Origin of the sequence: Companilactobacillus hulinensis (genome assembly GCF_003946555.1) — a bacterium.
In the GTDB taxonomy this organism is placed as follows: Bacteria; Bacillota; Bacilli; order Lactobacillales; family Lactobacillaceae; genus Companilactobacillus; species Companilactobacillus hulinensis.
This window is the reverse complement of sequence record NZ_RHOO01000003.1, coordinates 57,672-173,014: the sequence shown is the minus strand read 5'-3', so window position 1 is coordinate 173,014 and position 115,343 is coordinate 57,672. Positions and strand designations below refer to the sequence as shown.

The following is a 115,343-nucleotide window of genomic DNA, read 5'->3' as shown; positions in this document are numbered from 1 at the left end:
GACTAGTACCATTTTGCCAAATAACTTGTGTTGGACTCATTACTTGGTCGATCGGTATCTTATTCTTATCAGTTTCACTAGTTGTAACATCAATGTTTCTTCCTCGTTGATAACGAGCAGTATTAGTCCAAATGAAGAAGGACAGAACGATACTTGTAATAACTGCAACGACTAGCAGTACTTGTACTATTAGACGACTAAATTTCATCCCATTCTCCTCCAGTCTCATTAGGGTCAAATGGTAGCGAGATATAGAATGTTGATCCTTTACCTTCGGCACTATTTACCCAAATTCTACCTTTGTGTTGTTCCACAATTTCTTTAGAAATAGATAATCCTAAACCAGTACCTCCTTGCTTACGAGATCTAGCCTTATCAACACGATAGAATCGATCGAAGACTTTCTTGATATCCTTTCTAGGAATACCCAAGCCTTCATCGGAAATACTAATGATGATATGCTTATTGGTCTCAAGCAGACGACACGTTATAACGCCTCCATCTGGAGAGTACTTGATAGCATTATTCATAATATTATCAACCACCTGAGTCATTTTATCAGTATCGATCTCGACCCAGAGATCTTTGTTAGTAAATATACGCTTGATGCGATAATTCTTAACGACCTTTTTGTCGTCTTCCTTAGCATCGGCTTTTTCCTTTTTCAACATCATATCAAATCGATCAAGAATATATGAGAAGAATTCGTTAAAGTTAACTAATTCCTTGTCCAAATTTGAACGACCTTGATCCATTCTTGAAAGACTCAGCAAGTCCTTGATCATACGAATCATACGATCAGTTTCTTCAGCCGTAACATTCAAGAATTGTGGTGCCAGCTTTTGATCTTTCCAAGCGCCATTATTCAAAGCATCAATGTAACTACTGATACTTGTCAATGGAGTACGCAATTCGTGCGAAACATTAGAAACGAATTGACGACGTTCACTATCGATCTTCTGTTGTTCAGTAACATCATGCAGAACACAAACCATACCACTGATGAACCCACTATTTCTTTGAATCAATGAGAAATCAGCATTCAAGATCAATGAATTATCGCCGTTGACGTCATAATCTTCATCCTCATTATTGTCATTAGTCTCAATGACCATCGGATCAGGATTCTCCAATAATTGGTCAAAACTGACTTTATCGCCAATACCAAGTACTTCGACTAATGGTTTGCCGTCAGCTTCATCTTCATCCTTATTCAAGAATTCCTGAGCCATCTCATTGATGACCGTGATATTACCCAAACGATTGGTAGCAATAACACCATCGGACATTTGAGTTAGAACACTATCCAGCCTTCGTCGCTCAGACTCCGAATTCTCAGTAGCCTCTTCAACTTTAACTGACAAGTCATTAACGGCCATAGCCAATTGTCCTAACTCATCTGGTGAATAAACACGAACTTGTCCAGAATAGTCACCCTCAGCCATACGAACAGCCTGTTGTTTCATTTCATCAATTGGTCGTGTGATCGCACGAGAAATGAAAATAGCAATTATTGCTCCAAGTAATCCGGCTACAAGTGAAGCAGTAAGGAAGATAACAATAATATTATTGATACCTTGGTAAACTGACTCCATGCTGGCACGAACGTAGATAGCACCAACAACCGTACTATTATCAGTTGAAGAAACTGGCGTGATCAATTCATATGAAGAACCAGTTCTTTTGTCGTAGTATATTTGAGTGATTTTCTTATCACTACTGATACTCTGTTTGATCTGATCTTTCATCGTCTTAGTCCCAACAATTGTCGACTTATCAACATCCTTGGTTCCAACTATGATCCCGTTACGATCGACAACCTGAATATCAGTAATATTGGAATCATTTCTAGCAAAATCTTGAATGACATTACTAATATTTGTCCGAGTTTTGTCATCATTATCGGTCAAATTAGTTGAGATCTGATTGAGATCATACGCAGGTACGACAACAGAATCCTCGAATTGACTAACATTTTGCTGCTCCAATTGACGTACGAAATAAGCCCCAATTATTTCAATTGTGACGATCAAAATTAAAATAAAAGATAATCCGATTTTGAAGTTAATCGAATGTAAAAACACGAATCTATTTTTCAAAATATTTCCACCTATAAATTGCAATATGTTACCTTTCATTATACAGCTTTCAAGATAACAAAAAAACTGACCCGTATTACGAGTCAGTTCAAATTGGCTAGGCTTCTGCCTCAGGATCTCTAAGGTAGTAACCAACACCACGTCTAGTCATTAGCCATTCTGGCTGACTAGGATTGTTTTCAATTTTTTCACGAAGACGACGGACTGTGACATCGACAGTTCTAACATCTCCAAAATAGTCATAACCCCAAACTGTTTGAAGTAAGTGTTCACGTTTCATTACTTGACCGATGTGCTGAGCTAAATAATACAATAGTTCAAATTCACGGTGAGTTAATTCAATTTCTTTACCATTTTTGGTTACAGTATAGGCATCAGGTAGAATAGTTAAGTCGCCAATCTTGATTTCGCTATTCTTGCTTTCGTCATTATGCGCATTTCTTTGAGTTCTCAAACGAGCCTTTACACGAGCAACTAACTCACGGTTAGAAAATGGCTTGGTTACATAGTCATCAGCACCGAGCTCCAAACCAATAACCTTATCAATTTCAGTATCTTTAGCGGTCAACATAATAATTGGTGTATCTTTTGTCTTTCTTACAGTTCTAGCTACTTCTAGACCGTCAATAACTGGCAACATCAAATCAAGTAGAATCAAATCTGGATCATCTTCTTCTACCTTATCGAGTGCTTCCTGACCGTCAAAAGCTGTTATGACTTCGTAACCCTCATTTTCCAAATTATATTTAACAATATCGGAAATGGGTTTTTCATCATCTACTACTAGAATTTTTTTTGCCATATTATCTCTCCTGACGTATTTATTATACTAGTTATATCCTATTAAAACAAAATAGACGTAAAAGAAGCTTAAAAACAAAAAAATCCCAAATCAAGAATTTCTTCTCGATCCGGGATCAATTTAACTTAATTAGGCTGCTAATTCTGCTTGTTCCTTCTTGCTTTCCATGACACCAGCCATGTAAACAAATGGAGAATAAATCAAAACAGATACAACTAAGTTCAAGGCGGCAATAACTCCACCTTGCCAACTAGCGGTTGCGATTACGGCACCGATAATTGGTGGTGTTACCCAAGGCGGCATAGCGATACATGCCGGCATGAATCCGGTAACTGTGGCAACATATGCAATTGTCATACATACGATAGGTGTAAGAATGTAAGGTATGAAAAGAATCGGGTTCAAAACAATTGGCAAACCAAATGTCAAAGGCTCGTTAATATTGAACAAGCCGGGGGCGAATGACAATTTACCAACGGTCATATATGATTTGCTCTTGCGGCCAACTAAGAAGATGGCGATAAGTAAACCAAGAGTAACACCAGTTCCACCCATGTTAACGAATGAGTCAAAGAATGGTTTGTTAACAACATATGGAATCTCTTTACCAGCTTTGAATGCAGCCAAGTTAGCTGTAATAGCTGGGGCGTTGATTGTTTGCATGAATGGCTCAATCATGTTGGCACCATGCAATCCAAAGAACCATAAGAATGGCGTAATAAATGCTAATAATAATGCTGTAGGATAACTACTTGCAAGACCTTGGAACGGTTCTTGGAAAGCCTTGTAGAAGGATACAACTACACTCTCAATATGCATTGCATTGAAGATAGTAGTGACGAATCCAAAAATAGTCAGTGTGATCATAGCTGGGAATAACGCCGCAAATGAACTAGCTACTGCTGGTGGAACACCATCCGGCATCTTAACAACAAGATGTGGATTACCAACTAGACGTCTGAAGATTTCTGTAGAAATAATACCTACGATCAAAGCGATAAATAGTCCAGATGAATCCATACCAGTAGCTCCACCGATTACGAAGAAACTAGCAAGTGATACGATTCCTGCGGCTACAGGATCGATCTTGTAAGATTTGGCCAGATTATATGCGACTAGGAATGAAATCATTAAACCTAGAACGGCAAAAGTACCATTCCAGATATTTCCCCCAAGTTTAGTCCATATAAAGGCTCCACCTACCTTTTCGCTGAATACACTGTTCATAAAGTCAGTCCATCCAGGAATTGGCAAGTTATTAATTAAGACTGCGAACGCACCAAGAATCATCAATGGCATTGTCACAGCGAAAGCATCACGAATTGCTACTAAGTGGCGTTGATTACCAATTTTAGTCGCGATGGGTAAAAAGTGCTTTTCCATAAAGTCTATAAACTTTTGCATAAATCCTCCCTATAAATTTATTGGTCTATACCTTACTCGTATATTTATATCATGGAAGCGTTTTTAAAGCAATGTTTTTACTAAACATCCAAATAAATTATTTTTTTATGCATTTTTACAAAACTTTTTAAAAAAAGTACTTGCTTCGCATTTTGTCCGTATGGTATTATATATCTCGTTGATTGATACAACACATCTAACAAATGGGTGGCTAGCTCAGCTGGCAGAGCAACGGACTCTTAATCCGTGGGTCCAGGGTTCGATCCCCTGGCCACCCATAGCAATTATCGCTTAACCGATGAAATCAAGCATAAGCTTGGTATCGTCGGTTTTTTTGTTGTCCAAAAATAAATTTGGAATGACATTTGCCATTATTGTGTTCTTCGTCATATTGCGTGAGTTTATAGAACACTTCAGACGTCATCATATTATTCATCTGTACATATATGTTCTGACATTCTATTTTTTCGATATTATCTGGTTAATCTGTATTTACGCCTTGTTCACATTAAAATAACTCGAATTCAATTAAGTATTCGATAACATTTAAAACCATATCTATTCAAACGTTTTCTAAAGGTTTTTGAAGGGTTTAAGTTAGACTAGTTCAGACTTCCTCTTATAAAATAAAATTAGATTATTTGAGGAGGCTTCATCATGGAACAACCGTCAGAGCCAGAATCACAAATCATCGGAATTTTGAACAACATGCAAATAGTTTTTGACCGTGAACGAACATTCCCAAACTTGATCAGCAAAACAGAAAATGTTCCATTGCCAGTCGATTTTGCATTGAACATCAATGGTTTTCTAGCAATCATCGAATACAACGGTTCACAACATTACAAAGCTAAGAATAATTCTGCGAGTGCCCAAGACGCCTTGAGACGACTGTGTGCTAATGGGACTGCTCGTCTGAATTATTGTAGTAAGAACAACATCCCTTTATTGATAATTCACTATAAAGATAAAGAAAAACTGATAAAAATCATCTCTTCCTTTATTGATGATGTCAGAAATAATCTTCATGGAACCACCAAGGCATATACTCCACATACCAAGGGATATTTTAAAAACATCCCATATTACACCTTTGGTGATGTGCCAACCGGACCTATTCAACCAATTCAAGTTCATGAAAACGACACTTTGGGATATGTCAGTTTGAGTAATGATGCCATTGTCTGGACCAAAAAAGAACTAGATACTTTACTTGCAAGAATAGATTGTTATGAACAAAAAATTCAGCAATACAAGACCGTTACAGCAGATCTCGTGCTGACAATTGATTCTTTACAGCATGAGCTTGAAAGAAAAGATGAACTGATTAATAAGCAACCTGAAATAGTAACTGAAGAAATTGCTGAACCAGAAATAACTAAAAAAGAACCCAAAATACAATTTGAGTTCGTTAATAAATCCAATTTCACTGAGCCAACTCAATTCAAAGGTGATTTCAGGAAGACTAATTCTCCACGAAGTCAGTTGACCGATGATGCCAAAATCTTTATTAAATCATTATCACAAAATCATGAGAATGTTTCCGAAATTCAGGATTACCTACAATCAAACTATAATCAGAGTATCTCGTTGCCCACTTTGAAAAAATGTATTCAATAATGCTCAATAGTGCTGTACGTGCTTTTGACACAAATATTTCATTAATAAATATTAATAATTACATTTCATCCCCAGACTAGTATTATTATCAGAGTAATTGGAATTATCGGGGGATAAAAAATGGGGAGTTTTCGACTTTTTAAAGAACAAAATAGCAACTTCTGGCATTATTTTTGGAAATACAGTCAGGTTATTATTCTGGTTCAATTAATTATTAATTTCATTCTGGTACCAGCATTGGGTGTTCTAACTAACTGGATTCTTATGCTGGGTGGCATTAAATACGTTTCATACACTAATTTGTTAAGTATCATTACCAAACGACCGCTTGTGTTCCTTGGTCTGCTTCTAGTTCTATTATTGATACTGCTACTGGTCTTCAGTCAATTTGCTCTAGTTCTGATCAGTTTCCAAGCTATCAAATCCAAAGCAAATCTTCGTTGGAGAGATTATCTAAAGACCATCTTCAAAGAAATCTCTAGCCTGCCATTTAAGGCATTCGGATTCTTTCTAATATACTTTTTGATTATTACACCTTTTGCAGGAATTGGATTCTCGTCTAATCTTTTAAGTAAGGTCAAAGTTCCAGAATTCCTGCTAGATTGGCTATTTACCGAACATCTACCATTTGGAATTGCCTTAATAGTGATTTATTTGGCTATTTTTTACATCGGGGTCCGTTGGTTATTCGTTATTCCATTGATGATATTCGATAATCGTAGAATCAAGAATGCTCTTCGTCAAAGTTGGCGCATGACTAGAAATAGAACACTCTATTATCTAGTTTCATTTTTAATGATATTTATCGTTATAACGGTATTCTCTTACGTTCTATTCGGAATAATACTAGCTGGACAGTGGGGATTTGATCACATCACTGCCATTGAGTTCCCGATGGCAATCATTAATTTAACGCTTGTTCAGTTCATCAATATTCTGATCAGTCTATATGCTACTTCGATGTCGGCGCTGCTTATCCTAAGTGAAACGAAGACACAGTATGTCTATAATCCACACAAAAATCGTTCTCATAGATGGTTCTGGATCATTCTAGCCGCCGCTACTATCTTCAGTTTTATGAGTTACGACACTATGTACTTCAAGGGTTGGTTGATGGAACGACCTGCCACCATATCGCATCGTGGTGTTGATGATGGAAATGGTGTGCAAAATTCTATTGAAGCGCTCAAAGCTACTTCTAAATTAAAGCCTACTTACATTGAGATGGATATCCAGGAAACCAAAGATCATCAATATGTTGTTTATCATGACAACACGCTCAAAGGGCTGGCTGGCATCAACAAACGACCTAGTCAGATGACCATGGCAGAATTGCAACAAGTCACAGTTCACGAGAACGGCCGAAGTGCACACATTGCTAGTTTTGATGATTACTTGGCAACTGCTACCAAACTACATCAAAAACTACTGATTGAATACAAACCTGTTCGTGGTAACAGTGATAATTTCATTCAAAACTTCGGAAAGAAATACGGTACACGATTGCGTAAGAATGGCGATATGGTTCATTCTTTGAAGTACAGTTACATCGAACAAAGTAAGAAGGACATGCCGAAAGTTCCAGCAAATTATATTCTGTCATTTAATCTAACGGGAGTTCCTATCAGTGATGCTGACGGATTTACAATGGAATACACTACATTGAATTCAAGCTTCGTGGATGGCTCACATGCTGTAAACAAGAAGGTTTATGCTTGGACGGTCAACGACACTTCTGCTATGAGTCAGATGATGTTCATGGATGTCGATGGAATTATCACTGACAATCTGTCAGATTTGAAATCCGAAATCAGAAAGAACTTCGATCAGGCTGGTTACGCTAGACGAATTTATAATTATATTTTACAAATGCAAAATCCATTCTAATTAGATGCAAAAAGACGATTTTCCTTTAACGGAAAATCGTCTTTTTTATGCTTCCCTTAAAACTCTGACTTCATATTTTCTTAACACTATCGTTGAATCAACTTTTTCACCAGTCTCAACGTCAATCGCTGGCTTTAACAACTCCACAGTGTGCGTTGCTTCTGAGAAATTCATCAAGAAATGATATTTATTACCATTCTTAATTCTAGTTTGACAAGAAACCTCGTACTCGGGATTGCCTACAAAATCATCAGTCAAATGTAATTGATCAATTATTGGTTCATAGAAATCCTTTAAGAAATCTCTGCCCATTCTTGCTGCAATATAATAAGCCTTACCTTTACCAAATTGATTCTCAACGACTGCTGGAGTTTGTTTGAAGAAGTCTTCTTGATATGCGGCCAAAACATTACCAGTTGTAGCTTCAATCACTTCATCATAATCATGCGTCCGGTATTTCGTATATCCAAATTTAACGGTGTTATGTTCATTGGGATGTAAAGTATCCATTTCTTTGGTTTTGATTCCAAATAATTTCTGCAATTTATCTGGGAAACCACCTAGATATACACGGTCATTGCTGTCTACCATACCGCTCAAATAACTTGAAACCAAGGTTCCACCGTTACGAACATAATTTTGTAGAGATGACATTGTATCTTCAGTTTGTAAATAAAGCATTGGTGCTATTAGAAGATCGTACTTGGACAAATCATCATCTGGTCTGACAATTTCTACAGGAATATTTTGTCCCCAAAAAATTGAATAGTGTTTTTGCAGCGTCTGGACACCAAGTTTTGTCGGACGACCGAACCCAACTGCGCTATTAAGAGTCCAGTTACTTTCCCAATCATAGACTATAGCAACACGTGGTTCCTTAACTGCTCCTTGTATTTCTGAGATTTTTTCAAGTCTCTTGCCATATTCTGCAACTTCTTTGAAGACTCGATTATCTTCAGAATTATCATGTCCAATAACTGCACCATGATACTTTTCAGATCCAGCACGACCTTGTCTCATTTGGAAGTACAATGTGCTATCAGAACCGTGGGCAATCTGTTGCATACTACTCAACATATGCATACCTGGCTTCTTTGATTTGGCATATGGCATCCAATTTACTTGGCTAGGTGTCGATTCCATTACTAAGAATGGTTGATGCTTCAATGAATAGAATTGATCATGGACGTATCCCACTTGCATGGCGGTTTCTGCCAAAGATTCATAGTTATTATGCCAAGCTGGATAACTATCCCAACTGACAACGTCAAGATGCTTTGCAAACTTACTATAGTCCAAATCAACCTTCGGAATAAACTTATCCTTGTCGGGGCCATCAGCCATGAAGTTAGTTGTAATAGGAATATCTGGAGTGATTTCACGAAGTGTCTTAGCTTCAGCGTCATAGAAGTCAATCGTCATATCAGTAACGAATCTCTTCCAATCAAGATCCATACCTTCATGAACTCCAGATTCACCAAGCGGATTAGGTGGTAAAATCTCTCCCCAATTGCTATATGCTCCACCCCAGAAGTTCATGTACCATGATTCATTCAGGTTTTCGAGTGTTTGATATTTGTTCTTAACCCACTTGCGCCAATTATTGGCGCACAAATCACAATAACATTCGCCAGAGAATTCATTTGATACATGCCACATCAATAGGGCTGGATTCTTCCCGTAACGTTCGGCAAGCATTGTATCAATTTTTTTAACTTCACGACGATATATCGGTGAAGAGAAACAGTGATTGTGGCGGAATCCTGCCGTATGTCTGATTCCATTGCCATCGACGCGATTGATCTCTGGATATTCTTTGCTCATCCATTGTGGTTTTGCACCACTTGGAGTTGCCAAAATGACACGACCACCTATCTTATTGATATCCTCAAAAATCTTATCTAACCAATCAAAATTATAATGACCCTTGCTAGGTTCAATTGATGACCAATCAAATACCCCCAAAGTAACTGTGTTGATTTTGCCATCCTTCATCATTTTTAAATCATCCTTCAAAATATCTGGATATTGTAGCCAATGGTCGGGATTGTAATCTCCACCATGTAAGAAATAGTTCACGTTTGTTTTTGCCAAAGTATCTACCTACCTTTTTGTGAAAGCGCTTTAAGATTAGGATACTACTTGTTTGGTGGTCTTCGCTATTGGAATTTGAAAATGCAGTATACTGCATTTTACTTGGAATTTGTCTTCAGAATGCAACATACTGCATTTTGTTTGGAATTAATCTTCGAAATGCAGTATACTGCATTTTGGAGGTATCATTCATGTTAATCAATCGTCCTAACTATCTAAATCAATTAATTTCTTTCAAAGACACGGATGTAATAGAAGTAATAACTGGTGTGCGCCGTTCAGGAAAATCAGTATTGTTAATGCTGTATCGTGACTGGCTTCTAAAAAATAATGTAGATGAAGAACACATTATTTATATAAATTTTGAAGATTATCAAATGCAGATGATCCGAACTGAAAACCAATTACGTTCCATTTTCGACGAGAAATTAAAAAGATCGGGTAAGATGTATATTTTATTAGACGAGATTCAAAACGTTGATGGTTGGCAAAGATTGATTAACGGTATAAGGGTCAGCTTCGATTGCGACATTGTCGTAACCGGATCAAATGCTAATATGCTATCAGGTGAATTAGCCACATTACTTAGTGGAAGATACGTTGAAATTCCTATCTATCCCCTTTCCTTTGCCGAATTCATTAGTGCAAAAAATATTTCCATAGATTCAAGAAAAGTGGATACCGCATTTAAGGAATATGAAAAATATGGTGGATTTCCAGCTGTAGCACTTGCGAATGAACCCGTAAAGGATCAAATACTAAAAGGTATTTACGATGCCGTTTTATTGAATGATGTTTCTATGCGAGGTAATATTCGAGATTTAGTTGCGCTGAAATCCTTGGTCGGATTTTTATCTGATAATACAGGTCAATTGATACAACCAACAAAAATTGCTAATACGTTGAAGTCCACTGGTTTGGATATCAGTCCCCATACTGTCTCTAGATATCTAGAATTATTAGAGAATGCCTTTCTATTCTATCGAGCACAACAATATGATTTACGTGGTAGACAATTTTTACGAACATCTGGAAAATATTTTGTTGTAGATCCTGGATTACGCCGTTCGGCAGTGGAAAGACGTGACGGTAACTACAGTAATCAGCTTGAAAATATTGTCTACGTAGAACTACTGAGACGTGGGTATAGGGTATCCGTAGGAAAATTAGATATCAAAGAAATTGATTTCATCGCACGCAAAACCGACGAAACAATCTACATTCAAGTAACTTATGAATTACCAAAGAATTCTCACGAAACCGATAATTTATTGCAAATACCTGATAATTACAAAAAAATAGTCATTACTCAGCAACATTATGAATTTGAAAATATTGATGGGATACCAATTATTAATATAGTTGACTGGTTATTAGACGAAAAATAAGGTTCAAGCCAAATTGGCTTGAACCTTTTTAAAATCCATTATTTTCACTTAACTCTTTAAACCATTTACCACTAGATTTAATCGTACGTTTAAAGTCATTATCCAAATCAACGCTGAATAACCCATAACGATTCCTATATCCATTCAACCATGACCAGCAATCTACAAAGGTCCAAAGGTGGTAACCGAAACAATTACTGCCTTCTTCAATTCCTTTGTGCAGATATTCAAGATGCTCTTTGATGAATTCAATTCGATATTGATCATCTATAACGCCGTTATCATCCTTATATCTACCCTCGTCAGCAACCCCCATACCGTTCTCACTGACATACCAAGGAATATTATGGTACTTATCACGCATCATAATTGCCACATCATATAACGCCTTAGGATAAATTTCCCAGCCACGATATGGATTGATTTTTTTGTCTGGCCAATCATATGGTGCAAATAAATCTTCTGGAGTTTTTGCTGGTGTTATAGGATTTTCAGGTGCCATAACACGATTGGGTTGATAATAATTCAGTCCTATGAAGTCTACTGTATTCTTCTTGATTAAGGCTGAGTCACCTGCATCGACATATGGTAACAATTCATTTTCCTTCAATAATGAAATCAATTCGCTTGGAGTCTTGCCTAATACTGCTGGATCGAGGAAACTATAAATACTCAATAAATCAGAGGCATTCTTAGCTTTCATATCTTCTTTGCTGTCACTTCGGCTGTATGCGGGTGAAACGTTCAGAATTATTCCAATTTGACCGTCCACTCCGCTTTCACGAAACGCTTTAACAGCACAAACATGAGCCATTAATGTATGATATCCAACCTGAACAGCCTTTTTAAAATCAACGATAGCTGGATAGTGAAATCCGAGTAAATATCCACATTCAATATGGACGATTGGTTCGTTGAATGTTGTCCATCGTTTAACCAAATCACCAAATTGTTCAAAGGCTGTTTTGGCATAAAATGCGAAATCATCCACTGATTCACGTGCTTTCCAACCGCCCTTTTCCATTAACCACCAAGGCATATCAAAATGGAATAGGTTAATAATAGGCTCAACTCCATGATCCAACATATCTTGGAAATATGAACGATAGAATCCCACAGCTTCTGGGTTCAAAGTTTTACCATCAGGTAATAATCTTGCCCAAGAGATTGAAGTACGGTAAGAATTCATACCAATTTTCTGCATATTTTCAACGTCTTCTTGATACATTTCGTATGTATTAGAAGTATCCTGTGGACCCTGATTATCATTGAATTTCTCAGGATTCATTTCAAACCACTTATCCCAAGTTGTTGCGGACTTACCATTCAGTAAACTATGTCCTTCAGTTTGTGGTGCTGAAGCAGCCGCACCCCACAAAAATCCATCTGGAAATTTAATCATTGTGTGACCTCATTTTTCAAAATATTTTCTATTATATTTAATTTGATTGAAGGATTCTGATAGCGCTATCAGAATCCTCGTATTGATTATATCCAAAGGTTAACATGATTACTATTTTTTTAAGCCGTAAGGATAGACAAATGTTAACGGCATCTTACACAATGCCCGTGAATAGTGCTAGGTTTCATCCCCATTCCTTGCGATAATAGTGGCAGAGGTGAAGAGATGGAACTTGGAAATGTAATCAAGAATAAGCGTAGTGAACTGCAACTTACTCAAACACAATTGGCAGAGAAATTACACGTCAGCCGACAAACTATCTCCAAATGGGAAAATAACGAGACCTATCCGAACTTAGATGTATTAGTATCCATTAGTGAAATTCTAAATCTTTCAACTGACGAATTACTCAAGGGAGAAAATAATACCGTGGTCGAAAAATTAAGTAACGATGTTACTAATAAGAAAAAATATAAGAAACTAGTCACTGTACTATACGCTATTGTCGCTATAACGATGGTATTTCTCGGAATATTAAGTTTCGGTCATCATTACCAGGTTGAAGATATTGATTATTTCAATCCATTCTTAAAAACTCAAACTAGTTATGCAGTAATGCCGGTCACTAACAAGCCACTACCCAAAAAAGATGTATTCATCCAGACCGATGCCTACGGTGATGGCTTCTGGCAATATGTTGAAGCTGGAATCATTGGAAAAAACGAACATTGGGCAATGGTTCAGCACAAGGGCTCTTATGTATACAAGCTAAAGCTCATTAGCAAAAAATATTGGGGCTACCCAATTAGTGATAATGATAAATTGGACTATTACTCCTATAAAGATATAGGGTTTGATTTACCGAGAACAAGTTCTTGGAACCCCTTTCATTAATTGATTGACTACCTTCTTCGTAACTACGATAATGGAATTGTTACTAAACGGAGGAGGAAAAATACATGAAACAACGTTACATTGGCGAAACAAGTTGGGAAGCTTCTGCTGTTGCTTTGGGAATCATGCGTATGAACGCGTTGACTCCTGATCAAGCAGCCAAATCAATTGATACAGCCTATAACAGTGGCATTAACTTCATTGATGCTGCCGATATTTACGGTGATGGTGAATCAGAGAAAGTCTTCGGTGAAGCTATGAAGAAGACTAGTGTTAAACGTGATGATCTCTACATTCAATCAAAAGGTGGAATCGTTTCTGGCGTTCGTTATGATTTCTCAAAACAACATTTACTAGATGCTGTCGATGGAAGTTTGGAACGACTAGGTGTTGATTACTTAGACTCATTCCTACTTCACAGACCAGATCCATTGATGGAACCTGAGGAAATCGCTGAAGCATTTGATGAACTACAACAATCAGGTAAAGTTCGTCACTTTGGTGTTTCAAACTTCAATCCTCAACAATACCTAATGGTTCAAGAAGCTGTTAGTCAAAGACTTATGATCAACCAACTACAATTCAGTATCATGCACACTGGAATGGTCGACTTCGGAATGCACACAAATATGGCTGATACACGTTCTATCAACCATGATGGTGGAATTCTAGAATTCTCAAGACGTATGGGCGTTACAATCCAAGCTTGGTCACCTTTCCAATATGGAATGTTCCAAGGTGTCTTCATCAATAATGATAAGTTCCCTGAATTGAACAAGAAATTACAAGAATTATCTGACAAATATGGCGTATCAAAGAACGGTATCGCCACAGCTTGGATTCTAAGACATCCCGCTAACATGCAAGTAGTTATCGGAACAATGAATCCAGAACATATCGCTGACAGTGCTAAAGGTGCTGACGTCGATTTAACAAAACAAGAATGGTATGACATTTACTTTGCAGCAGGTAATGACTTGCCTTAGAGAGTGGAAGAAAGGCGTTAAAACATTGAGCATTACCTAGGGTAATGATTTTGCCACGAAGTGGTGAAGTCATTATCCGTAGTAAGCGCAGATGTTTGCCTTTCTGTAACTCGTTTCAAAAACAGAGAGTGTTGAAAGACGGGAGATCACGAGCATTACCTAGGATAATAATTGTGGCACGAAGTGACACAGTTATTATTCGTAGTAAGCGCAATGAGCTGTCTTTCATAAACTCGTTTCAAAAATAGAGAGTGGAAGAAAGGCGTTAAAACATTGAGCATTACCTAGGGTAGTGATTTTGCCACGAAGTGGTGAAGTCACTATCCGCAGTAAGCGCAGATGTTTGCCTTTCTGTAACTCGTTTCAACCCCAGACTGAGAATAAATTCTCAGTCTATTTTTTTACCCTTTTTAATTGGTATACAATAAAAGTACTTATATACCATATATAAAATATTAATTGGGCTAATTATTAACTACCTATATTGTGAGGAACTATAATTCACCTTGAATCAAATAAAAAGGCATCAAATTGCTAAGGGAGATGTTAATCATGAGAATCAAGAGAACGTCCTTTTTGATCAGCATGATTGCGATTTTGTTGGCTCTTCTAGCATGGATAGTTCCGACCTCTGAAACCGCCCACGCAACGACTGCCGTTGATCCCCAACCCAGAAGTATTACCGTATCGGGCTTGGGGCCAAATGATGCAATCCTTAAAGATCAAAACGGCCATGCGATTCCCAGTGATGATCCTTATTATTATTGGAGTCACTACAATGTTAACTATAATTGGTCGATTCCTGACGGCGTACCTATCAAAGCTGGTGACACAGCTACATTTGAATTACCCAGCAATGTAAGATTAACTGCCAATTTAACAAATGTTCCTTTGCTTGATAAAGACGGGGTCCAAATTGGTACTTATTCAATAAAAGCTGGTGAAACTACTGGTACCATTACATTTAATGATGTTTTATCATCAACAACTATTGATAGAAATGGTACTTTATACTTCCACGTTAGAGGTAATAACACTAACACTGGTGAACCTGGTCAGCTAGATTGGAATATCAACAAGGTTGGTTGGCTCAGTGGAACCAATGAAGATGGACTACCAGAATATATTACATGGAATATAGCCTTTAACCCTAGAAGTGAACACTTAACTAATGTTGTCATAACTGACAAACTCAGCGAAGGACAAACATATGTTGAAAGTTCAGTCTATGCTCCTACTGGTAGCTATAACCAGAATAATAATTTCATTAGCGATGGTGGTGTATTAACTCCAACCGTTGTACAAAATGGTAATGAAATCAAGTTCAACTTTGGAGATGTAAATACTGCCGTCGATATGACCTTCAAAGTTCGAATCAAGGTTGATCCAACCAAAGACAATATTTACACAGATAACGCTTCACTTACATCTGATCAGATAACTGGTAATGTAAGCAGCAGTGTTCACTATGGTGGTAGTGGTAGTGGTAATGGTAGTAACGCTACTGGTAATATTGTTCTACATAAGACCGATCAAGATGGTAAACCTTTGGCAGGAGCTGTTTACGAACTAAAAGACAGCACTGGCAAAGTATTAATGAGTGAAGTCCCCGTAGATGAAAATGGAGAATTAAAAGTATTCGATCTACCTGCTGGAACTTATACTTTAACTGAAATAAAAGCTCCTGATGGATACGATTTGAATTCAACACCTATCGAGTTCACAATTCCTGGAACTATAAAAGGAGAAACTCTTAACCTAGATCAAGTCGACAATCCTTCCACAGAACCACCTGTTGAAGAACCTGATACTGGTAGTGTGATTTTCGATAAAGTTTCAGTAACAACCGGAGACCTTCTACCCGGTGCCGAATATGACCTTCTCGATGCCAATGGTAAAGTCGTTCAAAGTGGCCTCGTTACCGATGACCAAGGTCGTATTTCAATCAGTGGTCTTGAAGTTGGCGACTATGCATTTAAAGAAACCAAAGCTCCTGATGGATACGATTTATCCACTGAATTAATTCCTTTCAGTATTACAAAAGACAAATCTACTTACATTACAGCAAGTGATGTCTTGACTAGTCATGAAGAGGATTACGGTGGTGCAATTCTAAGCAAAACTGACGAAAACGGTAAGCCTTTAGCCGGTGCAACTTATGAATTGAAAGATAGTAATGGTGACGTAATTGATAAGTATTCTACCGACAAAGATGGCAAGATAAAGTTTGACGCTTTAGCCGATGGTAAGTATACCTTGACAGAGATCGAAGCTCCCGACGGGTACGATGTCAATAAGACACCTATTGAATTCACAGTTGAAAAAGGTAAAATAACTGAACTCAGTGCTAAAGATGAAAAATCTCCAAGCGTTGTATTACCTCCAGTTGTTGAACCCGAAACTGGTACTGTAACTCTTACAAAGACTGATGAAGCTGGCAAGCTTTTGGCTGGTGCAACTTATGAGTTGAAAGATAGTAAAGGTACCATTATCGGTGATAAACATACTACCGATTCTAATGGTAAAATCACTATCGAAAACTTAGCCGACGGCAAATATACTTTGACCGAAATCAAAGCCCCTGAAGGATATGATGTCAATAAGACACCTATTGAATTCACAATTGAAAACGGCAAAGTAACAACTCTAAGTGCTAAGGACGAAAAGAAACCTTCTGAACCTGGTATTACTGAACCCGGTAAACCTGGACCTGGCGAACCTTCCGAACCTGGTGTTACCGAACCTGGCAAACCTGGACCTGGTGAACCTTCTGAACCTGGTGTTACCGAACCTGAAAAACCTGGTACTGGCGAACCTTCTGAACCCGGAGTTACTGAACCTGAAAAACCTGGTACTGGTGAACCTTCTGAACCTGGTGTTACCGAACCCGGTAAACCTGGACCTAGCGAGCCTTCTAACCCTGGAATTGTTAACCCTGTCTTACCAACAATTCCTGGTGGTAACGGTGGTGGATCAAGTTCCGGTGGTTCATCAACTTCCACAAATCCTGGCAATCCTTCCACAGGTTCTCCTAGCGGAACAGGAAGATTCCCTCAAACTGGTAATCAACAAAATATTTTAATTGCAGTTATTGGATTTATTATTTTGATTGGTCTTGCTGGATTTGAAATCAAGCGCAGACGCGCATAAAAAATGACGTTCACCTCAAAAAGTGAACGCCATTTTATTTGTCTATTTCTTTCCTCATATATATTATGAAGGATTATTTTTTTCAATACAAGACTGTTATTTGTAGATTTATCGTACTAATATTAGATACCTAATACTAGGAGGTATCATTCATGAACGATATTTTCAAATCAGAACAAAACCACCTAACAATGGTACACGGAGTTTTAAAAAACACCTTAGAAAGTATTGATGCACTTATTGCCGATAACTCTGATACTGCCAAGAATTTTAAAAAAGGTGCCAGTAAAGACACTGCCTTAAACTTCGACAGTTACGCCGACAATCTGGATACTTTTGCCGCAATTGAAACCATGAACAAACAAATTGATTATTTCAACAATAGGCAGGATCAACTTGTTAATACCAAAGAAAAAGTAATTCGCCTATTGCCTGCACCATATTTTGCTCGAATTGATCTGAAGTATCCCGATGAAACTAAATCTGAACCATTTTATATCGGTTCTGCCGGATTCTCTCCTACCCCTGAAGAACCTATGATACTAGATTGGCGTTCTCCGATTGCTGACTTGTACTACAACAATCGCATGGGACAAACATTCTATGAAGCTAATAATCGTAAGATAGAAGTTAATGTGGATACTCGTCGACAATTTCTACTACATGATGCCGTCTTACAAGATGTTTTCGATACAGATGTGGCTATTCAAGACCCACTATTGGTCAAAACACTTCAGGAAAATAAAAATAGTGAAATGGGTTCTATCACGGCTACCATTCAACGTGAACAAAACATCATTATTCGTGATACTAAAAGTCAGGCTCTATTGGTAAATGGAATTGCTGGAAGTGGCAAAACTTCCGTAGTTCTACAACGTATCGCCTATTTGTTGTATCGATACCGTGATGATATTCTCTCCAACGATGTTCTTTTACTAACTCCTAATCCCTTATTTACCAACTATATCAACAAAGTTCTGCCTAGTTTGGGTGAGGAATCACCACTACAAATGACCTTTGATCAAATGCTTGTACCTTTTGTTGACCCCAAAGTTACATTTACTGATAATAACAGTCACGTATCAGTTATCAATGAACAGATTGATAATTTCCACTTGCCTGTTAAATCTTTTAGAAGTATCAAAATGAATGGCAAAATGATTTTTAGTAAGAATCAAATTAAAGATTTATTCGACCAAACTCCGGCTACTTCAACAATTGGTAAAAGAATAACCGCACTAACAACAGTTTTGACTGGAATAATTGAAGAACAAATTGAACTGGATTCACGTAATGGAAAAATCCAAGCTGAACTATCTGATTTAACTGATCTTCAACAAGAAAAAATTTATGGACGTATTATCGCACCTAATTCAGATTCTGCCGTTCAAAAGGCTACCAAGAAAATGCTGCAATATCGTAATCGCAGGCTTCTTAAATTACTAGAACAGAAAAAATGGCTGAACATCGAAAAAACTGTCCAATTGATTTTGAATAGCGATGAAATAAACCAATTAGATTACGCTTTTGCTAAATTAAAACTATTAAATCTAGTAAATAAGAATCTAAAGTTCGTCATGATCGATGAAATTCAAGATTATTCACTCGATCAAATTCTTTTCATGATTACTGCTTATCCAAAAGTTAAATGGACACTAGTTGGTGACCAATTTCAATCTATCAAAGAATCAAATAATCCATTGACCTTCGTAGAATTACAGAATTTATTTGAGAAAAACAATATATCCGTTACACAACGAAATCTATATACTAGCTACCGTTCCAGTGGTGAAATCACCAACGCGTTTGTCTCTCACGGATCCGCCGAATTGATCAACAATATCAAAACAATTCAGATTGGTGGAAAAAAGCCCGAATTCATTACTAATAATGATTTTGATGACCTTCTGAATAGTTTGAAATCACAAGTTTCGTCCCTAAATAAAACTGAACTATCCGCAATCATTACTAGTGACAATAATTTTGCGGAAAAAATCAGTGAGAATTTAAGCATTACCGCCATATCAAATGAAGACAAACTTCCTCAAGATGGTGTTATCGTACTTCCTCTAGTTCTCGCAAAAGGACTAGAATTCGACAACGTTATTATCGCCGATGCGGAATCTGACTATTATCATGACAAACGATTTGGCGAGAATAGGCTATACACAGCATTTTCTCGAGCTTCCAAATTATTGATTGTTAACTCTACCAAATAACATTAATATTTTTAGCTAAGTAAGCCTGTCGTTCCATGACATTATTATTAGACCACCCATTCTGCCTTAATAATTTGGCTAATCTTCTATTCTCTTTTAATTTAGAAGCTTCCAATATTTTAATAATCTTATGTAAATCAAGTTTTTCGGGAACTCTAATTTTGCTCTCAATAATTGTCCAATTACCCAGATAATTGCGATATTCCTCTTTAATTTCTGTGCTAATATTCAACAGGTCATAATTCCCCTTAGACTTACCAAATACATCATCGTACATCGAACCATTAAATCCACTATCTTCGTCATAATCATAAATACTGGCTAGTAAATATTCCAACGACCATTTCTTTGCACCAGTATTTCCACCTTCTTTTTGGAGATTAGTAAAAGAAGCCGTTACAGAATCATTTGACTTCATGAATCTATCATTCAATCTTTGATTTATCTCTGCAATACTCTTTAACTTGAGTGTCCAAATATCCTTTGCTACCGAAGAAAATCCTGTCTCTAAGACATTAGTTCCTTCATTAATAATCGTACGATGTCTGATAAAAATCGTTAGTAGTTTTTGCATTACAATTACTATCTCTTTATTAGAGAACTTGCGATATTTCATCGCCAAGAAAATTGGATAATAAAGCGTACAACTTAGCTTTTTGAATACATCGATTATTTCAGTAATGTTGCTATCACCAAAGTATTCTCGATTAGCTTTGGTAGCAGTTGGAGCCAGCAATACTTTATAAACTGGTGTCAGCTCACTCAAACTCTTCAAAAAATCACTAGCTTCACTATCCTTTGTCACCACGCCACTGATAGAACGATAGAGTTTATCCTCGACTTCTACACGTCTGCTGGCAGCCCAATAAGACCTGATATATTTGGTAATTTTCTTACTGTCATTACCCAATGTAGCAGCCATATCATTCCAATAATCATTAGCAGTATCCAGATCATCGTTCATCAGAGACATTACATGATTCTTGATAATATCAGCCGACGTTAAATCCTTACCACGACAATTCAGAGTTTCAAAAATAGTGAAAGCATTTCTTCTACTTCTTGTAGATATGATTACTACATAAAATTTCCCAGTAAAAGCCTTATATGTATCTTTTAAAAATGACAACTGATCCGACAATTGTGACCTAGATTTGAGTTCTTCTTTGATTAATTTAACAAAATGATTATAAGCAATTCGCATATTTTCTTTAGGACGAGATGAAATGGTTTTTTCTTTTGTATCAATTTTCTTTTTACTAGTGATTTTTTCAAAATACTCTTGGATATTTAATTCAAAATCAGTATGTTTCTGAACTACTAAAGATGCGTCTTCTTCCTCACCAATAATATCGTTGATTCCTTCAATAACATTCAATAATTGCGCCCTAGAATCAATATTATTCCCATCAAAAGCATTCTCATTCAGTTCCTCACATACGCTTCGAAATGCCGATAAGAATAATAAACTAGTAGTAATTCTCTGTTGCCCATCAATGATCTCATGTTTGTCGTTGTCAGATTCTAACGTAACAATTTGTCCAAAGAAGTGTTGATCCATCTTTCCTTGGAATACATACATTAAGTCAGTCCAGAAGTCTTCAATTTCAGGAATTCCCCATGCATATCCACGTTGATATAGCGGAACACAAAATTGATTACCCTCAAATAATGCACTCATTAAGGGACTGGTTGGTATTGGTGGTTTTACAGCTGATCTCATTAAAAAAAACTCCTATTTTATATTTAATGGATTTTTGAATCCTTAATATAAAGTACGAGTTTTTTTTAATATGTTTTTATTTTTGATTTTTCTTAACGCCCCGATAAACCAAATAAGAAGTAATCGGAACAGTCATAATGACTCCAATGGCACAAATCAGCATCGTAATAACTTCGGCGACAACCAACTTATCATTCACAATATCAAAGAAATTATCATGCAATGAATGTATTAAGAAGAATAGTGGAAAAGTCGTTGCGAAGAAGTTGAACAGCAATGTATTAGTCTGTGTACTCAAAATTCTATTTCCGACAGAGAAGCCATCCGCAAATGTTTCTGCCGGTGTCAAACTAGGTTTGTTCTCGACAATTTCATTCAAACCACTGGTTATCGCAACACTTGTTTCTGAGATAACTCCTAGACTGTTAACAATGATAATAGCAACCGCCAACTGTGGAAATGACACTCCGGCTGCCAATGAGAATCCTTCAAGTTCCTCTTGATCTTCCACACCCATTCCATGGGCACTAGCCCAATACTCCAAAGGTATAGTGATCAGAACAATTACTGCTGTGATCAATAGTGAAGTCTTGAACGCAATATTTGCGGTATTAGGATTCTCAACATTCATAAAAATTGCCACGACTAGAATAATTACTGAGACTATCGCAGTAGTGATCAAAACATTGAAGCCATCCGCAATCAGTATCAACAACCCAATAATTGAAATAACATTTATGGCCAATCCAAATAATAGTGAGAATCCGCGACCACCGGCAACCAACAACAATAATATAACGAATGCACCAAATAAATACAGCATTACATTGGCCTCCTTGCAATCATTTTACTGGCAATGAAGCTTGTGATGGGAACAGTCAGCACAATACCAATTGCACTAATTAACAGTTGTGCGAATCCCAAGCTCAATGTCATCTCAAAAGTATATCCAATTGAATTACCGTTACTCATATACAACAGGACAACGTTTAAATGCTCCGCTATAACGATGAATAACAAGATATTGATCAGTGGGCCAATTAATTCTCGGCCAATATTAATACCTGATTTAAATAACGTCTTCTCATTAACATCCTTAATCTCCTTCTTCATTTCAATCAACGAAGAAGAAATATCCATAGTTTCATCTAAGATAACTCCTAGCACACTAAAAATGACCTGAGAAATGAAAACACTAAAATATGGCTGTAAGCCAAAATCCGTTAATTCCAAGTGTATTCCACTATAACCAGATAACTTCATCAAGAAAATACTTAGAAGTATCGAAGTTGTTGTCGCTATAACGGTGCTGGAGTATGCCATTACTGCATCCATTGTCGGCCCCAAGATAACTATCAAAGCAATTGCAGATATCAGCAGTGCCGTTATAACGGTTAGTAATAATAGTGCGCTATTATGTGTATTTATTAATAACTTCATGAATCCATAGTAAACGACTAGATTCAGCAGAATACTAGTAAATAGCTTTCCACGACTGAATCCCATGCAGAATAATAGAACAATGACTAATCCAATTGAGAACACTAGCACTGTATCACGTTTAATATCATTAACTGAATAATGTCCGCTAGACTTAGTCAAAATAACTTGTTGACCGGAACGATATTTTTGATCAGTTAGTTGTGATTGATAGTAAGTATTCTTTAAAGAAATCTTTTTGCCACGTTTAGAAGTATTGAGAAAACGTCCATTTATTCGTTGAGTAACTTGTGTATCTGTATTTTTGTATTCATCAGTATTCTTTTGTTTGCTAAGAGTACTAACTGATTCAACTTTGATCACTGGTTCTGAATACAAGAATGCATCAAAATGTGTAAAGATTGTTGCCATTAGAGCTACTATCGCAACAATCAAAATTTTTAAATATTTTTTATTCATGATTTCACCACTTATGTATTATTCAATAATATCACTACTTAACATTATTTAGTAATCCAGTAATTCATTTACATTTTCATAATTACAATGTAAATCGAGTATATACCTTGTCAGACGGGGAATCTATACGATTAGGTGTTTGAAAAATTGAAACTGCTTACGAAATTTTTAGAATAAAACATTGACAAACTTTTCAGTTTGAAATATCATTTTTGACATCAACTACTCAACTGAATTCAGCTGAAAAAACTGTTAGGAGATTTTACTTATGAAAAATATTACTTCTCTAAACATCGTCAATAATCGTTGGCAAAGCCGATAATTCAGGTTGATCCGATATGGATATAACCTGAAAAGGATTGTATCCGTGTCGGCTTATTAAACTAGTTTAAAAAACTTAAGCCCACATGGAATTTCTAGAATAAATCCATGTGGGATTTTTTTGTTCAAAGACAATCTCACAAGCTATGAGATTGTCTTTTTGTTTTCTATAGTAATTATTTATTATCCAGGGGGAGAAAAAATGAAACATACCAAGCGATTATATGGAACTCTTATTTTCTTATTTGCATTTCTGATCTTTGCCTTTTTCTACACAGGTCACACCGAAAAGGTTGCTAAAAACAAAATACCTAAGGTTGGTGTCCTTCAATTGATGTCACATCCAGCCTTAGATCAAATCAACAAAGGTCTCGATGATACATTGAAGAAACATGGTTATATCAATGGTAAGAACATCAAAATTGAATTCCAGAATGCTCAAGGTGACCAAAGTAACTTAAGAACTATTAGTAAGCAATTCGTTCAAGACAACGTCGATGTTGCCGTCGGAATCGCTACTCCATCAGTTCAATCATTGAAGAACGCTACTTCTACTATTCCTATCGTTATGGGTGCTGTCACTGATCCTAAGGGATTTGGTATCATCCCTAGTAACACCAAACCCGGTGGTAATATCACAGGTGTTTCTGACCAAGCTCCACTAGAGAGTCAACTGAAGTTGATCAAAAAAATCATGCCTGACCTAAAAAATATCGGTATCATTTATACTTCAAGTGATATGTCCGCAACAACTGAAATGAAAAAAATGAAGAAAATTGCTTCTGCACAAGGATTAAACGTGACTGTCTCAAGTATTAGTAACGTTAATGACTTGGACCAAGTTTCAACTAGCCTCTCACAAAAGGTTCAAGCAATCTTTGTTCCAACTGACAACACAGTTGCTAGTGGTATGAAACTACTTTCAAGCATTGCCGCAAAACAAGGCATTCCCGTCTTCCCCGCTGCTACAACTATGGTCAAAGATGGCGGACTTGCTACATATGGATTAAGTCAATATGAACTTGGTGAACAAACTGGTGAGGACGTCGTTAAGATTCTTCGTGGCAAAGGTAAACCAGCAACAATGCCAGTTACATTCATTAAAAAAGGTCATTTGATTTTGAACGAAAAACAAGCAGAAAAGCTTAATATTACGTTTCCAGAATCAGTCATCAAACGAGCTCAAAAAGAAGGGAAGATCATCAAATGAATTTAATAATCTCAACTATCAGCCAAGGTTTCATCTGGGCTATCATGGCAATTGGCCTGTACATCACATTTAGAATTCTCGACTTCCCTGATATGACCGTCGAAGGAAGTTTCCCACTCGGCGCTGCAACTGCCGTAATTATGATTCAGCACGGTTATTCACCGGAACTTGCACTATTAGTAGCTTTTATCTTTGGATCTTTGGCAGGTTTTGCTACTGCTTTCATGTACACCAAGTTACACATTCCAAGTTTGTTAGCCGGGATTTTGACCATGACGGCGTTATATTCAGTCAACTTGCGTATCTTAGGCAAGGCCAATATGTCATTGACCAAACCTGACAATATCTTCAATCGCTATGGATTAGACAAGTTACCTGTTAACTTCAATGGAATTATTCTAGGAATCATCATCATTGCTATCATTACCTTCCTACTAATCGTCTTCTTAAATACTGAAAAAGGACAAGCTGTTATCGCTACTGGTGATAACGAAACAATGGCCGCTTCAATGGGTATCAACACTACCATGATGAAATTCATTGGTATCATGGTTTCAAACGGTATTGTCGCTCTAACCGGTGGACTTATCGCTCAACAAAATGGTTTTGCGGATGTCAATATGGGTATCGGCTCTATTGTTATCGGACTATCAGCTATTATCATTGGCGAAGTTATTTATCCTGACGTTCCATTGAGCATCAGAATCATCACTATTGTTATTGGTAGTATCGTTTACCGATTGATCTTAATGATCGTTTTACAACTAGGATTCAATACTAACGACTTGAAACTCATCTCAGCCATTATCTTGGCACTATGTTTAGCACTTCCAACAATCAGAGCACAATTTTTCCAAGCATTTAGAAATGGGGTCAAAAGCAAATGAAATCATTATTAACTATCGATAACGCTGTAAAGACTATTTACAACGACAATCAGAATTTGAACATTTTAGACGGCATCAACCTATCGATCAATCCTCAAGATTTCATCGTTGTACTTGGTACTAACGGTGCCGGTAAATCGACCTTGCTAGATGCGATTACAGGAGCTAACACATTAACATCTGGTAAAATCCTGTTGAACGATGAAGATATCACTCAAAAGAATCTTGCCAAACGTAGCCGTTACATCAGTCGTGTCTATCAGGACCCAAAGTTAGGAACTTCTCCACGTATGACAGTCGCTGAAAACTTATTATTAGCAAAAAGACGTGGACTTCCTCGCCGACTACGCTTACGCAGATTAAACGATCATATGGAACAATTCAAAGAATTTACTAAGGACCTGCCTACATTGGACAATCGTCTGAATACCTTCACTGAGAAGCTATCTGGTGGTCAACGTCAGACACTGAGCTTCCTAATGGCAATCATCCAACGCCCAGAACTACTTCTATTAGATGAACACACGGCAGCTCTAGATCCACAGACTAGTCAAGAGCTGATGGAACTAACTAATAAGGTTATTCTCGAGAAAAAATTAACTTGCCTGATGGTTACACATAATTTAACTGAAGCCGTCAAATATGGTAATCGTTTGATTGTTCTAAAAAAAGGAAAAATTGTCCTTGATCTCGACAAAGAAGCTAAATCAAAACTTAAAGAACAAGATCTACTTGAATATTTCTAAGACAGACATCCCGAATGGGGTGTTTTTTTTTGATTAAAATACAATTTGTATTTATTAGAGAAATTCCTTTGTTCAATAACTAGTAAGCGTGTACTGTCTTATGTCATACCGATACCAAAATTAGAAAAATTATAATCAGCATTAAAAAAGTACTTGTTTTATCACAATCAAGAGTGTACTGTTTTTATTAATTTCTAACAAAAAATTCAGTTAGAATGATTATATTTCACACATCGAGAAAGGATGATAGCAATGAACGTTGGTCTTGTCGGAGTTACTGGTTATAGCGGAAGTGTACTTTATGAATTATTGCGACGACACCCTAAGGTTGATCGAGTCAGCTTATTCGGTCACGCACAAAAAGTAGCACAACCACTGAAAGAAGTGCTACCTCAACTGCAATCACGATCAAGTATATTGCCTTATGATCCTGTAGAAATCATGAAAAATAATCAAGTTGTCTTTTTCGCAACATCCGCAGGCGTTACAACAAAACTCGCTGCTCCATTCATTGAAGCAGACTTCCCTGTAATCGACCTTGCCGGCGACTATCGATTGAAATCACGTGCGACTTATGAAAAATGGTATAAAAAATCTGCTCCTAAAGATGAATACCTGCAAAAGTCACATTACGGACTAGCTGATTTTTATGAAGTTAACGACGCTAAGTATGTCGCTAATCCTGGATGCTACGCCACCGCAACACTATTGGCATTAGCCCCACTAGTTCAAAATCACTTAATCGATCCATCGTCAATCGTCGTGGATGCCAAATCCGGTACTTCCGGAGCGGGAAAGAAACCAAATGAAATGACACATTTCACTAAAACAAATGAGAATCTACAACTGTATAAGGTCAACCAACATCAACACATTCCAGAAATTGTTCAACAATTAAAGATTTGGGACGAAAACGTACCTTATATTCAGTTCACAACAACACTATTACCACTGACACGTGGAATAATGGCCAGTTGCTACGCAAAGGCTAAGCCTGGAATAACTGAAGATGAAGTACGAAGTGCTTTTGTCCGAACATATTCAGATGACACCTTTGTGGAAGCCGCTGAAGGAGTTTTCCCAACTTTGAAACAAGTTGTCGGGACCAACTTCTGTGACATCGGTTATCAATTAAACCCTGTTACCCATCAAATCGTAATAGTCAGTGTTATTGATAACCTCCTAAAAGGTGCAGCTGGACAAGCAATTCAGAATTTTAATTCTATGTTTAACTACACACCAGAAACCGGTCTCGATTTGACACCGGTTCTGCCTTAGGAGGATTTTTTTATATGCAAATTCAAACAACTTCAGAAGATATTAATACTTATCAGATTATTCCATTCACTTGGCCCAAAGGATATCAATCAGATGGACTACAAGCTGGACTTCGTAAGGTGAAGAACGATATGGGCTGGATCTATTCAAGTACTCCCGCTCAAGCAGCCGGCACTTACACAACTAATCAATTCCAAGCCGCTCCTACTACTTTGACCAAGAATACTATTAACAAAGAGCATAAATTACAAGCAATCATCATGAACAGTGCCGTAGCTAACTCATGTACCGGTGAACTCGGCATGCAAAATGCCCTGACTACTCAACAACTAGTAGCTGACAAACTCAATATCGATGCTAACTTAGTTGGCGTTGCATCTACTGGATTAATCGGTGAACAACTACCAATGGATATCATCACAAACGGAATCAATCAACTTAAGCTGACAGATAATACCGAAGTTACAAATGCTGTTCTAACAACTGATAAGCATGCAAAAACTATCAGTGTTCAAGTAAACATTGACGGAAAAATGGTTACTATCAGTGGATTTTGTAAAGGTTCAGGTATGATTCATCCAATGATGGCAACTATGTTGGGATTCGTTATGACAGATGCTAACGTTGAAGATGGATTATTACAAGAAATTCTCAGTAACGAAGTCGATTCAACCTTTAATCAAATCACTGTCGATGGCGACACATCCACTAACGATATGGTAGTTACAATGGCCAATGGTCAGGCTAAAAACACCTTACTTACAAAAGATAGCAATGATTACGAAGACTTTATCGAAGCTTTCCACACTGTCCTTAGCACCTTAGCTCAAGACATTGCTGAAGACGGCGAAGGCTCGACCAAATTAGTTGAGGTCAACGTACAAAACGCCGCTACACATGATGACGGTCAAAAAGTTGCCAAAGCCATCGTCGGTTCTAATTTGGTAAAATCAGCAATTTTTGGTGAAGATGCTAACTGGGGTAGAATTGTTGCCGCCATTGGTCAAACCAACGCTAAAGTCGATATTTATCACACATCGATCTGGCTCAACAATCTTCCACTAGTGGTTGATAGTCATGCCGCTGACTTCGATGAAAATGAGATGAAACAAGCTTTATCAAATAATAAAATTACCATTTTAGTCGATTTGAATTCCGGAACAGGTACTGGACAAGCTTGGGGCTGTGACCTCACATATAACTACGTCCGAATTAACGCCACATACAGAAGCTAAATTAAAAATAAAGTATGAGGTGTTCATAATGGAAGGAACAATCGTTATAAAAATTGGCGGAAACGCCAGTAACCAACTACCAGACACATTTTTTCAACAAATCAAGAATTGGTGGAATGCGGGTAAACATGTACTGATCATCCATGGTGGAGGTCCGCAGATTTCCAAGTGGAGCGAGATGTTAAATCTATCTGTCAAAAAAGTTGACGGAATCCGTGTCACCAACAAAGCAACTTTGGATGTCACAAAAGCTGTTTTACTAGGCATGGTTCAACCCAAACTTTGTCAGTATCTTTCTGATGAAGGACTGCCAGTAATTGGTATGAATGCCAGCGATAATCATCTGATCGAAGGCAAATATCTCAACCAAGATGAATATGGTGAAGTTGGTAAAGTTACTGGCATCAATAAGTCTTGGCTCGATGAAGTTCTTGAAGATCAAATTGGCGTTCTAGCTCCGTTAGCTCAAACAAAAGATGGACATTGGTTAAATGTTAACGCCGATATGGCTGCAGCGACCATCGCTGTTGAACTCGGTGCGGAATCATTAGTTCTAATAACTGATGTTCCCGGCGTTCTGAACTCCGGAAAAGTCGTTCCGCAATTAACGGAAACAGATGCGAATGACTTATTTGAAAGAGATATCATCAAATCAGGAATGATGCCAAAAATAAATGCATCTTTTGCGGCTCACAACAATGGTGTCAATCAAACATTTATTACCGACGATTTAAGTAATCCTGGAACTCGGTTTCAGTAGACAGTTATAGAGCTTCCGGTTACGAACATTATTTGGTAATAAGGTTTCCTAAAATATAATCACATATAAAAATGACAAATAACGGAGGTTAAATTATGGAACATGTATTCCCAACTTATTCACGTTTCCCGTTCGATTTGGTCGACGGGCACGATGTATATCTAACTGACAATAATGGCAAAACTTATCTAGACTTCACTAGTGGTATTGGTGTTTGTAGTTTTGGCTACAGTAATGAAATTATTCAACAAAGTGTTGAACAACAAATCAAAAAAGTTTGGCATATTTCAAATCTCTATGAGAGTGAACTGCAAGATAAGGTTGCTGATCAACTTTGTAACGATGACCAATTAGCATTCTTCTGTAACTCTGGTACCGAAGCTAATGAAGCAGCATTCAAATTAGCAAGGAAGTCCAGTGGTAAATCTACTGTTATTGCCTTTAATAACGGATTCCACGGACGTACATACGGATCAATGTCACTTACTGGAAATCCTGATATTAAAGTCGGATTTGCCCCACTCGTTCCTGACATTGTTTTTGCTGACTATAACGACGAAGCAGCCATTGATTTGATAACTCCAGATATTGCTGCGGTCATTTTAGAAGTGATTCAAGGCGAAGGCGGAGTCAATGATGGTAATAAAGCTTGGCTACAAAATATTCAAAAAGCATGCAATGATAACGGCGTTATACTAATTATTGACGAAGTTCAAACCGGTATTGGCCGTACTGGTACTAAATTTGCCTTTGAACAATTTGGATTAGATCCAGACATTATTACTTCCGCTAAGGCACTGGGTAACGGTACTCCAATCGGCGCCATGATCGGTAAGAAAAAGTTTGCTGAATTCTTTGGACCTGGTACACATGGAACAACCTTTGGCGGTAATAAGATCTCACTTGCCGCTGCAACTGGAGTTCTGCAACAATTGACCCCATCATTCTTAGCTGACGTCCAAAATAAATCTAAAGTCGTTTGGAATTACCTTAACAACGAGATCAAGACATTGGATAATGTTTCTGATACTACAGGATTGGGATTGATGATCGGTATTCATATTGATAATAAATATCCGGTTAACGACATTATTAGTGGACTTCAATCTGAAGGCCTTCTGACACTATCTGCCAAATACAATACGTTGCGTTTGCTTCCCCCACTTGTGATGAGTGAAGATAAATTGATTGAAGGTCTTGGTAAAATTAAAGCTGTTTTGCAAAAAACTGCTGAAACCGTTTGAAAAGAAAGCTCCGATATTTTTACAATATCGGAGCTTTTTTGATTGTCTAAATCTGATCAAAAGCAAACTTCAAATCATCCAACAAATCCTCAGAATCTTCAATCCCAACAGACAAGCGAACAAGTTCATCTTTAATACCATTCTGCAAGCGAATCTCACGAGGAATGGCCGCATGCGTCATAACGGATGGAACTTCAATCAAGCTCTCAATACCCCCAAGACTTTCGGCCAAATCAATCAACTTCAAACTTTCAACAAACTTCTTAGGATCCAATCCCGGTTGCAATTCAAAGGAAATCATTGCACCAAAAGTACGCATCTGCTTCTTAGCAATATCGTACCCCTCAGAATCAGGATTACCTGGATAATAAATCTTAGCAACCTTATCATTTCCAGCAAGATAATCGTAAACAATCTTGGCATTATCATCATGAACACGCATCCGAACGCCCAATGTCTTAATTCCACGCATCAATAACCAACTATCGTCTGGTCCCAAAACACTACCAATAGAGTTCTGTAAGAAGGCTAAGTCTTCAGCAATTTGGTCATCATTTGTAACTGCCAATCCGGCAACAACATCACTATGTCCACCAAGATACTTGGTAGCACTGTGGACAACAATATCTGCACCTAGTGTTAATGGATTCTGATTATATGGTGTCGCAAAAGTATTATCAACGATTGTCTCCAAATTGTGTTTCTTAGCTATTTTGGCAATACCCTCGATATCAGTAATCTTCAATAGTGGATTGGTTGGTGACTCGAGATAAATGGCCTTAGTGTTATCTTGAATTGCTGCCTCAACTGCATCAAAATCACGTGTATCAACTGAGGTAAATTCTAAACCAAATCTCTTCAAAACCTTGTTAACCAATCTGAATGTTCCACCATAAACATCATTTCCAATCACAATATGATCTCCTGATGAGAATGTAGAAAAGACTGCGTGAATAGCAGCTGAACCTGATGCAAAGGCAAATCCATACTTACCATTTTCTATTTCAGCAATCAATGCTTCTAGTGATGCACGAGTTGGGTTACCAGTACGTCCATATTCCCACTTTGGTCCTGCTCCTAATTCGTGTTGATGAAAAGTTGAACTGCGGTAAATTGGTGTTGAAACTGCCCCAGTTGTCTGATCTTCGCTGAAACCACCATGAATAAGTTTTGTATTGAATTTCATAATAATAATTCCTCCTTAAATTTGCGTAAAAAAAGGGTGCAGATATAATTATCTGCACCCTACACGACTATCACTAAATTTTGAGCCCATCGAAATTTTAGATACTCAAACTAGTGGATCGCATAAGATGCGAACCACAACAACAACTGTTTTGTGTTTGAATATCAGCTAAAAACATATCGAGGACCTCCCGTTTAATTTATGTTTATGAGAATAAGCCTCTTAAAAGGCTTTGTCAATCAAAGTTTCATCGTTATAACGCTACGATTAATCAGATAATTCTTCAATAACTTGATTTAAAGCATTTTTTAAGAGAGATTTATTTTCCACTCCTATCGCTTTGACCATTCTCGCTTCAGTTTTATTGAAATAATCATTGATTTGTTCAGCCAATGCATGTGCTTTTGGAGTGAGAATAATTCTCTTCAATCTGGCATCAGACTTCACAGACACTCGAACCAGCAAGTCACGTTCTTCCATTAACTTTAGAGCACTAGTAGCCGTTGCACGTCTAATATTAAATTCCTTTTCGACATCTTTTTGAAAGATATCCCGCTTATTTTCTTCATGCGAAACGTAATCAATAATACTGATTTGAACACTCGTCAATCCTAGAGTCTGGGCGAATCTTTCAGCATCCCTAGTAACAGCATTATTAGCTTTCTTGATCAAAGTACCAAATAGTCTATCCATGATTTGCTCCTATTGTTAAGATTCGAACATTCAATTAATACTAGCACAGGTAGCGATGATTGTGTTATAACTTTCTTAGTTAGTTTGAATTCTAACAATTATTTAGAGAGGATTTTTACATGAACCGTCAATTAAACTCAAAACTATTAATTTCAATCATCGCCACCGGACTTTTATCCTTCTGTGGAGTTGTTATTGAAACAGCGACAAACGTAACCTTTCCCACTTTAATGAGGGAATTCAACGTCAATACTTCAACCGTCCAATGGATGACAACTGGGTATTTATTAGTGGCATCAATCATGATGCCTCTTTCAGCTTTCCTCAAGAATAATTTCACATCCAAAAAACTATTTTCGGTTGCTTCTATCTTATTCATTATCGGATTACTACTCGACATTACCTCACCAAATTTCATTCAACTAGTCAGTGGACGAGTTATACAAGGAGTCGGTGCCGGAATTGCGTTGCCACTGATGTTCAATATCATATTAGAACAGGCACCAATGGACAAAATTGGATTCTTAATGGGACTAGGAACACTAGTCACAGCTGTTGCTCCTGCAGTTGGTCCAACTTTTGGGGGATTAGTTATCGACGCCTTTGGATGGCGCAGTATCTTTATGTTCCTGTTACCGATTGTAATTCTTGCGCTACTATTAGGCCTATTCTCGATCCAACAGGTTTCTACTCCACAGCACAGTAAGTTAGACATAACTGGATTACTTTATATAGCACTAACTTTTATTGGAATTATCGTGGGATTCAGTAACCTTTCAACCATCACTTCAAGTCCTATGAGATTCCTTATCCCATTTGTTATCGGTATAGCTGCTTTAATATTATTCTTAAAACATTCAACTAGCTCTAATAATCCATTGCTCAATCTAAAGGTTTTTCAAAACAAATCCTTCTCACTTCATCTATCTGCGTACTTTTTGATTCAACTAGAAGCACTGGGAATATCATTTATCCTTCCTAACTATATTCAATTGGTAAATGATAAAAGTGCCTTGGTTGCCGGATTAATTGTTTTACCTGGTGCCGCTATTGGTGCAATTCTAGCCCCATTAAGCGGGACGATTTACGACAAACTTGGACCTAGGAAACCAATCATGACCGGTATTATTATGCAAATGATCGCCTTAGTATTATTCTTTATACTCGGTAAAGGTCTAACAATGGCAACTATTATGATCATCTATATTATCCTGATGCTCGGAATGGGTGCAGTAATGGGAAATACTATGACCAATGCACTTCAACAGTTAGATGATAGCCAAAACGCTGATGGTAACGGAATGTTCAATACCGTTCAGCAATTTGCTGGAGCTGTTGGTACATCGATTGTCTCCACCGTTATCGCATTCTCGCAGAACGCAAATAGCAGCCTCAGCTATTCGGCCAAGACTGCTATCGGTGCACAACATGCATTTTTGATGTTACTTGTGTTCATAATTATTGCTTGTTTGTTGTTGAATTCGGCTACTAGGAAACGTTAATTAACTTACAAATCTGACGTGCCTTTCAAAGTAAACGAATCACTTTTTGACATATTGAAGTTGTCTTGTTTCTCATCGTTCTCAAATTAATATAGAGAATCGCCTATATTAGGATTTACAGAATAAACATCTCGATACAATCCGCCAATATCACCACCCATATAGTTTGAGTAATTATATATTACGTACCATTTCTAAACTAATGTATTATAAACTGTATTTAGTACAAATTAAAAAAACTTAGTAATTTTCCTCATTATTCATATCCCTAAGTCTCTTCAAATTACCTTCACGAGATTGATTCTTTTTTGATAAGTATTCTTGCTCCTTATCATTTTGAACATTGTATTTAATAGCTGCATAAGCAGTATCTTTAGTGTCGAAGAAATCGATATCGATCACCTTGTCATCGTTTGCTTCTAAATTTTGAATGGTCATATTCAAATTTTCAGTGAACACATATTGTTTCTCACTTTTAGCGACTTCTTCATGATATGGAACTAGTTTAATTTGTAGCATTTTGTATGCCTCATTTTCTTTATATTTTGCAGAACACGTACTATAGAACTTGATAAATTAGTAAAAGCATTTATTATGCCATTATTACTAATGACACATTATGTCTATCTTTACAATCTGTAAATATTATTTTACTTAATACTCTTCAAAATACGTACTATCATCTGTTCAAATCGTTTCCATTCTCAACTAAGGTTGCATAAGGAATGATTTGAGGTGTAAATGAATGATTAACGAAATCGGTAAAATAATACGTGACAAGAGAAGGTCATTGGGCTTAACCATTGAGCAGTTAGCGGAAAAGGCCGATGTCAGTGAGAGTCTGGTTTCACAGCTCGAACGTGGCGTTAACAGCAACATATCAATAAACAAACTGGAAAGAATCTCTACCGCAGTAAATTTGAAGTTATCTGATCTCTTTGACGAGCCAGCCAATAATGGTATCAAGTATCTCGAGTTACTAGATTTTTTAGCCAACCTTCCCCGTGATAAACGTGAAGAACTATCAGAAAAGATTTTAGCGCTATTATCTTCAATGAATAATTTATAGAACAAGCAATCCATAATGGATTGCTTGTTTATTTTCACGTCTTAAAACATGTAACATTTTGTATCTCTTCATGAGACACTCTCAATATATTACAGATTTTTTAGCATTACAATGATTTTTAGGGATTGTGTTGAAAATAACAATTCAAAAAAAGTATTAAAAACTACATTTCAAAAAGATACAAAAAAAGACGTAGATCTGAGTTTTCAGATTTACGTCTTTTGCATTTTTACCTATTTAATATCAGATGAGGATACCCATTCATCAGTAGCTACTCGATACATTTTTTGACCGTTGATAGTTGCTGTTTTATCAGTTGCCCAACTTGAATTACTCGCTAGAGCTCTAGTTGTACTACGAACTCCCTTAGAGTTGTACAACTTTTTAAACGAACCATTCTTAGTATTTATAATCCCTTTACTATGGACGTATTCCAATACCTTTTCACGTTTGATCCATTCATTAGTCGCAACCCTATAGAATGTCTGGCCATTAAGAACCATTTTTCTATCAACATGCCAGACTGAATTGCCGGCTAATGCCCGATCTTCAATCATTTGACCCTTAATATTGTACAGTGACACCTGTTTATTTGCATGTGTAAGTACATTTGTGGAATAGTGTTGCTCATTTACTCCTAATTCAGCATCCAATTTAATAGTTAGCAAAGGTGTATTTTTATCCATATTTACATATTCGCTATATCCCTTTGAAACCTTATATCCAATTGGAATTAATACTTTTTGCTTCGTATTTTCTTTTCCAGAAATGGATCCAGTTGTAATTTTTTTGTTAGTTTTATTATCTATAAACTCTATTTTGATAGTTACCTGGGTTTCCTTCTCTTTTTCAGGGACAACTAAAATTGTCTTATTCATATTCTTTGAACTCAATGTTACATGATCAGTACCATTAATAAATTTGTAACCTTTAGGTGCAGTTAATTTTTTATCAACACCTTCTCCACCCTTGAAGGATTCCTTACCTACTACCTCACCAGAATAATTTACAAATTCTACGTTATTGGTAATAATTTTTCTTACCCATACAACGCGAGTATTCAATTGTTCATCAATTTCATACTTTTCATCATTTTTGAGTTCGTAATTATTAGGAAGTATTTTTTTAGGAAATGCCACCTTATCACCATCTTTACCAGTAGCCTTGTACGTGGCGATTGATTTAATTCCCTCATTGTAATAGTCTTTGAATTCGAATATGTTTGTAACAACTTTGGGCTTTTCAGGTTCTTGTGGAACTTCTGGAACCTCTGGAATTTCAGGTACCTCAGGTTCAGAAATTGTTTTTTTAACTTTAATTACGTGTGTAATATAGCCTTCTTTAAAATGAATTGTTAAAGACTGACCTTCTATAGCCTCATAATTGTCAGGAATATCACTATAAAGATTATATGTATCTCCAACATCCCCTAAAAAATCTTTTTCTTCTATAACTACATTAGAACTATCAATAAATTGAACTTTATTTTTGTTGGTTATTATTTTGGATAAAGTTACCTTTTGTTCCATTTCGGTCGCAGATATGGTAAATGTACGCTCCCAAAATGGACTAAAGTTATAACCCTTTGGTAATCTACTAGAAAGATCATATGACTCATCAGTATAGCCTTCAATTTGAGACTTACTTATGAATTTTTCGTTTCCATACTCGACAAACTTAATTACATTTTTTATTTTCATAGCACTTATGACAACAATATGTTTACCGTTTTTAGTGATTTTAAATTTCTTATTATCAGGTGCTAGTCTATAACCAGCAGGAAGTTCTAATTTAGTTAGTTCGACAATACTATTAACTTTTCCAGTGATTTTAATAGTATCCACCATATTGCCATCTTTACTTAGAAAAACAACTTCATTTTCAATTTCATTATTTTCTAATTCTTTTGAATTTGTATTCTTTACATCTGAATAAACTTCAGACGGGTTTGAAACAATCATTCCCAACAAAATACTTGAGAATAATATAGTAGATATTGTTAAAGACCTCTTTTTCATCAATTTATTTCCCCACTCATATTTTTCATCATAATAACTAGATGTAACTAATATGATATAGAGAAACAGAGCCAATTCAACACTTTGAAAAAACATTTTCAAATTTATAAATGCTTATTTATTAAGTATTACAATCGATAAATTTAAATTAATATCCACCCATCTGGCACATAAATAAAACAATTTTATTCTAAGTTTTTAAAATCTACTCAATAATAATTTCAGCTCAAACAAAAAGTCCCCTCAAAGCGACCTAAGTCACTCAAAGAGAACTTTAAAAATATATAAATATACAATTTTAATTATTTAACTTCTGAAGCTGGTACCCATTCGTTTGTAGCAACTTTATACATCTTTTCGCCATTAATATTAGCCATCTTAGTTGTTGCCCAACTTGTGTGGCCACCTAATGCACGATTCTTAATTGCTGATCCATCTGTCTTGAACAATGTTGTAGGACCATCTGATGTTGTTGTAACAGCAGTCTTATCAGACTTTACAATTCCATCTGGTAACTTTGTATCGCTGGTATCAGTATTTGTATCTTTGTCTTTGTCTTTATCTGTGTTGGTATTAGTATCGGTACTTGTGTTTGTGTCAGTACTTGGATCTGCCTTAACGGTTACATCGTCAGCCTTAACCCATTCTGTAGTAGCAACACGGTAATATGTAACACCACTAAGAACTAACTTCTTATCAACTGACCAAGCTGAGTTTGCACTCAAAGCACGTGACTTAATGGCATCCCCAGTCTTAGAATACAAAGTTGTTGATGAACTGTCACCAGTTGTTACAACACCTTTGAAATTACTGATAGGATCAACTTTTGTAACGGTAATGATCTGTGTATTCTTATCAGCTTGCATTGTTACTGACTTGTCAGCAACAGCATATCCTGATGGAACTTGTGCATCAGTTAGATCAACTTTGTCACCAACATTTAGTGATGAGACAGTAGTTGTACCTACTTGTGTTTGATCAGCTGTCTTGAAGATAATATTATTTGAAATAACTGCATTTACAAAAACAGTTTGGTTGTATGAATTACTATCTTTAGGTTGTACCAAGATAATATTCTTATCTGAAGCATTTTGTAATGCATATCCTGATGGAATATTCTTCAAAGCATGTGTTGTTCCAGCTGCACCAGTAACGGTTTCAGAACTAATTTGATTGCCCTTGGCATCATAGTAATTAACAGTAGCTGTAACATCCTTTTTTGTATCAGTTGTTGCTGTATCCTCAGTCTTATCTGCAGCATTAACAACTGCTGGTGTAACAGTTGTTCCTAACATTAAACCTGAAAATAAAACACCACTCAAAATCAATGATTTCTTAATCATATAGTAGTCCTCCCAATTGAACGCTACCTTAAATATAATCTTAGGCGAACATATGTACAAGTACATTATGACAAATGTTAAAGAAACGTAACAAAAGGCAAGCCAGCCTCTTATTACGTTTCTTTTTTACTTCATTGAAATAACGATTTTACCCTTAGCATGATGTGATTCACTGACTTCTTGTGCGGCCTTTACACCGTCTTCAGTGAATGGATGTGTACTATCAATTATAACTTTGACAACTCCATCATTGACCAAATTAACTAATTCCGTTAATTGTTTGCCATTCGGGTGCAACCAAATACTCTTAGCTGTAATATCTTTCTCTGCAGCTAACTTCTCATCAATGTCACCAGAAATAGTAACTAGACGTCCACCTTGTTTCAAAACCGAATAGCTCTTCTTCAATGTATCGCCACCAATAGTATCAAAGACTGCATCAACGTTACTCAACACTTGTGAAAAGTCGGTATCGTGATAATCAATAACTTGTTCGGCTCCTAAACTTTCTAGGAACTCTTTATTCTTAGCACTGGCGGTCGTGATAACGTGAGCACCAATATGTTTCATCAGCTGAATGGCGATAATTCCAACACCACCAGCACCACCTTGCATCAAGACTGTCTGACCAGGCTTAACTTCCAGATTTTCATAGATTCCTTGCCAAGCAGTCAAACCAGCTAATGGTAATGCAGCAGCTTCTTCATAAGAAACATTCTCTGGCAACATTGCCAACTTATCTTCTTTAACGGCTGTATATTCAGCATAAGTACCACGATTTGTTAGATCTGGACGAGCCAAGACCTTATCTCCAGTTTTGAAGCCTGTAACTTTTTGACCGATTCTAGTAATCACACCTGCAACATCCCAACCTAATACAATAGGAAACTTTAGTGGGATTCCTTCTGCCAAATATCCCTCTCGAAGCTTCCAATCGATTGGATTGACGGAAGTTGCTTTCACTTCTACTAATACCTCATCATCAGCTATTTCTGGAATAGCAATGTTTTCCATTTTTAACTCGTCAACATTTCCATATTTATTAATAATTACTGCTTTCATTTGATAATTCCCCTCGCAATGCATTTTACCTATGTTTTAGTACTTTAAGTTAATACTAGCAAATTTTCAAACATTTTGTTTGAAAACGTTTTACATCAAAAAATATAAGACAATTTCACAAACTAGTAGTATGATAAGTTTCATACTCTTAATACACATGTTCACTAGAAGTGAACAAAAGCTAAAAGGACGGGATTACGTATGGCAAAAAAATCATTAAGTCGAAGTCTTTCATCTAGGCAAATGCAGATGATTGCTCTTGGTGGGACGATTGGAGTCGGGCTCTTCATGGGTTCGGCTTCTACCATCAAATGGACCGGACCCTCTGTCTTGTTAGCATACGCTTTAGCTGGATTGATCCTATACATGGTCATGCGTGCTTTAGGTGAGATGCTCTATGTTGATCCTTCGACTGGATCATTTGCCAAGTTTGCGACTGAATATATTCACCCAGTCGTCGGTTACTTAACGGCTTGGAGCAACGTCTTCCAATACTTAGTAGTTGGTATCAGTGAAGTTATTGCTGTCGGAACTTATTTGGAATTCTGGTGGCCTAGCATGCCGAAATGGATTGCCGGTGTCGTTGTAGTTGTTACATTATGTATCGCCAATTTAACTTCTGTTAAAGCATACGGTGAATTGGAATTCTGGTTTGCTCTGATCAAAGTTGTCACAATTATCTTCATGATTATTCTGGGACTATTAGTTATCATCTTCGGTGTTGGTAACCACGGTCAGCCAATTGGTATCAGCAATCTCTGGACTAATGGCGGCTTCTTCACCGGTGGTATCAAGGGATTCGTCTTCGCACTATCGATTGTCGTCGCCTCATATCAAGGGGTTGAGGTCATCGGTATTACAGCTGGTGAAGCTGAGGATCCTCAAAACAACATTGTTCGTGCTATTCGTTCAATTGTTGGTAGAATCTTGATTTTTTATATCGGAGCAATTTTTGTGATCGTCTCAATCTATCCTTGGGACAAGCTGGGTACGATCGGTTCTCCTTTCGTTGAAACCTTTGCTAAAGTTGGGATTACCTTTGCAGCTGAAATAATCAATTTTGTTATGTTAACAGCTGCGATGTCAGGTTGTAACTCTGGTATTTTCAGTTCCAGCAGAATGCTCTTCACTCTGGGATTAGAAAAATACCTACCAAAATCATTTACAAAATTATCTTCTCATAATGTTCCTTATGTACCAGTTCTAACGATCTCTATCGGAATTCTGGTTGGCCTGATTTTGAACTATTCTTTACCTATCTTATTCCACACTTCAAGTGATATTTTCGTAATTGTTTATAGTTCCAGTGTTCTTCCTGGAATGGTTCCTTGGTTTGTTATTTTGATCAGTGAACTTCGTTTCAGGAAACAAAACGCTGAGCACATGAAAGATCATCCTTTCAAAATGCCACTATATCCAATCAGTAATTACTTGGCTATTGCTTCATTAATAGTTATTTTGGTTTTCATGTTTATGAATCCCGAGACAACTGTTTCATTGTTAGTTGGTGTCGCCTTCTTAGTTGTTATGACCGTAATTTACTTCATTCGTGAACGCGGTCGTGATCATACTCCAGTTGGAATCACATCGACTGACGATGCGTTTGAAGAAGCAGAAGAAGAATTTTAAATAACGAACAATATATTTATAAAGCGTCCTTAATTTTAGTAATTAAGGACGCTTTTTGTAAAAAATAGAAATTTTATTAGAATTTCTCACAAATTTACGTACTTTCATGAAAATATATAGTATTATTAAAACACATTAATTCGACATATGTTTATGAAGGGTGGACAACAATGAAAGAGGAAAAACTAAAACGGAGTTTATCATCTCGCCAAATGCAGATGATTGCTCTCGGGGGAACTATTGGAGTTGGACTATTTATGGGTTCAGCATCGACTATCAAGTGGACCGGTCCTTCGGTCCTTCTAGCGTACGGATTAGCCGGACTGATCCTATACATGGTCATGCGTGCCCTAGGTGAGATGCTCTATGTCGATCCATCGACAGGTTCATTTGCCAAATTCGGTTCAGAGTATATCCATCCAGTTGTTGGATATTTAACAGCTTGGAGCAATGTATTTCAATGGCTAGTCGTTGGTATCAGTGAAGTTATCGCTGTTGGTACCTACCTTAGTTTCTGGTGGCCGAACGCACCGCAATGGATCGTTGGCGTCATCGTTGTTGTGACTCTTTGTATTGCTAATCTCACCTCTGTTAAAGCCTATGGTGAATTGGAATTTTGGTTCTCACTTATCAAAGTTGTTACTATTATATTCATGATTGTTTTGGGATTATTAGTAATACTATTTGGATTAGGAAATCACGGACAACCTGTTGGATTCAGTAATCTCTGGGCACATGGTGGATTCTTCACTGGTGGCCTCAAAGGATTCATCTTCGCCTTGTCTATCGTAGTAGCTTCATATCAAGGTATCGAAGTAATCGGTATTACGGCTGGTGAAGCCGAGAATCCCCAAGAGACGATCACTCACGCTATCCGTTCAATCGTCGGTAGAATCCTGATTTTTTACATCGGAGCAATTTTTGTAATTGTTTCAATTTATCCTTGGAATCAGCTTGGAACGATTGGCTCTCCTTTTACTGAGACATTTGCCAAGTTTGGGATCACTTTTGCGGCTGAGATCATCAACTTTGTTGTTCTGACAGCTGCACTATCAGGATGTAATTCAGGAATCTTCAGTTCTAGCCGTATGTTATATACATTAGGTCTAGAAAATCGTATTCCTAAGTCCTTCACTAAGTTATCACGCCATAACGTCCCATATCTACCCGTAATCGTTATGTCTGTAGGTATTCTGATTGGTCTAGTTTTAAACTACGCATTACCAGTATTGTTCCACACATCAAGCAATATCTTCGTCATCGTATACAGCTCTAGCGTTCTGCCTGGTATGGTCCCTTGGTTCGTTATTTTATTTAGTGAATTGAAGTTCCGAAAGGTAAATGCTCAACACATGGCTGAACATCCCTTCAAAATGCCGTTTTATCCACTAAGCAACTATCTTGCCATTGCTTCATTATTAGTCATTTTGTTCTTCATGTTCCTCAATCCGGAAACTACCGTTTCATTATTAGTTGGTGTAGTATTCCTTGTGGTTATGACATTGATCTACTTTATCAGGGAGCACAAAATTGATAAGGCAAAGGTTTCTGAAACAAATTCAGAAGACAATGAAAATACCGATACTATAGAAGATTAGTTTTCACACAACATGGTAAATGGTGTAAGATTAAACACATATATTTTTTAAAGAGGCAATCTATATGGGAGTATTTTTTCAAAGTGTTCAAGGAATTCTAATAATTATCGTTCTAATTGCAGTAGGCTACTTTTTAGCACAAAAAGGTTGGTTCTCAGATGACTCAACCAAATTGATTGCTAAAGTTGTTACACAAGTGGCGCTACCTGCCTACATGATCTACACGATCACACATGACTTTACGGCGGCAAAACTGATTAAATTACTACCTAATCTGGTTATCCCTTGTTTATCGATGACCATTTTAATTGGTATCTCAGTCATAATGATCAAAATATTACATATCGACAAAGATCACCAAGGACTATTTTCATCGATGTTTTTCAATTCAAATACTGTCTTTGTTGGACTGCCAGTAAACATGGCATTATTTGGACCAGAAAGTTTGCCATACGTATTGGTTTACTACATGGCTAACACAACTTTCTTCTGGACACTTGGAACTTACTTAATCCAAGTAGATGGTGAAAAAAAGGGCTCGTTCAATTGGAAAACAACTCTAGGTAAACTATTCTCACCACCATTGTTAGGATTCATCATCGGTTTACTTTTAGTTGTACTTCACATTCAATTACCTAACTTCTTAATGTCAGACTTCCAATATATTGGTAATATGACAATTCCACTATCAATGATCTTCATTGGTATTTCAATTTCTAATGCTGGATTGACTAACGTTAAACTTCACAAGGAAAATGTCGGCGTCTTATTTGGAAGATTCATCTGTGCTCCACTACTTATGAGTGCCCTCTTCCTCTTCATTCCCGGACCAGCTTTGATGAAACAAGTCTTCATCATTCAAGCTGCCATGCCAGTTATGACAAATGCACCAGTTGTTGCCAAACTATATCACGCGGATTCCAATTATGCCGCTATTATGGTTACAGAGACGACCATTCTAAGTTTGTTCGTAGTTCCAGTATTAATGATGATAATTAAATAATGCAACGGGCGTTACTATTTCAAATAATAGTAACGCCCGTTTTGTTGTTTTGTTTGTCTTGCCGCTTCCGGTTACGAAATATTTTATCTGCCGTGGGACCGGTTCGAGCCGAGGTCTCTCACCTCGATTTTAAGCTTTGCTTCGCAAATCTTAAAACTCGTCCTGTGGCTTCGCCATCTTCACGGCTGATAAAAATTTCGTACCCTCCAGCTCTATTACACGCTATTGGAAACTATATATAATTAATTCAGCAATAGAACATAGCTATAAAATTACATTCAATAAAATATTCCAACCTAAATTAAGTACACAGATACAAAATAGCCGGAAGTTCAAAATCGAGACCTTAGACCATCTTTTGGCTAAGGTCGATCCCACAGTAGACTTATATATTTGGACTGGAGGCGAATAGGAGATAATTACTCGTAATAATCAAGCACCAACGACTCAGATATCAATAACTCACTGTAAACATCATAAATATACTGCGCCTCATTCAAAGCCACACCATCTAGTAACTCATAAAGAAATTCACGTTCTTTTTCAAAAGCATTCATCAAAATCTGGCGCTCTTCAACAGCCTGAAATCCGGTGAAAACATAACGTTTATTATTAATGCCACGCCACTGCTTGAGAAATTCTTTAACCGTTGTTTTTCTAGTCTGGTCCAACAAATCAAATGTAACGCTCTCTTTTACTGCCGGAGATATTTCCAAATCATGAACATAATTGATCCCAACACCGACCATTTTTTCACGTACGTGCTGTGACTTAACCCGAATATCGTCTTCATCAAGAATGGGATTCAAGATGAATTTGAATAGTATTGTTGGTACCAGCATGCTCAAAATAATGACAACTGCTTCTGTCAGTAAAATCAAATCAAAGTTAGTTCCAGTGATCCCCATTCCTGCAAGTGAAAATGCCAACGCTAATGTGACGGCACCGTGTACCCCACCGAATGCGAAGGTTACTGCTTCCATTCGTGAATTCTTCGACAGGAATCTAGCATATAGATATCTGATTGTCGTTGAAACAACATAGATGATAACGCCAATCCAGAGCCATTCTAGCGTCGAAGTCATTTCCTCACGCTGATCGGTAACAATTCTTGCAATTGAGATACCTAGAACAACGAACACATAACTGTTCAAGGCTCCACCAATAAAGCTCACAGTTTGGTTGAAAAAGCTTAAATAACGTGGAATAGAAAATCTACTTCGGCTCATTTCACCATTAAATATCAATCCCGCACTAACTACTGCAATAATTCCTGATAGTTCGATATGCTCTGCTATTAAATAGATCAATATCGGTGTCGCAAAATAAATTATTAAATGTGATGACGTTTCATTCCAACGACTACGGATAATCATTTGACGAAGAATCATCGTTATGAACGCTACGCCGGCACCTAGAATTACTCCACCAACTGCTGAGATCAAGAAGTCACCGAAGTTCTTGGTATATGATAATTCACCAGTTTTGAACCATAAGACTGCCGCTTGTAATAAGATAATTCCCGAAGCATCATTAAATAATGATTCCATTTTCAAAATCACTTCGGTTCGTTTGGGAACATCTCGTCCTTCACGTACAGAATCTAGTGCCGTTGCATCAGTTGGTGTACTAATAGCAATCATGATCAATGCCAGAGGTAAACCAATATCAAATATTCGATTGACCGCAAACAAGCCAACAATCGCTGAAATTAATGCCAAGACGATTGCCGTTCCTAATATCTCTTTAAACTTACGCTGAACTAAGAAACTTCTCGTTTGTTGTCCATCGAAGAACAATAATGGCGCAATGATAAAAGCCATGAAGAATTCAGAATCAAATCCTATTACAAGAGTATTTATGAGGGGAATGCATGCAAAAATGATACCCATAAGTAAATTGATATACGTTCTAGGTATTACTTTAATAAATTTGGCAGCTAAATTACTAATCGCTACTAGCACCAAAATAACAACTGCTGAAATATACAGTCCCATTTGTATCTCCCCCTCAAAATTAAAAAGACACAGCTTCTTCGCCAAGAAAAAAGCTGCATCCACTAGTTATCACTGAGATTATATTAGAAAAAAAATTTTGTCAATTAATTAGTTATTTCGTACTCATTAGGATCAGCACTAGCTGGAGCGTAAGCATCCATTTCACTGTCACGATAATCCCACCATTCGTTTTCATATCCTACAAACCCGGCCTTATGCATCGCCATATTTAATACTTGGTAATTATGTTCTTGTTCAGAATTCCATTGTGACTTACGATGTGCCATCTCTGAAAAATCATCAAACTTTGTCGGCATATTCATTTCATTACCGTTTAAATCACATAACGTCACATCGAAAGTAACGCCCTTTTGATGTGAAAAGTTAGGATTTGGCTTCGCAACAAATTCTGGATCTGGATATACTTCAAACAATCGTTCTTGGGCTGAGATTGGGCGATATGCATCCCAAACCTTAATCCGATACCCTTGGTTTCTCAACGTTCGATTGGCTTTTGCCAATTTTTGAGCGGTTTTTGTTCTCGCAATTGCTGTAGTGAAATCGTAAATGATTTGTCCAGTAAAGTTATTAGTAGTGGCGTAGCGCAGATCAACAATAATACTGGCATCAAGTGCTTGAACGTTTATAAAACTATCGTTAATTTTTGACATGTGGCACCTCCATTAGATATTAATATCGTTATATCGAATATAGTTTTAATTATCCCATAATCTCTGATACTATTTCAGTAACAAAAGGGGTGAATCAAATATGAAAGAAGATATTAATCAAGACATAATCGACAATCAGGAGAACTGGAATGACCGTGCTGAAGTGCATGTAAAATCCAAGTTTTATGATGTTGATAATTTAATCAAAAACAAATCTGAGATTTCAACAGTAGTTAAACACGACTACGATGTACTCAAACCATTTCTGCCTAATCAGAGCATCTCCGGTCTGGACTTACTACATCTTCAATGTCACATTGGAACGGACACTCTATCGTGGAAACGTCTCGGTTCGAAGAAAACCTTTGGATTAGATTTTTCAGAAAACTCTTTACATTATGCCAGACATATTGCCGAACAGGCTCAGGCCGATATAACATATGTAAAAGGAGACGCCCGATTTGCTTCAAGTAAAATTTCTGACAAATTTGACGTTGTCGTCACCAGTATTGGAACCATCACATGGCTGCCTGATTTACAAGACTGGGCCAATTCCATCTACGAATTATTAAAAGACGGTGGAACCTTCATGATTCGCGATGATCATCCAATTCTTTCCGCTCTAAACTTTGAATCCATGAACATTACCGCCAACTACTTCAACACAAACGTTGATACATACGAAAGTGACGAATCATATACTGATAATGTTGGTCCAAAAATAACACACACTAAAAATCACAATTGGAATCACGACTTCCAAGAAATCACTTCTGCCTTATTAAACGCTGGATTGAATATTGAATTCTTGGGTGAATATCCTAAGACTGAATGGCAAGCACTATCCAACCTTGTCCAAACTGACGACGGTTATGTACTTCCAAAAGATGCCCCACAAATCCCACTAACTTTTGCGATAGTGGCTAAAAAAATCAAATAACAATCATATATAAATACAGTCAGTAATCCAACTAAATTACTGACTGTATTTTATTTACGAATGTTTAATATAATTCAACTCAGTTTAAAAAATAGTTGGAACCAATCCGCCGTCAACTCGTAAAGCTTCTTCTGAAAACGATGATGAATCAGGACTCGCTACAAAGGCTGTGAAACGGCCAATTTTCTCTGGACGAATCAAGCGTTGGATTTGTGAACGAGAGCGATGATTCTTCATGAAGTCCTTTTCCCAAGTCTCATCGTCAATATCGTGATAATCCATGGGCTGAAAAATCCCCATATTATTGACGACGACTACTTTGTAAGAACAATGCAGCAATAAAACTTAATCCTGAAATAAGTGTAATAATAATTAACTGATCAATATAACTTGCTGAAAAGTTGTGTACGCCACTGGTAAGAGCGACAACAGTTGCAATCCCAACGGACTGTCCAATCTGATGAACCGTATTGACGACACCAGAAGCAGCGCCGGCAATTTCAGGATCAGTATTAGCTACACCTTCTACTGTCAGTGGACTAATAACCAAACCCTGCCCAATGCCAAATATAACCATCGGACCAGCAATAGATATCCAATATCCTCGATCCAAGCCTAAAACAACAGTCATAAAAATACCTACTGTAACAAATACAACCGCAATAACAATCAAGCGTGCATTACCAATTTTGTTAGACAACCTTGAAACTTGCAGTGCGCTAAAGAACTGCGGAATAGTTGCTGGCAAAAATGCTAGACCGGTCATTAAAGGTGTAAATCCATAAATATGCTGTAACGCCTGTGTGGTTACAAAAAAATACGCAAACGCTGCACCAATAAAGAAGAATCGGGAAACGTATGCACTGTTGCGTCGTCTATCGGAAAACAATCGTAACGGCATAATCGGACTCTCAACTACTTTTTCAACATGTATAAATAATCCCAATGCAACAATAGCAGCTATTAAAGCTAACAACTGATATGAAGTTCCATCAATACTATAAACAAATGCTGATAAGCCTAGCACTGATAATAATGTACCAATTATATCCAGGCTATTATTACTCTTGTTTTCATTATCTTTAACAAAACATATTGTCATGAAAAACATCAGCAATCCAACTGGAACATTTAAGAAAAAACCATACCGCCAAGAGAACATGCTAGTGATTACTCCCCCAAGTATCATTCCAAAACTAGCACCGATTCCAGCCGTTGCACCATAAGCAGCAATTGCTCTAGTTCGCATTGTTCCTTGATAGTTATCTAATAAGAGAGCCAATGTGGTAGGTGCCAAGATAGCAGAACCAATCCCTTGGAAAGCTCTCATCGATATAATCATCGGTGCATTAGTAGATAACCCAACCATCAATGATCCAAAGGAAAACAACAACAATCCAATTAAGAATACTCTTTTACGACCATAGACATCGCCAATACGACCTCCGAACAATTGAAATCCACCAAAAGTTAAAGTATACGCACTACTGACCCATGCCAGTGTCTGAGCATTTAAGTGAAGATCCGTGGCTATTTTCACAGTACTAGTAAAAACAATCGAGTTATCCAAAAGTATCATGAAGTAACTTAATAAAATAATCGGTAAAACAATACCAAATTTTTCTTTATTTTGATTCATTACAAAACCTATGCCTTCCAAACGAATGAACCAATCATAAGACACACTTAAATGTTTGAAAATTACCGAATTAGAATACCAGTATACGTTTGATGTATACTTCAAAGAAGGTGAGGTGCTGCAGTTGTTTGTTTCCAGAACCTAAAATATTAAGCTTAAATAGTATTTAAACTGCTTTGAATAACACGAAAATTTTGATTCTCTTTATACTTAATTGAATTCTTAAGTTACATTTACAAGTAAAAAAAATGTGCCTTACTTGTTGTAACACCATCAAGTAAAGCACAACTCCTATATGGAAAATCAAAAAAATTATATTACTTTTTTAACAACGACAAACAAATATTCTCAATTCTGGAAACAATAATACTTTACACAAGCTAGTTCATATTATTTCTTACTATCCATATAAGCATGAACACCGCGTTCCAAGCGACTTAATCCATCTTCAACACGGCTCTTGTTAGTAGCCAAGTTCATACGTAAGAACTCGCCGCCGTTGCCACGATACTTAGTACCTTCAGCCAAGTACAAACCGGTTTCTTTACGAATGAAGCTGCTTAATTCAGCTGAATCATCAGTAACATTAGTACAGTCGATCCATGCCAAGTAAGTTGCATTACTCTTCAAAACTGACAATTCAGGGATATTTTTATCCACATAATCTGACAACAACTTGCGGTTATCACAAATATATTGTTTCAATTCCTTCAACCAAGCATGTCCTTTTGTATAAGCAGCAATTGTACCATCAATAGCCAGAATACCAGGTTCATTGTGACCATCAATTGAAATAGCTCGCTGAACTCTAGCACGCAAATTTTCATTTGGCACAAACAATGTTGATGCGTGCAACATTGCCAAATTAAAGGTCTTAGTTGGTGAAACTAATGAAATACTGTTGTCTGTAATTGATGCATCTAATGATGCGAACGGAATATATTCACATCCTGGCATTGACAGATCACCGTGAATCTCATCAGAAATAATCATAACGTTATGTTTCTTAGCCAATTGACCGATTTTCGTTAATGTTTCAGCATCCCAAATGTGGCCTTTTGGATTATGCGGATTGCAGACGATCATAACAGTCGTTTGTGGATCTGATAATTTTTCTTCCAAGTCTTTCCAATTAACTTTGTAAGTATCATCTTCATAGGTCAATTCACTATTTGTGACATTGCGGCCATTGCTCTCGATTGCCTTATAGAAAGAATTATAGTTAGGTTCTTGCAACAAGATATTGTCACCAACATCTGTCAGATGACGAATAACTGCCGAAATAGATGGCATAACCCCAGTACTGAAGACCATCCAATCCTTGTTTGGTTTGAAGTTATGTTCCTTTTCAAACCAATTTTCTACTGCTTCATAATACTTATCTGGAACAAATTGATAACCAAAGATTCCACCGTCAATTGACTTATGCATAGCTTCCAAAATTTCCGGAGCTGTTTGGAAATCCATATCAGCTATCCACATGGGAAGCTCATTTTCTTTTACATCCCACTTTTCAGAATTTGTGTTACGACGATCATATTCCTTATCAAAATCGTATGACATAATTTCACCCCTCAATATTCATTAACTCAAATATTATAACTTTGATCCAAAAAAAGTTGGTTCAAAAACTTCTATAGTATGTGAATCTATATTATACTAATACGATTAGAAATTAATTAAAATAATTGGGAGATTTGACTATATGCCGTCACTTTTTAGAAAAAAAGACGTTATCAGTGATTTAGAGAATAAAGATACCATTTTAACCAGAACTTTGAGTGCCAAGGACTTGGTTATCATGGGAGTCGGTGTCATTGTCGGGTCTGGTATCTTCATCACTCCTGGTATTATTGCAGCTAACTATGCTGGTCCCGGAGTTATTTTCACGTATCTTTTTGCGGCCGTAGTCTGTATTGGGGCAGCCTTCTGTTATTCAGAATTTGCTTCAACGATTCCTCTTGCCGGTAGTGCTTACACTTACTCATATTCTGTCTATGGAGAAATAGTTGCTTGGATAGTTGGTTGGTCCTTGGTATCGGAATACCTCTTTGCGGCCGCCTCGACGGCTGTCAGCTGGTCAGCGTACTTTCGCAACTTACTAGCTGGATTCGGAATAACTCTCCCCAAAGCGCTCCAATCAGCTGCACATACTAACGGCAATGCCCAAGGTAGATTCGATGTCATTGCATTCGTGATTGTTTTACTCGCAACCGTTCTGCTTTTGCAGGGGATGACAGAATCTACTCGCATCAACGCCATTATGGTGTATGTCAAAATATTCGTGATCCTATTGTTCGTCGTTGTCGCTGCCTTCTTCGTTAAACCTGAAAACTATAATCCATTATTACCATTTGGTTGGAGCGGTATTGGTAAAGGAGCGTCAGTTGCCTTCTATGCATTCTTGGGATTCGATGTCGTATCGACTGCCAGTGAGGAAGTTAAAGATCCTAAGAAGAATATGCCAATCGGTATCATTGCTTCACTACTGATTGTTGCCATCCTCTATAGCCTAGTTTCATTCGTTCTAGTCGGTGCCGTTAACTACAAGCAACTAAACGTCGCTGATCCGGTGGCACACGCTCTCAACCTTCTTAATCAAAATTGGGCATCTGGTATCATTTCATTAGGTGCAGTGATGGGTATGACGACTGTCTTACTAGTTATCATGTACGGTGGAACACGTCTGATCTATTCATTCAGTCGTGATGGACTGCTTCCCAAGAGTTTCAAGTCCGTCAACAAAAATAGTATCCCCGCCAACAGTACATTGTTGGTTGGATTAGTGGCAGCAATTGCGGCCGCTGTATTGCCAATTGATAAGATTACCGAGTTAGTAAATATTGGAACTCTCTTGGCATTTGCTTCAACCTCAATCGGTGTTATCTTCTTGCGTCATGGTAAAAATACGCGTGATTTGAAACCAGCCTTCAAAGTTCCTCTATATCCAATTTTCCCACTGATTTCATTCTTCGCCTGCATCTACCTGATGACACAACTTCAAACATTCACATGGCACATGTACGCCATCTGGACTGGAATTGGCTTGGTAATATACTTCGGTTATGGTTATTGGCATAGTTTGGTTAAGAAGCATAAATAATTAGTTCAAAACATACTTAGATGACCTGCCCTTTCCTACAATTTTTATTAAAGATTGTTTGCGTAAATCTGCTAAAGCACGTTTTATAGTAATCTCACTATACTGAGGGATTAACTCTGTCAGCTCTTTTTTTGATAATGGTTTTAATTCATCTTGAAGGTAATGCAAAATCAAATCACTAGCTGAATCAGGAATTTTTTCTATAATATTTATTCTTTCATCTAAATTACGATAGGCCTGCAAAACAATGCTTAAAAAGTAATTAACGAACGGAGTATAATCATTCCCATTTTCCATCCACTTTATTGAGCTATTTTTTAGAGATAAATAATATTTGTCCTTTGTCTTCTCAATTAGTTGTTCAATACTTACATATTTACCAACGTCAAAATCATTCTTGTACATTGTAAGTAACATCAATAAACGGGACATTCTGCCATTACCGTCATTGAAGGGGTGAATAGAAACAAAATCAAAAATAAATACACTAGTTAATAGTATAGGAGATATATTGCCTTCAATTATTGCATTATTGTACTCATCACATAACTCTTCAATCAACGAAGGTGTCATATGTGCAGAAGGCGGTGTGAATCTAACCTCTTTATTTCCGTCGACATATTGTGTAATTATTTGATTATCAGAATCTTTAAATTTTCCACCCCAGGTACTATCAGTGTAATTAAACAGTTGCTTATGGAGTGTCAGAATAGAATTCTTGCTAATAGGTATGTATTGAAAATTTTCATGTATCAATTCTAATACATCACGATAACCAGTAATTTCCGCTTCACTTCTATTGTGTGGTTTTGTTTTATCTTCAACTATTTTTTTAAGCCTACTATCAGTTGTATATATACCTTCAATTCTATTAGATGTATCTATACTTTGTACTTTGGCAATATCAACGAGATGGTCCAAAATCGATTGGAAATTAATTGTAATATTTGATAATTTACCGTGTAATTCATAAATCAGATTCAATTTATTGTTAATTTCATTGTTTATAACCAAACCATTTAAACTAGTATAATCAAATTTTTTCAAGATCATCTGCCCTCTTTTCGGTATCATTTTACTATAAATGATACCGAAAACAACTAAATGATACCAAAAAAAGAGACCTTACGGTCTCTTTTTAGTTTGCCATTGGAAGTGAAACTGGTAAGTTCAACTTCTCATAGCCGATATTATAAACTTGATCTGGATTACTACTGTTCAATACTTTCACATAACCTGTTTCTTGGAAACCTGACTTCTTAATGACGTGTTGCATGCCGAAGTTCTCTTGATGTGTATCAACACGGATACCTTTGATTGTTGGGTTAAGTGACAATTCATCTAGAACAGCGTTGAATAACTTCGTAGATAGACCTTGTCCGCGGTGGTTAGCAGATACTGCTACGCGATGAAGTGCGATATATTCTCCTTCTTCAGTCAACCATTGTCCATCAAGTGTTTGATAACTCATGTCTGGGCCAGGAATTGCTGAAACAGTCCCAAGGATTTCATCGCCTTCAGCCAGAACAAAGTTGTACCCGTTCTTAATATCGTGGACTAAGACATCCATATTCGGATATTGTCCTCTCCATTGATTGATATTCTGGGCCGCCAGGTGGGCCTTCCCATCCAAGATTATTTGTTCAATTTGTGGTAAATCTTTCATTTCCGCATGACGTAACAACATTGTTCTCACTTCTTTACTTTTTATTTATCTCAGTTTTTAACACTTAGATATCTAAGAATTAAATTATCGACAAATAAAGTTATAATACTAAAAGAACTAACTGTCAACCATTTAATGATTAAATATCTAACTATAAGAAACTTAAATTTTTAAAAGCTATTATGACGGGCTTTATGCTATACTTTAATTAATTATGTAACATCGGAGGATACTATGGACGAGAGTGCCCAGGAAACGAATTATTTATTACATTCAATACTTTTTAACCAACAACGACTTTTCAATGAAAAATCAAACAAATACGACCTAACTGTTCAACAAGCTAGAACTTTGGAACTGATCGAGAAAAATCCCGGAATGATTCAACGCGAGATTGCTGAATCATTGAGTATTAGAGATGCAAGTGTCTCTAGTATGTTGAAGAACCTTGTACGTGACGGATACGTTATCAGACGCAAGGACCGTCATAGCGACCGTAACAAGCGTATTTTCCTAACTGACATGGGAACATCAGTCATCAAAGAACTTGGTCATATGTTTGCGGAAGTTGAAAACCAAGTTGTGGCACCTCTATCTGCCGATGAAACAAAAGAACTACTCAAGTTACTTCGTAAAATGGACAATGAAATTAGTGAATAATTAGAAAGTAGAGTAAAACATGCTCAACTTTCAAGTAGACGAGAGGCTGTAATCCGATTTTGGATTACAGCCTCTATTTTTGATAAGTATTGATGTAAATTTAAGTTAGGCACTGAATTTTCACCTTATGATTTGTTCTGGAACCAGCAAAAAGGTTTAATATAAGAATATAGGTTAAAAATTTGGGAGAAATAATTATCATGAATAAAAAAACAAATCTTGACGAGGAAAGTTCAATAACAAAAGTTATCGATGATATTTCAGAGGGAATCAACGATGCCGGAACTGTTTTTAATTCGGAAGAAACACCAGTAATTGAGGAAAGCACTGGGAAAGAAGCTGTTCGCTATTTACTTTGGGGATTACTATCAGTTGTTGTAAATTTTGGAACGTTTTTCCTTTTGTATCACACACTACATCTTAATTATCAATTCGCTAATATTGTTGCTTGGTTCTTAGGAGTTCAAGTCGGCTTTTGGATCGATCGTGTCATCGTCTTCCATCACAAGTCAAATACTGCATTCAGAGAGATGTTGGCCTTTTACGGCACTAGAATCCTAACTTTCTTGATTGAATCAGCTACACTTTGGATCGGAATATCACTTATCAGTGTCAATGGTACTGGATCAAAGATTGTTGGTCAGATTCTAGCAATCGTCGGCAACTATGTTCTATCGAAGTTCTTTATCTTCAAAAATAGAAATTAGGCTTAAACAGAAAAATGGTGAACGAATTTGGTAATTACCAAGTTTGTTCACCATTTTTAATTTGTAAATTAACGTACTGAATAGTTAGGAGCTTCTTTTGTAATAGTAACATCATGTGGATGTGATTCTTTTAATCCAGCATTTGAAATTTGTACGAATTGAGCATCTTGTAGTTCCGTTAAGTTATGTGCACCAACATAGCCCATTCCTGAGCGTAGTCCACCTAACATTTGATAAATCACATCGCCAACAGCACCTTTGGCAGCAACTCTACCTTCAATACCTTCTGGAACTAGCTTGTTGGCTTCGTTAACACCACTTTGGAAGTAACGATCTGATGAACCATGTGACATAGCAGCTAAACTACCCATACCACGGTAAGTCTTGAAACGACGTCCTTGGAATATTTCAAAGTCGCCAGGTGCTTCGTCAGTACCAGCTAACATTGAACCAAGCATAACGGCGTTACCACCACCAGCTAAGGCTTTGACCATATCACCAGAATACTTGATACCACCATCAGCGATAATTGTCTTGCCATATTCATGAGCAACACTAGCAGCGTCATAGACAGCTGTAAGTTGAGGCACACCAACACCAGCAACGATTCTTGTTGTACAAATCGAACCAGGTCCGATACCAACTTTAACAACGTCAACACCAGCATCATACAATGCACGTGTTCCTTCAGCTGTAGCAACATTACCAGCAATCAAAGTAGCATCTGGGAACTTCTCACGAATTTCTGAAATCTTGCGAAGAACACCAGCTGAATGACCATGAGCAGTATCAATAATAATTGCATCTGCGCCAGCATTAAGCAATGCAGTAGCACGATCAAATGTATCACTTGTAACACCAACTGCGGCTGCTACAAGCAAACGACCATATTGATCCTTGGCAGCGTTTGGAAATTCTTGAACCTTTTCAATATCTTTAATTGTTACTAATCCACCTAAGCGACCATCTTCATCAATAAGTGGAAGTTTTTCAATCTTGTATTTTTGCAAAATCTTTTCGGCATCTTCTAATGAAGTACCAACTGGAGCTGTGATCAAATCATCGTGAGTCATAACAGTATCAATTTTTACTGAGTAATCATTGATAAAGCGAAGGTCACGGTTCGTAATAATTCCTACGAGTTTTAATTCTTCGGTATTAGAAACAATTGGTACACCGCTGATATGATAAGTATGCATCAAATCCTCAGCTGCACTTACTGGAGCGTCTACAGTTAAGTAGATTGGATCAATAATAACTCCGTTTTCAGAACGTTTTACTTTTAAAACTTCGTCTGCTTGTTGTTCGATAGACATATTCTTGTGAATAACACCCAGACCACCTTGACGAGCCATAGCAATGGCCATTGGTGCCTCTGTAACTGTATCCATACTTGCACTTAAGATTGGTGTGTTCAATTTGATGTTCTTTGCCAATTGAACAGATAGATCAACCTCGTTTGGTAGAACGTGACTTTCTGCAGGTATCAATAAAACGTCATCAAAAGTGAATCCCTTTTTATCAAATTTTGTTTCCCATGCCGACATGAATGAGCCTCCTGTGTTTTTTCGTTTTCCCCATATTATATAGGTAAAATTTATAAACATGGTAGCTGATTTTCACAAGTTAGTCAATGAAACCGGGTCAGTATTCACAAGTTAATATTTAAAATAAAAAAGCTTATCGTTATAACGATAAGCTAATCCATCTTCACAGCGACAACATCATAGCTCCAGATATTTCGCTTTTTTAAGTAAAATTCAAATGCACGTTTCTCTAAGCAAAGTTGATATTTCAATATATCTTTATCTTTTTCAATCGATTCATTGATTCGATATAACTTATGATTCCCATGTTTTATCAAATAGCTTTCAGTTCTATCATCCATCGCTACTTTTGATATCTCATGATGATCTATTAAGACGGAATTGCACGCAAAAATCATTCTTCTTCTTAGTAGGTCGTTAATAATTAATACCAGAATAATTCCGGTCAATACTAATAAGAAGAGTCCACCATATATTTTGAATAATTCGATATTTACCCTATTCATTCTCATCAACTACTTTGTATTGTATTATTTTTTTAATCGTATCACGTTAAAGTTTTTTTTATCAATTTTTACGCTCAAATATTCCGTAATCGTAAGCGGCAAACCAAAACTATCTAGCAGAATTATCATAACAGATAATTTTGTTTTTTTATTTATTTTCGATAATTATTTATTGTTTATCGATAAATATATGCTATACTCAATTTACAAATTATTATGAGGTGTTTCGAAAATGAAAAAGGAAACTATCTTTTTACGAATAACTATTTATGTTATGGCACTTATTATGGGAGCTTTTTGTATCATCGTCATTCCCCACTATCTAATCGGGGCTAATAATCTGATGCCCGACATACCAGCTTTCACAGTTCTCTTAGGAGTTGGACTGTACCTAAGTGCGATCCTATTCTTTGCTGTTTTATGGCAGGCACTGAGACTTCTGAGCTTTATTGATCATGAAAAAGCCTTCTCTGATCTTTCGGTTCAAGCATTAAAACGCATCAAAATTCTAGCTTACTCAATATGTGTTACTTATATTCTGGAACTTCCTATCTTCTTCACATTTGCGGATAGAGACGATGCTCCTGGGGTAATCCTCGTTTGTGCCGTATTCGCTGGTGCACCTTTGGTCATAGCAATCTTTGCCAGTGTTCTTGAAAAATTACTGCAACATGCTATCAAGATTAAATCCGAAAATGATTTAACAATTTAAATAACGGAGGACTAAAAATGAGAATTCTAACGATACTTTTAAGATTGATCCTTATTTTGATTATTGCTATATTAAGCCACTTCACATTCTACTTTTTCCCCTACTTATTAAGTTGGATGCATGAAAGCCACGCAAGTATGGCGGTTCTAATCAGTTTTGGCTTCTTTTTATTCTCATCCGCCATATGTTCCTACGGAATTATTTTATTTGCCTGGAGGTTGCTCTATCTTGTTGATCATCATAGAAGTTTTTCTGATTCTAGTGCTTTCGCACTCAAAGTTATCAAGTACTTCTTCTATTACATCGCTGCGGTTTACTTCTTAGCGTTCTTCGACTTCGGTGCTCTGGCAAATATTGAGAATGCTCCAGCACCTTTTGTGGTCGAAATATTCGTAATAGTATTGGCAATTTCTCTAGGACTATTCGTTAATTTATTACAAAGAATCAATCAACGTGTGGAGGAAATATCATGAAAAAACTAACTATTCCCTTACGATTTGTACTCTGCATAATATTCGTTTTACTTACCCTTGTTTGTATCTACACATTTCCAAGTATGATGTCACTTGGAAAACAGCCTGAAATACCAGTGTTTAAAAAGATTCTATTAGGAATTGGACTGTATTTATCAGGTATTTTATCCTATGCAATTATTTATTTTGCATGGCGATTACTACATTTGATCGATCACAACCAGCTGTTCTCAGAACCGGGTATCTTCTCACTAAAAGTCGTTAAAGATTTGTTCTACACAATTGCATTTCTCTATGCCATAATGTTTCCAATTTTCGTTGACTTTACTTCTGACGACTGTTCCCCTATTGGTGTCTTAATAGAGATGTTCACAATTATGCTTGGTTTAATGATGGGGATATTCGTACATGTTCTACAAAAAGTCTCTCAAAGATTGATAAATTCTAAAAAAGAAACCGAGTTATTCATATGATAGTAATTAATTTAGACGTTATGCTAGCAAAAAGGAAAATGAGTCTGACCGAGCTTTCTCAGGAAGTCGGCGTTACAATGGCCAACTTGTCTATTCTCAAAAACGGCAAGGCCAAGGCTATTCGTTTCTCCACTCTTGAAGCCATTTGTCAGGTTCTAGACTGTCAACCAGGAGATATTCTGGAATACAAATCAGACCTCTAGACCACTAATTATGGTAAAATCCTCTTACATACTTATTCTTTAGGGGGATATACAATATGAAAAAATTAGTTCGAGATAAGATACCAGACATCGCTGGTGACAAGGCAGAATTCGACGTTCTATCAAACGATGAGTATCGAACGTCGCTTCGCGACAAATTAGTAGAAGAGGCCAAAGAAGTTCAAGCATCAGAAACTCGCGCAAACCTTGTTGAAGAATTAGGGGATCTTGAAGAAGTTATGCGTGCAATTTTGGAGGATGCTTCAATTACTTATGAAGAAATGGATAGTATCCGCCAATCCAAAGTTATGCAACGTGGTAAGTTTGAACAAAAAATAGTTATTAATACTAAAGATTAACTACAAAAGGAGACCGCAAATTTGCGATCTCCTTTTTCAGATTTTGGGAGATATTTATTATTTTAGGGAGAAATCATAGACACTAATTATTTACTATGCGGTGCCTTAGGGTGCAATACTGAGACCTTTGTAGGGATAGTCTTATCGCGTCCTAAGTACATTTGATAATATGGTGGAACATTATTTACTAAGTGTAATAACTGTTGGGTTACAGCTGGAATTGATTCTGGAGTGATTGCTGGTAAATCAGCCTCTGTGACTTTGCCAGTAATTCCTCTGAATCTCTTAACACGTTCTAGTAGATAACGCACATCATAGCGAGAAGGGTTCACTTCTAGGACATCTTTTTCAACTCCTAGTAATTCATAGACGGCTTCCAATCCAGTACGTACTGAAGTTTCAACTGTGAAGACAACATCATCGTCAATTTCAACGAATTGTCCTAGTAATCCAAGGTTTGTACATCCATCAGGAACGACCTTTGGACGATCACCAAGTTTTCTAGGCATGAATTGACTTGTACAGTAAGGCATCATCGCCGTGGACATGTAAGTATGAGCCAGAACCTCATCTTTAATATCCAACATACCTAGGTGGTACAAGAGCTCTGTCATGATCTCATCACCGGTACAGTCCCACATACGCTTCTTGATGTAGTTACCGACGTTTTCACCATATAGTCCATAGCCCCAGCCAACTTCTTCATCGTCAGCTTGGTATGGGAAGAATGGTTTGTGGTGAATTTCAAATGACATATCCCAGTTAGAATCTCTGAATGTCATCAAACCACCAGTACCAGCCTTGCTACCAGATAATTCTTCGATACGTCTGAAGAACTCAGGATAACCTTTGACTGTTGGGAAGAATGAGATCCACTTAGTCTTATCAATTTGTCCTAAGAACTTCTCAGGGTGGCCGAATTTGACGTCTTTATTGGCCAAATTCTTCCAAATCGTGAATGTTCCCATATCTTCAGTATCAGTGTTAGTAATAGCAACAGTCTTGTTGTCACCGAATGTACTATTCTCACTGATTGAGCCGGTTGTTACAAAGACTAGATCCTGCATGGCAACAGGTACTTGGACTTTTTCACCGTCTTGACGAGCTAGAATTCCTTGAACAGTATCGTTTTTGTCATCCAAAGCCAAGTCGTATACAGCAAAGTTATTTACAAAGTTAACACCTTTGTCGATCAAGAATCTCTCGATAGGAAGAATAATTGCGTCATATTCGTTATATTTTGTATGAATGAATCCTTCGAGGTATTCGTGACGAGTAATAAAGGTGAATCTTTGCCAGTAACGACGACATTAAATAACACTGTGATAGTCTTTAAAAGCTAGTTGACTGTGGAAGCAAACCCAGAAGTTTGTCTTGAAGAATCCCTTATCAAAGAAATCATCCAAGCTCTTGTCAGCTAATTCTTCTTCAGATGAAGCAATGATCTTACTCATTGCGGCAGCGTATTGAGGAGCAAGTTTGTATTCATGATAGTGACCATCGATCTTACCCTGGTCAACAATTACACGAGCTTCAGTGTGAATCGGTTCATCACGGTTAAAGTCAACAACATCGTCAAGAACAGTTCTTCCCTCATTCTCAAGTGAAGGAATTTTGCTACATAGATACCAGAGACATTCCATATATGGTTCAAGTTCACGTTCGGCACGGCAGAGATAACCTTGATTACTCTTAGTTCCGTCCATTGAGCTACCCATAACTGGTTTCTTCTCATAAATTGTAATATTCTTAGCTGGTATTTTGGCATCGTCGATCAAAAATACTGCAGTAGCTAGACCAGCGATACCTCCACCAACGATATTCGCCTTACGATCATCGATCCCAGCTGGTTTATGTGGATGATACATTGTTTTATAAATGTTCATGTTACGGCCTTCTTTCGTTTTATTTCTGCCATGAATCTAAGATAATACCGTTTACATTTTGAAACAATTTACAAAAAAAGAGATGTGTAAATTATTTTTACACATCTCCAATTTTGTAAACTTATTTAGCATACTTATTGAGAGCTTTTTTGAAATCCCCTTTAACTAGTACTCCAGTTTGCTCAACAATCTCTTTAGGATCATCTTTCATCCCATCTTTGACCCATTCAAATATCAACGAAATAAACGCCAGACTATAGAAATGAGCGATAAAATTCTTGTGTTTCTGGTCTACCGACATCCCAACAGCCTGTCTTTCCACTACCACGATGACATAACTATAAATTACTTCATACAGATATTTTTCCAACAAATCACGATAGACGGACTGATAAGTATTCATTACCAAGTCCTTGTGTGCTTGTATCTCCACCATAACGTTGTAGAAACCTTGCTGCCAATTTTCATAATCAGAAACATTTGCCAGAGCCTTATCAGCCTCTTCACTGGCTGTCCACTCTACTAACCCATAAATATTATAAAATGTCTGACGAGTTAGTCCGCACTCTGTAACGATGTCCTTGACGGTAATCTTATCAATCGGTTTCTTCTCAAGAATAGACGCCAAAGAATCTGACAAAATCCTCTTAGTACTGATCTGCATATAACTCTTTCCCCTCCAAAAACATAAATCCATTGCAACAATTATATAATTTTTCTAATAAAAATTCTCTTCTTCTTTGCACTTTCCAAAATAAGGGAGCTATAATCAAAAGTTTGATTACAGCCCCCTATTTTATTTGAATATACTTTGTCCAACTCTCTATCTGTTAGATGTAATTCTAGGCAACATAGCAAAAATGATCAAACCAATCAAGAACAATACACTAATTGAAGCTGCCCCAATAGTTGATTTACCAGTCATCTGTGTCACGATAGCCACAATAAATGGACCCATTACCGCTGAAAATTTACCAAGGATATTATAGAATCCGTAAAATTCACTACCTGATTCTTTTGGAATTATTTTACCAAAATATGAGCGGCTCAATGCTTGCAGTCCTCCTTGACTCGTCCCTACTAATAACGCTAGGATCCAAAAGTCTCGACTGGTCTTCAAATTCAAAGCATACAAACAAATAATGAAGTAAACACCGATGCCTAATAGGATTCCTTTACGAGTAGAAGTTTTATCAGCTAACCAACCAAAGAAAATCGAGAACGGAAATGCTACCAATTGAACGACTAACATAACTATCATCAATTCATTCGTTTTAATACCGATATCCATCCCAATTGCTGTGGCCATTGTAAAAATAGTATCAACACCATCAATATATAAGAAGTATGCTACTAAAAACCAAGCAACCTTCTTATATTGCTTTATATGTTGCAGAGTTTGTAAGACTCGTTTCAAACTATCCGCTAATGGTGCTTTGTTACTTGCTACCGAGAATTTTTGTTGAACATTTTTTTGTAATGGTATGTAAAAAATAATCCACCAGACTGCCGCAATTACAAAACTGTATCTGGCAATTCCTACTCCATCTAAATGACCGAATCCATTCGTTAGTTGTAAGACTAAGAAGAACATGAAGGCAATCACACCACCCAAATAACCATAGGCATATCCATGAGTAGATATCCTGTTCATATCTTCATCTTCAGCTACATCAATCAAAAAACTATCATAATACAGATTGCTGGCCGAATAACCAATGGCAGAGAAAACATAGACAACTAATAGCAACTGCCATTGATCTGCCGGCACTACTGCTAAGCCAAAAGTCATGATGATCCCCAGCCAACAAAAGATATTCAACATCTTCTTTTTGAAATTTGGATAATCAGCTAATGCTCCTAAGAATGGTGCTAATAATGACACTAATAAAGTACTAAAACTGTTGGCATAACCCCAGATGGCTGTTGAACCAGCTGCCGAAACATGTTGAGTTTGGGCAATGGACTTGAAGTAAATAGGCAAGACCGCCGTGGTGACAATAATTCCATAAGCTGAATTGGCCCAATCGTAGAAGATCCAACTCCATTGTTCTTTGTTTATTCTCAAATTTGCACCTCTTTTTTCTGAATTTTCTTCCTTAAGTGTTTTCAGTATAGCTTAGTTAGACTTTTATTTTGATTGGAACATTCGTATAAAAAATCATAAAAAAATAAGTATTTTCTTATTGTCTGACATTTCCTGATACACTTTTGAATTGGAAATCTAAAAAATTCTAGAAACATTGGGACACCGTTGCAAATCGTTTACACGTTGTTAACAATGGGAAAACGGTTTATTATAGTAGACATACCCTAAGAGGAGGGACTAATTTATGGAGATTCTTACTTTATTTCTAGTTGCGTTAGTTGCACTAGAACATATTGGAATTGCTATTCTAGAAATATTTGCGGCACCAGAAAAACAAGCAGCCGCCTTCGATATGCCTTTGGATTTTGTAAAACAAAAAAATGCTCAAACAGCTCTATCTAATCAAGGAATTTATAACGGAATGCTGGGAGTTCTTATTCTAGCGATGATTCTATTCTTCACTGGCTCAGTTTTGAAAACAATCATGATAATTTTGATGATTTACATCATCGTCGTTGCCGTTTATGGTGCCATCACTGCAACAAGAAAGATTCTTTTCTTACAAGGATTACCTGCACTTATAGCATTAATTTTCGTAATTGTATTCTATAAATAAATAGAATAGATAGGAAACCTATTTAATGAAAAAAGATTCACTACTCAAAAGTTCATTATGGATCTCGATTTCTGGAATTTTTTCGAGAATCCTAGCAGTTATCTACATTATTCCTTGGAATATTTGGATTGGTACTGCTGCTCTTGGAGCCGCTAATGCGTTATACGGGAAAGTATATAACATCTACAATCTTTTCCTAATTATCGCTACAGCTGGTATTCCATCAGCCATTTCCAAAGAAGTGGCTGCTCATAATGCTCTTGGACGTTATGATCAGTCTGAAAAGTTGCTTAAAAAGTACACATTATATATGACATTGGTTGGTGTAGTCCTAGCTGGTTTCATGTTCTTTGGTTCTAAGTATGTTGCAATTATTTTTGCAGCTGGGGATATGCGTGTCGTTACGCCAATTAAGTATTTGAGTGTTGCTATCCTGATTATCCCAGCTTTGGGAATTATGCGTGGATACATTCAAGGTTATGCCTTCATCTCGTTCTCAGCCTTTTCACAAGTTATTGAACAAATTGCTCGTGTTGCTTACATGCTTTACACAACTTACGTAATCATGGTCATGCAACATGGTAGTTATATGAGTGCTGTTAACCAATCAACCTTTGCGTCATTCATTGGTGCCACACTTGCCTATATCTTCTTAATTTGGATGAGACATCGCATACGTAAGTCGATTCCAGCTGAAGATATCAAAACTTCTGCCGAAGTTCCAGACAGTGAATTAACACAAGTCAACTTCGGTTCAATGCTCAAGTCAGCCATTCCATTCCTATTAGTAGATACGATCATGACTGTCTTACAATTATTTGACCAAACAAGTTTTGTACTTATTTATCAAAACGTGATTCATGCAAGTCAAAGCACCATCGATGATTTGTATTCAATGTTTGGATTCCAAGCTAACAAATTGATCATGGTCTTAGTTTCACTAGCCATTTCAGTTTCTGCTTCAGTAATCCCAGCACTTTCAGCTCAAATCAGTCGTAAAACGAAATTTGAAGATATTCAAAAGTTGCTCAGAAATATGGTTCAATTTACTGTCTTTATTATTCTACCTGCAACCTTTGGTATGATGGGGATTGGCCGCCATCTCTGGACAGCTTTCTACAAACCAAGCATACTTGGTACAGAGATTTTGGCAGTATCATGTATTGAAGCTTTCTTCTATTGTATATTCATGATTTTGGAGAACATTCTCCAAATCGATAACAGAACTAAGACATCAATGATTTATTTGGCAATTGCCTATTTGATTAAAATAGCATTGCAATATCCACTAACAATCTATATGGGCGCCTTTGGACCAGTCGTTGCAACCACTGTTGCCTTCATGATCATGGGACACTTCGCCTTTCGTGTCATTAACAAGCAGTACAAAATTGTTGATAAGATACTAGGGATTAGATTATTGAAGATATTAATTGATTCGGCAATTATGTTGGTAATTGTTTTTGGAGCCGACATGCTACTAGCTAATTTAATTAATGGACAAACAAAGATAGGTGCTGCTATTATTCTTTCAATCTGTGCTGTAATTGGGATTGCTGTTTATGGATTCTTAACTTACAAGGATGGTTCATTGAAGATACTTAAAGCAATTCGTGGTACTGATATTTATTAGGATAAGCCGTTAGGCTTATTTTTTTTGCCGTTATAACGCCAGTATAGAACTACCTTTCTATCGTAAAAACATCCAAGATAGTGTAGTTTGAAAGTAACAAAAGGTGGGGATATAAATCGAAATTAGTGATATTTTAAAAAACAAACGTACTGAATTAAATATGACACAAGATGATCTGGCAAAGTCACTCTACGTATCTAAACGTTCTATTACTAACTGGGAAAATAGTAGAACTACTCCTGATATTGATAGTCTAATCAGATTATCTAAACTTTATGACATTTCATTAGATGATTTGTTGTTAAACAATTCGAAAGCTGTTAAAAGTATCAAAAATCAAGCTAAATTAAATTCTATGAACATGTATTTAGCTTTTACCTTCATCACCTTTTTAGCATTTATCTTCATACTAGGAACTACTGGATTATATGGTGACTTGGCTAAACCAGTTCTTATTGTTTCTTATATCGGTGGATTTTCCAATATTGTCGCAATGGTATACTTCCTAGATCAAATCAATAAACTAGAGAATAAGTCTGAGAAGGAACTCATTAAAAGTGCCATGAAATGGACTATTCTGGGATTTTCTCTAGTTATCATAGGTATAATCATTATTGTTATGATTAAATACTGACACAAAAAAACAGCCAAAATTGGCTGTTTTTTTTAATATTCAATTGCATGTGAGTCTAATTGATAGATATTATATGATACATGAGTTTCATCGTTAGATAATAAGTTAAATTTCAATGCATCTTCACTATAGATACGTTCTGTGAATGTTGCTTCACCGTCATTGACGAAGATTTCAACTGAACTAGTATCTACTAATATATGAAGTTTAAGTTTATTTGTTGGGAGAATAATTGTCTCACGGACACCATCCTCACCTGTGCGCTCAACTGAGACGTGATCATTGATACTTGAATAACTAAAATGTAATAACTTAGTATTCTTGGAATCAGTCAATGAGAATCCTGCTTCTGTAGCATTTTTTATATCAAAATTGACCAATGCTTCGTACTGCTTACTAATAAAGTTTAGTGATTTTTTACCATTTAATTTCACAGTACCTTCTGACAATTCTTCAGTCCGTAGATTCTTAAGCTCACTAACTGGATTCATATATAGTTTATCGTTCTTCAACGTTAATTCTCGAGGAAAGACAAGTGCGCCTGCCCATCCGTCTGCTTGCTCTGGCATTGGGTTACCCCATGATTCCATCCAACCTGTTACTAATCTACGTCCATCTGGAGCAAGGGTCGTTTGAGTTGCATAGAAATCATGCCCACTGTCTAACTCTTGAAAATTACTGCGATTGAATGTATTTTCAGCATAGTTAAAATTACCAGTTAAATAACCAGTTTCGTTTTCATTGTTAAAACGAATCCCATCCGCTTCAATTCCTTGTGGCGACATCAATAATACTTGTTTGTCTCCCAAACGGAAGAAATCTGGACATTCCCACATGTAACCTTCCTTTTTATTATCGACCGACTTAGTTATTGGTCCTTGATAGTCCCAATCAATCAAGTTACTAGATTTGTACAATAGCACTCTACCTAAATTATCATTGGCTTGACTTCCCAAAATCAAATACCAGTTTCCATTGTCATACCAGACTTTTGGATCACGGAAATGTTGAGTATTATCTTCTGGTGCAGCAGAGATAATGGGATTATTTTTGTATTTTTTAAAATGTATACCATCTTCACTGATTGCAAGATTCTGGTTCTGCCAGAAATGGTCATGATTATCATCATTTTCATAATAGTGGTGACCAGTGTAGATCAGATACATCTTCCCATCATGGACAACCGCACTACCTGAAAAGCAACCATCTTCATCTTCTTTATCACCCGGAGTAAGTGCGATAGGTAGTGTCTCCCAGTGAACTAAGTCCTTACTTCGAGAATGTCCCCAATGCATTGGACCCCACTCAGAAGCATATGGATAATGTTGATAAAATACATGGTAATAGCCTTTAAAAAATACAAATCCATTCGGATCATTGATCCATCCAGCCTTCGAAGCTACATGATAACCCAAGCGGTATCGAGAATTTGTCACTTTTATTGGTTTTAAAATTGTTTGCATATATAGTTCTCCTTATTAAGCTTGTCCTACTTGTGAAGTATCTAATTCTTCACCTGTGTCATTTGATTTTTTCAATGTAAATACGGCGATAATTACGAAAACAAATACGAAGATACCTAGGTACAAATACGATGTCTTGAATCCTAGAATATCAATCATCTTACCTACTGCAGTGGATAATACGATAGAACCGATCTGACTTGAGAACTCATATCCAACTAAGTAGAGGATTGATGAAAGTCTTGCTTCAAAGTTAGCATCAAGATACTTGAATACGGCGATAAGTAGAATTGGTAGTTCAAATGAGTGAATCAATTTCATCATTGAAATTAAGATAGGACCGTTTACCAAACCTGAACCTGTAATACGAAATGCCATCAAAAATCCGGCAAGAAGTAATGAGTTTCTAGCACCCAATTTGTTAACAATTTTTGGAGCAACTAGCATCATACCAGCTTCTAGGAAGACTTGGAATGAGTTCAAGTAACCGAACATTGAGTTACCTTCGGCAACAGTATTGAATTGTTGTGCAAAGTAAGTTGGGAATTGTTGATCATAAACACTGTATACACATGTAACGCCTAGAACAAACATGATAAAGAACCAAAAATCCTTCATTTTAAATAGATTGAAAATGTCAGCGACCTTAACTGACTTTGCCTTTTTGATTTCAACTTCAGTAACTTCTACTTGTGTTGATAGAATAATCCCAAACATAATTACTGCAGCAACAGATGATAACCAAAAGTTGATACTAGGATCAATATTGAATATACGACCTGCGAAGAATGCCATTGCAGCAGAACCTAATGATCCCCACATACGTGAATGACCATACTCGAAGTCGTATTTACGACTGATCTTTTCAACATATGATTCGATAGCACCAACTGAAGCACTGAATCCAACACCTGAGAAGACACCTCCGGCAATAGCACCAAGAATGACGTTATACTTTAATAATGGTCCGTATACGTATATAAAGAACGGACCTGTGAAAATAAGAATTCCACTTAGAAATACTAGTAGGTTTTTACGAACACCAATTTTATCGGCTACATATCCGTAAAGTGGTTGCATAACTAGAACAAATCCCGAATTAACTGCGAAAACCATTCCAATCTCTGTACTATCCAAATGCATTTCTTGTGATAACCAAAGTGAGAATAATGCGTAACTTGCTGCCCAACTGACAAAGAAGAAGAAGAAAAAGGCACTTAGTTTGATATATATTTTTCTTTTCATAGTCGTACTCCCTGTTTTATTTTATATCAACCGGTTGACATACAATTACTAAAACGTTTACAAGTAGCATTGTAAGCGGTAACTTTTTATATGTCAACCGGTTATCATAAATTTGTAAAAAATAAAGAGATCCAATTGGAATCTCATTACTATCTTTACACTGATTGTCCCTTCCAAACTTTGACTGGTAAAATCTGTTCAGCTGGTATCTCCTTACCCTGAATTCGGTCAATCAAGGTTTTTACTGCAACCTGTGCTATTTCATCGATTGGTTGTTCAATTGTAGTTAATTCTGGTAGCAGAACCCTGGTTGAATTGGCACCATCATAGCCAACTATCTTCAAATCTTGTGGAATTTTATAACCCAACTTAACGGCTGTTCTCCAAACAAGTGCCGCATCCATGTCATTAGTAACGAATATTCCATCCATTTCCGGATATTCTTTGAACATCTCGTTAATGATCCGTTCTTTTTTGTTAATATCCCAATTAAAATCAATTACATAAGTATGAGGAACCATATTGTGTGATGCCATAACATCTGCATATGCTTGTGTACGACGATTAGCTGGTGTCTTCAAATTAACTGGTCCATTGGTATTGATAATGTGTTTAGCACCACTATTGATCAATAATTCCGTGGCCAATTTACCACCTTGATAGTTATCCGAAGAAATAACTGGAATATCTTCATTCATATTTCGGTCAATTGAAACTACTGGCAAATTACTTGTGTGATATTCAGAAATATCTCTATTTTGGGCACCAACAATCAATCCATCGACCTGATTTGAAATCAGTTCCTTCAAATAGGTTTCCTCTTTTTCAGGATCATTCATCGAATTACCAATCAGAACTTTGAAGCCAGAGTCAAAAAGGCGCTTTTCCAATTCTGCTACTAATTGGCCGAAGAATGGATTGTCTACTGTAGGAAAAATCAATCCGACCAACTTGGTTTCTTTTTTAAAAAGCTGTCGTGCCACAGCATTTGGTTGATAATTCAAAGATTCCATTGCATCATGGACTTTTTTTATTGTGGTGTCACTTAAATAACCACGATTATTCAATACTCGTGATACCGTTGTTTTAGATACACCTGCAAGCCTTGCCACATCATCGATTTTGACCACCATATAATCCACCTATACCTTGATTCTATTAGTTTCATTATACAGTAATGACACACCTTTCAGACACATTTACTAAGAATTACAATTGACGATAAGTTTTCATAATGGTATCTTAAGTTATTGAAAACGATTGCAGATATTTTCAAAAAATGGAGGGAACAAATTTGCTAGTTGGTAGTATTGAAGCAGGTGGAACAAAATTCGTTTGTGCCGTAGGTGACGAAGATTATCGTATTAAGGATAGTGTTCATTTCCCAACGACAACACCAGAGGAAACATTACAAAAAACAATTGATTATTTTAAAAAGTTCGACGTTGAGGCTATTGGTATAGCTTCATTTGGTCCAATCGAGCTACGTAAGAGCTCACCCAAATACGGATATATCACATCAACTCCTAAGCCAGGTTGGAAAGATACTGACTTTCTTGGAGCCATGAAGAAAGAATTTGATATTCCTATGTTCTGGACAACTGACGTTAACGGTTCAGCTTATGGTGAATATGTTATGTCAACGTTGTCTAACGAAAAAATCGATTCACTAGTTTATTACACAATCGGTACTGGAGTTGGTGCTGGTGCTATCAACAAAGGTGACTTCGTTGGTAATATGGGACACACTGAAATGGGACACACATTCTTGAGACGTCACCCTGATGACTTGGACTTCAAAGGAATCTGTCCATTCCATGGTGACTGTCTAGAAGGCTTAGTTGCCGGTCCTACTTTCGATGCTCGTCTCGGCAAGCCAGGTAAGGATGTGCCTCTAACAGACCACACATGGGATATTATGGCTTATTACGTAGCTCAAGCAGCTATCCAATCAACACTCATTCTACGCCCAGACAAGATTGTCTTCGGTGGTGGTGTGGTCAGTGAACCATTCCTAGTTAAAGTCCGTGCACAATTCAAAGAGTTATTGAACGATTACGTTGAAGTACCTGATCTAGACAAGTACATCACTATGCCACTTGTAAAAGACAACGGTTCAGCAACACTTGGTGACTTTGCCCTAGCTATCCGTGAATTACAAGAATAATTTACTGGAAAGGATCCTATGAAAAAGATCTGGAGAATCATAAATATTGCCTGGATAATTATTTTTGTTTTCCTGACAATCCTTATCTTACTTCGTAAAATCGATGGTACTGGAGCAGTCCAGACAACACAGGCAAGGTTGGTTTCATTAGGTGTTCTTGCCGTGTTTGCCATTATAATTATTTTGTGCCAGATAATCTGGTTGAGAGTTATTAATAGAAAGTAATCAAAAAGAGATGTTTGCTTATCGCAAACATCTCTTTTTCTACATATGCTTTCTAGCAAATTTCAAAGCTTCATCCAGCTTACAACGTTCTGGTGTCTCCGGCCAATTTGTTTCAGCAACGATTTTTTCACGATTAACGGTTGTAATTTCAATTCCACTTGGAAGCTTCGGCATTATGATTTCTGATGTATCAGCAGGTGTATCGGTCAATCTTTGTGGTACTGGCAATCTTCTGTTCGTTACAGCATCTACTTCTGTGATTTCATCATAAATGACTTTCACTGGTTTAATCATATAAGGATTGAAAACCAAATTAACTTTATCCCACCAGTCTTCCACTTGATAGAATTCGATTCCACTGTCGTCGATTCGTACGTAATTAAGATATCTTGGTAAAAAGATTGGATATACTATCGTTACAAGCAATACAAACGAGATGACTGCGAACAATACACACGAAAATAGTTTTCGCCAATCATTGGTTGCAAACAGTGCCATGCCAAAAATGAAAAATGATATTCCGATACTTGAGACTAATGACTTATAAGACGGTTTATTACCAAATGTCCAACTCATAATGTCCACCTGCTTGATTAAGTATTTTTATTATTTACTTGATTATTAAATATATTAAATTACTTATCAAAAGATGAGTGCTGGATTTGATAGACGGTTGGTATAGAAAAAGAATAGCCTATTGTAGGCTATTCTTTTGATTTGGTATATGTATACATTTAAACTTTGAAAATGAGTTGGTGAGATTTGTTTCTGAAACGAGTTACAGAAGCCAAATTTCTGCGCCTGCTACGGATAGAGAATGCATCACTTCGTGATACCTTCTCTATCCTAGGCAGTGCTCAGAATTTCCCGGCTTCTTCCACTCCTAAACGAGTTGCGAAAAACAGATTCCTGCGCCTGCTACGAATAGAGAATGCATCACTTCGTGATACCTTCTCTATCCTAGGCAGTGCTCAGAATCTCCCGTTTTTCTCCACTCTCTACCCGCTTTGCTCCGCTCTCTATTTTTTCTTAAATATAATAAACTTACTAAAAATATAATTAAGCACAACAACGAACACGTTCGCAAACAACTTCACTATCATATCGTTAATATGCATCAATGATACTCCGATAGTCATTGTTCCTTGGTCAATGATCCATGAGCCTCCACGGAATAAGAAGAATGATCCCATTTCCAATAAGAAGGCCTTCATTGTATCTGTATGTGAATCAAATACCCATAATTTGTTCGTTACATAGGCAAATACTACTGATAACAAGTATGCAAAGGCGTTCGCAAACTGATAATTCCATCCTGCAATATATGTGAAGAACCAAAATCCAACGTAATTAACGACTGTCGTTAACACGCCGAAAAACAGATACGGTATTGTATCTTTGTATTTACTCCATAATTCTTTAACATCCATAATGAATCATTCTCCCGTGATTCTAGTGATTTAACTTCCAGTTCTTGTACGTCAAGCCTAAGAAGTACGCAATAACTTCAAAAGCTGAGATAAAGAATGTCACTGGCCAATTAGTAACGAAGGCTAAGTACAATCCTAACCAAACACCAGCTAATGACAATCCAACTGAAACCATAATTAACTTAGGAACTGAGTGTACCAAATATTTGGCAGTAGCACCAGGTAGCGTCAACAGGATAAATACCAATAATGAACCAACGATTTGAGCTCCGATACTTACGCTCAATGCCAACGTTACAAGGAAGGCTATCGACAAGAATCTAGTTGGTAATCCAGCTGAGCGTGCTCCAATGTGATCGAATGAATCAAAAGCCAATGGCTTGTAAAAAATAATAAAGATAACAATTACAACCAAAGCTAGGATCATTAATTGGTGAACTTCCTTAGCACTGATACCAACTATACTACCGAAAAGAATATTTGTCGCATAACTACTGGATTCAGATGATAACGATAAGAAAAGGATTCCCAGACCAATAAATAATGACGAAATAGCACTGATAGAAGCCTCACGACGTGACGACTCCGTACTTAATGATCCAACCGCTACGGAACTGACCATTGTAAAAATAATCATCCCGGCTAATGGCGATATCCCGACTAAAATACCAAACGAAGCACCGGCAAACCCGATCTCTGACAAGGTATGTGACAAAAATGACATGTTACGTGAAACGACAAATACCCCAACTAATCCAGCCGTTATAGCGATAAAAGTACTTGCTATAAAGGCCTCTCTCATAAATTCATATCCAAACATATCCTATCACCTCACTCAAACATATCTTCTGAAATTTCATCGACACTGATTGGTTTAATCGTATTATTTTCAAAGAAAAGCGCACGATGTGTATATTTCTTCGTCAAGTCATAATCATGAGTGATAAATATTACAGTTAATTTGTATTTTTCATTTAATTCCTGCACTAGATCCATCAATTGCATCTTGACTTCAACATCCAAGCTGGCAGTTGATTCATCCAAAATTAACACTTTAGGATCATTTAACAGAGCTTGAGCTAAATATGCTTTCTGCTTTTCACCACCAGAAGCCAATCCTAATGGGCGTTTTTGTAAATGTGTCAATCTAGTCTTTTCGAGAATCTGTTTAATCTGTTCACTATCTTCTCGACGTTTTTTAGGACTGATCGTGAATTTCAAATTCAAACGTACGAAGCTCTCAATATCCAATGGATAATCCAGATCAATATTACGGAATTGTGGAACATAACCAACGGTTTGTTTCTTGTCCATCAACAATTCACCAGAGGTTCTCTTTTCCATACCCATAATGATCTTTACCAGTGTAGTTTTACCTGATCCGTTCGGACCAACCAGACTGATGAATTCACCATCATTAATTTTGAAATTGACATCTTGAAAAACTAGCTGTTTTCCAAATTTTTTAGTTAAATTCTTTGCTTCAATCACAGGTTTTCCTTCACAGACCTTTCTTTCTACTTTTGTAACAATCAATACTACCTAGAATAAACAAAATAGCTTTATTTGTAAATAGTAAAAATTATCATTTACAAATAAAAGCTAATTATTTCGTTATTTAGCAATATTTTCAATTTGATTCAAATTGTCATTCATCCACTGGTAATATCCCAAATTGCTAGGCAATGTTTCAGTGAAATAAATTATCGGAACATTATTTTCTTTTGCTAAACTAGTCATCTTAGTAATTATTCCACTAGTAACTTGTTTATTTACCACCAAGAAGTCCACTTTATGATTCTTCAAGCCATCTTCCATATTCTTAACATCTGAAATAGATGGATCAGTATCTTCTTCAACCGCCTTGGCGAAGTGAGCATTATCAATCGTAACTCCCAAATCATTTAACAGATAATATGGCAGCGGTTCGGTAACATAAGCTTTTTTACCATTTAATTTTTGTTTTAACTTACTTTCACGGACTATCAATTTTTCTAGTTTTTGATTATAGCGCTGATAATTTTTAGCATAATAAACTTTATCTTTAGGATCAATTTTGCTCATATGCTGAAAAACTGCATAGCTGAGTTTTTGAACATTTGAGACTCCAAACCAGATATGCTCATTGTCACCATTCTTCTTATGTAATACGTCGCTAGCAAAATCTATCAGATTCTTATTCTGACTATTGGCAGTAACCATTTTATTGACCCAATCGTCATATCCTAATCCATTGGATACAATCAACTTTGAATCTGCAATTTGCTTAGCATTATTATTCGATGGTGAAAAACTATGTGGGTCAACGTTAACAGACTTAATGATCGACTCTACTTTGTATTTATTCCCGACAACACTTTGAACTGGTTCTTTATATGTATTAACTGTGGTAGTTATGATGTTATCAGCAGACTTTTTTTGCGCACATCCCCCAAGGACAAGCATTAACAAAAGCGCCCCTGCTATAAATAATTTTTTTCGCATATGTCCCTCTTCACTTCGAAATCAAAAAAATAGAGCTTGGGATTTCTTCCCAACCTCTAGAATAGTATCTAATATCACTTGCAAAGGCAAGCAAATCAAGTTCTACCAGATTTGGAAGTATTGTCCATTAGCTGGAACAAGATAGCTTCCTACTGGAGAATCTGAATTCTTTGAATAGATATTAACTTGATAACCTTGAACGTTATCCCAAGTAATCCTACCGTTAGCAACATACTGTGTTGTTGTTTTATCGTAAGTATTACTCAATTGATCAGCTAAATAGTTAACAGCTTGATCTGATGTAGTCAGATTAATAGTTCCCTGGTTATTAGACTGTGTTGATTGTTGATCAGTCGAATTATCAGTTGTGCCATTACTACTATTATTGTTACCAGTAGTTTTTGAACTATTACTATCATCACTAGCCGTACTACTCTTTGTAGTTGCATAGCTACTTTGAGAGTCAGTATCAGAATCATCATTACTACTTTGATTACTATCATCGTTTGTTTTTGTTGTTGCTGAGTTAGCGTTATTAGCGGATTTTTTTGCGGTACTCTTTTTTTGTGTTTTTTCTGTCTTAGTACCAGTATCAGTCTGAGTGGCAGATTGTTGTGAGCAACCAGCTAATAGAACTCCGGCTAATACTACTGTTACAAGTGAGATCTTTTTAAACATAATATAGTACCTCCCTATCATTTTATTATATATGGGGATTTCTCAGTTACGCAATTGTTACGCAGTAATCATTAATAAATCTTATCAAAATTAATCTTTTCATTTTTGCGCATTTTTGTTTCTAATTCAATAGTTTTATCAGCGATAATACTTTGAGCATCAATCACATTATATGGATGATCTGGCGCCTTTTCTTGAGCATAGGATAATTCAGTACATCCCAATACAATCACGTCACACTTGAATTCATCATGCATACGCTTCAAGATATGGAAATACTTTTCCTTGTTCATTTCACCTTTGATCTTGATATCATCATAAATCAAACTTTCGACTTCATCTTTGATATCTTGATCACCCATCGTCATTTCAAAACCAGCATCTTTGATTTCATCTTCATAAATATGGTCAGCAAGTGTACCCTTAGTTGCGATCAAGCCAACTTTGGCATCAGGGTATTCCTTTTTCATTGTTGAAACAGCCAAATGTGGCATATGAATAATAGGAATATCTGTAGCAGCTTGCAATTCTTTGTAATAATAATGAGCTGTATTACAAATAATTATCATGAATTCAGGGTGTAACAAGCTTTGTTGCTTGATGTCTTCCACCAACGGTGGCAAGAAGCTAGGCTTGTTGTGATCAATAATATGAGCTGTTCTATCAGGAACACTTGAGTGATTGACTAGAATATAATCCAAGTAATCTTGATCCTTACTTGTTGGTGTTCTTTCATTGATCAAATGAATATAACTTTCAGTGGCAAGTGAACCCATACCACCAATAACAGTAAAGAATTTTTGCATCTTATTATCCCTCAATATCTTTCAAAATCTTCCTTGCAACGACTGGGTCACTCGGATATGGTACATCGACACCATTGGTCTTCTGATAGGCATCGTCACCTTTTGCAGCGAGAACAACAATGTCACTTCCACCACTAGTCTCGATCATTTCACGAATGGCACTGGGACGGTCAATGATCGTCTTAACGTCAACCCTTGAATGGTCGATTTTTTCATCGATTTGTTTACAAATATCAGCTGGATCCTCAAATCCAGGATCGTCAGTTGTCAAAATAGCACTGTCAGCAAGATCAGTTAATACTTTGGCAAATCCTGCACGTCTGGAAACTCCCTTATTACCAGGACTTCCTACGACGACCTTAATATTAGACTTAGGATATTCTGTACGTAGGAATCCAAGTAGAGCTTTCATACTAGCATAATTATGCGCATAATCCACGAAAATTGTCCCGTGGCTCTTGGTATTGATATGTTCCATACGTCCAGGAACGCGCGCTGTTCTGAGGCCATCGGCAATATCTGCCTTATCTGCTTGAGCTAATCTTGAAGCAATGATAGCGGCTGTTGCATTCAATTCATTGAAGTCACCAACAACGCCAAGCTTGTACTCACCATCAACACCCAAAGCCTTGCCCTTTTCGGTTACAGACGAGATATCAAAGATACTATCACTTAGAGTTGCCTCTTTACTAGAAATACTGAAATCGGCATCCTTAGTATCACGGCCGAATAGATAAATGTCCTTATCATCACTAGTCTGACGAGCCGCATCGATCACAGTATCGAAGTCATTTGTCTGAGCATTGATGATATTTACCTTAGAATTGATCAATAATTGCTTCTTACAATACAAGTAATCCGCATAAGTAGGATGTTCATTCTCACCAATGTGATCAGGTGTAATGTTCAAGAACCCACCAATGTCAAAGTTCAAGCCATACACACGATTCTTCTTGTAAGCTTGAGATGAAACTTCCATAACTAACTTTGTCATACCGTTATCAACCGCACGGCGCATATCACGGAATAATTCCATTGATTCTGGTGTTGTTAAGTCAGACTTGAACTTGTCTTCAGGCTTAGGTCCAACGATACGGTCAACGGTTGAAAATAGTGCAACTTTACCAGGATATACCTCGTCCAGAATATTATGGATAAAGTACGAAGTAGTTGTCTTGCCTTTAGTACCAGTGAAAGCAATAATAAACAACTCACGTTCAGGATTACCATAAAAGGCCGCACTCAACAACGACAGAGCCTTTTGTACATCTTTGACAATGATATTACTGATACTTGAATCGAATTCCTTTTCAGCAACATAAATTGCTGCACCAGAATCAATTGCTTGCTGCAAATACTCAGCCTTAAAATTGTTTCCTTTGCAGAAGAAAATTCCGTTGGTTTGATCTTCTCTTGAGTTGTAGCTGATATTAGTCACCATAAGATTCTCATCTAATATTTTGCTAGAAACTAATAAATCATGCTCTTGTAATAAATCGATAGCTTTACTTATTTCTAAACTCATTTTTTACTCTCCTAGAATAGATTCCTAAAGAATTCCACAATGTTATCCCACCAGTTAGTCTTTTTGGCAGTAACTTTTTTGATTTTCAACTTCTTTTTGGTCTTAGTGTAAGGGATATAACCATTAGGTGAATTAACAGCATTCAATCTAACAGTCTTCTTATTATATGTTGTATCAAATCCCAAGTCATTTTTGGCTGTTTCAAACTTCAATGTAGAAACGTCAAAATCACTTGGCAACCACATATAAACATCACTATTAGGTCGATACTTATCATTAATCTTGTCACCAGTTGTTAGGATCTTAGTTCTGGTGTAGTTCTCCTTCACATAATGTGCAAGATTCTGTGTACTACGGAATCGCTTGTCATTATCTGATTTTTCACCAGCAACATCCATGACGATTGTAACAATACGTGAATCATCCATTGGCAATGTCCCAACAAATGATTCGCCAGCTTGTTCAGTTGTTCCCGTCTTTAATCCATCAAACTCATAACCAGCTTGATAATCACGTTGATCCTTCAATAATAGATTCAATGAATTATAGGTTTTGGTCTCACCATCAACTGGAAAATCCAGTTTGGCTTGGGAAGTAGTCTTAAGAACTTCTGGATATTCATCCAGGATATGCTTAACAATGATAGCAATATCATTAACTGATAACTTATTCTCACCGTCTTTGTTACCCAGATACATCCCTTCGTAGAGATCATTGTTGTTTAATCCAGAAACATTATTGATCTCGGCATCTGTAATACCCCAATTTCTCAAGGTCTTTCTCATTAATCTTACAAACGCCTCTTGATTGCCAGAAACCTTTTGTGCCAGGATCATTGCGGCAGAATTAGATGAAACAATCCACGCTGACTTGTACAAATCTTCTACTGAATATGACTTATCAGCATCCAATCGGACATTAGTCAATTCATCCTTTTGCGTCATTTCTGCTTGTTCCTTAGTAGGTGTAAGCATGTCAGTTTCTTTGAGATTACCTTCGTGTATCGCTTTTGTGACCAGATACATAGTAATTATTTTGGTAATGGAACCTATAGCGACCTTCGTATCTGGATTTTTTTGATAAATAACTTGTCCAGTTTTCTCATCAAAAGCCATCGCAGCTTTGGCATTTAACTCCGGTTCGGTTGCTGCTTGAACTGTCTGTGGTTGAAACACTGGAATCATTATCATAACAGACATTATTAATAGTAACTTTTGTATTAACTTCTTCATTAAATTCCTCACTTAACCTGATAAACAAGTAAAAACAGGCACGATAAAATACCCTGCCTCATCCTCTATTGTTCTGAAATTGGAAAATGAATGATAAACGCTGTACGTTCTTCATCCGATGTAACTGTTATTGTACCACCATGCAATTTGACCATGCTTTTGGCAATAGCAAGTCCCAATCCTGTACCGCCTGTTTCTTTAGATCGAGAATCTTCGACACGGTAGAATCGATCGAATAGATGATCCAATGAATCCTTGGGAACAGACTGGCCATTATTGGCAACACGCACTATTACATCTTTAGGAGTTCTCTCAGCCTCTAGCCAAAGATGTGTCGCACCTTTGCCGTATTTGAATGCATTGGTGATCAAATTATTGAATACTCGCCCAAGCTTTTCAGTGTCACCACGCATCATGATCTTTTCGGGATGTGTCTTAACAATGATCTCCATACCACGTCGATTAGCCTCTAATTCAAAGTCAGCGGACAATTGGTCGAGCATTTGTGTCATATCAAAAGTACTCAAGGTCAACTTACTTGTTGCATGTTCAACATTGGCATACTCAAATAAGGAATTGACCAAATTTTGCATTTCGAGTGACTTCTTGTAAGCCACATGGGCGTACTTCAGGATTTGGTCCAAATCCGAATAATTCTTGCTTTCAATCAGGCCCAGATAACCAATAACAGACGTTAGTGGCGTTCTTAAGTCATGGCTAACATTCGCAATCAATTCGTCTTTACTCTCTTCGGACTTCTTTTGTTCCGAAATATGTTTGTTAGTATTCGAGACTAACAAGTTGACACTGTCGACCACACTTTGTAATCTTTTGTTGACCTTAAGATTAATCTTGTGATTGAGATCACCGGCAGCTATTTGAATCAACTCTGACTCAACTTTGTAAACTTCAAACTGACGATAAGTTTTTATCATAGCATATATTGAAATAGCCAATTCTATCAGGATTACTAATCCAAAGAAAAACCAGATGCCCCAAAAGGTCGACTTCGACAAATCACGATTCAAAGCATTGAAGACGTGACTCAGACTACTGAAGTTCTCATTATTATAAAAAAGATCAGATATAACTATTAAAATTACGTTTATTACCTGAAATAAAAGAAAGGTGCCTATTCCTTCAAACAGGAGGACACCTTTTTCTTTTACATCCAGTTTGATTCGCTTATTCAAAAAATCAAACCTCCACTTTGTAGCCGACACCCCAGACGGTTTCGATTACCTTTTCACCATCTGTGGCTTCTTCCAACTTATCTCTCAAGTGGCTAACGTGAACCATAACTGTTTTGGCTGACACAACTGACTCTTGTTTCCAAACTCGCTCAAAGATCTCATCAGCTGAGAAAACTCGATTAGGGTGACTTGCTAGAAGATACAAGACACCGAACTCTAAGGCAGTTAATTGAACTTTATTACCTGAACTAGTAACAACTTCATGGGAGTCTTTGTAAATTGTAATGGGACCGACTTCCAACTTGTCAGGTACATTTTTGGATGTTTGTTGCGCGCTACGACGAAGAAGTGAACGAATACGAGCCATCACTTCCAAAGGATTGAATGGCTTAGTAACATAATCATCGGCACCAGTAATAAGACCTTGAATCTTATCCATATCTGTCGTCTTGGCGGACACAATGATAATAGGAATTTGTGAGTCTTTGCGGACACGTTTAACAACTTCGATACCATCGATTCCAGGCATCATAATATCCAAGATCATCAAAGCAATGTCACTGTGTTCTGCCAAAGCATCAAGTGCTTGTTGACCAGAGTTGGCCGCAACTGGTTCATAACCCTCGTTTTTTATGTAAATACTAAGTAATTCAACAATTTCTTTATCGTCATCTACTACTAATATCTTCATGAAATAAACCTCTCAAGCGCACATATTTACAACTAGTAACATTATACAATATTATGTTAGTGTATTACTAACTGGAAAAGAAAGTGAGTATCTATGGGCTACTTAAAGAAGAGAATCAGATTTATCCTGATTTTAATATTTTCAATAGTGATCTTTGGTGTCGTTCAATGGCAGATGTCTACTAATGGAAATTTAAGCGGTACTAAAATACTTTGGATTTCTGAAATATTGAAATCTGCCTGTATTGGTTTTGGAATTTATGCAGTTGTTATGCTTTTTAGGGTTAAGTAAGTTTGGTAGTTGTTTCCACCTCCTGGATAAAGAATTGAATCCTGCTGTGTGGAACAATTCGAGTAAAGGTCTCGAATTTCGATTTTGAGCTTCGTACAAATCACGAATCTCAAAAGTCGTCCTGTGCTGTAAGAACGAGAATACCACTCGTCCTAACACCACTAACACTGCTGGACTCAATTCTTTATCCCTACGGTTAATTTAGTTATATATTGCAAAAAATAGCTATCACAGAAAATATCAAATTTCTGTGATAGCTATTTAATTTAAAAAGATTCGTAAGTATATATTTACATCATATTTCTATTTTTAATCTAATTTTGCACTACGCATAGCGACTGTTTCACTGATTTTCATAAATGGAATATAGAACAAGATTCCGAATATAATTGAGATACCTTGAACAACTACTGCTCGCCAATCACCACCGGTTGCTAGAAACGCATTTAATAATGGTGGTGTCGTCCATGGAACCATGACAACTGTTCTATTCATAAATCCAATAGCTGTGCAGAAATATGCAAACAACAAAGCAAACACAGGTGTTAGTACAAATGGAATCAACAATGGCAAATTGAAGACAATAGGATATCCATAAATAACCGGTTCATTAATATTAAATAATCCAGGTACTAAAGACAATCCTGTAACTTCACGACTAGACTTCATCTTTGAAAATAGTAGCGTTGCAATAAGTAAACATATAGTACTACCTGTTCCACCCATCATTCCAAATGTATCTCTAAAGACACTAGTAATAATGTATGGTACATCATGTCCAGCAGCGAACGCCTGCATATTTTTATTAGTGTTGATAATTAGGACCGGATCCAATAGTGTTCCGTTGATAACTGCTTGATGAATACCGAATCCAAATAACAAATTACCAATACTGTAAATAAGAAGAAAGCCTGGCAAACTTGTATTAACTTGACGCAATGGTTCTTGAATCATTGATGTGATTAATTTAATCATATCTGTATGACCAAAGACTGTTAACAATGCTGCGATAATTGCTAACAAGCTTAATGTTAAAACAGTAGGAATAAGTGTTAAGAATGAATCACCAACTGCTGGTGGAACGTTTTCACCTAAGTTGATTTTGAATTTTTTAACATTAGATAGTTTGATAAACATCTCAGTTGCAAACAAACCGATGATAATTCCGGCAAACATCCCTTGAACACCTATATTGTTGAATGAAAGATACCCAGTTATATCAAAAGTATGCTTCTGGTCAACTGATGTTGCACTCAAAACAGCAGGCATCATAACAATCAGTCCAGAAAGTGCGACAATAGCAGAACCTAATTTATTAGCATAATTACGATTTCTTGATAAACAGTAACCAACCACTGGTGCAATTAGAAGCCCTGCAATATTCAAAGTACCATTAACCAAATAATTACCAAAAGTTTGAAAGTTTGCTAAGACTGCACCTTTGAAAAATAGAGTAAAAATAACGTTATTAATCAGAACACCGATACCTGCCAAAATGAACAAAGGCATTATCATGGCAAAAGCATCTCTTAAAGATTTCAAATATATCTGATTACCAATTTTTATTGAAATCTCCGTAAACCTATCTATAAATTTCTTACCAAACTTACTCTGTTCAGTCATTTTTATCACCCAATTCCTTACCATTAGTTTGAATAACATGTTTGAACCAGTAGTAGCTCTTCTTCGGAACTCTCTTCAAATCTCTCAATTCATGATTACCGCGATTTACATAAACTAAACCATAGCGTTTCTCAACGTTTCCTGCAGAACTTGGAATATCTATTAATCCCCAACCTAAGTACCCAATTACTTCAGCACCATCTAGATTCATGGCATCTTCCATGGCTTGAATATGTTCCCTATGATATTCAATTCGATAATCATCTTGAATCATATCTTTGCCGTTCCAATTTTCTTTTGCGCCAATACCATTTTCAACTGGAAAAATGGGAATGCGATAACGATCATACATTTCAGTAATAGTTGTTCGAAATCCCAAAGGGTCAATCTGCCATCCATATTCACTGGTATCAAGATTATTATTAGGAATCTTACCTTTACTCATAAAATAATTAGGAACGGTTCCTTTAGGAATATTTTTCGAATCAATCACCAAGCTGTAGTAATAACTGAATGCCAAAAAGTCACTCTTTATATTTGCAAGATTAGCAACAACATTCTCTAGTCTCTGTTGAATATCGCCAAGACCACTGTCATTCATATAACGAATAACTTCAGGTGAACGCTTTCCGAATGAAAAGAAGCTTAAGAAATCATTATTGATAAATTCTTCTGCTTTTCTTGTCATCATTACATCTTGGGGTTTACTAGATGCAGGATACATTTTCTGATACGCTACCATGCCACCAATTTGTAATTCTGAAAATTTATGAACATAATCGGCAACTTTTGCATATGCAATAAGGCTATTAGTTGCAATCTTATACTGATCGTCAATCGTTCTGTCACCAGTTAAGTAGCCACTGTTATCAAATCCCTCTTCGAACATCGTGCAGTTTTGTTCATTAAAGACTAGCCAATATTTAACTTTGTTAGAGAAACGATCAATTACAATTTTTGAAAATCTGACAAAAGCATCCGTAACATGAGAACTGACAAAACCATTATATTTTTTGGCTAAATTTAGAGGCATGTCAAAGTGATAGAGACATATTACAGGAACCATATTTCTTTTTAGTAACCCATCAATGAATTGATCATAATATTTCAATCCCTCTTCATTGATTTCTCCATCACCATCGGGAATAATTCTCGACCATGATACTTGAAACCTGTAACAGTTCATTCCAACATCGGCCATCAAATCAAAATCTTCATCATATCTGTGATATTCATCAATTGCTACTTTCCAATCACTTGAATTGTTAGTAGCTTTTTTGATGTCATAAACAGATGGTCCTTTACCACCTTCATTAAAGGCTCCTTCAGTTTGCATACTTGAAACTGAATTACCCCAAAGGAACTTTTCATTTTGCATTAAATCATCCTCCGCTTGTTTACAAGTACATGATAACTCATTTTTATAACTTGTAAAGTCAAATTTTAAATAGAATATTCAAATAATGGATAATGTATTCAAATTCTTTATATGATAAACTTGTTTCTAGTAAAGGAGATGACTGATCATTAGCCGCTATAAAGACATTGCTAAACATATTCAGGATAGAATTCAAAGTGGCGAATATAAGCCAAATCAGATTCTCCCAAGTCAAAAAGATTTAGCAAATGAATTTCAAACATCAAGAGTAACCATCCAAAAATCATTAGATGAACTTTCCAATAAAAACCTAATAACCAGAAAACAAGGGAGTGGTTCTTTCGTTGCTCCTAATCCCTTATCAACATTAGATATTCTTTCTAGTCAATATGAGGGAACAACACAGTTATTTAGAAATAAAGGAACTTTAACAACTAATGTGTTGAAATTCGATATTCGACTACCGCAAAAAAAAGAAGCCGAAAAACTTAACATATCCGATACAACTCCGGTATACGATGTTTTTAGACTTCGTAATTTGAACGATGATCCTTACGAATTAGACCATTCAATAATGCCACTTTCAGTAATAACAGATTTGAATGAAAAAATAGCGGAAGGTTCCATTTATAATTTTATTGAAAATAATTTGGGATTAAAAGTTGGAAGTTCTACAAGAAAAATTAGTGCAGAAAAACCAAATGATAACGACAAGAAATATTTGGACTGTAAAAATGATGACCCCGTATTACAAGTTTCACAAACGGTAAGTTTAAATGACGGACGAATATTTGAGTATTCACACACACGCCACCGCTATGATAAAGGTAGTATTATTGTTGTTAATAATATCGAAAAATAAAAGATACTTAATTAATCTTTAAAGGATTAATCAAGTACCTTTTTCATTTATCTCAAATAGTCCAAAACAAAACTACCCACTGCCTTAGCGGCAATAATCAAACATTTTTCATTCATCATGAAATCTGGACTGTGATGTGGATGATTGGCGTGATCATCAGTCATACAACCAACATAAAAGAAGGTACTAGGCAACTTCTGAGCAAAGTAACTGAAGTCCTCAGATGGTTGTTGGACGCCACAATCGAATACCTTGGTAACTTCAGGAATATTGGCGGCCTTGATACTTTTAACAACTTGTTTTGTTAAAGCTTCGTCATTAACCAATACTGGATAGTTATCATCGTAATCAATCTCGGCTTTGACTCCAAACATTGATTCTATTCCATGTGCAATCGTCTCAATTTGTTGACGAACTTTTTGGCGTGTTGCTTCTTTCATAACCCGCACGTCACCTTTCAAAGTAACTGATTCTTTAATGGCATTGAAAGAACCGACACCGTCAAAAGACCCGATAGTAACGCTAGCCGTATCAAATGGATCAATTCTCCGTGAAACTACAGTTTGTAACGCCGTTACAAAATAGCTGCCAGCCACAATTGCATCATTAGAAATTTGCGGCATCGAAGCGTGACCACCCTTACCAGTGAACTTAATTGTGAAATTAGAACGTCCTGTCTGAGTTTCACCAGCATGATAGCCAATTGTGCCGTTTTCCATTGACGTCATCACATGGACTCCTACAACGTTGTTGACACTATCCAAAGCGCCATCTTCAATCATCGACTTGGCTCCTCCTGGGGCAACTTCTTCGGCAGGTTGATGAATTATTCTGATACTACCATGCAATTGGTCTTTCAACTCAATAAGACTACGAGCGACTACCATCAAGTAAGCCGTATGTCCATCATGTCCACAAGCGTGCATTACTCCTGAATTTTGTGATTTGAATGGCAAGTCATTATCCTCTTGAACTGCCAGTGCATCAAAATCAGCACGTAAGGCTAGTTTTGGACCGGGATTACCAGAATCAATATCAACGATTATTCCATGACCATCCCCACAGTCACGAACTGTACAATCAAGATTCTGATAAAACTTTTTAATGTAAGCTGAAGTATTCTTCTCCTTAAAAGATACTTCTGGGTGCGCATGTAAGTATTCTCTAATTTGAATAATTTCATCCCTAGAATCATCAAGTTTCTCCATCAATTGTTCATGTAAGTTACCCACAAAAATTACCTCCTCAAAATTCTATGTATTATTATCTTCTCACAGAATTATAAAGACCGTGTAAAAAAGGACCACCAATTGGCGGTCCTAATGTAAAAAAATTTAATTAATTTTCACGTTCACTGATTAGAAATCCAATAGACGATATTAAATACAGAGGATTATGAATAATTCCCAAAACTAAAAGTACAATATTCCATTTTTTGTTACTTATATTTTTAATCGCAAAATACGTTATAATTTGAAAAACTATAATAATTGCCAAAAACCCTAAAGAAAAAATAACTTTGGATAAACTATCTGAAATTGCAGTTACATCTTTTGGGTGTAATTGTGTGACAATGGGAACACTCACAATCAAAATGTTCTCTAACCAAAAAACTACCCATGAAAATATTCTAAAAAAATTGTCCGTTTTAGTCATGATATATCCCTCCAAAACTAATCGTTAATTAATGAATTATTCATCACATATAAACTAGTACAAAAGAGACTCTCAATGTATAAAACACCCTGAACTGTATAGTTTAAGGACTTAAAGTGGCTAGCGCTTGAGTAGATTTTTCAATTTTCTTTTAGATAACGGTGAAAAATATCGTATAAGTCCTTCATCTAAAATGATTTTATTATTGTTGAAATCCACTTCAAATACAGAGTTCCTATTAATCAGACATGCCCTACTTATCCTTATCATGTCAGGATAACTTTTACTTATTTCACTAATTTTTCCATAAAATTCAAATTTACTAGTCTTAGCATATAAATCCAATTTATGAGATATATTAGATGTTTCAATGAGTATCACATCAGATAGTTCAATATTATAAATTTTATTCCCAAATGAAAATGTAAATATCTTTTCTTTATTAATTACACTTTTCATTTCTATTATTCGCTCATTTGACACACGAAGAATATCCTGAATTTCTTTTCTAAAACTGTCATAAGATTGATCTTTTACTATATATCCTATAGCTTCAACTTTCCGTTTAAATGTAAGTGGGGCTAACTCATCATGAGATGTGACAAATACTATCTTAGCAGATACATCTATTTGCCTTATTCTGTAAGCAAGTTCTATCCCATCTATATAACTATGCAATCCAATATCCAAAAAATATATTCCATCTTGAACATTAAATTTTTCTAGGTAATCCAAAACTTCTACGGGCGCCGTTGTTTTTAATATATCGTTCATAAGCTCAGTATGAAATTGGATATAGTTTTCAATTATATGGCTAACCTTATTAAGTTGATCAATGTTATCTTCACAAATAATTATTGGACAGCTCATTTTATACCCTCATCTTTTATTAGTAATTCCAAATTAAATGATTTGTTTTTAACCTCGTATTTAGTACTTATAATATTAGGATATTCATTTCTAATTTTAATAAAATTATTCAATCCAATTCCCGAATGATTCTTTTTAGTAGAATACCCTTCACGTATCATTGTATATAAAGAATCATTTGTATTTAAACTATTAGATATAACAAATATCGTTCCATTATTTGCCAAAACAATTCCAATTTTTATACTACTCAATTCCTGACCATCTACAGCCTCTATAGCGTTATCCATTGCTATTCCTAATAATCTTATCAAATCATATATATTTATCGAAAAAAACTTAACTTTATTCCGACATTCAAAAGTACAATTAATACCTTTAAGGCTCATCCTATGAAACTTACTTATCAATAAGCTTTTTAAATACTTATTATCTACATTAACTATGTCCTTATATTGATTTAGAAATTGTCCTTTGAAGTAGTCATTAGAATAATCTTCAAATTTGTTTAATTCATCAAGAAAATCATTGTCATTAATTTGTTCTGCCTGCCCTCGTAAACTAATCAACATATTTCGGTAATCATGTTTGAATTCCCTTAACTTCTTTTGTTCACTTTCTAAAGATTGAGTATATATTTCCAAATTATTTATTTGCTCCTCAATAAGAGCCTGGTGATATTTTTTTTCTTGATGCCGCCTGTCGTGCAAAAAAATGAACAGCATGATTAAACTTTGAATAATAACAAATGAAATGACTAAATTATTCATAGACCTATATGCCTTAAACTTTTGTACTACTGAAATAAAAAAGAATATCGTTAAATATATGTAAAACATAATCATACTGGAAGTTATCGATTCATGCTTACCTAAATAATCTTCTACATGATATTTTATATACACTACAAGTACCACAATTAATATTAAACAATTTATGACAAAATCTATTGCTACTAATTTATATCCCATTACCACATTGGAGCTAATAAACGGAAACGTAATAATCGATGATAGGATATTACTAATATTAGTCACTAATACTGACAATAAAATATTTTCCAATAATAGATACTTATTTTCTGCTTTACTTTTAAAAAAAACAAAACACTCACATATATAAACAAGAGTGACTACGTCACCCACAAATATTTGACCAATAAACACGGTAAACAATACCGTTAAGTAATATATTACATGCCTAAATTTAAAAAGCTCGTTATCCTTATTAAAGGTTAAAAAAGTACATATCTGAATTAACGTAAGTAAAAAGTTTTCAACAATATACGCGTCAGTATCCATCGGAACCATAATTTTACTACCCCGTTTTAAGTATGACATTTATTACAACTTTAATAAGAAAAAATCTTGAACTACACAAAAATATATCCCGAACTAAAAAAGGACTACCAACCGGCAGTCCTGAGATTACATATTCTAAAATTATTCGTGATTCATTTGATCCATGAATGCTTTGAATGATGACTTCTTGTTGTCATCTTTCTTAGTATCCTTTGATTCAGCCAATTTGGCTAATCTCTTTTTTTCACTCTTGTCTAACTTTTTCATTCTTAATACCTCCATGTCTTTTTAAGACCATATGAGTTATTGCAAAGGAAATAGTAGGCGCATTAGCGTTGAGCTCTTTCTTGTGTAATTCATAATTGATCACGACTTCATGGTAGTCTTTTCAATTAATAATGCAAACATTTAGAAGAATGCACGATCATGAATTCCCATGTAACGACGATATACAAAACGAATTCCGTAAGCTATTGCGGCAACGATGAAGTAGCCGATTCCGCCTAACGTTGGATTAATAGATGTTGGTACGAATGCCATTGCACCTAAGAATAGGAACATTAGGATCAAACCAAATACCAAGTATCCAATAGTAATTCCCCAACCTGGACGTTCGTTCTTTGGCTTCTTCATTTGGTTGTTGAACCATGTTAACAATGATCCCCACATTGCTGAAAGGATAAGCAATGTTAAGATACCTGTTTGGTTATTTGGATCAGTCTTCTTGCTTGTGAAAGCAACGATTCCGTATAACAAGCCAAATAATGCGAAGAACAACAATGATGTATCGATTGCTGAAGCCCAAAATGGTGTAGCTTTCTTAGGCTTTGTAGGATGCACGATTTCTGTAGCCTTTTTAGTTACAGGTCCATAGAGTGTGTTCGCAGTAATACCTTTGATTTGGTTCTCAATGATCTCTGACATCAATTCATCAATTGATTGTTTAGCTTCATCTTCAGTGAATCCACCGTCGACCAAAAATCTGTTTAATCTGAATACATACTCTTCATTCTTGTTGCTTAACTTCTTACGTAATTCATCAGGAGTTGCAGTAGCAATCTTTTCTTTTGTTTCCTGATGTTTTACTTTTTTAGCTGCATTGCCCTTTTGTTTCTCCGCAGCTTGCTTATTCTTCTCTCTTAAATCTTCAGCCATTAATTCTCCCCCAAAATTAGACGTTGAATCTGAATTCTATGATGTCACCGTCTTGTACTTCGTAATCTTTACCTTCAACACGTAATTTACCAGCTTCTTTGACTGCTTGTTCACTACCTAATTCATCAAGTGCATCAAATGACATAACTTCAGCACGAATGAATCCACGTTCAAAGTCAGAGTGAATAATACCAGCAACTTGTGGTGCCTTCATACCCTTATGGAATGTCCAAGCACGTGTTTCTTTACCACCAGCAGTGAAGAATGTTCTTAGTCCCAATAATTTGTAACTAGCTTTGATCAACTTATCAAGACCAGATTCTTTAACACCTTCAGCTTCAAGGAAGTCACGTCTGTCATCATCGTCAAGTTCAGCAATTTCTTCTTCAGTCTTAGCAGAAACACCGATAACTTCAGCATTTTCTTTCTTAGCATAGTCTTCGATGATCTTGTAGTACTTAGAACCCTCAGGATCAGCCATATCATCTTCAGCGATATTAGCAACATACAAGACTGGCTTAGATGTCAATAAGAATAGTCCCTTAACGATTTTTTGTTCATCTTCATCGAAGTCAATAGTTCTAACAGAGCCGCCGTCTTCAAGCACAGGTTTGATCTTCTTAAGAACTTCGAACTCTTCTTGAGCATCCTTATCTTTAGCACTCTTAGCCATCTTTTCAACTTTTGTATAACGCTTATTAACAGCGTCAAGATCGGCAATACTCAATTCCAAGTTGATTGTTTCGATATCGTCCAATGGATCAACCTTACCAGTAACACTAGTAATATTGTCATCATCAAAAGCACGAACAACATGCACAATAGCATCAACTTGACGAATATTCTCAAGGAACTTGTTACCAAGTCCTTCACCCTTGCTGGCACCCTTAACGATTCCGGCAATATCTGTAAACTCAAAAGTTGTGTGAATTAATTTTTTAGCAGGAATTAAGCTGTCAATTCTTGATAAACGTTTGTCAGGAACCTCAACCATACCGACATTAGGGTCGATAGTAGCGAATGGATAGTTCGCCATTTCTGCACCAGCTTTTGTGATGGCATTGAATAATGTTGATTTTCCGACGTTAGGTAGTCCTACGATTCCGGCAGTTAAAGCCATTATAAATTCTCCTCATTTCCATTAATATTAGGTTGTACAATTTGTGTCTGCTTCAAATAAAATTCTTCTTGGTTAACATCAACTTGTGCAGCTTCAGTAATTACTTTTTTAAACTTCTTATTAAATTCATTTCTAGGAATCATCACAATATGACCACAGCCCAGGCACTTGACCTTGATATCTGCTCCCATACGAATAACTTCCCATTTGTTAGCCCCACAAGCATGAGGCTTCTTCATCATAACGATGTCACCTAAATTAAACATATCTAGTCCTCTAATCCAAACTAATTCCTAATATATCCAAAATACGATTAAGATCATCAGTATTAGAAAAATCGATTTCCAATTTTCCATGTCCGCTACGTGTTTCTCTCACAGCTACACCAGTATCGAACTTTTCAACTAATTTCTCTTCAGTTGCACGGATATAAGGTGATTTAGATTTTGAAACTTTCTTCTTTTTCTTGATATCATGCTTAGTCTCAGTAGCTAATTGTTCCAGTTGTCTAACAGTCAAATCTTCACTGACTGCACGTTTAGCCAATTTGTCGATTTGTTCCTTGTCTTTCAAACTCAACAAGGTTCTAGCTTGTCCCATTGAAAGGTCACCATGTTGAACTAATTTCTTAGTTGCTTCAGGAAGATTTAGTAGACGCAAGTAGTTTGCAATGTAAGGACGACTCTTGCCCAGACGTTGTGAAACTTGTTCCTGTGTCAAATTAAGCTTAGTGATCAAAGTTTGGTAAGCATCAGCTTCTTCAAGAGGTGTCAGATCTTCACGCTGCAAGTTTTCCAACACAGCAATCTCCATCATCCCTGATTCGCTCAATGGACGAACGATTGCCGGAATAGTAGTCTGCTTAGCAATTTTACTTGCACGGAAACGACGTTCCCCAGCAATTATTTCGAATCCATTGACACTTTCACGAACAATGATCGGTTGGAAGACACCGTTTTGCTCGATTGATCTAGCTAGTTCATTTAAGGCATGTTCATCAAAAGTCTTTCTTGGTTGATAAGGGTTTGGACGGATATCATCAAGTGATAGGTCAACGACTGTTTCAGAATTTTCATCAATTGCTTCAAATTCAGAAAAAATCGCATCGATACCTTTTCCAAGGCCTTTTTTATTTTTGTTTGATGCCATTACGTTTTAACACCTCCTTAGCAAGATCGCGATAAGCTTCAGCACCACGTGATTTGTCGTCAAAGTCAACGATTGGTAATCCGTAACTAGGTGCTTCAGCTAGTCGTGTATTACGTGGAACGATTGCTTTATAAACTCGATCGCCAAAGTAGGATTTCACTTCTTCAACAACTTGAGCACCAAGATTGGTTCTGGCGTCAAGCATAGTTAGAAGTACACCTTCAATAGCTAAGTTATTATTAAAATGTTTTTGAACCAGACGAATCGTGTTAAGCAACTGGCTCAATCCCTCCAAGGCATAATATTCACTTTGTACTGGAATGATGATGGAATCACTAGCGGTGAATGCATTAGTCGACAGTTGACCAAGTGATGGTGGACAATCAATCAAGACAATGTCGTACTGGTCGTCAATCTCTTCCAAACCAGCTCGAAGTCTAGTTTCACGTGCCATCATGGTTGTTAATTCCATTTCCGCACCGGCTAATTGAATGGTTGCCGGAACGATATCAAGATTCTTATGATTAGAATGAATAATTGTTTTGGCGAGTGGATATTCATTGACCAGCACATCATAGACATCCTTTTCAACGTTGGCTTTTTTAATACCCAGACCACTAGTAGCGTTACCTTGTGGATCAATATCTACTATCAAAACTCTTTGACCTAAGTCAGTTAAGCACGCACCAAGATTGATAGTCGTAGTTGTTTTACCTACACCACCTTTTTGGTTCGCAACGGATATTTTTCGTGCCATTTTATTCCCCTATTCTTTGAAATACATACATTAAATTTTAACATTTAATAGTAGTTAATTTAAGGTAATCTGTTATTTCACGAGTGGTTTTCTAGCAGGAGTCCCTGGCTTGCGAGGATATTTGTTTGGAGTCTGCTTTTCTTTTTTAATGAAGATAAAGTTTCTCAGTCCTTCATCATTTGGTAATTCAAATGATTTTTGTTCAGAAACCTTGCCTCCAAGAACTTGAATAGAATATTGAGCATGTTCCAATTCTTCAGGAGCCTTTTCAGACTTCATTGCGATAAAAGTTCCACCGATCTTGGTGAATGGCAGACATAGCTCCGTCAAAACATTCAATGCCGCAACGGCTCTGGCTGTTACAATATCGAATTTTTCACGATAAAGTTTGTTTTTACCGACTTCTTCGGCACGACCATGGACCAAAGTAACACCGTCCAAACCTAATTTCTTAACCAAACTATCTAAGAACTTGATTCTCTTATTCAGTGAATCAATAATAGTTATTTTCAACTTTGGATTAACGATCTTCAATGGGATCGATGGGAATCCTGCACCTGAACCAACATCACAAAGTGTTAGTTCATCTGTAAGTAGTTTTTCATCCGCAAAGTCCAAAACTAAAGAGTCATAAAAATGCTTCAAATAAACTTGGCTTTCCTCTGTAATTGTTGTCAGATTCATTACCTTATTCGTTTCAACTAATTCATGAAAATAAATTTCAAATTGTTTCTTTTGCTCATCATTTAGTTCGATACCCTTTTGTGCTAAAGCTTGATAGAATTCTTCCGGTTTCATTTGCACCCTCCACTCGTGAAACACTTGTTTCACACTTCTTAATCCTATATTATTCACGTACTTAATTCAATGATGACTTATTACATATAGTACATTTCAAAAATGTATTATAATTTCATTTAACGGAGGTAATTTACATGACAATTTGTACCATTAAACAAACTAATGAACTAACTTCAAAAGAAGTAATTGATATTATGAAAGCACGCACGACCGTTTTTGTTGTAGAACAAAATTGTCCATATCAAGAAGTCGACGATGACGATTACAACGATTGGCATGTTTGTCTGCTGGCTGGCAATGAAGATGACACAACCAATCTAGCTGCATATTCACGAATTATTGATAAAGGTGACTATGTGACCTTTGGACGTGTCCTAGTGGTTAAAAAATATCGTAAGAATGGATTGGGTCGAGAACTGATCAAAAAAACTCTGAATGAAATCAAAAATAGATTCCCATCCAAAACGATAAAAATCCAAGCTCAATCTTATCTAAAAGACTTTTATGGATCATTTGGATTCGAACAAATATCCGACATTTATTTGGAAGATGGCATACCTCATATGGATATGATCCTAAAAACGACATAATTGGCACCATGCCAGCGAAAAAATCTGATATTATGCGTTTTTATCGGTCTATATCATTGCCGATATGGAAAAAATAGACTACAATTATTTTTATTAAATTATCAAATATTGGGGAAATAACGGGATATTATTCTAAATAAAAAAGGGGATGCGTCCATGTATCGATTTTTTGCTCAACCGCAAGTAAACGAGAAGGATAAGTCTATTTTCGGATATGAGCTATTACTTCGCACCGATGAAAATGGTGCCTGGAGTCTTCCTAAAGACTTCACTGAAATTTCAATTGATGATCAAGCAGCATTGTTAGAAAGTATTTCTGGCAAACTTGACACAGGATTACATGACATAAATTTGGCTTTCAATCTTAACCAAAAACAGGCTAGTGATCCCCTAACCTTGGGTTCGATTATTGCGTTAAAGAAACGTATTAATCCTGCCGCTCTAACGATTGAGCTAACAGAGGCTCCAACTCTCGAAGAAATGAAAGAAATCAGCTTCATGCTACATCAGTACAAGATTGACGTAGTACTTGATGATGTTGGCACAGGTTCTAACACTTATGATAATGTTAAGTATCTGTTACCATACGTAGATCAAATCAAATTTGCCATGCAAAATTTGCGAATGGCTGGACAAGCCGAAAAAATTCCACACTGCTTGGAATTCTGGGTTAAACTAGCTCAGAAGTATCGTCTAGATATGGTTCTTGAAGGTGTCGAAGATGCAAATGACCAAATTTTGGCTAAGAAGTTTGGCATTGATATTCAACAAGGTTATCTTTATGGTAAGCCGGCTTTGGTTTAATGATTTTAGTTCTATTATAAATAGGTAAATATAGAAATAGGGATATGGCCTTTGATGGTCATATCCCTATTATTTTAGTGTTCTTTTTTCCGTCTCCGGTTGCGAGATATTTCATCTGCTGTGGGGGACCGGCCCCAGCCTTGGTCTGGAGCCTCGACTTTAAGCTTTGCTTCGCAAATCTTAAAGTTCGTCCCGTTCCGTAAGAACGGATAAACCGCCGTTCAACGGAACTTTCACAGCTGATAAAATATCTCACAACCTCCAACTAAATTTGCTAATTAAACAACAAAACAATTCGATATATTGAGTAATCATTTATTAAAACTATAATCTGCCGGAGGTCAAAATTATAATGTGGCTGTGATAGTGCTGTTGGATGGTAATTTTCCATCCTTACAGCACAGGATGTCTTTTGAAATCTGCGGTCTGTGCAGAGTTCAAAAATAAGTTTTCAGACCGCCTTTTGGCTGAAGACGTTCCCACCAGCAGCATTATAACTTTTAACTGTAGGCAACCACATATTAAGCAATTGAATCCCAAGCAGGAAGCAAAACTGGTTCTTGATCAAGCATCTTCAACTCATCGCCAGTAAGATACTTCTTATTAACAACAACATCATAAGCATGATCATTGAACCAATCATCATCCATTGTGAAGTAGCCCTTTTCACCACGAGCTTCTCCCCAAGAATTCTCAACCTTCCAGCGATTTGGTTTATCGTCAACCAGATTGACACCTGTTAGAACCATTGCGTGAGAAATTGAAGCTTGTTTGTAGTCCAAGGCCTCTCCACGGCTCATCTTAGTGTCAATACCAAACAACTTGTCATATTGATACATGTTACCTGACATCAAGCCTTTACTTCTGTCTGATTGTTTAGCAACATCGTTACCAAACAATACAACCTTGCCATCCTTTAATTGAGCAATTGCCATTTCCTTTAATCTGCTTAATGGAAGATTAAAGAATGTAGTTGCATTTTTACCAACGATATTGCCTTCGAATTCAATATTGTAAAGTTTGCCGTATTCCTTATCTATTTGTGGAGCATTCAAAACATCGACATAATCATCAAAATTAATTGTGAAGTATTTGTTCAAGAATTCCTTTGGTGTAATGCTTGTTTCTTCAATCATCTTGTCCTTATCATTACGGATTGACAATTCGAAATTTACTGGTGGTTGACCGAATGCATATACACAAACCTTGTATACTTCTGACAACATTTCATCCACTCGTTGATCGACCTCAGCTTCAGATTTACCCTCATTAACTAACTTACGTAATTCAATTCCGTTCTTGCGCAACATTGTACCAAGAACCGAATTGAATTCTGTTGTATTATTAGAAACAGCGGTCTCTGGCATTGCATATGCAGGTACTACACCATATTTTTCGACTAAGTCTACTGCAAACTGCCAGAAACCACCGTCACCATTGGGATAGCTGAACAATGAATTGACTTTGCGATCTTCAACTGGCAAAGCTGCGGTCTTAATTATTCCTTGATAGAAATAATTAGCTTTTTCCAAACGATCCCAGAATGATGAATAATTTTGCGACAACTCAAAATCTTTTACATCATACTTAGATGAAAATTCTGTCCGCAATGTTGTTAAAGCTGAGAATAGCCAACAACGTCCGGAATGCTTCTGATCAGATACCTTTCCTGTTTTAACTTGGACATTAAAAGTAGGATTTAATTTGCTTTTGACATCTAAATTTTCAGCAGCTTTGAAGATACCAACTTGAGCAACTGAGTTTTTCAACACATTATTTGTTGCATCTTGATTTAAGTTCTTGCGAAAGTCTGCTAAAATTTCATTATTAATTTCTTTAGTCACATTAATCACCTCATTATCTAATTATATTACAATAGTTTTAATCAAATTGGAGAAAAACATGACAGAAACAATAAAAATCGCTTATTTATACGAAGATTTAATGAATACATACGGAGACAGTGGTGATGTAAAAATCCTCAGTTTCCTATTAAAAGAAAAAGGTTATAACACTCAAGTCGACAATATCAGCTTGGGCGCCGACTTCAATGCCTTTAATTACGACTTCTTATTCTGGGGTGGTGGTCAAGACTTCGAACAATCAGTTGTTGCCAAGGACTTAGTTCGTCACAAGGATACAATTGAACAATATATCAATGCTAACAAGCCAATGCTTTGCATCTGTGGTGGCTATCAATTCCTCGGTGCCTACTACGAAACTTCTAGCGGTGAGACTATCAAAGGACTGGGAATCTTGCCATTCCATACAATTTTCAAGGCTGACAGTCGTATGATCGGTGATACAGAGTATGAAACAGAATGGGGCAAGGTTCGTGCTTTTGAGAACCATTCAGGACGTACTTATTTCGACGATAAGACTATGTTGAAACCATTCGGTAAGATGATCGAAGGCTATGGAAACAATCCCGAAGAAGGTAACGAAGGTATGCGTTATAAAAACACTATCGGTAGCTATTCTCACGGACCTATCTTGAAGAATGAAAATGTTGCTCGTGCAATTGCAGATAAGATTGTTACATCACATAAGGAACGTATGGCAGCTACTGCCAAATAATAATTATTAAACCCAAAAAGGAAGCATGCCTAAATTTTAGACATGCTTCCTTTTCTATGTATTTTAATCTAAAAATTTATTAGCCTTCAGAATAGCTGTTGAAATTGCTGGAGCAATAATAATTGCGGCAACCATTTCTGGTAATCCGTTAGTTCCAACGATTATCAGCAACAACTTATTCAGCAAGTCTGTTTGTGTTGCATAAGTTTGTGACAAAGCACTGGCATACATGACTCTCATTAGTCCTAAGACCAATACTGTATTAGTTAGTGATCCAAATGCGGAAGCTATCCCCATGGCAACAACGCGTTTTTTAAAACGATTTTTGAATGCCAAATACAGATATCCAGCAACTAATCCTACGATAACTCTTGGCAATACCGCTACGATTGGATTAGTAAATACTGTCGTATCAATAATCGATGTGGGACTAGTAAACGCTCTGACCATAGTTCCCAATCCCCAGACAAGACCAACAATTGCTCCATCTTTGGGACCAAGTACGATAGCCGCCACAATAACCGTGATATGAATAATAGTAATATTGATGAATCCAGTTGGAATGAACCCCAAGAAAGGTACTAATGACTGAACAAAAATAATCGCCATTAGAATGCCTAGAATAGCGATACGGTAGGCTTTTCGTTTTTGCATTAGATATGTTCTCCTCAAATAATTTCTTTAATTCTATATTATTCTTCCCAACTAATCAAAATTTACTGATTAAATCTGATTCATTTAAAAAGTTCGTTTCCGAATTCGACTTAACGACACTGGTGTCATACCCAAGAACGATGCTACAAAATGTAACGGCACACGTTCAATAACTTCTGGATCATTATCAACAAGTTCTTGATATCGTTGTTCTGGAGAATGTTGAATCTGTGAGAAGAAGATATTGCGATATTCAATAAAACGTTCGCAAATAAAACTAGTAATAGAAGCCTCAATGGATGGATAATTCTGTCTAATTTCATCAAAATGACGTTTGCTGAGCCTCAAAACTTGAGTATCCTCAATTGCTTCAATTGAGAAACCGCTTGGCTTACCCAAGTAAAAACTCTCGAAAGAAGAAACTATTTGGTTTTCAAAGAAAAACTGCAATGTAATATCTCGACCATTGTCGTTGTGCCATAATCTCAATGCACCTTTGAGAACAATATAGACTTCTGTAGAAACATTCCCTTCATCCAGTAAAATACTACCTTTTTGAAATTTCTCTGGAATAAATAAAGGATTAAGCTCAGCCCAATGCTTTGCAATATCTGGAAATTCATTTTTTAAATAATCTGATAATTCTTTTTCCACAAAGATTCACTTCCTACTCTCAAATTAACAATTGTTAATGCTCAATATTACTACCTCGCATAAACTATGGTCATCAATTAAAAACGAGGTATTTATTTATGAAAACTGTAATTATTTTTGACCACCCATATACCGCTACTGCATCAGACAATATTCCCCATCATCGTTCATTCCTAGCTGCATTACTCAAGACAACCATCAAACAATTACGTGACGAGAATAACGACGTAGATCTTATTGACCTGCACGCTGATAACTTCAATCCTGTAATGACTGCTGATGATCTATCAAATTGGCGTCGTAGTAAACCCATCGACTCACAAGTAGAAGACTATCAAAATAGACTTTTAGATGCTGACAGAATTATCTTCATGTTTCCTATTTGGTGGGAAGTTATGCCTGCAATGACTAAGGGATTCCTCGACAAAGTCTATGCCAAAGGTATTCTTTATCAAGCTGATTCAATGAAAAACAAATTAACTAAGTCGCCTAAAATTGAAGTTATAACAACCATGAGCACACCTAGCTTCGCATATAAATTTCTCATTGGATCACCTATCACCAAAATGCTTTTTAGAGGGACATTCATTAAAACTAGACTTTGGAATTTCAAATGGAAGAACTTCTCCGGAGTAGAAAAAAAGCCCTTAGCCAAACGTGAACAAATACTACGTGACTTCAGACTTTAATTTTACTGTCTATTCACCTTCAGCTGCGTCAACAGCCTTTATAACGGCGTTACGAAATCCATATTCTTCCAATGCGGCTACACCTTTAATAGTAGATCCGCCTGGTGAAGTTACTTCATCTTTTAATGCTGATGGATTAATGTCAGATTGAAGAGCTAATTTACTTGCTCCAAGTGCCATACCAATCGCAGCATCATAGGCAAGTTTTCTATCCAAACCATGTTTAACTCCAGCATCACTTAGAGCTTCAATGAACAAGTCTAAGAATGCAGGACTGCATCCAGCAACCGTACCAAGGATTCCCAATTGTGTCTCTGGCACCTCAACTAGTTGACCCGTGTAGCCCATAACTGAGGCAACTTGTTTCTTTTCGTCATCAGTAAATTTCTCTGAATAAGTAATTCCTGTGAAACCAGCACCAACTTTAACAGGTGTATTAGGAATTGCATGCGCTACTTTTGCATCTGGCAAAGCTTGTCTTAACTTGGCAACACTTGCACTACCAGTGAAGGCAATTACCAGTTTATCTTTGCTGACAGCCTTCAACTCTGAAAGTACGCTATCCAAAGCATTAGCACCAACACCAATGAAGATAGGATTAGCATCTTCCATTTGTTTAATTTTTTGTACCATTTTGAAGCCTAGATGTTCTTGTAAATCTTTCGTGCGGTTCGACTTACCACCCTTAACAAGAATCTCTTGAGCGTCATAGCCATTTTTAACCAAGCCAGTGATTACAGCACCACCGATACTACCTGCACCAATAAATCCAATCATATCTAATACCCCTTTTCAGTATTCGTTGCTTCTATTCTATCGAAGTTTGACTCAAATATAAAACTTATTGTAGATGGATTTTAGTGAGTATTAAAATCTTTTATTTTTAAAATAATATGTAAAATATTATCTTTTAGTTATAGAATTTAGTTATCGTAATTAAAGGAGAAAATAATGAAAAGGAAAATCTGGGGATTATTAATAATTGTATTAACTGTCGTCACGGCAACGGGTTGCGGCATTCATCGTAAAGCAAAATCATCGGCAACTAATATCAAAACGGAATATTACCAAGATTTATCTAAGCATGATCGCCAAAATAATAACTTCAAGTTTAAAGCTATTGAAGATGAATCTACCAGTGGTGACCAGACAAATTATCTAGTCGATATGACGATTAAGAATAATAGTAGGAAGAATATAAAGTTTGATCTGTCTAAATTCGTCATGCTGAATCCATATGATTCAAATACAAAAGTTACATCAAATAAGAAAAAAGTTATTACTGTAAAAGCTGGACAAAAGAAAACCATCAATTCAATCTTCGAAAAAGTTTCGAAAGATGTTCTTGACGGTCAAGGTGCTTATTACTATTTAAACAAGAACTACAAATTAGCGTACTTCTACAAGTCATATAGTAATAACGGCGTTACATCAGATAATTTAAAATCTGGTGCCGCAAAGAAATTCAATGCTACTAAACAAGAAGCCGTTGTTAAGAATCCTGATGAAAATGATTCTACAACTAGTGATACAAATCAAAATAACAATTCAACAACCTCTAACACAACAGCTACAAAACAACAAAACACTTCACAAAGTTCAGACACAACGGATCAAAATATTATAACTACTGAATCACAAGCCATTGCGCTATTCAAACATATGTGGGGAATGGAGTCCAGAGACGACTTTGCAGCATATCCTGTTGACGGAGGATTCTTTGTACATTCCACGACAGATGGTTTTGAAAGCCTTGATTCTACAATTCTATACAATGGTGATGCTGTTTCAAGTGATGGAACAGTTACAAAATATGCTCAACTATCTCAACCATTAAACAGTGATATTTCTGACGGAAAACCATTTGATCCAACTAAATACTAACAAACCGATGTAAACCTTTTCCAAAACATCGTAATAGTGTATTCTAAGTACACTAGGGAGGTTTCATCGACTATGAAAAACTATCGCTCCAGAGCTGAGCTTAAGAAGGAAGTCAAAAACTTACTTAAGCGTCGTTGGACAACAGGTGTACTACTATACTTAATACCACTACTTATAACCGGTGCTGGTAACACTGCTAACAATCACAATCCAAATGTAAAATTTGTTTACGGGTCAACAGATTTTTATGTAAACTTTGCAATGATTTTCAAGATCCTTGCAATTACCGGTATCGTTTCATTCGTACTTGGGGTTATCTTTTCACTTATTTCAATTTCAGCAACTTTTAGAGGATTCGACTGGGTGAATGATCCAGAATTAGATGTTCATCCTATCAAGAGTAATTTCACTTATTTCAGAAGTCCTGACTGGTGGAAATTGATGGTCACGTACCTATTGGTAAATGTCTTCACATTCCTATGGTCATTACTCTTAATTGTACCGGGAATTATCAAAGGATTCTCATATTCACAAACATACTTTATCTATAAAGATTTGAATGACCGTGGTCTAGCTGATGATTATTCCTTAACTGACTACATCACTAAGAGTAAGCAATTGATGCGTGGTAACAAATGGCGTTACTTCGTACTTCAATTGAGCTTTATAGGTTGGTTCATTCTTGGAGCAGCCACCGTAATTGGTATGCTTTGGGTATTTCCTTACTACAAACTTACAATGGCTAACTTCTACAAAGACCTAGCTGAACAAAATCAAGATATTTTAGGATATTAAATACAAAAATAGCGAGGCCTTTAGGCTTCGCTATTTTTTACCATTGAATAAATATTAGCATCATGAAACTTACCTGCTGAATAAATATGTTCTTTTAGAGTTCCATCCAAGTGAAATCCACTTCGAACAGCAACCGCATTACTTGCCTCGTTCTCTACCTCAGCTAAGAGTGTGATTTTGTGCATATCAAGTTCTTCAAAGGCTATTTTAACTGTGGCTTCAGTCACACGTGTCATAACGCCGCTATGCTGGAATCTTTTTCCCAACCAATAACCAATTGAACAATGATGATTGGGATGATCAAAGTCATGGAAATCAAACATCCCTGCAACCTGTCCATCTACCAATATTGTCGTGGGCCACAAAGCCTTCTTCGCCATTTGTTTCTGGCAATACTCAAGAAAACGATGTTCATTCACAACTGTTTTGGTGTCTTCGGCCCATGGCATATATTCCTCTAGTTGTGTTCTATTTTCATCGACCAAAGCAAACAATGCCTTATCGTCATCTGGTTGAACAAATCTTATTTGAATGTGTTCATCAACTGTCCAACTGGTCTTTTTTGTCACAAAGCTCATCCCCTAGATTACTTTGTGTAATGGTATACCACATCATGCAAAAGTTGTACAACTTCCTTACCAGCTTTGTCATTATAGTACTTAGCGAATCTGTCATCTGCTAGATACATATCGACCAATCCTCTATGTGCTTCGGCAGTATAGTTAGGCCAGCTGTAACTGAGCCACTGTTTATGATCCTCATAAACAGACTTTGCGGCATCTGAATCCAAATCATCTGCACTGATCTTAGTAAGATTATTGAACATGTCATTCTCGATTTCTTGCATCTTCTGAATATCATTCTCACTTAATTTCATGAACTTATGATTAGACTTTTCAACTGTATCCTCGCCATATTTCTCACGAATTTCAGTTCCGAATTCTTCTTCATTTTGTTTTAATTTAGTATTCTTAAATGCTTCAAATTTTTCATTATCAGTCATAATTAATTCTCCTTGTTTATCTTTGATAGTTCTATCAATAGTTGTTAGAAGAGAATTGATATCTTGTTGTTTCATAAGCAATAATTTCTGCTGCTCCTTTAGAGCTGACAACTCAGAATAATCATCATCACACATCAATTGTTGAATTTTTGCCAGCGGAAACTCCAAGGCCTTGTAAAAGAGTATCTGCTGCAACTGATTCACCTGATTTTCATCATAAATTCTGTAATTATTCTTATTATTATAGTTAGGTTTTAACAAATCAATTTGGTCATAATAACGTAGTGTGCGTGTACTAACTCCTGCCAGATCAGCAAGTTGCTTAATCGTATATTCCATAGGTTTCTCCTCCAACAAAAAGAAGTTTAATGTATGACGCAACGTAAAGGTCAAGAAAGTTTTCAAATCAATATCACTTTTTTGGCTTAACTGTTAATATAAAGGTTAAATCATAATAAAAAACTAGGTGGGTGAAATTATGAACGAATTCGTTCAAGTATTAACTATTGCCGGTTCCGACTCTGATGGTAGCGCCGGAGCTCAAGCAGATCTTAAAACTTTTATGGCACGCGGTGTTTATGGCATGTCAGTCCTAACTGCAGCAGTTGCTGGTAATTCATATGGCATCCACGATAGTGTCAACATGCCGTCAAGCTTCATTAAGAGTCAAATCAAAGATATCAAAGATGACTTTGAAGTTTCAGCTTTTAAGACAGGTATGCTTTCTGATTCTGAAATTATTCATACAGTTGCCGAAGAGATTAAAGATAAACCTTTCGGAACTTTCGTACTAGACCCAGTTATTATTACAAAACACGGTGCAATGCTTCTTGAAACTGAAGCCTACCAAACTTTGATCGATGAACTATTCCCATTAGCTGATTTGATCACACCTAATTTCTATGAAGCTAAGAAGCTTTCTGGATTAGAGCTCAACACTCATGAAGAAATCGTCGAAGCTGCACACAAATTAAGAGCTCTCGGACCTAAGAATATCATGATCAAAGGTGAACACGCCGATGATTCAATCGATTCAGTTGAAGATTTTGTTCTACTTGAAGATGGTCAATCATTCTGGATCTCAGAACCTTACGTTAAAACTGAACATATCAATGGTACCGGAGACACTTTGTCAGCAAGTATTGTTGCCGAAATGGCCAAAGGTGAATCCATGGAAGACGCCATTAGAACTTCCAAAACATTTACATATCAAGCCATCAAAAACGAAATCGCCGTTGGACACAAATACGGACCTATTAACCATTTCGTGAAGGATGATGTAAAATAAGACTAAAGAGTTAAACGAACTGGAGGGTTAACTTCATGGTAAGAATTACAAAAATTTCTGCCGGAACATTGCTACTTATTCTATCGATCGTATTGATGATCAAGTCTGGCTTTGAAAACTTTATTGCTGCTTTGGTCGGAACTGGTGCAATTGGTGGAGCGGCAGGGATTTTATTAGCCATAACCTATATTATTGCGGCTGCAATTTATATTTTGACGAACAGAACCTACAGCGTTGTACCTGACGTTGTCAGTTTTGTGATTTTGATTTTGGGTGGATTAATGGGATTATTCAATTCCAATCTACCTGACACTAAGTTCTTAGTTATCTGGTCTTGGCTCGGTATCGTTATCGGAGCAATTGTTCTAATTATCAGTATTACCGACTTGATCATGCATCCCGTTCCAGATGAAGATGACGATCAACAAGATGAATATTATGACCAACAAAATCAAAATGGTTATCCTCAACAACAATTCAACGGACAACCTAATCAATACCCTCAATCAAACAACATGCAACAACCTATGCAAGGAATGAACATGAATCAGGGTATGAATCCAAATCAATTTGGTCAAGCTCAATATCCATCGCAACCTAATAACCAATATAATCCTAATCAACCAAATGGTTATCAAAATCAATATCAACAGCCTGCACCTCAAAATAATCAATATGGTTATCGTAATTCTCAACCTAATAATCAAATGAACGGCATGAATCAAGGACAAAATCCATACGCTAGATCTAACCAAATGCCTGCTCAACAACAGAATCAATTTAACCCTCGCATGAATCGTCAAAATCCTGCAAATATGCAACAAGGATTCCCTCAACAAAGTCAACAGACAAGTTATCCAGTTCCATCAAATAACGGACAATTTGGTCGAAATAACCAATTTAATAACAATCAAATAAATAATAATAATCAGGCAAACAGATCAAATCAATTTGGTAATTCACCTCAAAATAATCAGATGAATAATCAAGCTGGAAATGGTCAATTTACCGCGCCACAACAGGGCTTTGGACAACAACAGAATCCAAATCAGGCACCAACAAATGGACCTTATGGATTCCAGAATTTTGATCCAAGTCAAAGCCGTAGTCGCAGATAATTTTAAGCACAAAATCATTCTTTTGATTTTGTGCTTTTTTTTCAAAATTAAGTGCTTATTGTTGATTATTTCACTAAGTAATCATATGATAAATGTGTATAAATAAGGGAATATAAATATTGTTTTTAAGGAGGCTATTTACCATGCTTGGTATTGGTTTAAGTATTGTCTCTTTGGCTCGTTTTCAATTCGCCATGACAACTGTGTTCCATTTCTTTTTCGTTCCCTTCTCTATTGGAATGGGCGTTTTAGTTGCTGTTATGGAGACCATTTACGCAGTCAAAAAAGACAAGGTATATCTTGATATGGCAAAATTCTGGGGAAAGATTTTTCTTTTAAGTTTTGCCGTTGGTATTGTTACTGGTATTATTCAAGAATTCCAGTTTGGTATGAACTGGTCTGAATATTCACGTTTCATGGGTGATGTATTCGGAGCACCTTTGGCCATTGAAGCCTTACTGGCATTCTTCATCGAATCTGTCTTCATTGGTATTTGGATGTTTACTTGGGATCGTTTCAAACCAGGTCTGCATGCATTTATGATTTGGATGACTGCTATTGGTACTATGTTATCAGCTATTTGGATTCTAGCTGCTAACAGTTTCATGCAACATCCTACAGGCTTCAAGATCAACAATGCCACTGGTCGTATTCAATTGACTGACTTCGGTGCTGTAGTTGCTAATCCACAATTGTGGAGAGTATTTCCACACGTTATTTTAGCCGCAATCTTAACTGCAGGTACTGTTATTGCAGGTATGAGTGCTTGGGGACTATTACGTAAGAAGAAAGACGAAAATCACTTCTTCAAGACTTCATTACGTTTTGGACTCTGGACAAGTTTAATCTTCGCTATTCTATCAGCTGGTGCTGGTGACCTTCAGACTCAACAAATTATCAAAGATCAACCAATGAAATTTGCTGCTACAGAAGGTATTTACAAAGATACTAAAGATCCTGCCCCTTGGACAGTTGTTGAATTAATTAATTCCAAGGACAGAACAGCTTCTCACAAAGTTGAAATCCCAGCAGTATTGAGTTTACTCGCCTATCACAAGACAAGTGGTGCTGTTAAGGGTATGGATACTGTTAACAAAGAACTCCACGCTAAATATGACAAACAATTCGGTAAGGACATGGATTACTATGTTCCACCTAAGACATTGTTCTGGAGCTTCAGAGTTATGACAGGTATTGATGCATTGATAATGTTGATTGCCTTATTCGGTGTTATCTGGTCACGTAAGAAAAAAGATACTATCGAAAACAAGAAATGGTTCATGGTTATCGTTGGACTAGCTATCTGGATTCCATTCATTGGTAATTCCGCTGGTTGGTTCATTACTGAATTTGGTCGTTATCCTTGGATCGTTTATGGCCTATTCACAATTGCTGATGCCGTTTCACCAACATCTACCGTTGGTACGTTGTTATTTAGTAATATCGTTTACTTCTTACTATTCACGTTACTTGGTGGCGTTATGATCTGGTATAGCAGACAAACACTCCACCACGGACCTTATTATGAAATGGAAGACTCAAAACAAAACGTTGATCCATTTGCAAAGGAGGCCTTTGTAAAATGACACTCGCTAATTTATGGTTTATATTGATCGGATTACTATTTGCGATATTCCTATTTCTCGAAGGATTCGACTTCGGTGTAGGTATGTCAACTCGTTTCTTAGCAAAGGATTTTGATGAGCGTCTAGCTTTAATGACATCTATTGGACCTCACTGGGATGGCAATGAAACTTGGCTAGTTACTGCTGGTGGTGCGATGTTTGCATCATTGCCACTAATGTATGCCTCGTTATTCTCAGGCTATTACGTCGTTTTACTATTAGTTCTAGTTGGTTTGATCCTTCGTGGTGTTTCATTTGAATTTGTTAAACATGCTGAAACAAAGACTGGTAAGAATATTTGGATGTGGACTTTCTTTATTGGAAGTTTTCTAGCACCATTCTTACTATGCTTAATGCTTCTCAGTATGGTTCAAGGTATTCCTATGAACGCTAATGGTGATGCCTTTCCAAAATTCTTCGACGTTGTTAACTTACTATCAGTCGTCGGAGGTGTCGCTGGTACACTTCTATCATTAGTCCATGGATTGAACTTCATCAGACTAAGAATAGAAGGTCCACTTCGTGAACGTGCTCGCAAGCTCAATCAAATTCTTTACCCAATCCTTTTCTTAGGTGAAGTAGTCTTCGCAGTATTGGTATTCTTCCAAACAGACTTCTTTACTAAGAGATTTGGTTCATCATTATTTATCACAGTTCTAATCGTTCTCTTCTCACTTCTTGGCTACTACGGAGTATTAAAGGACAGAGAAGGCTGGAGCTTTGCTGGTAGTGGATTATCACTCAGCACGGTTATCGTTCTTCTATTCAACGGATTATTCCCACGTGTAATGATTGCTACAAACCCTGCACACAGTATTTTGATCAAAGATGCTGCTAACTCACAATACACATTAACGATCATGACTATCGTTGCTGCTATATTGGTACCAATCGTAGCTATCTACTTTATTTGGTCATACACACTCTTTACTAAGAGAATCAATCCAAGAGAAAATACGGTGAAATATTAAATGATCGATAAGCGATTATTAAGCTTACCGGGAACAAAGAAACTATTCATAATGCTTGCAGGACTAACCCTCTTGCAAGCATTTGCTATATTATTCCAAGGTAAGTATTTAGCCGAAGCACTTGTAAACTCGTGGGAACAAAAGTCATTACAGACAATTATTATGCCAATGTCGTTATTCGCAGTAGCCTTTATATTACGTCATTGCTTTAATTGGATAAATAACAAAATCGTTGAAAATTATGCAGAAAATACTTCCGAAGAAATTCGTTCCCGCTTACTTGATAAAGTTTATACATCGGGACCATCAATGATTTCTGAGGAAGGTACTGGTAACTTAGTTACCTCATCATTAGATGGAATTGATTTAATTGAGAACTACTTCAAACTTATTTTTACCAAATTAATGAACATGTCGATTATTCCTCCAGTCTTGCTAGTATATATTTACATGCAAAACTTGGCATCAGGAATAACATTGACCGTTATAGTTCCATTGGTCATCTTGTTCATGATCATCTTAGGTCTGGCAGCACAAGCCAAAGCTGATGCACAATATCACCAATACACGATTCTCTCCAACCACTTCCTAGATGCCTTACGTGGTTTACCCACTTTGAAAATGTTGGGATTAAGCAAGCGTTATGCCAAGAATATTTACACCGTCAGTGACGAATATCGTCGTCGTACGATGAATACTCTTCGGATTGCCATTCTATCGACATTTGCACTAGATTGGCTTACAACTCTGGGAATTGCCATCTTAGCCGTATTCTTAGGACTCGGTCTGATCAATAACGACTTCCCACTGTTCCCTGCATTGGTAACACTAATTTTAGCTCCAGAGTATTTCCTACCGCTACGTGACTTTTCAAGTGATTATCATGCCACTTTGAACGGTAAGAATGCTCTCAACTCTATTTTTGAAATTTTGAATTACAAAGATACTGCTAAAGAAGATACGTTCACAAACTTCAAATGGAACGAAAAATCTGAAGTTGATATTAAGAATCTTGTTTTCAATTATTCGAGAGATCAAAGTAACATTGACTCTAGCCTTGATATTGATAGATTGAAACTGTCAGGATACAAGAATATCGGCGTCATCGGTAAATCCGGATCTGGTAAAACCACTTTAATTCGTGCCTTAGGTGGATTCCTAACTCCAGACAGTGGCGTTATAACGATAAATGGACAAAGAGTTAAACATTTCAAACAGCGTGCATGGCAAAATGAACTGACTTTCTTACCACAATCACCATATTTATTTGCCGGAACAATTGCTGAAAATATTGCCTTTTACAAACCAGATGCTACTGAAGAAGAAGTCGAATCAGCCGCTACAAAAGCTGGTTTAACTGATTTCATCAATACATTATCACTTGGTTATCATACGGTAATCGGTGAAGGTGGACGAGGTATCTCTGGAGGACAGCAACAAAGGATCATGTTGGCCCGTGCTTTCTTGGCTAATGACCGTCACGTCCTTATTTTTGATGAGCCAACTGCCCATCTAGATATCGAAACTGAATATGCATTGAAGAAACCAATGGAAGAACTCTTCAAGGATCATCTTGTAATCTTTGCAACGCATCGTCTGCATTGGATTCAGGAAATGGACTATGTCATCGTTATGAATAATGGTCAGATTGCTGAACAAGGTACGCCTGAAGAACTAGCTGACCATAACGGTGCTTACAGTCAATTAATTTCTAATATGCGAGGTGATCAAAATGAACTTCTTTAAGACTTTTAAGGGCGACACCTGGGTCAAACCTTATGTTAAACAATATAAGGGTCTGCTGATCACCGTTCTATTACTAGGTCTGGTTACATCGATCTGTGCATCAGCTTTGATGTTCACATCGGGTTATACAATTGACAAGGCCGCCACACACCCAGTCAATATTCTTCTAATCTATATACCGATTCTTTTAACTCGTGCCTTTGGTATTGGTCGTCCAACCTTCAAATACATCGAACGACTGAAAAGTCACAATTGGGTATTGCGTGTCACTTCCAATTTGAGAACTAGACTATATACAACGCTTGAAAGTGATGCTGCATTCCTAAATGAACATCACAAAACCGGCGATATCATGGGATTATTATCTGAAGATATCAGTCATCTACAGAACTTATACCTGAGAACTGTTTTTCCAACAGTTATTTCATATTTGCTAACAATTATTGGGTCACTGGTACTAGGAATTTATAATCCAGCTTTTGGATTCTTTGTATTCCTACTACTGGCCATTGAAGTTCTGATCGTACCACTAGCATCTGTAGCGATTGAGAGCGCCCGTCGTGAGCGCCAAAAACAGATCAAGGCTGACCTTTATACTAATTTGACTGATAATATTTTAGGAGCTGATGATTGGATCATCTCCGGTCGTCAAAAAGACTTTAAAAATTTATCAGCCAAAAATATTAATGAACTAAATATTTCTAAGAACAAATCCAAGTCATTTAGAAGAAATCGTGATCTGTTCTTACAATTGATATTCGCAGGTATTGCCATTTGCTTCATTGTCTTCACTAATTTGACAATGACCAACGGACAAGAACAGGCCAACTTCGTTTCGGCCGTCGTTCTTTGCCTCTTCCCACTATCGGAGACATTCATTCCGGTGAGTCAAGGATATGAAGAATGGCCCGAATACCGTGATTCAATTATTCGTTTGAACTCATTGAAGCCTGTTGTCTCTGACCTTCCAGAACAAATAGACCTCAATCCAAAAGAATTTCAAGAGATCAAAATCGACAATATTGATTTTGAATATGACGAAGACTCACCTGTTTTGATCAAAAACTTTACTCAGAACATCAAAAAAGGTCAAAAGGTTGCTTTATTAGGACCTAGCGGTATCGGTAAAACTACTATCTTACAACTGATTTTGGGAGACCTTAAACCACAAAAGGGCTCTATCAAAGTTAATGATTACGATATCCAACAAATTCAAGAACATCGTGAACGGATTTTTTCCGTATTGAATCAAAAACCATTTTTATTCAATACTAGCGTTATGAATAATGTTCGTCTTGGTAACGAAAAGAAGTCGGACTCCGAAGTTAAATCAGCACTCGAAAAAGTTGGACTCAAGAGTTTAGTAGAATCACTTCCTGACGGATACAACACATTGGTTGGTGAAAATGGTTCTAACTTCTCCGGTGGTGAACAAGAACGTCTAGCCTTAGCCAGAATTCTACTTCAAGATGCACCAGTCGTATTACTTGATGAACCAACTGTCGGTCTGGATCCAATCACCGAAAATGACCTGCTGACTACTTTCTTCGATGTTTTACAAGATAAGACGATTATCTGGGTAACACATCATCTACAAGGAATAAATCATGTTGACCATGTTATCTTTATGAATTCTGAAGAGATAGAAATGCAAGGTGCACCGCATGACTTATATGAGAACAACGAGCATTTTCGTGAACTATACAAAATGGACCAAGGTTTGTAGTTAAATGCATTGATTATCCTAGGCAAAGGTAGTATATTTGCGCCAATAAAAAGTATTGGTGGTGATCAAAATGTTTAGATGGCTCAGTTATCTTATCTCCTTTGGATTAGTGGCAGCAGTGGTCGTGTGGTTCAAAATGCTTTATACAGACAATCCCTCATTGGATATCTTTTCACTAGGCATTTTGGTATTTACGGCAGTCTTTCTAATCTACAAATATAATCGTAAGACTATTTATAAAAAGAACTATGACAAACTACAAAACAAGGTAATAAAATAAGAGATTAACCGTTATAACGGTTAATCTCTTATTTTATTCGTCTCAATAATTTATTAACAACTTTTTTCAACACTATTTTGTTCTTACCATTTGGTAATTTATTGATTCTTTTCAGAGCATGTTGATTATAGGTTCTAGCAATATCCTTAGCTTGCTCAAGATAGCCATCTTTTTCAACAATATCAGCAGCTTTTTGAATATCATCATTATTCAAATCTGACCCTGATAAAATATCAACTAACTGTTGATTCTTATCTTGTAACCCAAGAATATACGGTAACGTGTAGACACCGTTTTTTAAATCTTCAAAATTGGGTTTTCCAGTGGTACTGCTATCACCGAAGTCCAAAATATCATCAATGATCTGAAATGACATTCCAATATCGTGACCAATATTCTTAGACAGATTAGCCAATTTACTATCGGCACCGCTGACTATAGCACCCATTTCTGTGCTTAAACTGAACAATTCGGCCGTCTTGCCAGATACTTCTCTAATATACATTTTGGCTGTTGCATCAATATTGTAATTAATCAGCATTTGATCTAATTCCCCAATTAAGATCTTCTTCATGCTAAGTGAATTTACCAAAATATCTTTTTGCTGCTGTGAGTATCTCGATATCATTTCAAAATACAAAGTGAATAAATAATCGCCAGCATAGATAGCGTTACGTTTACCATAACGGGTATGGATCGTGGTAGTTCCGCGACGTAGTGGCGAGTCATCAATGACATCATCATGGATCAATGTCGCCACATGCAATAGTTCTAATGAAGCAGCAAGTGGTATCAATTCATCATTTTGCTTCTTGTCAGGACCAAAAGCACTGAACAGTAGAAAGAATGCCGGTCTGAGCATTTTACCGCCAGACGTTAAATCAACTATCATCTGACTTATTTGAGTATTCCTAATTCTAACGCTGCTGTGTATGAATGCAGTCGTCTGATCTAACATGCTATCGACTTGCGGATAGTCTTTCCAAATTGAATGCGCCATGAAATCCCTCTCACCCTATTACTTGTAGTATTGCTAAAACTAATTCTATAATATAGTTTATCAAATCCAAAGGAATGATTTTGTGAAACCTTCTGTATTTTTTGAATTAGTTGAAATCAAAGCAAAGACTGCTAGTGTATTTCCCTTCTTGATGGGGACATTGTACTCATATTATCACTGGCAGTCTATTAATGCTCTTGATTTGATTTTGTTCTTCATAGCCATGTTCTTATTCAATATGGCCGTTGATATCAACGATAACTATTGGGACTACAAGAACGCTACTGGAGCTGAGAGTTTCCGCAGGAACACTAACGTTATCGGCGTTAATCATTTGAATATCCATCTGATTGGATGGATTGATTTTACATTCACAGCTATTGCTGCAATTATCGGTCTATTCATCGTTTACCGTACTGGTTTACCACTATTATTTATGGGATTGTTTTCATTTGCTGTCGGTTTTCTTTATGCCGGTGGTCCACATCCTATTAATCGCGGTCCATTAGGTGAATTCTTCTCTGGTTTCACCATGGGATTCGTAATTTATCTCATTGCAATCTACATTAATGTTTTCGATTCAGCAGCGGTAATTTTAGATTTCAAGTTTTACGGTGATGCTTTACTATCGTCACTACTTACTGTCTTCTCAATTTCTAATCTTCTATTAGCCAACAACATTGCCGATGAAGAAGAAGATAGGACTCTGGGACGTAAGACACTTGTCTATTATCTAACCAAAGACAACTCGATTTTCATCCTCAAATCTCTTTACGTCTTAGGCTACTTGGCATTAACTTGCTCAATAATCATCGGACTATTACCAAAAGCAATGTTTTTGACATTCTTAATTACACCGATTGTCTACAAAAATACCAAAGCTTTTTGCGATAATCCTATTAAAAAGAAGACTTTCCCATTCATCATCAAGAATCTATTAATGATCACATTGACCGAAGTAGTTACTTTCTT

At 36.5% G+C, this 115,343-nt stretch carries 107 protein-coding genes, 1 tRNA gene and 2 pseudogenes (2 of these 110 cut by a window edge); 49 read left to right on the top strand and 61 right to left on the bottom strand.

The genetic code is table 11. The features are described 5' to 3' along the window. The 4 genes from EKM66_RS03135 to EKM66_RS03120 all read right to left on the bottom strand — a co-directional run. Positions 1 to 208, bottom strand: partial view of a YycH family regulatory protein gene (locus EKM66_RS03135; RefSeq protein WP_125761605.1) — the 5' end (the start) only. Its footprint begins 1,106 nt before the window's first position; the window shows 208 of its 1,314 coding nt (coding positions 1-208); it begins with the start codon at positions 206 to 208; the stop codon falls past the left edge of the window. Then, positions 198 to 2,099 carry a cell wall metabolism sensor histidine kinase WalK gene (walK, locus tag EKM66_RS03130; RefSeq protein ID WP_125761602.1) on the bottom strand — a complete coding sequence of 634 codons (1,902 nt, stop codon included), beginning with the start codon at positions 2,097 to 2,099 and terminating at the stop codon, positions 198 to 200. Before walK ends, EKM66_RS03135 begins: the two co-directional genes overlap by 11 nt. Before the next feature lie 97 nt (positions 2,100 to 2,196). Further along, entirely contained in the window at positions 2,197 to 2,901 is a 705-nt protein-coding gene (gene yycF / locus EKM66_RS03125; RefSeq protein WP_125761601.1) for a response regulator YycF, read from the bottom strand. Between the two features lie 129 nt (positions 2,902 to 3,030). Then, positions 3,031 to 4,305, bottom strand: a complete 1,275-nt coding sequence (locus EKM66_RS03120) for a PTS sugar transporter subunit IIC (RefSeq protein WP_125761599.1) — start codon at positions 4,303 to 4,305, stop codon at positions 3,031 to 3,033. 205 nt (positions 4,306 to 4,510) lie between these two features. On the opposite strand from EKM66_RS03120, the gene EKM66_RS03115 reads away from it, so the two are divergent. The 3 genes from EKM66_RS03115 to EKM66_RS03105 all read left to right on the top strand — a co-directional run bounded on the left by EKM66_RS03115 (position 4,511) and on the right by EKM66_RS03105 (position 7,812). After that, positions 4,511 to 4,583, top strand: a tRNA-Lys gene (locus EKM66_RS03115). A 379-nt stretch (positions 4,584 to 4,962) separates the two neighbouring features. Further along, on the top strand, positions 4,963 to 5,925 hold the full coding sequence (locus tag EKM66_RS03110) for a hypothetical protein (protein WP_125761597.1): 963 nt from the start codon (positions 4,963 to 4,965) through the stop codon (positions 5,923 to 5,925). Positions 5,926 to 6,045: 120 nt separating this feature from the next. Next, positions 6,046 to 7,812, top strand: coding sequence for a glycerophosphoryl diester phosphodiesterase membrane domain-containing protein (locus EKM66_RS03105; protein WP_125761595.1), 1,767 nt, complete (start codon positions 6,046 to 6,048; stop codon positions 7,810 to 7,812). Positions 7,813 to 7,857: 45 nt separating this feature from the next. Here EKM66_RS03105 and EKM66_RS03100 read toward each other — a convergent pair whose 3' ends face one another. Further along, entirely contained in the window at positions 7,858 to 9,906 is a 2,049-nt protein-coding gene (locus tag EKM66_RS03100; protein ID WP_225426545.1) for a beta-galactosidase, read from the bottom strand. 191 nt (positions 9,907 to 10,097) lie between these two features. On the opposite strand from EKM66_RS03100, the gene EKM66_RS03095 reads away from it, so the two are divergent. Further along, positions 10,098 to 11,294, top strand: a complete 1,197-nt coding sequence (locus tag EKM66_RS03095; RefSeq protein ID WP_125761593.1) for an ATP-binding protein — start codon at positions 10,098 to 10,100, stop codon at positions 11,292 to 11,294. A gap of 28 nt (positions 11,295 to 11,322) precedes the next feature. On the opposite strand, the gene EKM66_RS03090 is transcribed toward EKM66_RS03095, so the two are convergent. Continuing rightward, positions 11,323 to 12,696, bottom strand: a complete 1,374-nt coding sequence (locus EKM66_RS03090; protein ID WP_125761590.1) for a glycoside hydrolase family 1 protein — start codon at positions 12,694 to 12,696, stop codon at positions 11,323 to 11,325. A gap of 225 nt (positions 12,697 to 12,921) precedes the next feature. Here EKM66_RS03090 and EKM66_RS03085 point away from each other — a divergent pair, with 225 nt between their 5' ends. The 4 genes from EKM66_RS03085 (at position 12,922) to EKM66_RS03070 (ending at position 19,945) form a co-directional block, all read left to right on the top strand. Beyond that, positions 12,922 to 13,590, top strand: coding sequence for a helix-turn-helix domain-containing protein (locus tag EKM66_RS03085; RefSeq protein WP_125761588.1), 669 nt, complete (start codon positions 12,922 to 12,924; stop codon positions 13,588 to 13,590). A gap of 65 nt (positions 13,591 to 13,655) precedes the next feature. After that, the gene (locus EKM66_RS03080) at positions 13,656 to 14,576 is read left to right on the top strand and encodes an aldo/keto reductase (protein WP_125761586.1); all 921 of its coding nucleotides are present in this window, start codon (positions 13,656 to 13,658) and stop codon (positions 14,574 to 14,576) included. A gap of 552 nt (positions 14,577 to 15,128) precedes the next feature. Continuing rightward, on the top strand, positions 15,129 to 17,726 hold the full coding sequence (locus tag EKM66_RS03075) for a SpaA isopeptide-forming pilin-related protein (protein WP_164505024.1): 2,598 nt from the start codon (positions 15,129 to 15,131) through the stop codon (positions 17,724 to 17,726). 152 nt (positions 17,727 to 17,878) lie between these two features. Further along, positions 17,879 to 19,945 carry a HelD family protein gene (locus EKM66_RS03070; protein WP_125761584.1) on the top strand — a complete coding sequence of 689 codons (2,067 nt, stop codon included), beginning with the start codon at positions 17,879 to 17,881 and terminating at the stop codon, positions 19,943 to 19,945. Here EKM66_RS03070 and EKM66_RS03065 read toward each other — a convergent pair. From EKM66_RS03065 to EKM66_RS03055, 3 genes are all read right to left on the bottom strand, one after another. Beyond that, the gene (locus EKM66_RS03065; RefSeq protein WP_125761582.1) at positions 19,935 to 21,668 is read right to left on the bottom strand and encodes a DUF262 domain-containing protein; all 1,734 of its coding nucleotides are present in this window, start codon (positions 21,666 to 21,668) and stop codon (positions 19,935 to 19,937) included. The two genes, EKM66_RS03070 and EKM66_RS03065, sit on opposite strands and share 11 nt — an antisense overlap. Positions 21,669 to 21,744: 76 nt before the next feature. Further along, complete coding sequence (locus tag EKM66_RS03060) at positions 21,745 to 22,491, bottom strand: YibE/F family protein (protein ID WP_125761580.1); 747 nt, start codon at positions 22,489 to 22,491, stop codon at positions 21,745 to 21,747. Then, positions 22,491 to 23,567 carry a YibE/F family protein gene (locus tag EKM66_RS03055; RefSeq protein WP_125761578.1) on the bottom strand — a complete coding sequence of 359 codons (1,077 nt, stop codon included), beginning with the start codon at positions 23,565 to 23,567 and terminating at the stop codon, positions 22,491 to 22,493. The genes EKM66_RS03060 and EKM66_RS03055 overlap by 1 nt, the downstream gene beginning before the upstream one ends. A 523-nt stretch (positions 23,568 to 24,090) precedes the next feature. Here EKM66_RS03055 and trpX point away from each other — a divergent pair. From trpX to EKM66_RS03020, 7 genes are all read left to right on the top strand, one after another. Continuing rightward, positions 24,091 to 25,098: a tryptophan ABC transporter substrate-binding protein gene (trpX, locus tag EKM66_RS03050; RefSeq protein WP_125761576.1), complete on the top strand. Its 1,008-nt coding sequence runs from the start codon at positions 24,091 to 24,093 to the stop codon at positions 25,096 to 25,098. After that, positions 25,095 to 25,985 (top strand): ABC transporter permease, encoded by an 891-nt coding sequence (locus EKM66_RS03045; protein ID WP_125761574.1) that lies wholly within the window; start codon positions 25,095 to 25,097, stop codon positions 25,983 to 25,985. The genes trpX and EKM66_RS03045 overlap by 4 nt, the downstream gene beginning before the upstream one ends. Beyond that, positions 25,982 to 26,731 carry an ABC transporter ATP-binding protein gene (locus EKM66_RS03040; protein WP_125761572.1) on the top strand — a complete coding sequence of 250 codons (750 nt, stop codon included), beginning with the start codon at positions 25,982 to 25,984 and terminating at the stop codon, positions 26,729 to 26,731. Before EKM66_RS03045 ends, EKM66_RS03040 begins: the two co-directional genes overlap by 4 nt. Positions 26,732 to 26,983: 252 nt before the next feature. Further along, a complete protein-coding gene (gene argC, locus EKM66_RS03035; RefSeq protein WP_125761570.1) occupies positions 26,984 to 28,009 on the top strand; it encodes an N-acetyl-gamma-glutamyl-phosphate reductase in 1,026 nt (341 codons plus the stop codon). Between the two features lie 14 nt (positions 28,010 to 28,023). Next, a complete protein-coding gene (gene argJ / locus EKM66_RS03030; RefSeq protein WP_125761568.1) occupies positions 28,024 to 29,244 on the top strand; it encodes a bifunctional glutamate N-acetyltransferase/amino-acid acetyltransferase ArgJ in 1,221 nt (406 codons plus the stop codon). Between the two features lie 28 nt (positions 29,245 to 29,272). Then, positions 29,273 to 30,004 carry an acetylglutamate kinase gene (gene argB, locus EKM66_RS03025; RefSeq protein ID WP_125761566.1) on the top strand — a complete coding sequence of 244 codons (732 nt, stop codon included), beginning with the start codon at positions 29,273 to 29,275 and terminating at the stop codon, positions 30,002 to 30,004. 95 nt (positions 30,005 to 30,099) lie between these two features. Further along, positions 30,100 to 31,248, top strand: coding sequence for an acetylornithine transaminase (locus EKM66_RS03020; RefSeq protein ID WP_125761564.1), 1,149 nt, complete (start codon positions 30,100 to 30,102; stop codon positions 31,246 to 31,248). A 46-nt stretch (positions 31,249 to 31,294) separates the two neighbouring features. On the opposite strand, the gene EKM66_RS03015 is transcribed toward EKM66_RS03020, so the two are convergent. Next, on the bottom strand, positions 31,295 to 32,434 hold the full coding sequence (locus EKM66_RS03015) for a trans-sulfuration enzyme family protein (RefSeq protein WP_125761562.1): 1,140 nt from the start codon (positions 32,432 to 32,434) through the stop codon (positions 31,295 to 31,297). 267 nt (positions 32,435 to 32,701) lie between these two features. Further along, positions 32,702 to 33,127 carry a MarR family winged helix-turn-helix transcriptional regulator gene (locus EKM66_RS03010; RefSeq protein ID WP_125761560.1) on the bottom strand — a complete coding sequence of 142 codons (426 nt, stop codon included), beginning with the start codon at positions 33,125 to 33,127 and terminating at the stop codon, positions 32,702 to 32,704. Between the two features lie 119 nt (positions 33,128 to 33,246). Between EKM66_RS03010 and EKM66_RS03005 the strand changes: the two genes are divergently transcribed. Further along, positions 33,247 to 34,629 carry a DHA2 family efflux MFS transporter permease subunit gene (locus EKM66_RS03005; RefSeq protein ID WP_125761558.1) on the top strand — a complete coding sequence of 461 codons (1,383 nt, stop codon included), beginning with the start codon at positions 33,247 to 33,249 and terminating at the stop codon, positions 34,627 to 34,629. Positions 34,630 to 34,869: 240 nt separating this feature from the next. On the opposite strand, the gene EKM66_RS03000 is transcribed toward EKM66_RS03005, so the two are convergent. Then, positions 34,870 to 35,148, bottom strand: coding sequence for a hypothetical protein (locus tag EKM66_RS03000; RefSeq protein ID WP_125761556.1), 279 nt, complete (start codon positions 35,146 to 35,148; stop codon positions 34,870 to 34,872). Positions 35,149 to 35,374: 226 nt separating this feature from the next. Between EKM66_RS03000 and EKM66_RS02995 the strand changes: the two genes are divergently transcribed. Next, complete coding sequence (locus EKM66_RS02995) at positions 35,375 to 35,698, top strand: helix-turn-helix domain-containing protein (protein WP_125761554.1); 324 nt, start codon at positions 35,375 to 35,377, stop codon at positions 35,696 to 35,698. A 233-nt stretch (positions 35,699 to 35,931) separates the two neighbouring features. On the opposite strand, the gene EKM66_RS02990 is transcribed toward EKM66_RS02995, so the two are convergent. From EKM66_RS02990 to EKM66_RS02980, 3 genes are all read right to left on the bottom strand, one after another. Further along, positions 35,932 to 37,716 carry an SLAP domain-containing protein gene (locus EKM66_RS02990; RefSeq protein WP_125761552.1) on the bottom strand — a complete coding sequence of 595 codons (1,785 nt, stop codon included), beginning with the start codon at positions 37,714 to 37,716 and terminating at the stop codon, positions 35,932 to 35,934. A 302-nt stretch (positions 37,717 to 38,018) separates the two neighbouring features. Next, complete coding sequence (locus EKM66_RS02985) at positions 38,019 to 39,059, bottom strand: SLAP domain-containing protein (protein WP_125761550.1); 1,041 nt, start codon at positions 39,057 to 39,059, stop codon at positions 38,019 to 38,021. A gap of 126 nt (positions 39,060 to 39,185) precedes the next feature. Next, entirely contained in the window at positions 39,186 to 40,121 is a 936-nt protein-coding gene (locus EKM66_RS02980) for an NADP-dependent oxidoreductase (RefSeq protein WP_125761548.1), read from the bottom strand. A 201-nt stretch (positions 40,122 to 40,322) separates the two neighbouring features. Between EKM66_RS02980 and EKM66_RS02975 the strand changes: the two genes are divergently transcribed. The 3 genes from EKM66_RS02975 to EKM66_RS02965 all read left to right on the top strand — a co-directional run bounded on the left by EKM66_RS02975 (position 40,323) and on the right by EKM66_RS02965 (position 44,351). Next, positions 40,323 to 41,750 carry an amino acid permease gene (locus tag EKM66_RS02975; protein WP_125761546.1) on the top strand — a complete coding sequence of 476 codons (1,428 nt, stop codon included), beginning with the start codon at positions 40,323 to 40,325 and terminating at the stop codon, positions 41,748 to 41,750. A gap of 170 nt (positions 41,751 to 41,920) precedes the next feature. Continuing rightward, on the top strand, positions 41,921 to 43,348 hold the full coding sequence (locus tag EKM66_RS02970; protein WP_125761544.1) for an amino acid permease: 1,428 nt from the start codon (positions 41,921 to 41,923) through the stop codon (positions 43,346 to 43,348). Positions 43,349 to 43,412: 64 nt separating this feature from the next. After that, on the top strand, positions 43,413 to 44,351 hold the full coding sequence (locus EKM66_RS02965; RefSeq protein WP_125761542.1) for an AEC family transporter: 939 nt from the start codon (positions 43,413 to 43,415) through the stop codon (positions 44,349 to 44,351). 419 nt (positions 44,352 to 44,770) lie between these two features. On the opposite strand, the gene EKM66_RS02960 is transcribed toward EKM66_RS02965, so the two are convergent. After that, positions 44,771 to 46,348, bottom strand: coding sequence for a cation:proton antiporter (locus EKM66_RS02960; RefSeq protein WP_125761540.1), 1,578 nt, complete (start codon positions 46,346 to 46,348; stop codon positions 44,771 to 44,773). Positions 46,349 to 46,452: 104 nt separating this feature from the next. Next, the gene (locus EKM66_RS02955; protein WP_125761538.1) at positions 46,453 to 47,019 is read right to left on the bottom strand and encodes a M15 family metallopeptidase; all 567 of its coding nucleotides are present in this window, start codon (positions 47,017 to 47,019) and stop codon (positions 46,453 to 46,455) included. Between the two features lie 100 nt (positions 47,020 to 47,119). On the opposite strand from EKM66_RS02955, the gene EKM66_RS02950 reads away from it, so the two are divergent. Further along, positions 47,120 to 47,959 (top strand): class I SAM-dependent methyltransferase, encoded by an 840-nt coding sequence (locus tag EKM66_RS02950; protein ID WP_125761536.1) that lies wholly within the window; start codon positions 47,120 to 47,122, stop codon positions 47,957 to 47,959. 84 nt (positions 47,960 to 48,043) lie between these two features. Here the strand turns inward: EKM66_RS02950 and EKM66_RS02945 are convergent. The 3 genes and pseudogenes from EKM66_RS02945 to EKM66_RS02935 all read right to left on the bottom strand — a co-directional run. Further along, positions 48,044 to 48,229: pseudogene (locus EKM66_RS02945) on the bottom strand (SDR family NAD(P)-dependent oxidoreductase); the annotation flags it as partial. A 31-nt stretch (positions 48,230 to 48,260) separates the two neighbouring features. Beyond that, positions 48,261 to 49,598 carry an MFS transporter gene (locus EKM66_RS02940; RefSeq protein WP_125761534.1) on the bottom strand — a complete coding sequence of 446 codons (1,338 nt, stop codon included), beginning with the start codon at positions 49,596 to 49,598 and terminating at the stop codon, positions 48,261 to 48,263. A 390-nt stretch (positions 49,599 to 49,988) separates the two neighbouring features. Continuing rightward, on the bottom strand, positions 49,989 to 51,161 hold the full coding sequence (locus EKM66_RS02935; RefSeq protein ID WP_125761532.1) for a MalY/PatB family protein: 1,173 nt from the start codon (positions 51,159 to 51,161) through the stop codon (positions 49,989 to 49,991). A gap of 142 nt (positions 51,162 to 51,303) precedes the next feature. Between EKM66_RS02935 and EKM66_RS02930 the strand changes: the two genes are divergently transcribed. Continuing rightward, positions 51,304 to 52,701, top strand: a complete 1,398-nt coding sequence (locus EKM66_RS02930) for an amino acid permease (protein WP_125761530.1) — start codon at positions 51,304 to 51,306, stop codon at positions 52,699 to 52,701. Here EKM66_RS02930 and EKM66_RS02925 read toward each other — a convergent pair whose 3' ends face one another. Both EKM66_RS02925 and EKM66_RS02920 read right to left on the bottom strand, forming a co-directional pair. Beyond that, complete coding sequence (locus EKM66_RS02925) at positions 52,702 to 53,754, bottom strand: Fic family protein (RefSeq protein ID WP_125761528.1); 1,053 nt, start codon at positions 53,752 to 53,754, stop codon at positions 52,702 to 52,704. It abuts the gene before it with no gap. An 85-nt stretch (positions 53,755 to 53,839) separates the two neighbouring features. Continuing rightward, positions 53,840 to 54,388, bottom strand: a complete 549-nt coding sequence (locus EKM66_RS02920; RefSeq protein ID WP_125761526.1) for a GNAT family N-acetyltransferase — start codon at positions 54,386 to 54,388, stop codon at positions 53,840 to 53,842. Positions 54,389 to 54,601: 213 nt separating this feature from the next. On the opposite strand from EKM66_RS02920, the gene EKM66_RS02915 reads away from it, so the two are divergent. Together EKM66_RS02915 and EKM66_RS02910 are read left to right on the top strand one after the other, a co-directional pair. After that, complete coding sequence (locus EKM66_RS02915) at positions 54,602 to 55,027, top strand: MarR family winged helix-turn-helix transcriptional regulator (RefSeq protein ID WP_125761524.1); 426 nt, start codon at positions 54,602 to 54,604, stop codon at positions 55,025 to 55,027. 200 nt (positions 55,028 to 55,227) lie between these two features. Further along, positions 55,228 to 55,734 carry a GtrA family protein gene (locus tag EKM66_RS02910; RefSeq protein WP_125761522.1) on the top strand — a complete coding sequence of 169 codons (507 nt, stop codon included), beginning with the start codon at positions 55,228 to 55,230 and terminating at the stop codon, positions 55,732 to 55,734. Positions 55,735 to 55,802: 68 nt separating this feature from the next. On the opposite strand, the gene guaB is transcribed toward EKM66_RS02910, so the two are convergent. Together guaB and EKM66_RS02900 are read right to left on the bottom strand one after the other, a co-directional pair. Further along, positions 55,803 to 57,281 (bottom strand): IMP dehydrogenase, encoded by a 1,479-nt coding sequence (guaB, locus tag EKM66_RS02905; protein ID WP_125761519.1) that lies wholly within the window; start codon positions 57,279 to 57,281, stop codon positions 55,803 to 55,805. 152 nt (positions 57,282 to 57,433) lie between these two features. Beyond that, positions 57,434 to 57,787 (bottom strand): hypothetical protein, encoded by a 354-nt coding sequence (locus tag EKM66_RS02900; protein WP_125761517.1) that lies wholly within the window; start codon positions 57,785 to 57,787, stop codon positions 57,434 to 57,436. Positions 57,788 to 58,019: 232 nt separating this feature from the next. Between EKM66_RS02900 and EKM66_RS02895 the strand changes: the two genes are divergently transcribed. Genes EKM66_RS02895 through EKM66_RS02875 form a run of 5 tightly spaced genes read left to right on the top strand, consistent with a single transcriptional unit; the run spans position 58,020 to position 60,007 of the window. Beyond that, on the top strand, positions 58,020 to 58,499 hold the full coding sequence (locus EKM66_RS02895) for a DUF2975 domain-containing protein (RefSeq protein WP_125761515.1): 480 nt from the start codon (positions 58,020 to 58,022) through the stop codon (positions 58,497 to 58,499). A 17-nt stretch (positions 58,500 to 58,516) separates the two neighbouring features. Further along, positions 58,517 to 58,972: a DUF2975 domain-containing protein gene (locus tag EKM66_RS02890; protein ID WP_125761513.1), complete on the top strand. Its 456-nt coding sequence runs from the start codon at positions 58,517 to 58,519 to the stop codon at positions 58,970 to 58,972. After that, the gene (locus EKM66_RS02885; RefSeq protein ID WP_125761511.1) at positions 58,969 to 59,445 is read left to right on the top strand and encodes a DUF2975 domain-containing protein; all 477 of its coding nucleotides are present in this window, start codon (positions 58,969 to 58,971) and stop codon (positions 59,443 to 59,445) included. Before EKM66_RS02890 ends, EKM66_RS02885 begins: the two co-directional genes overlap by 4 nt. Continuing rightward, on the top strand, positions 59,442 to 59,648 hold the full coding sequence (locus tag EKM66_RS02880; protein WP_125761509.1) for a helix-turn-helix domain-containing protein: 207 nt from the start codon (positions 59,442 to 59,444) through the stop codon (positions 59,646 to 59,648). Before EKM66_RS02885 ends, EKM66_RS02880 begins: the two co-directional genes overlap by 4 nt. 56 nt (positions 59,649 to 59,704) lie before the next feature. Further along, on the top strand, positions 59,705 to 60,007 hold the full coding sequence (locus EKM66_RS02875; RefSeq protein ID WP_125761507.1) for a nucleoside triphosphate pyrophosphohydrolase: 303 nt from the start codon (positions 59,705 to 59,707) through the stop codon (positions 60,005 to 60,007). Between the two features lie 86 nt (positions 60,008 to 60,093). On the opposite strand, the pseudogene EKM66_RS02870 reads toward EKM66_RS02875, so the two are convergent. From EKM66_RS02870 to EKM66_RS02860, 3 genes and pseudogenes are all read right to left on the bottom strand, one after another. Next, positions 60,094 to 61,875: pseudogene (locus EKM66_RS02870) on the bottom strand (oleate hydratase). 139 nt (positions 61,876 to 62,014) lie between these two features. Next, entirely contained in the window at positions 62,015 to 62,557 is a 543-nt protein-coding gene (locus EKM66_RS02865; protein ID WP_125761505.1) for a TetR-like C-terminal domain-containing protein, read from the bottom strand. 159 nt (positions 62,558 to 62,716) lie between these two features. Beyond that, on the bottom strand, positions 62,717 to 63,961 hold the full coding sequence (locus tag EKM66_RS02860) for an MFS transporter (RefSeq protein ID WP_125761503.1): 1,245 nt from the start codon (positions 63,959 to 63,961) through the stop codon (positions 62,717 to 62,719). A gap of 265 nt (positions 63,962 to 64,226) precedes the next feature. On the opposite strand from EKM66_RS02860, the gene EKM66_RS02855 reads away from it, so the two are divergent. From EKM66_RS02855 to EKM66_RS02845, 3 genes are all read left to right on the top strand, one after another. Then, positions 64,227 to 64,598, top strand: coding sequence for a DUF1304 domain-containing protein (locus EKM66_RS02855; protein ID WP_125761502.1), 372 nt, complete (start codon positions 64,227 to 64,229; stop codon positions 64,596 to 64,598). 25 nt (positions 64,599 to 64,623) lie between these two features. After that, positions 64,624 to 66,231 carry a putative polysaccharide biosynthesis protein gene (locus tag EKM66_RS02850; RefSeq protein ID WP_125761500.1) on the top strand — a complete coding sequence of 536 codons (1,608 nt, stop codon included), beginning with the start codon at positions 64,624 to 64,626 and terminating at the stop codon, positions 66,229 to 66,231. 115 nt (positions 66,232 to 66,346) lie between these two features. After that, complete coding sequence (locus EKM66_RS02845; RefSeq protein ID WP_318530612.1) at positions 66,347 to 66,865, top strand: helix-turn-helix domain-containing protein; 519 nt, start codon at positions 66,347 to 66,349, stop codon at positions 66,863 to 66,865. A gap of 32 nt (positions 66,866 to 66,897) precedes the next feature. On the opposite strand, the gene EKM66_RS02840 is transcribed toward EKM66_RS02845, so the two are convergent. The 3 genes from EKM66_RS02840 to EKM66_RS02830 form a co-directional block, all read right to left on the bottom strand. Further along, complete coding sequence (locus EKM66_RS02840) at positions 66,898 to 68,328, bottom strand: glycoside hydrolase family 32 protein (protein ID WP_125761496.1); 1,431 nt, start codon at positions 68,326 to 68,328, stop codon at positions 66,898 to 66,900. A gap of 15 nt (positions 68,329 to 68,343) precedes the next feature. Next, a complete protein-coding gene (locus EKM66_RS02835) occupies positions 68,344 to 69,573 on the bottom strand; it encodes an MFS transporter (protein WP_125761494.1) in 1,230 nt (409 codons plus the stop codon). A gap of 155 nt (positions 69,574 to 69,728) precedes the next feature. Beyond that, on the bottom strand, positions 69,729 to 70,706 hold the full coding sequence (locus tag EKM66_RS02830) for a LacI family DNA-binding transcriptional regulator (protein ID WP_125761492.1): 978 nt from the start codon (positions 70,704 to 70,706) through the stop codon (positions 69,729 to 69,731). Between the two features lie 161 nt (positions 70,707 to 70,867). Between EKM66_RS02830 and scrK the strand changes: the two genes are divergently transcribed. Further along, a complete protein-coding gene (scrK, locus tag EKM66_RS02825; RefSeq protein ID WP_125761662.1) occupies positions 70,868 to 71,740 on the top strand; it encodes a fructokinase ScrK in 873 nt (290 codons plus the stop codon). A gap of 18 nt (positions 71,741 to 71,758) precedes the next feature. After that, entirely contained in the window at positions 71,759 to 71,965 is a 207-nt protein-coding gene (locus EKM66_RS02820) for a DUF3923 family protein (RefSeq protein ID WP_125761490.1), read from the top strand. 39 nt (positions 71,966 to 72,004) lie between these two features. Here EKM66_RS02820 and EKM66_RS02815 read toward each other — a convergent pair whose 3' ends face one another. The 13 genes from EKM66_RS02815 to EKM66_RS02755 form a co-directional block, all read right to left on the bottom strand. Then, entirely contained in the window at positions 72,005 to 72,541 is a 537-nt protein-coding gene (locus EKM66_RS02815) for a hypothetical protein (protein ID WP_125761488.1), read from the bottom strand. Positions 72,542 to 72,984: 443 nt separating this feature from the next. Further along, on the bottom strand, positions 72,985 to 73,395 hold the full coding sequence (locus EKM66_RS02810; RefSeq protein ID WP_125761486.1) for a GtrA family protein: 411 nt from the start codon (positions 73,393 to 73,395) through the stop codon (positions 72,985 to 72,987). A gap of 22 nt (positions 73,396 to 73,417) precedes the next feature. Continuing rightward, positions 73,418 to 74,215 carry a metal ABC transporter permease gene (locus EKM66_RS02805; protein ID WP_125761484.1) on the bottom strand — a complete coding sequence of 266 codons (798 nt, stop codon included), beginning with the start codon at positions 74,213 to 74,215 and terminating at the stop codon, positions 73,418 to 73,420. Between the two features lie 11 nt (positions 74,216 to 74,226). After that, positions 74,227 to 74,886, bottom strand: coding sequence for a metal ABC transporter ATP-binding protein (locus EKM66_RS02800; RefSeq protein ID WP_125761482.1), 660 nt, complete (start codon positions 74,884 to 74,886; stop codon positions 74,227 to 74,229). Between the two features lie 123 nt (positions 74,887 to 75,009). Further along, the gene (locus EKM66_RS02795; RefSeq protein WP_125761480.1) at positions 75,010 to 75,879 is read right to left on the bottom strand and encodes a metal ABC transporter solute-binding protein, Zn/Mn family; all 870 of its coding nucleotides are present in this window, start codon (positions 75,877 to 75,879) and stop codon (positions 75,010 to 75,012) included. 102 nt (positions 75,880 to 75,981) lie between these two features. Next, complete coding sequence (locus tag EKM66_RS02790) at positions 75,982 to 76,557, bottom strand: hypothetical protein (protein ID WP_125761478.1); 576 nt, start codon at positions 76,555 to 76,557, stop codon at positions 75,982 to 75,984. A 71-nt stretch (positions 76,558 to 76,628) separates the two neighbouring features. Beyond that, positions 76,629 to 77,363 carry an aspartate/glutamate racemase family protein gene (locus EKM66_RS02785; RefSeq protein ID WP_125761476.1) on the bottom strand — a complete coding sequence of 245 codons (735 nt, stop codon included), beginning with the start codon at positions 77,361 to 77,363 and terminating at the stop codon, positions 76,629 to 76,631. A 4-nt stretch (positions 77,364 to 77,367) separates the two neighbouring features. Further along, complete coding sequence (locus EKM66_RS02780; RefSeq protein WP_125761474.1) at positions 77,368 to 78,888, bottom strand: UDP-N-acetylmuramoyl-L-alanyl-D-glutamate--2,6-diaminopimelate ligase; 1,521 nt, start codon at positions 78,886 to 78,888, stop codon at positions 77,368 to 77,370. An 11-nt stretch (positions 78,889 to 78,899) separates the two neighbouring features. After that, positions 78,900 to 80,120: a D-alanyl-D-alanine carboxypeptidase family protein gene (locus EKM66_RS02775; RefSeq protein WP_125761472.1), complete on the bottom strand. Its 1,221-nt coding sequence runs from the start codon at positions 80,118 to 80,120 to the stop codon at positions 78,900 to 78,902. Between the two features lie 65 nt (positions 80,121 to 80,185). Continuing rightward, positions 80,186 to 81,313: a sensor histidine kinase gene (locus tag EKM66_RS02770; protein WP_125761470.1), complete on the bottom strand. Its 1,128-nt coding sequence runs from the start codon at positions 81,311 to 81,313 to the stop codon at positions 80,186 to 80,188. A gap of 4 nt (positions 81,314 to 81,317) precedes the next feature. Next, positions 81,318 to 82,004: a response regulator transcription factor gene (locus EKM66_RS02765; RefSeq protein WP_125761468.1), complete on the bottom strand. Its 687-nt coding sequence runs from the start codon at positions 82,002 to 82,004 to the stop codon at positions 81,318 to 81,320. Positions 82,005 to 82,604: 600 nt separating this feature from the next. Continuing rightward, positions 82,605 to 83,918 carry a PTS sugar transporter subunit IIC gene (locus EKM66_RS02760; RefSeq protein ID WP_125761466.1) on the bottom strand — a complete coding sequence of 438 codons (1,314 nt, stop codon included), beginning with the start codon at positions 83,916 to 83,918 and terminating at the stop codon, positions 82,605 to 82,607. Continuing rightward, on the bottom strand, positions 83,911 to 85,296 hold the full coding sequence (locus EKM66_RS02755) for a glycoside hydrolase family 1 protein (RefSeq protein ID WP_125761463.1): 1,386 nt from the start codon (positions 85,294 to 85,296) through the stop codon (positions 83,911 to 83,913). The genes EKM66_RS02760 and EKM66_RS02755 overlap by 8 nt, the downstream gene beginning before the upstream one ends. Before the next feature lie 142 nt (positions 85,297 to 85,438). Between EKM66_RS02755 and EKM66_RS02750 the strand changes: the two genes are divergently transcribed. Continuing rightward, positions 85,439 to 86,158, top strand: a complete 720-nt coding sequence (locus EKM66_RS02750) for a GntR family transcriptional regulator (protein ID WP_318530611.1) — start codon at positions 85,439 to 85,441, stop codon at positions 86,156 to 86,158. Between the two features lie 47 nt (positions 86,159 to 86,205). On the opposite strand, the gene EKM66_RS02745 is transcribed toward EKM66_RS02750, so the two are convergent. The 11 genes from EKM66_RS02745 to rsmG all read right to left on the bottom strand — a co-directional run bounded on the left by EKM66_RS02745 (position 86,206) and on the right by rsmG (position 94,964). Beyond that, positions 86,206 to 87,366: an amidohydrolase gene (locus tag EKM66_RS02745; protein ID WP_125761660.1), complete on the bottom strand. Its 1,161-nt coding sequence runs from the start codon at positions 87,364 to 87,366 to the stop codon at positions 86,206 to 86,208. 130 nt (positions 87,367 to 87,496) lie between these two features. Next, the gene (locus EKM66_RS02740; protein ID WP_125761459.1) at positions 87,497 to 87,814 is read right to left on the bottom strand and encodes a hypothetical protein; all 318 of its coding nucleotides are present in this window, start codon (positions 87,812 to 87,814) and stop codon (positions 87,497 to 87,499) included. Between the two features lie 120 nt (positions 87,815 to 87,934). Further along, positions 87,935 to 88,684 carry a LytR/AlgR family response regulator transcription factor gene (locus EKM66_RS02735; RefSeq protein WP_125761457.1) on the bottom strand — a complete coding sequence of 250 codons (750 nt, stop codon included), beginning with the start codon at positions 88,682 to 88,684 and terminating at the stop codon, positions 87,935 to 87,937. After that, entirely contained in the window at positions 88,681 to 89,994 is a 1,314-nt protein-coding gene (locus EKM66_RS02730) for a GHKL domain-containing protein (protein ID WP_164505023.1), read from the bottom strand. The genes EKM66_RS02735 and EKM66_RS02730 overlap by 4 nt, the downstream gene beginning before the upstream one ends. A 132-nt stretch (positions 89,995 to 90,126) precedes the next feature. Then, entirely contained in the window at positions 90,127 to 90,252 is a 126-nt protein-coding gene (locus EKM66_RS12830; protein WP_263854121.1) for a hypothetical protein, read from the bottom strand. Between the two features lie 141 nt (positions 90,253 to 90,393). Further along, a complete protein-coding gene (locus EKM66_RS02725; protein WP_125761453.1) occupies positions 90,394 to 91,140 on the bottom strand; it encodes a DUF1129 family protein in 747 nt (248 codons plus the stop codon). Positions 91,141 to 91,156: 16 nt separating this feature from the next. Then, entirely contained in the window at positions 91,157 to 92,260 is a 1,104-nt protein-coding gene (gene ychF / locus EKM66_RS02720; RefSeq protein WP_125761451.1) for a redox-regulated ATPase YchF, read from the bottom strand. Next, the gene (locus EKM66_RS02715; protein WP_125761449.1) at positions 92,260 to 92,526 is read right to left on the bottom strand and encodes a DUF951 domain-containing protein; all 267 of its coding nucleotides are present in this window, start codon (positions 92,524 to 92,526) and stop codon (positions 92,260 to 92,262) included. Before EKM66_RS02715 ends, ychF begins: the two co-directional genes overlap by 1 nt. A 10-nt stretch (positions 92,527 to 92,536) precedes the next feature. Beyond that, positions 92,537 to 93,409, bottom strand: a complete 873-nt coding sequence (locus EKM66_RS02710) for a ParB/RepB/Spo0J family partition protein (RefSeq protein WP_125761447.1) — start codon at positions 93,407 to 93,409, stop codon at positions 92,537 to 92,539. Beyond that, entirely contained in the window at positions 93,390 to 94,166 is a 777-nt protein-coding gene (locus EKM66_RS02705) for a ParA family protein (RefSeq protein ID WP_125761445.1), read from the bottom strand. The genes EKM66_RS02710 and EKM66_RS02705 overlap by 20 nt, the downstream gene beginning before the upstream one ends. A gap of 72 nt (positions 94,167 to 94,238) precedes the next feature. Then, the gene (gene rsmG, locus EKM66_RS02700; RefSeq protein WP_125761443.1) at positions 94,239 to 94,964 is read right to left on the bottom strand and encodes a 16S rRNA (guanine(527)-N(7))-methyltransferase RsmG; all 726 of its coding nucleotides are present in this window, start codon (positions 94,962 to 94,964) and stop codon (positions 94,239 to 94,241) included. A gap of 137 nt (positions 94,965 to 95,101) precedes the next feature. Between rsmG and EKM66_RS02695 the strand changes: the two genes are divergently transcribed. Next, on the top strand, positions 95,102 to 95,557 hold the full coding sequence (locus EKM66_RS02695; RefSeq protein WP_125761439.1) for a GNAT family N-acetyltransferase: 456 nt from the start codon (positions 95,102 to 95,104) through the stop codon (positions 95,555 to 95,557). 156 nt (positions 95,558 to 95,713) lie between these two features. Further along, on the top strand, positions 95,714 to 96,361 hold the full coding sequence (locus tag EKM66_RS02690) for an EAL domain-containing protein (RefSeq protein WP_125761437.1): 648 nt from the start codon (positions 95,714 to 95,716) through the stop codon (positions 96,359 to 96,361). Positions 96,362 to 96,882: 521 nt separating this feature from the next. On the opposite strand, the gene EKM66_RS02685 is transcribed toward EKM66_RS02690, so the two are convergent. Then, positions 96,883 to 98,205 (bottom strand): C1 family peptidase, encoded by a 1,323-nt coding sequence (locus EKM66_RS02685; RefSeq protein ID WP_125761435.1) that lies wholly within the window; start codon positions 98,203 to 98,205, stop codon positions 96,883 to 96,885. Positions 98,206 to 98,263: 58 nt separating this feature from the next. Here EKM66_RS02685 and EKM66_RS02680 point away from each other — a divergent pair, with 58 nt between their 5' ends. Continuing rightward, positions 98,264 to 98,938, top strand: a complete 675-nt coding sequence (locus EKM66_RS02680; protein WP_125761433.1) for a type 1 glutamine amidotransferase — start codon at positions 98,264 to 98,266, stop codon at positions 98,936 to 98,938. Between the two features lie 63 nt (positions 98,939 to 99,001). On the opposite strand, the gene EKM66_RS02675 is transcribed toward EKM66_RS02680, so the two are convergent. Together EKM66_RS02675 and EKM66_RS02670 are read right to left on the bottom strand one after the other, a co-directional pair. After that, entirely contained in the window at positions 99,002 to 99,592 is a 591-nt protein-coding gene (locus EKM66_RS02675) for an ECF transporter S component (RefSeq protein WP_125761431.1), read from the bottom strand. Between the two features lie 84 nt (positions 99,593 to 99,676). Then, positions 99,677 to 100,246 carry a Crp/Fnr family transcriptional regulator gene (locus EKM66_RS02670; protein WP_125761428.1) on the bottom strand — a complete coding sequence of 190 codons (570 nt, stop codon included), beginning with the start codon at positions 100,244 to 100,246 and terminating at the stop codon, positions 99,677 to 99,679. A gap of 98 nt (positions 100,247 to 100,344) precedes the next feature. On the opposite strand from EKM66_RS02670, the gene EKM66_RS02665 reads away from it, so the two are divergent. Continuing rightward, entirely contained in the window at positions 100,345 to 100,935 is a 591-nt protein-coding gene (locus EKM66_RS02665; RefSeq protein ID WP_125761426.1) for an NAD(P)H-dependent oxidoreductase, read from the top strand. Positions 100,936 to 100,944: 9 nt separating this feature from the next. On the opposite strand, the gene proC is transcribed toward EKM66_RS02665, so the two are convergent. After that, positions 100,945 to 101,712: a pyrroline-5-carboxylate reductase gene (proC, locus tag EKM66_RS02660; protein WP_125761424.1), complete on the bottom strand. Its 768-nt coding sequence runs from the start codon at positions 101,710 to 101,712 to the stop codon at positions 100,945 to 100,947. 174 nt (positions 101,713 to 101,886) lie between these two features. On the opposite strand from proC, the gene EKM66_RS02655 reads away from it, so the two are divergent. Both EKM66_RS02655 and EKM66_RS02650 read left to right on the top strand, forming a co-directional pair. Next, the gene (locus EKM66_RS02655) at positions 101,887 to 102,819 is read left to right on the top strand and encodes a hypothetical protein (protein ID WP_125761422.1); all 933 of its coding nucleotides are present in this window, start codon (positions 101,887 to 101,889) and stop codon (positions 102,817 to 102,819) included. Positions 102,820 to 102,891: 72 nt separating this feature from the next. Then, positions 102,892 to 103,614, top strand: coding sequence for a DUF975 family protein (locus tag EKM66_RS02650; protein ID WP_125761420.1), 723 nt, complete (start codon positions 102,892 to 102,894; stop codon positions 103,612 to 103,614). Between the two features lie 20 nt (positions 103,615 to 103,634). Here the strand turns inward: EKM66_RS02650 and EKM66_RS02645 are convergent, their stop codons facing one another. Both EKM66_RS02645 and EKM66_RS02640 read right to left on the bottom strand, forming a co-directional pair. Then, positions 103,635 to 104,183, bottom strand: coding sequence for a GNAT family N-acetyltransferase (locus EKM66_RS02645; RefSeq protein ID WP_164505022.1), 549 nt, complete (start codon positions 104,181 to 104,183; stop codon positions 103,635 to 103,637). Between the two features lie 17 nt (positions 104,184 to 104,200). After that, positions 104,201 to 104,956, bottom strand: coding sequence for a MerR family transcriptional regulator (locus tag EKM66_RS02640; RefSeq protein ID WP_125761416.1), 756 nt, complete (start codon positions 104,954 to 104,956; stop codon positions 104,201 to 104,203). A 136-nt stretch (positions 104,957 to 105,092) separates the two neighbouring features. Between EKM66_RS02640 and thiD the strand changes: the two genes are divergently transcribed. From thiD to EKM66_RS02605, 7 genes are all read left to right on the top strand, one after another. Continuing rightward, positions 105,093 to 105,905, top strand: coding sequence for a bifunctional hydroxymethylpyrimidine kinase/phosphomethylpyrimidine kinase (gene thiD / locus EKM66_RS02635; RefSeq protein ID WP_164505027.1), 813 nt, complete (start codon positions 105,093 to 105,095; stop codon positions 105,903 to 105,905). A gap of 35 nt (positions 105,906 to 105,940) precedes the next feature. Beyond that, a complete protein-coding gene (locus tag EKM66_RS02630) occupies positions 105,941 to 107,023 on the top strand; it encodes a hypothetical protein (RefSeq protein WP_125761412.1) in 1,083 nt (360 codons plus the stop codon). A gap of 143 nt (positions 107,024 to 107,166) precedes the next feature. Next, positions 107,167 to 108,609: a cytochrome ubiquinol oxidase subunit I gene (locus tag EKM66_RS02625; RefSeq protein WP_125761411.1), complete on the top strand. Its 1,443-nt coding sequence runs from the start codon at positions 107,167 to 107,169 to the stop codon at positions 108,607 to 108,609. Then, positions 108,606 to 109,619 carry a cytochrome d ubiquinol oxidase subunit II gene (cydB, locus tag EKM66_RS02620; protein WP_125761408.1) on the top strand — a complete coding sequence of 338 codons (1,014 nt, stop codon included), beginning with the start codon at positions 108,606 to 108,608 and terminating at the stop codon, positions 109,617 to 109,619. Before EKM66_RS02625 ends, cydB begins: the two co-directional genes overlap by 4 nt. Then, positions 109,620 to 111,365, top strand: a complete 1,746-nt coding sequence (gene cydD, locus EKM66_RS02615; RefSeq protein ID WP_125761406.1) for a thiol reductant ABC exporter subunit CydD — start codon at positions 109,620 to 109,622, stop codon at positions 111,363 to 111,365. Further along, complete coding sequence (gene cydC, locus EKM66_RS02610) at positions 111,352 to 113,091, top strand: thiol reductant ABC exporter subunit CydC (RefSeq protein WP_125761404.1); 1,740 nt, start codon at positions 111,352 to 111,354, stop codon at positions 113,089 to 113,091. The genes cydD and cydC overlap by 14 nt, the downstream gene beginning before the upstream one ends. A gap of 70 nt (positions 113,092 to 113,161) precedes the next feature. Next, on the top strand, positions 113,162 to 113,371 hold the full coding sequence (locus EKM66_RS02605) for a hypothetical protein (RefSeq protein WP_125761402.1): 210 nt from the start codon (positions 113,162 to 113,164) through the stop codon (positions 113,369 to 113,371). A gap of 28 nt (positions 113,372 to 113,399) precedes the next feature. Here the strand turns inward: EKM66_RS02605 and EKM66_RS02600 are convergent, their stop codons facing one another. Further along, entirely contained in the window at positions 113,400 to 114,371 is a 972-nt protein-coding gene (locus tag EKM66_RS02600) for a polyprenyl synthetase family protein (protein ID WP_125761400.1), read from the bottom strand. Positions 114,372 to 114,453: 82 nt separating this feature from the next. Between EKM66_RS02600 and EKM66_RS02595 the strand changes: the two genes are divergently transcribed. Further along, positions 114,454 to 115,343, top strand: partial view of a 1,4-dihydroxy-2-naphthoate polyprenyltransferase gene (locus EKM66_RS02595; RefSeq protein WP_125761398.1) — the 5' portion only. Its footprint extends 25 nt past the window's final position; 890 of the gene's 915 nt are visible here — the first part of the coding sequence; its start codon is at positions 114,454 to 114,456; the stop codon falls past the right edge of the window.

Excerpts from the sequence above, each read along its gene's own strand:
- yycF (WP_125761601.1), bottom strand. The coding sequence starts at position 2,901 with ATGGCAAAAAAAATTCTAGTAGTAGATGATGAAAAACCCATTTCCGAT.
- EKM66_RS03120 (WP_125761599.1), bottom strand. The coding sequence starts at position 4,305 with ATGCAAAAGTTTATAGACTTTATGGAAAAGCACTTTTTACCCATCGCG.
- EKM66_RS03110 (WP_125761597.1), top strand. The coding sequence starts at position 4,963 with ATGGAACAACCGTCAGAGCCAGAATCACAAATCATCGGAATTTTGAAC.
- EKM66_RS03105 (WP_125761595.1), top strand. The coding sequence starts at position 6,046 with ATGGGGAGTTTTCGACTTTTTAAAGAACAAAATAGCAACTTCTGGCAT.
- EKM66_RS03095 (WP_125761593.1), top strand. The coding sequence starts at position 10,098 with ATGTTAATCAATCGTCCTAACTATCTAAATCAATTAATTTCTTTCAAA.
- EKM66_RS03090 (WP_125761590.1), bottom strand. The coding sequence starts at position 12,696 with ATGATTAAATTTCCAGATGGATTTTTGTGGGGTGCGGCTGCTTCAGCA.
- EKM66_RS03085 (WP_125761588.1), top strand. The coding sequence starts at position 12,922 with ATGGAACTTGGAAATGTAATCAAGAATAAGCGTAGTGAACTGCAACTT.
- EKM66_RS03080 (WP_125761586.1), top strand. The coding sequence starts at position 13,656 with ATGAAACAACGTTACATTGGCGAAACAAGTTGGGAAGCTTCTGCTGTT.
- EKM66_RS03075 (WP_164505024.1), top strand. The coding sequence starts at position 15,129 with ATGAGAATCAAGAGAACGTCCTTTTTGATCAGCATGATTGCGATTTTG.
- EKM66_RS03070 (WP_125761584.1), top strand. The coding sequence starts at position 17,879 with ATGAACGATATTTTCAAATCAGAACAAAACCACCTAACAATGGTACAC.
- EKM66_RS03065 (WP_125761582.1), bottom strand. The coding sequence starts at position 21,668 with ATGAGATCAGCTGTAAAACCACCAATACCAACCAGTCCCTTAATGAGT.
- EKM66_RS03060 (WP_125761580.1), bottom strand. The coding sequence starts at position 22,491 with ATGCTGTATTTATTTGGTGCATTCGTTATATTATTGTTGTTGGTTGCC.
- EKM66_RS03055 (WP_125761578.1), bottom strand. The coding sequence starts at position 23,567 with ATGAATAAAAAATATTTAAAAATTTTGATTGTTGCGATAGTAGCTCTA.
- trpX (WP_125761576.1), top strand. The coding sequence starts at position 24,091 with ATGAAACATACCAAGCGATTATATGGAACTCTTATTTTCTTATTTGCA.
- EKM66_RS03045 (WP_125761574.1), top strand. The coding sequence starts at position 25,095 with ATGAATTTAATAATCTCAACTATCAGCCAAGGTTTCATCTGGGCTATC.
- EKM66_RS03040 (WP_125761572.1), top strand. The coding sequence starts at position 25,982 with ATGAAATCATTATTAACTATCGATAACGCTGTAAAGACTATTTACAAC.
- argC (WP_125761570.1), top strand. The coding sequence starts at position 26,984 with ATGAACGTTGGTCTTGTCGGAGTTACTGGTTATAGCGGAAGTGTACTT.
- argJ (WP_125761568.1), top strand. The coding sequence starts at position 28,024 with ATGCAAATTCAAACAACTTCAGAAGATATTAATACTTATCAGATTATT.
- argB (WP_125761566.1), top strand. The coding sequence starts at position 29,273 with ATGGAAGGAACAATCGTTATAAAAATTGGCGGAAACGCCAGTAACCAA.
- EKM66_RS03020 (WP_125761564.1), top strand. The coding sequence starts at position 30,100 with ATGGAACATGTATTCCCAACTTATTCACGTTTCCCGTTCGATTTGGTC.
- EKM66_RS03015 (WP_125761562.1), bottom strand. The coding sequence starts at position 32,434 with ATGAAATTCAATACAAAACTTATTCATGGTGGTTTCAGCGAAGATCAG.
- EKM66_RS03010 (WP_125761560.1), bottom strand. The coding sequence starts at position 33,127 with ATGGATAGACTATTTGGTACTTTGATCAAGAAAGCTAATAATGCTGTT.
- EKM66_RS03005 (WP_125761558.1), top strand. The coding sequence starts at position 33,247 with ATGAACCGTCAATTAAACTCAAAACTATTAATTTCAATCATCGCCACC.
- EKM66_RS03000 (WP_125761556.1), bottom strand. The coding sequence starts at position 35,148 with ATGCTACAAATTAAACTAGTTCCATATCATGAAGAAGTCGCTAAAAGT.
- EKM66_RS02995 (WP_125761554.1), top strand. The coding sequence starts at position 35,375 with ATGATTAACGAAATCGGTAAAATAATACGTGACAAGAGAAGGTCATTG.
- EKM66_RS02990 (WP_125761552.1), bottom strand. The coding sequence starts at position 37,716 with ATGAAAAAGAGGTCTTTAACAATATCTACTATATTATTCTCAAGTATT.
- EKM66_RS02985 (WP_125761550.1), bottom strand. The coding sequence starts at position 39,059 with ATGATTAAGAAATCATTGATTTTGAGTGGTGTTTTATTTTCAGGTTTA.
- EKM66_RS02980 (WP_125761548.1), bottom strand. The coding sequence starts at position 40,121 with ATGAAAGCAGTAATTATTAATAAATATGGAAATGTTGACGAGTTAAAA.
- EKM66_RS02975 (WP_125761546.1), top strand. The coding sequence starts at position 40,323 with ATGGCAAAAAAATCATTAAGTCGAAGTCTTTCATCTAGGCAAATGCAG.
- EKM66_RS02970 (WP_125761544.1), top strand. The coding sequence starts at position 41,921 with ATGAAAGAGGAAAAACTAAAACGGAGTTTATCATCTCGCCAAATGCAG.
- EKM66_RS02965 (WP_125761542.1), top strand. The coding sequence starts at position 43,413 with ATGGGAGTATTTTTTCAAAGTGTTCAAGGAATTCTAATAATTATCGTT.
- EKM66_RS02960 (WP_125761540.1), bottom strand. The coding sequence starts at position 46,348 with ATGGGACTGTATATTTCAGCAGTTGTTATTTTGGTGCTAGTAGCGATT.
- EKM66_RS02955 (WP_125761538.1), bottom strand. The coding sequence starts at position 47,019 with ATGTCAAAAATTAACGATAGTTTTATAAACGTTCAAGCACTTGATGCC.
- EKM66_RS02950 (WP_125761536.1), top strand. The coding sequence starts at position 47,120 with ATGAAAGAAGATATTAATCAAGACATAATCGACAATCAGGAGAACTGG.
- EKM66_RS02940 (WP_125761534.1), bottom strand. The coding sequence starts at position 49,598 with ATGAATCAAAATAAAGAAAAATTTGGTATTGTTTTACCGATTATTTTA.
- EKM66_RS02935 (WP_125761532.1), bottom strand. The coding sequence starts at position 51,161 with ATGTCATACGATTTTGATAAGGAATATGATCGTCGTAACACAAATTCT.
- EKM66_RS02930 (WP_125761530.1), top strand. The coding sequence starts at position 51,304 with ATGCCGTCACTTTTTAGAAAAAAAGACGTTATCAGTGATTTAGAGAAT.
- EKM66_RS02925 (WP_125761528.1), bottom strand. The coding sequence starts at position 53,754 with ATGATCTTGAAAAAATTTGATTATACTAGTTTAAATGGTTTGGTTATA.
- EKM66_RS02920 (WP_125761526.1), bottom strand. The coding sequence starts at position 54,388 with ATGTTGTTACGTCATGCGGAAATGAAAGATTTACCACAAATTGAACAA.
- EKM66_RS02915 (WP_125761524.1), top strand. The coding sequence starts at position 54,602 with ATGGACGAGAGTGCCCAGGAAACGAATTATTTATTACATTCAATACTT.
- EKM66_RS02910 (WP_125761522.1), top strand. The coding sequence starts at position 55,228 with ATGAATAAAAAAACAAATCTTGACGAGGAAAGTTCAATAACAAAAGTT.
- guaB (WP_125761519.1), bottom strand. The coding sequence starts at position 57,281 with ATGTCGGCATGGGAAACAAAATTTGATAAAAAGGGATTCACTTTTGAT.
- EKM66_RS02900 (WP_125761517.1), bottom strand. The coding sequence starts at position 57,787 with ATGAATAGGGTAAATATCGAATTATTCAAAATATATGGTGGACTCTTC.
- EKM66_RS02895 (WP_125761515.1), top strand. The coding sequence starts at position 58,020 with ATGAAAAAGGAAACTATCTTTTTACGAATAACTATTTATGTTATGGCA.
- EKM66_RS02890 (WP_125761513.1), top strand. The coding sequence starts at position 58,517 with ATGAGAATTCTAACGATACTTTTAAGATTGATCCTTATTTTGATTATT.
- EKM66_RS02885 (WP_125761511.1), top strand. The coding sequence starts at position 58,969 with ATGAAAAAACTAACTATTCCCTTACGATTTGTACTCTGCATAATATTC.
- EKM66_RS02880 (WP_125761509.1), top strand. The coding sequence starts at position 59,442 with ATGATAGTAATTAATTTAGACGTTATGCTAGCAAAAAGGAAAATGAGT.
- EKM66_RS02875 (WP_125761507.1), top strand. The coding sequence starts at position 59,705 with ATGAAAAAATTAGTTCGAGATAAGATACCAGACATCGCTGGTGACAAG.
- EKM66_RS02865 (WP_125761505.1), bottom strand. The coding sequence starts at position 62,557 with ATGCAGATCAGTACTAAGAGGATTTTGTCAGATTCTTTGGCGTCTATT.
- EKM66_RS02855 (WP_125761502.1), top strand. The coding sequence starts at position 64,227 with ATGGAGATTCTTACTTTATTTCTAGTTGCGTTAGTTGCACTAGAACAT.
- EKM66_RS02850 (WP_125761500.1), top strand. The coding sequence starts at position 64,624 with ATGAAAAAAGATTCACTACTCAAAAGTTCATTATGGATCTCGATTTCT.
- EKM66_RS02840 (WP_125761496.1), bottom strand. The coding sequence starts at position 68,328 with ATGCAAACAATTTTAAAACCAATAAAAGTGACAAATTCTCGATACCGC.
- EKM66_RS02835 (WP_125761494.1), bottom strand. The coding sequence starts at position 69,573 with ATGAAAAGAAAAATATATATCAAACTAAGTGCCTTTTTCTTCTTCTTC.
- EKM66_RS02830 (WP_125761492.1), bottom strand. The coding sequence starts at position 70,706 with ATGGTGGTCAAAATCGATGATGTGGCAAGGCTTGCAGGTGTATCTAAA.
- EKM66_RS02820 (WP_125761490.1), top strand. The coding sequence starts at position 71,759 with ATGAAAAAGATCTGGAGAATCATAAATATTGCCTGGATAATTATTTTT.
- EKM66_RS02815 (WP_125761488.1), bottom strand. The coding sequence starts at position 72,541 with ATGAGTTGGACATTTGGTAATAAACCGTCTTATAAGTCATTAGTCTCA.
- EKM66_RS02810 (WP_125761486.1), bottom strand. The coding sequence starts at position 73,395 with ATGGATGTTAAAGAATTATGGAGTAAATACAAAGATACAATACCGTAT.
- EKM66_RS02805 (WP_125761484.1), bottom strand. The coding sequence starts at position 74,215 with ATGTTTGGATATGAATTTATGAGAGAGGCCTTTATAGCAAGTACTTTT.
- EKM66_RS02795 (WP_125761480.1), bottom strand. The coding sequence starts at position 75,879 with ATGCGAAAAAAATTATTTATAGCAGGGGCGCTTTTGTTAATGCTTGTC.
- EKM66_RS02790 (WP_125761478.1), bottom strand. The coding sequence starts at position 76,557 with ATGTTTAAAAAGATCTCACTTGTAACAGTAGTATTAGCCGGAGTTCTA.
- EKM66_RS02785 (WP_125761476.1), bottom strand. The coding sequence starts at position 77,363 with ATGCAAAAATTCTTTACTGTTATTGGTGGTATGGGTTCACTTGCCACT.
- EKM66_RS02780 (WP_125761474.1), bottom strand. The coding sequence starts at position 78,888 with ATGAGTTTAGAAATAAGTAAAGCTATCGATTTATTACAAGAGCATGAT.
- EKM66_RS02775 (WP_125761472.1), bottom strand. The coding sequence starts at position 80,120 with ATGAAGAAGTTAATACAAAAGTTACTATTAATAATGTCTGTTATGATA.
- EKM66_RS02765 (WP_125761468.1), bottom strand. The coding sequence starts at position 82,004 with ATGAAGATATTAGTAGTAGATGACGATAAAGAAATTGTTGAATTACTT.
- EKM66_RS02760 (WP_125761466.1), bottom strand. The coding sequence starts at position 83,918 with ATGACTGAACAGAGTAAGTTTGGTAAGAAATTTATAGATAGGTTTACG.
- EKM66_RS02755 (WP_125761463.1), bottom strand. The coding sequence starts at position 85,296 with ATGCAAAATGAAAAGTTCCTTTGGGGTAATTCAGTTTCAAGTATGCAA.
- EKM66_RS02745 (WP_125761660.1), bottom strand. The coding sequence starts at position 87,366 with ATGGAGAAACTTGATGATTCTAGGGATGAAATTATTCAAATTAGAGAA.
- EKM66_RS02740 (WP_125761459.1), bottom strand. The coding sequence starts at position 87,814 with ATGACTAAAACGGACAATTTTTTTAGAATATTTTCATGGGTAGTTTTT.
- EKM66_RS02735 (WP_125761457.1), bottom strand. The coding sequence starts at position 88,684 with ATGAGCTGTCCAATAATTATTTGTGAAGATAACATTGATCAACTTAAT.
- EKM66_RS02730 (WP_164505023.1), bottom strand. The coding sequence starts at position 89,994 with ATGGTTCCGATGGATACTGACGCGTATATTGTTGAAAACTTTTTACTT.
- EKM66_RS12830 (WP_263854121.1), bottom strand. The coding sequence starts at position 90,252 with ATGAAAAAGTTAGACAAGAGTGAAAAAAAGAGATTAGCCAAATTGGCT.
- EKM66_RS02725 (WP_125761453.1), bottom strand. The coding sequence starts at position 91,140 with ATGGCTGAAGATTTAAGAGAGAAGAATAAGCAAGCTGCGGAGAAACAA.
- ychF (WP_125761451.1), bottom strand. The coding sequence starts at position 92,260 with ATGGCTTTAACTGCCGGAATCGTAGGACTACCTAACGTCGGAAAATCA.
- EKM66_RS02715 (WP_125761449.1), bottom strand. The coding sequence starts at position 92,526 with ATGTTTAATTTAGGTGACATCGTTATGATGAAGAAGCCTCATGCTTGT.
- EKM66_RS02710 (WP_125761447.1), bottom strand. The coding sequence starts at position 93,409 with ATGGCATCAAACAAAAATAAAAAAGGCCTTGGAAAAGGTATCGATGCG.
- EKM66_RS02705 (WP_125761445.1), bottom strand. The coding sequence starts at position 94,166 with ATGGCACGAAAAATATCCGTTGCGAACCAAAAAGGTGGTGTAGGTAAA.
- rsmG (WP_125761443.1), bottom strand. The coding sequence starts at position 94,964 with ATGAAACCGGAAGAATTCTATCAAGCTTTAGCACAAAAGGGTATCGAA.
- EKM66_RS02695 (WP_125761439.1), top strand. The coding sequence starts at position 95,102 with ATGACAATTTGTACCATTAAACAAACTAATGAACTAACTTCAAAAGAA.
- EKM66_RS02690 (WP_125761437.1), top strand. The coding sequence starts at position 95,714 with ATGTATCGATTTTTTGCTCAACCGCAAGTAAACGAGAAGGATAAGTCT.
- EKM66_RS02680 (WP_125761433.1), top strand. The coding sequence starts at position 98,264 with ATGACAGAAACAATAAAAATCGCTTATTTATACGAAGATTTAATGAAT.
- EKM66_RS02675 (WP_125761431.1), bottom strand. The coding sequence starts at position 99,592 with ATGCAAAAACGAAAAGCCTACCGTATCGCTATTCTAGGCATTCTAATG.
- EKM66_RS02665 (WP_125761426.1), top strand. The coding sequence starts at position 100,345 with ATGAAAACTGTAATTATTTTTGACCACCCATATACCGCTACTGCATCA.
- proC (WP_125761424.1), bottom strand. The coding sequence starts at position 101,712 with ATGATTGGATTTATTGGTGCAGGTAGTATCGGTGGTGCTGTAATCACT.
- EKM66_RS02655 (WP_125761422.1), top strand. The coding sequence starts at position 101,887 with ATGAAAAGGAAAATCTGGGGATTATTAATAATTGTATTAACTGTCGTC.
- EKM66_RS02650 (WP_125761420.1), top strand. The coding sequence starts at position 102,892 with ATGAAAAACTATCGCTCCAGAGCTGAGCTTAAGAAGGAAGTCAAAAAC.
- EKM66_RS02640 (WP_125761416.1), bottom strand. The coding sequence starts at position 104,956 with ATGGAATATACGATTAAGCAACTTGCTGATCTGGCAGGAGTTAGTACA.
- EKM66_RS02630 (WP_125761412.1), top strand. The coding sequence starts at position 105,941 with ATGGTAAGAATTACAAAAATTTCTGCCGGAACATTGCTACTTATTCTA.
- EKM66_RS02625 (WP_125761411.1), top strand. The coding sequence starts at position 107,167 with ATGCTTGGTATTGGTTTAAGTATTGTCTCTTTGGCTCGTTTTCAATTC.
- cydB (WP_125761408.1), top strand. The coding sequence starts at position 108,606 with ATGACACTCGCTAATTTATGGTTTATATTGATCGGATTACTATTTGCG.
- cydD (WP_125761406.1), top strand. The coding sequence starts at position 109,620 with ATGATCGATAAGCGATTATTAAGCTTACCGGGAACAAAGAAACTATTC.
- cydC (WP_125761404.1), top strand. The coding sequence starts at position 111,352 with ATGAACTTCTTTAAGACTTTTAAGGGCGACACCTGGGTCAAACCTTAT.
- EKM66_RS02605 (WP_125761402.1), top strand. The coding sequence starts at position 113,162 with ATGTTTAGATGGCTCAGTTATCTTATCTCCTTTGGATTAGTGGCAGCA.
- EKM66_RS02600 (WP_125761400.1), bottom strand. The coding sequence starts at position 114,371 with ATGGCGCATTCAATTTGGAAAGACTATCCGCAAGTCGATAGCATGTTA.